Genomic DNA, 115,343 nt, shown 5'->3' on the forward strand with positions numbered 1-115,343 from the left:
TCCACTCTTTCTTTGCCCGCAAAAGCGCCCAGCTAGTCATATATCCTCCAATTCTCTTGTTTTACACACAATCAAGAACACAAAGAGTCCTGTGATAATAACAATATTTTAATATATCTTCAAATACCAAAGCAGGATTTTTTGCATAAAAATACATTATACCGAACGTCGTCCTCGCGCCACTCCGGGAAAATCACGATAAAAAAGCGCTCGGACTCCTGCCTGCGGCATATAAAAGCAAAAATAAGAAGCACACTGTATCTACTATTAAGCTCTCCCGCATAAAGCAAGCATATGAGTAAAATCCGGACCTTCTCTCCTGTAAGAACCGAATCTCATATCGCAACAGGTACAAGCATCCACAGTGTAGACAGTAAGACCACGCTCTTCCAGAAGACTTCTGTTGGCAGCAGCAAGGTCAAGATAAAAACCATCTTCTCTTTCTACAACAGCCTCCTCGCCAAAGTCTGCGGCAAAGCTCCATGCCCTCTCCGTATCAACTTCGTAACAGCAGGAACGAATAGATGGCCCCAGCACTGCCACCTTTTTACCGTCTCCCAGAGAATCAGCAAGGATTCCTGCAATACCTGTTCCCTTCCAGCCAGAATGCACAATTCCCCATGCAGTCCCGTCCTCTCTAAAAATCCATACTGGCATACAGTCCGCAACAGTAACCCCGCATACCAAGGATGCATCCGTACAAAAAAGACCATCCGCACTGGGCTCCCTTCCGGGGAAAAAAGAAGAGGCATCGACAATTTCCTTTCCGTGAACTTGCCTCACACAGCGCAAACTTAAGATGTCCATACCGCGCTTTCTAAGCCATAATGCTCTCTTATCTGTAAAAGAAGCGCTTTTTCCCATATCTCCTGCCGAATAAAGCGACATGAGACCATAAAAATTCCTCATGGAATCATAAGAAAACGAAAAACTCATAAAATCGTCAAAAAACTCAACACAAAAACCATGCATAACATAAAGATTACATCACAGCATTATAAAACAATCAATCGCAGTCCTCTTATCCCAGATTTTATATGCTGTTTTCTGCCGAAGGCAGCAGTGTCCGATAAGGGGCACTGCGTTCGGTATAAATAATCAGGTTATTGTTGCAAGAGATAGAAAAAAGGCATAACATGTCCGACATGGAAAAGAAAAAATACTCTCATATCAGAACATATGTACACAGACAGACAAGGCTTACCAGCGGACAGCGTCATGCTCTTGATAAGCTCTTTCCTCTTTATTCTGTAGATATAAGCAAAAAAAGGCCGGTTATGCAGCTTTTTCCCCATAGTTTTGACAGATATGTGCTTGAGATTGGTTTTGGCATGGGGGATGCGACTCTTTTTATTGCAGAGCATAATCCAGATACTGCTTATCTAGGGATAGAGGTACATCCCAATGGTGTCGGGAGAGTTGTAGGGTCCATACATAAGAAGGGGCTTGATAATCTCAGGGTCATCAAGGAGGATGCTATTGTTGCTCTCTCAGAGGGGATAGAAACGCAGGCTTTTGACGGTGTGCATATCTTTTTCCCTGATCCGTGGCCCAAAAAAAGGCATCATAAAAGAAGGCTAATACAGAGGAGTTTTTTGGATTTTATAGCGGATTATATAAAATCAGAAGGATATCTGTATGTTGTAACGGATTGGCATAATTATGCCTTGCAGATTCTAAATGAATGCTCATCCCATCCTGCTTTTTACAATCCTTGGGGGGGCTTTGCTCCAAGGCAAGTATGGCGACCTGTAACAAAATACGAGTCAAAGGGTCACAAGCAGCATCATCCAATATGGGAAACATACGTAATAAAACGATAAAAATATAATTAATGTATTTTTATGCAAAAAAACAGTAAAATAATTGATTATTTATACAAAAACATGCTATTATAACGCAACAATATACAGGAGTAACATATGAGCAGCAAAAAAAACATGGCGGATTTTCTGGAGACCACAACGGAGTTGGCAAGAGAGAACAACACTATAGATGCATCTCTCTATAGCAAGTTTAATGTAAAACGGGGACTCAGAAATGAGGACGGCAGCGGTGTACTGGTAGGACTCACCGAGATAGGAGAAGTCCATGGTTACGTCATGGACGAGGGAGAGCCCACTCCTGTTCCCGGAAGGCTCCTGTACCGGGGAATACCCATAGAAAACATTGTAAAGGGTTTTCAGGCAGATGGTAGAAGCGGTTTTGAAGAAACTGCTTTTCTTCTTCTTTTTGGCAAGCTGCCTACAAAAAGAGAACTGGATGATTTTTCCTCTATTCTTGCAGAAAACAGGGAATTGCCCGGAGATTTTACAGAGAGTACAATACTTAAGAATCCGAGTCCGGATATAATGAACAAGCTTTCTCGCTCTGTTCTTACTCTATATTCCTTTGATCCCAATCCGGAAGATGTTTCTATAAAAAATGTGCTAAGACAGTCCATAGAGTTAATTGCACGTTTCCCTGTTCTTGTGGCATACGGCTATCAGGCAAAACAGCACTATTACAATGGTAAAAGCCTGTACATACATCCTCCTCAGGAAGAGCTCTCAACTGCAGAAAACTTTCTTGCTATGATAAGACCTGATAAGCAGTTTACCCAGACAGAGGCTGAGATTCTGGATCTCTCGTTTGTGCTGCATGCTGAACACGGCGGGGGTAACAACTCAAGTTTCACGGTACATGTTGTATCCTCTGCAGACACAGATACATACTCAGTAATAGCAGCTGCAATAGGCTCTCTTAAGGGTGCAAAGCACGGGGGAGCTAATATCAAGGTTATATCCATGATGGAGGATATAAAAAACAATGTAAAAGACTGGTCTGACAGAAAACAGGTAGAAGACTATATAGCAAAAATACTCAAAAAAGAAGCGTTTGACAGGTCTGGGCTTGTATACGGTATGGGACATGCTGTCTACACGATATCCGATCCCAGAGCCATACTTCTCAAGGAAAAAGCAGCAGAATTAGCAAAAGAAACCAACAATCAGGAAGAGTTTGAGCTGTACAACACAATTGCAGAGATAACACCCGGGTTATTTGCGGATATAAAGAAATCTAACAAGGTAATAAGTCCCAATGTTGATTTTTACTCTGGTTTTGTATACAAGATGCTAAGGATTCCCACAGAGCTTTATACTCCTTTGTTTGCAATAGCACGTATAGCTGGCTGGTCTGCACACAGGCTTGAGGAAATAATAAGCGGAGGAAGAATCATAAGGCCTGCTTACAAGAGTGTGGTTGGCAAAAAAGAATATATACCACTCAAGGATAGAAAATAAAATTACAGCGGGGAAAACACCCCGCTGTTTTTATAAGTGCTCATATCCAAGGCCTTGTCCATACATCTTTACTATTGCAGTTTTTGCATTTTTCTTAAGGTATATCAGCCAATAAAATTATAAAATCTGTAAATCATCCGTATAACATGAGCCTGATTATCCAAAATAAAAGACAAGCTAATTGGTAAAATAATATCAATCAAATTTCTCTTGGTAATCAGATTATAGGATTTATATAATTTTTTTATCTTTTATCTTTTTCTCCGATTCCGTGCTTTTTTGCGCCAAAGGCAGTTTTATATCGCCCTACTTTTTATTTTTCTGTAGTGTGGCGATATAAAACGTTCGGTTTCGTTTGATTTTTATTTCTTTATAAAAAATAATATAGTTGGAGGCAAAAATGTCATTAAAAATAGGTTTTATTTCTTTTCGTATATCAGGAACTGATGGCGTTTCTCTTGAGACAAAAAAATGGGCAGATGTTTTGGAGCGTATGGGAGCGGAGTGCTTCTATATGGCGGGACAGCTGGACACGCCAAAAGAGCGTTCTTTTGTCGCAGAAGAAGCACATTTTCAAACTCAGGATGCCAAGGCTCTTTATTACAGGTGTTTTTACCAATCAGTGCGAGATCCAGAAACGACGCGGATGATTCATGAGCGAAGAGCCGTCTTAAAAAAAAGACTTTACCAATTTGTAGAGAAGTTTGACCTTGATTTGCTTATTCCGCAGAATATTTTGGCGATTCCGCTCAATATTCCGTTAGCTCTGGCCTTTACAGAATTTGTGGCAGAGACTGGTTTTAAGGTCATTGCACATCACCATGACTTCTTCTGGGAAAGAAAGCGCTTTTTGCATAACTGCGTATGGGACTATCTCAACTCCGCATATCCGCCCCACCTTGCAAGTATACACCATGTAGTAATAAACAGCTCAGCCCAAAATCAGCTTGGGCTAAGAACAGGCATCTCTTCTACTCTTATCCCCAATGTTATGGAGTTTGAAAAGCCCCCTGAGCCTGTGGATGAGTATGCAAAAGATGTTCGTGAGGCATTGGGAGTAAGAGACGACGAGCTTTTTATACTCCAGCCAACCCGTGTTGTCCAGAGAAAGGGAATAGAACACGCCATAGAGTTTGTTGCACGGTTAGGCATGCCTGCCAAGCTTGTGATATCACACGCATCCGGCGACGAAGGGCACGAATACGAGCAGCGTGTCCGTGACTATGCAAAGCTACTTGGTGTGGATGCCATATTTGGCAGTGACATTATAGGAGAAACACGTGGCAGGACACCTGACGGCAGGAAAATATATTCTCTTAGCGATATATATCCCCATGCAAACCTTGTTACATACCCATCTATTTTTGAAGGCTTTGGCAACGCATTCCTTGAAGCAATCTACTTTAAAAAACCTATCCTTATTAACAATTATTCCATATACAGCCATGACATAAGACCCAAGGGCTTTAAGTGTCTAGAAATGGATGAGTTTATCTCAGGAGATACGATAGATACGGCAAGAGAACTACTTGCCAGACCAGACATCCAAGAAGAATGGGCAGAAACCAACTATAAACTTGCCAGGCAATTCTACTCTTATACCGTTCTTAGAACCAAACTTACAGCAATACTTGTAAGCCAGTTTGGCTATACAGACTTAAGCCTCTGCCAATAAAATCCACCAACTATCAAAAACCGAACGCAGGCTGCTACGCAGCCTGCGTTTTATACAGAACAAAAAGAAAAACACTATAAAACTCTAGCCATTATCAGGAACAAGCCACAAAACATCATAAGGCTCAACACCTATGGACAATTTATCAGTCCCCTCTGTAAACGGTAAAATCCTATCGCCTGATATAAGCTCCCTAAGCACTTTAAACTCGCTATCACCAAAAACAGACTTATCAAAAACAAACTCAATCTCTCTATTATCAGAACTTATAAGACACAAGACCCTATCCTTCCCATCTGGACTTATTCTAAGAACCGCAAGCATAGAAGAAGGCGCTTCCAAAATATTCTGAGTTCCCTTTGGATCAAAGGCTGAGCTGCTTGTTCTAGCCTTAAGCATAGCAAGATAAGAATCAAGAACAAGACGCCTGAGAGAATCCGGATCAGAAAGTTCCTCCACTAACTCTCTCAAAACAAACTTCTGCCTGTTTATTGTGCGATTCATACCTGTTTCCTCAACCCCTTCTCTCCAGTTCTGAGAACCAAGCAAGCTGTGGACATATATCCCGGGCATCCCCACCAAAGTAAGCAAAATAGCCTGCGAAGCTATAAACTTTCTGGCACGTGTTGCTGTATCAAGATGTTCTTCTGCAACAGCACTAAGATAATTAATATTAAGCTCATAGGGAACATCCCCCTGAGGAGTACTCTTATATGATACAAGGCCGCCTCTTTCTTTAACAATTTCTATCATATTATCTATATATTCGTCAGGTAAAATTCCCCTTGCAGGCAGCACACCAATGCCATCATGAGACGCAAGAAAATTAAAATAGCTTACCCTACCTCCGTAGGTATCTATTGTTTTTGCCCAAGAAGCAAGATAGGACATATCCCGCCTTATAAAAGCATCCAAAACCAGAGGAGGAAGAGCAAACTGATACACAAGCTGTGCCTCATCAAGGTCTTCTCCAAAGTAAGAAATATTTTCTTTATGAGGCACATTTGTTTCTGTAATAATAAGAACCCAAGGACAAACCTCTTCGCACACAGCTCTAAAAAGCTTAACCACAGCATGAGTCTTGGGATGATGAAGACAACTGGTACCAAGTTCCTTCCAGAGATAAGCAATTGCATCCAGACGTATAATCTGTGCACCGTTTTTTACATAAAACAAAAAGATATCTATCATCTCAAGAAGAACAGCCGGATTCGCATAATTAAGGTCCACCTGATCCCGACTAAAAGTAGTCCAAACCAGCTTCTTTCCCCAAGAAGTATCAAACTCATGGACAAGAGGCAGAGCCCTGGGACGAAAAACAGAAGAAAGATCTGCACCAGGCTCAACCGTGATAAAATAGTCTCTATATTTAAGATCTCCATCCAAAAAAGCCTTAAACCAAGTGCTTTTTGTAGAACAATGGTTGAGAACAAGGTCAACCATAAGCCTATGCTTTCTTGCTATTTCCTTTACATCATCCCAAGATCCCCAGTCCGGATTAACCTGTCTGTAATCAATAATAGAAAAACCATCATCGGAAGAATATGGAAAAAAAGGAAGGATATGGACACCCTTAATAGCATCATCAGTATAATCCTCTAGAAACTTATCCAAAAGTCTTATATAAGGAGCAAAATCACCCCTAAACTGATCTCCATATGTAATCAAAACAGCATCTGTATTATCCAGAGGAAGAGAATCTAAAGCACTAAAGTCATCTGGCGGAATAATCTCCTTCTTATACTTATCAATAATAATAGAAAGCTGTTTAAAAACATCCTGATAAGAATCCTCGTAAATAAAAGCAATCAAATTCTTTATTTTTGATTGGGACATAATAACTCCTTTATCGGACTTTATTTAATCATAGTAGGGAGATACATCATAATCAAGATTAACATCAAAAAATCAGTTTAAGGAAACTGGCGGAGGCGCGACAGTATCACCATCCACAGGATAGACAGGGAAAATACAAGTTTCTCTGGGAAAATTGGGATTCTCTATATGCCTGTTAATAATTTCCGCGGCCCTTTTACCCATCTCTACAAGAGGCTGCTCATTACTTGCAATAGTAGGATTAAACAAAAACTCCTTAATCAAACCGTCAAAACCAATAATAGAAACATCCTCCGGCACTCTAAGCCCAATATCCTTTACAGCATGCAAAGCCCCAAGAGCAATCCTGTCCGTTGCACAAAAAAGTGCAGTAAGAGGCCTGTCAAGCATTTCAAAACGCTCCCTGACTGCTTTGTAAACAGACACCTCCTCAAACCTAGATCTCATTATCCACTTTTCGGAATCATCCATAGAGAGAAGCTCCCTCATAGCTCTCTTATAACCATTTTCTCTATCCTGAATATTGGAGTTGTACATCTCAGGAATAAGACCTACAAAACCTATTCTCTCATGGCCAAGAGAAACAAGTCGTTTTACAGAATCATACCCGGCTCTCTCGTTATCAGTATCTACCCAACTTATAGAATGATCATCAGGCCTGTCACCTATAACAACACAAGGAATGCTATAGCGCTGAATCTCTCTATGTACTTCTTCTGGCATGCTCTGCATGCCTATATAAATAAGTCCATCCACTTTCTTCTGTTTGTAAGGTCTTAGATAATCAAAATCAGGGTCATCAGTGGCAAAAGGGGAAAAAAGCATATCTTTTTTATATTTTCTACACCCCAACTCAATTCCCCTTATAAGACCAAGAAGATAAACATTGCCAAAACCATCACCAAACCTGACAGGGGTCATAACACCTATGGTATCTGTACGCCCTCTATTAAGAGCCTTACCGGCAAAACTGGGAGAGTAACCCAGCTGCTTTATAGCATCCTCAACCCTTTTTCTAGTCTCTTCACTTACATAACCATTATTGTTTATTACTCTGGAAACAGTCATAAAAGAGACACCAGCAAGCTTTGCAACATCCTTTTGAGTAGGCACGCTCACTCCTTTTTTATCCTGTAGGTCATTATTGTCTTGTTTTTTACGCAAGTATCAAGTTTATTATGCCCTATATTGAGAACGAGGGCAACATCTTCTTTGGTACTATTTAGAATAACTACAGTAATGGTACCATCATTATTGTCAAGCGCGCAGGCATAGATACCATCATTTTCTGTTGTCAAACTACAACCCAAGACCGTAGCCTTATCATTTATAAACTTGCTAAAATGAGCAATGGCATAATAAGAGGGCTGCATATAAAAAGAAGATTTGTCGATATCAACAAGCACTGGAGAATCACAATAATTACCAACATGATTAGGACCACCCTGCATATCCAAAGCAGCATTCCAGTCTATCCATACCTCTACACCGCTATTGATATCACCAATAATATCTCTTGCATATCGTTCTGCGACATACCAATCTCCCGGACGAGCTCCTCCTTCTATACAACCCTCAGTAAAAACAAGCATCTTATCGGGAAATTTTTCTCGTACATATTTTACATTCTCAAAGTGATTCACAGAATACCAGTGATAAGCAAAACCTGATATGTATTCGGCAGCCCCTTCTACAGACATACTCTCTTCTGCACGCTCCCTTAGCCTGTCACGATTATGATCCCAGATAAATATCCTGACATCATCAAAACCATTGTTCTTTAGTGCAGGGCCAAGAAAATCTCTTACAAAGACAGCCTCTTCTTCCGCAGTATATATACAGGACTCCCAAGTTTGCACAGCCTCGGGCTCATTTTGCACGCTAACAGCCCATGTATCTATGCCATGTTGCTTAAGTGATTCTATAAAACGCACAAAATACATAGCCCAGGTCTCTCTGTACTCAGGAAGTAGTTTACCACCATGACACATATCTCGGTTGGTTTTCATCCATGCTGGAGGACTCCAGGGACTCAGAAATAATCGCAAATCAGGATAAGAAGCAAAAACATCCAAAATCAGGGGAAGTTGAAACTTTTCCATCGGCTCAAGCGAAAAACTCAAAAGAGATGTATCCCCTTCTTTTTCCAAACACGACCAGGAAGACAGAGAAAAATCACAACTAGAAATATGAGTTCTGACAAAAGACAAACCAAGACCTTTTTCCTTATTAAAATAAGAATCAATTACTTTTTTCCTATCTTCATACGATAAAAAGGACAACACATATGCTGCAGCCTCTGTAAGAGCAGTACCAAAACCCAAAAAGACTTGTCTTTTATCGGACAAATCTACTTTTAGACTAGCATTTATCCTGCAATCACATATTGGATTTTCTATCTTATCAAAATAAGAACCATATGAGCTTTTTACTATATCCAGAACCTTCATAACAACTCCTTATAAAAAATTAAGGGGAGCTGCACTCCCCTTTATTTATCACAAAAACAAACCTTATTAAAGAGGTTATTTAAAGACCCCCGTATCTATAAGCTTCTCCATAAAAACTTTCTGTGCAAAAACAAATATTACAAGAGGTATAATGCTTGCAATAATTGTAGCAGTCTGGATAAGGTTTGGCTGACTCGTATACTGATTGTTAAAGACAGTGAGACCTATGGAAATAGGATACAAATCCGCATTACCTGCAAGATAGATTAGAGGACCAAAAAAATCGTTCCAGGCAAAGAAAAAATGGAATAGAGACACAGCAACTATAGCAGAAGTAGCCTGAGGAGCAATAATCTGAAAAAGCGTCCTTACCGGTCCTGCTCCATCTATCCTTGCAGCCTCATCCATTTCTCTGGGAATACCCATAAGAAACTGGCGCAAAAGAAAGACATTGTATGCATTGGAGAAAAAAGTTGGGATAATAACAGGAAGCCAAGTTCCTACCCAGCCCATAAAATAGAACATAGTATATGTGGGGATAGAAGTAACAGCAGAAGGCAGAATGATAGTAGAAATAAGAACCATAAACAGAATATTCTTACCTGGAAAACTAAACCTTGCAAAACCATATGCTACAATCAAAGAAGAAAGAACCATTGCAAAAGTAGTTATAACTGCATACATTGCAGTATTTCTCAAGAGTATGGGGAATTTTGTAGCATCCCACGCTTTTTTAAAGTTTTCCCACTGTGGATAAACAGCCCATACATTATCCAGCCCTCTCCAATTGCCTTCCCACTCTATTTCTCCGGCATTTGGATTATCCGGATCCATAAAGACAGATTTTTGTCTCCCTTTCTTAACCATTGCAAGGATCTTTTCCTGCCCGTTTATTGGAACCTTGTATAGCTTATAATCTTTACCGTTATACGTCCATGTTTTGGGAGCAAGAGGAAGTACACTCACTTTACCCATGGCAATCTGATCCAAAGTCTTTAAAGACATAGACATACCATATGCAAGAGGTAAAAGGAATACAGAAAGAAGAAGTAGAATAGCCAATGTAAAAGCAATTTTTTTCGCATAACGCATAACAAGCACATTATCAGCAATCATTTATCACCTCCCGCATAATAGACCCAATGCCGTGCTGTTTTAAAAAGAAGAGCAGTAAAAAACAATCCAAGAAAGAATATAAGCCACGCGATAACCGCACCATACCCCATATTAAAATAGGTAAAAGCCTGACGGAAAAAATAAACCATAGGAAAGTTAGTAAGACCATCAGGAAAACCACTGCCCAGATTGATAACATAAGGCACAAGAAAGTACTGCATAAGCCCTATTACACCAATTACCAAGTTATAGAAAACGACAGGAGTAATCATAGGCAAGGTTATCCTAAAAAGGCTATGCCATCCTCCAGCACCATCTATTTCAGCAGCCTCATACAATTCAACTGGTATTCCCTGAAGCCCAGCAAGGAAAACAATTATAGTATTACCCAAGCCCCACAAACCTATAATAGTATACGTAACATATATAAGATGTGGATTAGCAAGCCATCTAATACCATCAGAACCCGTAGCATCGACATTAAATATTTTCTCTATCAGCAAATTAATCCAGCCCGTATTCTCGTTGAGAACACCCTGCCATATTATTACTGATGCAACTAAAGGAATGATAGAAGGAAGATAAAAAAATGTTCTAAAAAATCTCTTACCTAGCAAATATCTACTATTTAGCATAAGCGCCACAGAAAGAGCAAACAACATACTGATAGGCATATTTATAACAGAAAACAAAAGAATACGTCCAACAGAAGCAAGAACCTCCTTATCTTCAAAAAGAGCCCTTTTCCAATTTTTTAGACCTGCAAAAGAAATCTTGCTTACATCGGACAAAGAAAAATCCAAAAAAGTAAAAATAAAAGAAACAATTATCGGAAGCAAATAAAAAATAAAAAAACCTATAAGCCACGGAGAAATAAACCTAAAACCCCACTTATGCTCCCATTTTTCCAAAGAATGTGCTTTTTGCATTATTGCCTCCTAGCTATCCTAGCTAAAGAAGGGAGGGGTACTCCCCTCCCTGAGAAACCATCATTACTTACTTGGATGCAGCCTTAAAAATACCATCAAGGTCATTCTCAAGAGATTCTACAGCAGCATCAAAATCAAGATCAGGCTTATTGCTAACCTCATCCCAAAACTGGTTATACCTCTGATTTGCCTCCTGGAAACTAGGCATCCAGCTCTCATGATTGGGATTATCCGGATACTTAATGCTCTCAACAATAGGACCGTAATCTATGTCAAAATCAGGGAACTTCTCAGTAAAAAACTTTGTAAGAAAAGTATCCTGTAGAGACTTTTTGGCAGGCATACCACCGTATACTGCAGCAAGCTGCTCTGCCTTATCGTCAACAAGATAAGTAAGCACCTTAAAGGCAGCATCAGGATTCTTGGTAGCCTTTGTAATAAGGAAAGTATCAGCATGCATCTTTGCAGTAGTCTTCCCCTTATAAGAAGGAACAGGGTAAGGATTCCATTTAAAAGGTAGCTGTGCAAAACCTGCATACCAAAGATGACAATGAACCATAGCAACACGACCAGAAGCAAAAAGATCTCCGTTCTTTAAAATATCACTATTAGCCTGCGGAGCTGTAGGAACAAAATGGTCTTTCCACATTGCATCGTAATACCACTTCCACCCTTCTTTCCACTGAGAAGGAATAGTTGCAGAACCATCCTTTGCAACAAAAGATCCAGGACCAAAGAGAGTACCTACCCCTCTTGCATCAGTCCATTGTATAGCAAACCCCCACTGGGCAATCTTCTCAGGATCAAAATCCGGACTGGTAGCATCATTACCGTTCTCATCTACAGTAAGCCTCATACCGAGCCATTTGATTGTATCAAAATTCCACTCGTGCTTTACTCCTTTATCATCCACATATGGCTCTCCATAATGTTTGGGAGGAAGCGGCAATCCAGCCTCTTCAAAAAGCTCCTCGTTGACATAGAGAAAAGATGGATAAATGGCAAAAGGAATACCAAGCAATCCCTCATCAGGATCCCTGTAGAAATCAATCATAGAAGAATCGTACATTGACAAATCAAAACCATTCTTCTTTACAAGAGGCTCAAGATCCAGCCAAGACCCCTTAAAACTATCTCGTCCTCTTATACCGACAGGACCTACAACATCAGGCGCATTACCACCGCTAAACTGAGTAGCGAGAGTCTGATAAGCCTGAGCATTGGGAACGACCTCAAGAACGAGCTTAAAATCATTGTTCTTCTCATTAAATTCGTCAACAATAGCCTGTTGAGCCTTAATAGTGGGCTCATCAGAACCGGCACCTAGACCGACAAACCATCTCACCTCATTCTTGGGACCGGAACAGCCAGTAAAGAACAAGGCTACAAACAAAACCGCAAGAAAAGCTTTCTTCATAGGATAACCTCCTGAAATAGGTTTTCGATAACATGTGTTATCGAAAACAGAATATACCACATAATCACTCTTGTCAAGAAAAACTTTAACACTTGTAAAATAAGAACATAGTAGTAAGATTCAATTTGACAGACAATAATATGTTAAACAGTACAAAATAACATACCGAACGCGCGTAATGCCAAGCATTACGCGCTGCCTACGGCAGAAAACAACAGAGAAAAAAGACATTTAAATAAAACTAAAGAAAATACAGATTTACAAAAAATATAAGAAAAACATCTTCCACTACTTTTCAAACTTACGAAGAAGTATTATTGCATCAAAATTATCCGGCTGCAAAGCCAACGCCCTGTCTAACAATTCTCGCGCCGTAGCCTCATCTCCAGAACAAAGACTTAGCCATGCCCTTAAAACCATAAATCTACTTAGAGAAGCTTTATCCGATATATCAGCAGATTCTCTGGAAACATAAGCAAGAGCCTCCTTATACCTCCTATCCAAGCCCATAAGCAGAGCAAGATTATACACAGCCTCAGACCTGTACAAAGAAGTATTCCAGTCATATTCCTGTAAAACTCTTATAGCATCTTTTATTTTTCCCTCGTGAGAAAAAAGCACTGTTGTAAAAAGCACATACCAATCCCTCTCCACAAAAGCAGCACGACTTTTCTCAAGAAGCAGAGAAAGCTCATCCCACATTTTATGACTTGTGAAAAACCATGCAGAATACTTGATAAGCCTCTCATCATGGGGATACCTCCTTACAAGCTCCCACAAACGAGAACGTACAGCATCCTGCCCCATAGACTGCGATGCAAAAACATTGAGCAGAAGAGCAGGAAAAGCATTATCCCCGTACTTTGCTGCAAGCTCCTGAGCAGCGTTCTCCTTACCCGTAATGAGCATGAGCCTTATCTTATCTGATACAAGATCTATGCTTTCTCCGTAACGCAGAAAAGCATCATCCAAAACAGCCTCAGCTTTATCATAATCTCCTATACTATCATAATAATGGATAAGATTATGATACGGAAGATAAGAGTACTCAGGCACAATATTTATAACATGCTCATACAGCCTTACCCCCTGCAGGGGCTGCCCAGACAGAAAAAAAGAATCAGCTACCATAAGCAATCTTTCGGGAGAAGGCACAGTAAGAAAAGAATCCGAATGCTCTATCACCTCAGAATATGCACCGACATCATAAAGAAGATAAACCATAAGAGCTGATGCCAGATTATTACCACTAACAGAAGACAAAACAGAAAGGGCCTTTGTCATTTCCCCTCTTCTTAACATAAGAAGAACGGACATCATATACATGCCGGCATCATCATACCTATGGGCAATATCAAGATACACATCAGGATCGGACAAAAAAGGCAATAAGCCAGAAAACTTCTCTACATAAGCAAGAGAAAAAGCAGAAGGAGAAGAACGCACCATATCCTTCCACAAATGCAATAAGACGGATCTTCCAGCATAAGAAGAAAGATATGGCCTAGCAATCTCAAATGCTTTTCTCACATATCCTTCTCTTCTATATCCCTCTATAAGGAAAAGTCTTATACCCAGATTTCCGGGAAAAAAAGACAAAGCCTCTGCACCCAGCTCTGTAAGAACATCATAAGAACCAGAAAGCTCCCCCAGCAAAAAGGCCCTCTTCTCAACTCTAAGCCAATCTTCTGCCGTAAAAATGCTATCCTTATCTATGTTAATAAGAAGAGACTTTGCAAGGGGAACATTCTTTAAAGAAATAGCTACATCACATTTTTTTAAATACTCATCGAGTGCGGCTTTTTTTTTTGCTCTGGAGCTGTCAGTCCATACCCACAAAACAAAGATAAAAGAAACAATAAGAGCAAACAAAAAAAAGACTATAGCCGCAAGACGTTTTTTCATTCCCTATTGATTTCCTTTACAAGTGCATCCAGTATACCATTGACAAATCTGTAAGAATCCTTTCCTGAGAACTCCTTAGCTATCTCAAGAGCCTCATCTATTACGACACGCGGAGGAATATCTTTAAGAAACATAAGCTGATACACACTCATCCGGAGGATTGCTCTGTCAGCAAAAGCGATTCTATCAAAATCCCATTTTTCAAGATGATCGGCTATCATATCGTCAATATCATCTATGTTTTCAATCGTGCCGGAAACAATAAGCCGTGCAAAATCACAAGCCTCCGCAGGCGGTTTTTTATCCGCCCACGGAAACGTAAAAAGAATATCCACATCAGTATTGGATGCATCCCAAGCATACAAAGCCTGAAAAGCAAGTATTCTGCCTTTTCTCCGCAACCCCATATTATAAGCTCTACCAGTTAAGATTATTATCGTACACAGATACAGTGGCCTTATCCCTGAGTTCCTTTACAAGGTCCTCTATGGCTTTCTTATATGCAGCCTGCTTTCTCTGCAAGATAATTGCATTTTTTACATTATCGTACACTTTTTGCCCAGAACCAGGTATAACATCATTCAGTCCAAGCAGCTTGGGATCACTGTGAGTTTTCACAACTACTATATGATATCCTACTTCAGACTCTATCACATCGCTCACAGTATTGACCTTGATAGAGAAAACCTTATCAAAAAAGCTCTGCCCCAGAAGATTTATTCTCTGTGCATCGGTGCGAAACAAAGTTCCCACATTACCCTTGTTATAACGAGAATTTTGATCATCAGAATACTTCTCTACAGAGTCTTCAAATTTTTTAACACTGTTTCCTATTTCTTTTTTGATATCGACAGCTCTGTTATAAGCCTTCTTTTTCGCCTCATCGGATAGTCCCCTTGTATCAATAAAAATATGAGAATATTCTATGCTTTCCGGAACAGTAAATTTCTGAATATTCTGGTTATACATAGTATTTATCTCATCATTTGTAGGCATATCAACAGAGTTTATCTGCTGTCCCTTAACCTGCATAATATACTTCTCGGATATAAGCTGTCTCCTTATCTTGGAAACAAATTCATCCCAACTCATACCCAGCTGCTGTGCAATAAGTTGTTTAAACTGCTCGTCTGGGATATTAGCTCCAAGCTGAGCCTTATAGGAATCTACAGCTTTCTTAACATCATCGTCACTTACCGTAACATAAGCATTCTCCGCAGCCTGAGCAATGAGAACCTCACCAATCCTTGCATCAAGCATCTTTTTCTTTTCATCAAGACTCAACTTTCTCTTAAGCTGTGACTCAAGAAGTTCAACATCCTCTTTAAACTGTTTCTGAGTTACAACCTCTGTCTTATACAGCTTAATCCGTGCTACTGGAGCATCAAGGACCTGTGCTGACAAAATAGAAGCGGAAACTAGTAAAAAAGCAATAACCTTTGCATATTTCATGCCGGTTCCTCCTGTAATAACTTTCTCTGTAATCTCGAAAAACCCGAAAGATTACCGTTTAAAGCAGAAGCCCGTTTAAGATAATAACGTGCAACCGCCGTATTATCAGTCTTTATGGCAAAATCTGCCATACGCTTACAAAACAAAAACTCATCCCTGTCGGAAAGACAACCCAGAGACAAGAGCTCTTCAATATACATCATAGCAAGTTCAATATCCATATCAGACTGAGTTATAAGCATCTTCTTTAGTCTCAAAATAACCTCATCAAAAAAATGTCTAAAATAAGGCTTCTGCTTCTCCATAGCAGAAAGGCGGAGTAGATGGTTGACAGCCTCGGCCGGCTCTGCTCTTTTCTCATAAGCCTCAGCTATAAGAAAAAGGCAGTCCATGGCATCTTCCCTGTCCAGATATGCCTCAACGGAAAACCCATCCATTCTCAAAGATTCATAAAGACCTATAGCATCATCATCTCTATCATGCAAAAGGTCAAAGAAAACCAGCTTAGCCTGACTCTCCAGATCATCCCGACGATTCTGTAAAAACTCACGGTAATCAAAAACATAAGTCTTCTTTCTTCTAAAAACAGCAAGATGCCTGTCATACTCCTCACGCTTGTAAGGGTCTGAGAGCACCTCATAAGCCATAAGAAGCCTGCGCATAGCATCCAGGTCATCATCCGTAGGGTTGGACATGGTATCTGGGTGCATATCCTTTGCTTTGCGTCTAAAAGCTTTCTTTATATCTGACAGAGAAGCATCCTGTTCTATTCCAAGAAGTTCATAATAACTTTCAAACATCTCTCTACCATTAAGAAATATTGCTGCCACCTATATGCAGACTCTTGCCTATATAAGCCGCCTCCTCAGCAGAAGAAACAATGCCAGAATTTTTTATATATAGCCCCTCATGCTCCATCGCAGACATAACCGCAAGCAACGCCTTGGAAGCAAAACTTCTCTTGGGCACAAAAGCAAAACACCTCTTACCTGCAATATGGCCGCAGGAAGAAAGAAACTTCTTAAGCTTATCAGAAACCTTGGGCTTAAAAAAACCGGAAGTAGCAGCACCCAGTACGATATAATTATAAGACGTCAATTTTTTCTCGTAATCCGTCTCAATATCAATCACATCAGCAATATGTCCCTGCTCACCAAGCCCTCTGGAAAATCCCTGAGCAATATCAAGAAACTTCTCTTTTGCACCACCTGCAAAAAAAACAACAGCCACTCTCATAAGTTACCTCCAAGTTATGATACCCTGTTTTTTTATAACATTCAATATAAACAAAAATTACAAAAAAAATTAAATTTATACCGAACGTAGTCCCTGCGCGTCACAGAGCAAAATAAATAATAGCGCAGGGACTCCTGCCTTCGGCATAACCTTCCCGGCTAGTGCCAGAGGCAGCATTTTGACGCTGATGCGTCAAAATGCGTTCGGTTTATTGTTTTTATTTTCCTGCAAGAAAAGATATTATCTTATCAAGAACTGTTCCAGAATCCTCCGAGAGCACAGCAGCTTTTTTCTCCTGCCCTTGCTCAGAAACAGGTTTTGCGATCAGCATATCGCCTTTGTTAACCATATCAAATATGGAGGAAATCGTAAGCTGCCCCTCTGAGACTATATCACTTAATGCAGTGATTTTTACTGTACCAAGAATATCGCTCTCTTTGTAATTGTACTTGCCGCTTGCAGGATCTATTGTAACCTTCTCGGGGTCAAGAACTATAAACTCAGTATCGACTTCGAGGCCGCTTGACGCTCCAGCATTGATGAGCACTTTGTCAAATTTTCTCTCAGCGATTGTTGCATAAAACGGCAATGCACCTATGAGCTCTTCTCCAAGCCGAGTTACGGCAGAAAAGACACGGTCGTTTCCAGATTTTCTTATGTCAAACTGTGCTACAAGACGTCCACTTTGTGCATGGTAGAGTTTATAGGCAAGAGAAAAAAAACGCTCTGTTTCATTAGCTTCTATAAGCGCAAAGAAAGCTACACCTTGTGCGCGGGCTGACTCAAAAGCTTTTTCCCAATCGTAATATATTGCATTATCAGCGATAAGATTGATGCGTCTATCCTGCTGACAGGTAAAAGAAAGGGCATCCATAACAGCTGGACCTGCAAAGGGATGTGTGGTAAAGATAGAGTTTTCCGATAGTGCAACAAAAACAGAAACAGAGGGCGGCTCTATAGTAAATATATCACTGCTCCAACGGGAGGAAACATCGTCGGACAACGTTATATCTGCTACCTCCTTTAGGTCTGCAACCTCTTTGCTGTATCCTAACGACAGAAGAAAATTAAGTCTGTCAGCATAACGGTTTAAAAATCCCCTTTCTCGGAGCATAACAGCAAAATCAAGGTTAGCATCTATATCAACAGGAAAAAGTCTAAGTCCGTATCTATATTGCATAAAAGCCTTATCGCTAAGAAATTTTTCTTTATAGGCTTTTGCAGAAGAAAAATGATAATCTGCAAGGCGTTTTCTAAGCTCATCTTTTATATCAAGGCTCTCTGTTGCAAGCATCTCAAGATAGAACCTTGCAAGCTCATCATCAGGTTTTATCTCAACAAGCCTTGACAACGACCTTATTGCAGATTTTTTATCTCCTTTTTTTGCCTTTGCCATTGCATCAAGATACCATGTTGATGGGCTGTCCGGAGACATCCCTATAAGCTCGGAGATAGTCTTAATTGCATCATCATAGTTTTTTCTCGCAATCTGCGCGGTTGCAAGAAAGACAAGAGCTTGCTGAGACTTGTTATCTATGCTTAGAGCATCTCTTGCATGATCTTCCAGATTCTTCCAGTCTTTTCTCTTAGCTGCATACTCTGCCGCAAGAAGATATATATCCACATCAAGAGGATATAATCGGAGCGCTGCATCAAGATATTTTTTTGCACTCTCGTAATCTCCGCTATAATCATATAGTATTGCAAGCGATGCAAGAACCCCCCTATGCTCAGGGAATATTCTCAAAGCATCCTGATAACGCATGAGAGCATAAGAAAAATCCCCCTTTGCTATCGAGAGCTCAGCTTCTGCAAGAAGTGCCTCTGGATTCTTGGGTTCAAGACGCTTGACCTTCTCTATAAGAGAAGCCGCCTCATCAAGCTTCCCTAAAAGCATCATGATACGCGCATTAAGCAGAAGAAACGGAACCGAAAAAGGATTTATATCCCGTGCTTTAGAAGCATAGAACAATGCTGTTTTATAGTCTCTTAAAGCAACATAGCAGTCAGCAAGACCCGCATAAGCATCCGCATAAAAACGATTCTGCTCTATTGCCTTCTTATAATCTGTTATAGCCGCATAATAATCTTCTTTTACATAGTGAGCATACGCAGAAGAAAAAAACTCGGGGGCAGACAAAGCATTCTGAGAAAAAACTCTTATGGTAAGAATAAATAGCATCAATAATGTGGCCTTTTTTGCCCCCACAGACTCACTCCTTATCGGAAACTCTCTCGCCTTTCTTATAATCTTCCGGCAGAACAATTTTGACCCTTTTTATCTTATGGCCTTCTACATCCTGTACAATAAATATTATACCATTATATTCTACCTTCTCATACCTTACCGGTATCTTCCCCAAAAGTTCAAAAACAAAACCGCCAAGAGTATCTATGTCAGGGCTGTCAATCTCAATACCAATTGCATCCTCCAACTCTTCCAGATTGATTCTTCCATCACAGAGGAAGGTTCTGCTATCAAGCTCTACAAACTCTTCCTCCTCATTATCAAACTCATCCAATATATCTCCTACTATTTCCTCAATTATGTCCTCAAGACACACTATACCGGAGACTCCACCGTACTCATCCACAGCAATAGCAATATGAACCCGTTTTTTCTTCATCTCGCGCAAAAGAGCATCAAGCCTCTTACTGTCCGGTATAAAATATGGAGCTCTTATGATTTTCTTGAGATCTATATCCTGTTTTTTTACAAGCATTCTCAGGACATCTTTAACATACAGGATACCAACCACATTATCTATTGTGTTTTCAAATACAGGAACGCGCGAATGCCCACAATCCGCAAGGACCTCCAAGATTTCATCCAGGGGAGTAGAAAGATCTATAAACACAACATCTATCCTGGGAACCATCACCTCTTTTACAGTCGTTTCAGACAGCTCCTCAATACCCTTTATCATATCCTGTTTCTGCTTTTCCGCTTCCGTATTTTCCATTGTAGCGGAATACTTTTTCTTAAAAAAAGGCCAAAAAGAATGTTTACTACCTGATTTCAAATTCAAACTCCTCCCTAACGCAGGACAATATTTTTTCCTGTAAGACAAGCATATCTTCTACAGGCTCATTGGTTTTGTGGTCCATACCTGCAAGATGCAAAATTCCATGAACAATAACCCTCTCCATTTCTTCCCAAGGAGGGACAGAAAATGTCTCAGCATTCCTCATAACTGCAAAAGGAGATATTACAAGGTCCCCCTCAATACAGGTTGTAGGCTCAGAAAGAGGCGCTTCTACATTACCAGAGGGAAAAGACAGAACATCCGTTGCATAATCCTTATTTCTGTAAGTTTTATTGAGTTCCCTTATAAAAGTATCGGAAGAAAACACAAGGGACATAGAGCACTCTTCTATATTTAAACGGTCCAAAACAGAGAGGACAAAAGCTATAAGAGACTCCCCCCACTTCTGTGGAACCATATCCTGCCAGACGAGAACTATGTCGGGCTTTAAAGAATCGTCACTTTCCATCCGGATACTCTATCCTCTTATGATAATTGGCAGCAAGAAATCTTACAAATACTTTTTCTATAGTCGCAATATCCTTCATAGTCAGAGGAGAATTATCAAGCTGACCGGATTTCATCTTTTCCATAATGAGAGAGTGTACACGTTTTTCCAAAGCCGGCAAAGATGGCTTTGCCAAAGCCCGTACACCTGCTTCCACCGTATCGGCAAGCATTACCACTGCGGCTTCTTTTGATGCCGGCCTGTCCCCGGAATACGAAAAATCCTCCTCCAGTACAGAGCTGCCATTTTTTTTTGCTTCTTCGTAAAAAAAACGGATAACAGCATCACCATGATGCTGAGCTATTATATCCACAACAGCACGAGGGAAACCCATCTTAAGAGCCATCTCAACCCCGCGTCTGGCATGCGCCTTTATCACCGCACTGGAAAGAGAGGGATTAAGATCATCGTGCTTATTGGATTTTGTCTGGTTTTCTACAAAGTATTCCGGCTGTTCTATCTTTCCTATATCGTGATAATAGGCACCTACCCTAGCAAGGAGGCCATTAGCACCTATTGCTTCACATGCAGCCTCAGAAAGCTGGGCAACCATAAGACTATGGCTGTATGTGCCAGGAGCTGCACTCAACATACGCTTAAGAACAGGCGTATTGATATCAGAAAGCTCAAGAAGTCTAAACCTTGTAGGCGCATTTAACACGTGTTCTGCAACAGGCAAAATCATAACAACAAGCATACCAGAAAAAAATATATTGGCGGAAGCAAGGAAAAGAGAATTAAGTACAGAATCTCCGCCAGATGAAATAATAAGCATAATAGCAGCAAGAGGAATAACAGATAGAATAACATAAAGGGTAGCCTTGAGGAGATCTATGCGGGAACGAACATTGTTTACAAGAATAAAAGAAAAAAGACCGCAAAAAAGGATAAAAAGAAAAGAAACCATTTCAAAATCCATAACAGGAAGAAAGAACAGAGAAGAAGCTAAAACCAATCTTAATCCAGCTTCCCTGTCAAAGAAAACAGACATAAAAAATCCCATTATAGAAAGAGGAATAAAGAAACCAATATTGGAAACAGAATCTGAAAAGAAACTATAAGCCAAAAATGTAATGACAAGAACAATCAAAACCAATATATATAGAAGATAAATATAAGAATCCTCACACTTAAGGCCGGTACCAAAACCGGAAAAAATAAGTAGATAAGCAGAAAACCCAACAAAAACAAGGAACAGAGATTCCCAGAAAAAACTATGATTCTGAGGAAGGGCGGAAGCAGTCTCAAGAAGTCTCAGAGTATCCACCTGTTTCTGAGAAAGAACAAACCCCTTTCTGACAATCACATCTCCTTTTTTAAACTCCTTAACAACAGGCTCTACAGATTTTAAGACAGAATCCTTTTTCTGAGAGGTAAGAGAGGCATCAAAAAAAACAGTAGGCTGGAGAAACCTGGAAGCAACAATCCTGAGACCTTCCAGCCCCATATCACCAAGAGAATATCTTTTTGCAAGAGAAATAAGATACTCATCTATGTTTTCTATTGTAAGCATATCGGAAAACGCTACGGTTTTTGCATCGCCATCACTGGCTCTGAGTTCCAGAACACCAGAGTAACCCATGCTGTCCCTATCCGCAGGCAGATTTAGATAACCACTATTAAGAACTCTATTTACAAGCACATCAACAGCCTTAAGCCATCCGGCCTTTGTAGAAGCAGAAAAAACAGGCTTAAATTCTTCCTCAGAAAAAAGCCTGGGAAGAGCAGTCTGCATTTTTAAAAAAGCCGCATCAAAACTCATAGAAGGAATAGACTCAAAAACAGCACGCAAAGCATTGTATCGTGTACGCAACTCGTCGGTTACTGTCTTGTCTTCCACAAAAACAGGAGGAACAAGCTTGTCCGTGGCACTGAGCTTAAGATCAGTTGCCTCCCTGTCCAAGACAGATACATCCCTATCAAGAACAACATCCCTATCCGCGACCTTACCAGCCTCAAAGCTATCATAAGATGGCCTGTCAAGAATCTTAACAATCCGTAGACCACCCAACTGAACAAGAACAAGCACAAAATATAAAAACACAAAAAAAAGCTCTCGTGCATGCTTTTTAAAAAAAGAAAAAATAAAATAAAAATAAAAAGGACTAGACTTCTCTTTCATAAGCCTCGATTATCTTCTTTACAAGAGGATGACGCACAACATCATCACGGGAAAAATAACAAAAACAAATTTCATCTATACCAGATAAAATTTTCTCCGCATGGACCAATCCTGAGCGGGAAACATCAGGCAAATCCACCTGAGTAACATCACCCGTGATAACAGCACGAGAATTCTGCCCAAGCCTGGTAAGGAACATCTTCATCTGTTCTTTTGTGGTATTCTGAGCCTCATCCAGAATAATAAAGCTGTTATCCAGGCTCCTGCCCCTCATATACGCGAGAGGGATAATCTCCACCATTCTTTGCTCCTCAAGTCTCTGATAAGCCTCAGGAGAAATAAGAGCATCTATGGCATCATAGAGAGGTTTAAGATACGGATTGATTTTCTGCGCAAGATCTCCTGGTAAAAATCCCAGCCTCTCTCCCGCCTCAACAACAGGCCTTGTCAAAACCAGTTTTCTTATGCGCCGTGCCATAAGCTCCTCTAAAGCCATGGCAACAGCAAGAAAAGTTTTGCCCGTACCTGCAGGTCCTATAGAAAAAACCATAGGATAACGCCTGACAGCCTCAAGATAAACAGCCTGAGAATAGGACTTAGGGAAAACCCTAGACTTGGAGCCTGGAATAGCAACAGAAACATTTTTGAGAATAGAAAGCTCTCTGCCATTAAAAGCAGAATCAAAAAGAGACTCAATAAAATGCCTACCCGGCAAATGCCCGCGTTTTATATGGTAAATAAGCTCATCCACAACACGCTTAAAAACATCAACCTTAAACTCATCATTGGAAAAAACAATAAGCTCGTTTCCCCTGCACCGCACAGGCTCGCCCAGAAGGGATTCAAAGAGCACAAGATTACGATCCTGCGGACCGCAAAGCGCAGAAAGAACATCCCCACTGGAAACAACAACAGAATGACCATTAGACGCATCGGTAACCATTAACAAAAATACTAGTGCCAACAGCCAATACCGTCAAGATAGAAAAAAGCCCATACTACAATAAAATTTATACCGAACGGGCTTATACGCAAAAAAGTCAAAAAAATAGGAAAAATGCGTATAAGCCCTGCCTGCGGCATACAGGCAAAGAAAGCTGTCAAAACCAATCCATAACAGAAGGAAAATCAGGCTTGTAAATCATAAGCACAAAGACAATAAAAAGAGGCAACACGCCAGAAAGAGAAATAAAGAGCCTCCTTTTAAGAAGATTCATAAAATCAGGAGGAATATCAGCGATAGAAGAAGAAAGTCTCTCTAGACCGTCCCTTATCTTATATTGGGAAGGAATATCGCTCACAATCCATACAAGACCAGAAAAAATAAAAAGTAAAAAAGAAAGAGAAAGCCAGCCAGAACTCCATATACCTCCATTACCATAGCCAAGAAGAATACCTGAACTTACGGCAAGAATTATCATTGGAGAAGAAAAATGCGCATCCAGCCAAGTAACAGTTTTATAAGTATGCACAATTACTTCTTTATTTTTGGAAGAAAGGCTTCTCGCTTCCCAAAAGATACCCACAACAGCATTGACAAAAAAAAGCATGACTGTAAGAACATGTAAAAAAAGAATATGATTATAATATGCAGGAGTAAGCATTATATTCTCAAGAAAATCTGGAAAAAGAATAGCTGCAAAAATCATAAGTCCCATAAAACCCAAAGCTACAAACAACACTATCCTAGTATTCATAAGCCTCTCCAAATAATAAAATTGCTGATATTTATTTTATTAATTATACTAAGACTATGACAACCAAGAAAGCAATTATTATTATCATACCAGCAATAGTGTTGGTATTTTTCTTGACTGTAAAAAACGCAACAAAAACTCTTCCATGGCCTGATGCTCCGCTCTACCCTCAGCTTATGGAGTATAAACCTCTGCAACTTAATATGGATGAAAAAAAAAATAATGGAACTAATAGAAGGTCATTATGCACACTATGATGTGGTGTCGTATGAAGACCTGACAACTCCATTGCCTATGAGGACGTTTATAGTCTCTTATGGATTCACAGACTTTTACATAAAAGATGACAAACTGTATCAGAAAGACAGATTTATCCATGCAAAACAGATTCTCAATCAGCATTTCACCACTTCCCAAATGTCGGATCTTTCAACAAGTGCAATTGAATCCAAAGAAACAGAAGTAAAACTAAGATATACGGATGGGAAATGGATTATATACAGACCTGCAACTCCAACATTGATAGGAATTGACAGAGATCCGGAGCTACCATTGCCTGCAGTTAAGGACGGTCTTATATTTACAGATCCAGATAATGATGGCAAGCCAGGAGTAACAGTAGCGCTCAACATATCCGGTCTTATAAAAGCTGAGATATATATAGCGAGAAGAGAGATATTTCAGTATTATATAACAGTATACTCCCGGGATTTTCTTTCAGGTTATGTCAATGACTTGTCAGAGCAGATTATAATAGGTGCTTCCCATACTTTCCTCGCAGTTCCGTCAAACAACACTCAGCATCCCGACCCTAGCATGAACCCTATTATTTTAAGACGAGTAAGCAAGTCTATTGATACATGGGAAGAGCTCCAGGCTGTAAGAGACGAGCTTTTTCCGCCGGAACCGGCTTTTTAATAAGACAAATTCCTGGCATAAGTAAAAAAAACATCCAGTTTTGTTTTTCTTTTTGCCGGAGGCAGGAGGGACAGCGCTATTAATGCTTTGGCTTTATTAGTCGCTGTCCCGACGTTCGGTATAAAATAAAAATTTTTATTCTCTCTTATGGTTTTTATAGAGGATTCTGTTTATAAGGTCAGGTCCTTTTATTGTCAGCAATATAGATAGGATCGCCCATACAGGCATATAGATGAATGTCTCTATATGATAGTTGCTAAGAGCAAGATAACTTATTATTGAAGATAAGATTATATATCCAGCAAGCATGGATAAAAAGGCAAGTCGCCTGTGTTTTATATTTTTTATCAAAAAGTCACAATCATATGCCAGACGGGGAATAAAAAACAGGCTTACGCTGAGAACCACGGGGTGCACAAAGAGGTAATAGGCACCAAGCCAGCGTATGTTGAGCAGTAACTCTATGAGAGAAAATGCCCAGAGATAACCTGCGGAAAACCAAAGGGATTGGAGGTATCTCACCTTGCCTATGCCCCATTTTTTGCTGAGAAAAAGGAGATATAAGGCAAGAATGGTAAGTGGAAAACCAAGAGAGACTAGACCCTCTCTTATATACAGGCCCATTCCGTAATAGGATGCGGATAACAGGTCTTTTACAAACATGTATATGAGTATTGCCGGGATGGCGAGTATTATGCCGCGTAGGAATCTAAACAATCCCTCTTTACTCTCTATTATTACACCGGCTATACTTAACAAAATAAATAATAAAATGGGAACGGCTCCAATAGCAAATAATACCATGGGTCAATTACAACACATTTTACTTCAAGGTGCAAGCGGAGAAAATAAAATGGCTAGAGAAAAAAGAAGATACGATGACAATAAAGGAATAGGTCTTGTAAGTCCTGAGGATTTTACCTTTGGGAATAACGGTGACGGACTCATTTTGCAGAGCGGGAAGGTTCTTGCACCGGTCAATATACGATACGAGACATACGGAGAGTTAAATAAAGATAAAAGCAATGCAATCCTAATTTTGCATGCTTTCTCAGGAGATGCACATGTGGCCGGTTTTCATAATCCAGATGACAGCTCTCCGGGATGGTGGGACAGCATGGTGGGTCCTGGAAAGGCTTTTGATACCAATAAGTATTTTATCATTTGCTCCAATGTGATAGGTGGGTGCCAAGGGTCAACAGGCCCATCTTCTCTCAATCCAGAGACAGGAAAACCCTATGCCATGGATTTTCCTGTTATAACCATAGATGATATGGTTAATGCTCAGGTAAGGCTGATAGATTACCTGGGAATCGACCGTCTTCTTGCAGTTGCAGGGGGTTCAATGGGAGGAATGCAGGCACTGGAGTGGGCAACAGCTCACAGTGAGAGAGTACAGTCCGCTCTTGTGCTTGCATCTACCTCAAGGCTCACAGCACAAGGCATAGCTTTTGATGCAGTGGGAAGAAATGCCATAATGTCCGATCCCAACTGGAACAATGGAAACTATTATGGCAGAGCTGTTCCTTCAAGAGGGTTGGCTATTGCAAGAATGATAGGGCATATAACATATCTTTCGGACGAATCAATGCACAAGAAGTTTGGCAGAAGATTACAAAATAAAGAAAACTACGAATATGATTTTAACGACCAATTTAGCGTGGAAAGCTACCTAGAATACCAAGGAGACAAGTTTGTAGAAAGATTTGATGCAAATACATACATATATCTTACCAAAGCAATGGATTATTTTGACCTGAGCGAAAAATACGGGAGTCTGACTTATGCATTTAAAAAAACAAACGCTAGGTTTCTTGTCGTATCTTTTAGCACGGACTGGCTGTATCCTCCTTATCAGTCCAAGGAGATTGTCTTTGCGCTTATGAAAAATTCCAAGGACGTTACTTATGTCAATATCAATTGTCCTTACGGGCATGATTCTTTCTTACTTGAGACAGAGAGGCAGACTCCACTTATAGCTTCTTTTCTGGAAAGTGTATACAGGAGTATAAGATGAGCACGGATAAAAATCTCAACGGATATAAATCATCACCTCATATTTTTAAAGAGATTGTTGACCTCATAGACGAAGGCTCAAGAGTACTGGATCTTGGCTGCGGTTCTGGAGAATTGCTGTCAATGCTTAAGGAAAAAAAGAAAGTATATGCAACAGGTGTGGATATAGAAGAGAAAATGGTTCTCAACTGCATTCAAAGGGGATTAAGCGTTTTTCAAGGCGACTTGGACGAGGGATTAAAAGATTATGAAACAGGAAGTTACGATTATGTAATTCTCAGCCATACTCTGCAGGTAGTAAAAAGGCCCAAAGAGCTTCTTATAGAAATGCTCAGAGTGGGTAAAAAAGCAATAGTAAATTTCCCCAATTTTGGTTATATGGGAATAAGACTGCAACTCCTTTTTAAAGGCAGAATGCCTGTTACCAAGGGGCTACCCTATTCGTGGTATGACACGCCCAATATTCATCTGTGTACACGTAAGGATTTTATAGAACTCAGCAAAGAAATACATGCAAAAATATTGAAAGAAATCGCATTTAATAACAAACACAGGATAAGAGGGCCACTATTAAACGCAAGAAGTGCGGAAGTATGCTATCTTATAACAAAACAATAAAAAAACTTAACACTGCTGTTCTACGCATGGTTTGACTATTTTCTACAGAGGTGTTATAGTTCTTTTTAACTTATGTATTTTTAGGAGGATGATTGGCTACAAAAGAACTGAGGACCAACGAACAAATCAGGTCCAAGCAGGTAAGACTTATAGATCAAAACGGAGAACAATTAGGGGTAGTAGATATTGATAGAGCCCTTACTATGGCACAAGAAGCAGGACTGGATCTTGTTGAGGTTGCACCTGATGCAAAACCGCCTGTATGCAAGCTTATAAACTATGGCAGATATAAGTTTGAACAGGAAAAAAAGCAGAAGGAAGCCAAAAAAAAGCAAAAGCAGACTAAGCTCAAAGAAATAAGGATGCAGCCCAAGATTGATACCCATGACCTTCAGTTTAAAACCAAGCATGTAAAAGAATTTCTTGATGCAGGTAATAAGGTAAAGGTTACCGTGAGGTTCAGGGGTAGAGAGCTTGCTCATACAGAAATTGGCAGAAATGTCCTTGAGAAGATAATAGAACTTCTCGGGGATGGATATACAGTGGAACGAGCTCCAAGCATGGAAGGACGGTTTATGTCCATGGTGCTCTCCCCAAAATCAAAAAAATGAGAGGTTGCTATGCCCAAGATAAAAACAAGAAAAAGCGTTGCCAAGAGATTTAAGGTTACAGGTTCCGGTAAGGTAAAATACAAAAAGCAGAACCTGAGACACATCTTGACAAAAAAGAACAAAAAAAGAAAAAGACACCTAAGAAAAGCAGGTGTTCTTCCCAAGATGGAAGAGCGAAGGGTACATTCTCTTCTACCTTATGCTTAACATAATTTCAAGGAGTAAAAGATGCCTAGAGCAGTAGACGGTACAAGAAGAAAAGATAGAAGAAAAAAGATTCTGGACCATGCAAAAGGATTCTGGGGCAGACGAAAGTCTAACTTTAGAGCTGCCAAAGATTCTGTTTCAAAGGCTCTAATGTATGCCTATAGAGATCGCAGGGCAAAAAAGAGGGAGTTTAGAAAATTGTGGATTGCAAGGATATCTGCTGCATGCCGTGCAGAGGGTATTTCCTACTCCAGATTTATAAACGGCCTCAATAAGGCAAACATTACGATAAACAGAAAAGTTCTATCCAATATGGCAATAGAAGATCCTGCTGCTTTTAAGCAGCTTGTAGAAAAGGCAAAATCAAGTCTGGAGGCTTAGATGTTGACAGTGGAGCAGATCCGTCAGCTTGAAGAAAAAGTTAGGAAGATGGTCGAGTTTATAGGCAAGCTCAAGTCGGAAAATGCATCTCTAAAAGAAAGGCTTTCTAACAGTATAGAGAGAATAGAAAATCTTGAAGAGCTGTTAAAAAAATATAAAGAAAGTCAGCAAGAAATAGAAGAAGGCATTTTATCGACTCTCGATCATCTTAACCAAATAGAAGATGAAATTATATCTTCAAAAGAAGATTCAAGCGGTTCTGCTCCTCTGCATGATGCATCCGGAGAATCCACTATAGAAGCAGTAAGTAATTTTGCAGAAGAAAAGGAACAGCATACAGATACACCCAAAGGTGAAGATACCGCTAAAGAACCCGATAACAACGATCTCTTTGTGGATGAAAATAATTCCGAATCAGAAGAAAAAAATGGAGATATTCCAGCCCCCCCTCCTTCGTCTCAGTTGGACATCTTCTGACATCGGAAAACAAGATGGAACGTTCCATAGATGTAAATATACTGGGAACATCTTTTAAAATAAAAACAGATGAAAATCCTGAGTACGTAAAGAGTGTATTGGAGCTCTATAAAAACAAGGTAGAACATATCAAGACTACACTGGATATAGATGAACCCATAAAAATAGCTATACTTAGCGGCATAATGCTTGCAGATGAGCTTATGCAAAAAGACACGGAATACAGCAAAAAGCTTAGGAAAAATACAGAAGAAATAGAACAGATAGCAGAAAAACTAATAAAAGAAATCGACCAGGCTCTTTCGTAAAATGCAGATAAGAAAACTTGACAAAGACAATATAAAGTTCCATAGTAGAAATATAACTTATGGCAATAGTAACCAGTCAACAAATAATAAGATATTATAACCAGTTTAAACAAATCGAAGTAACTTTTAATAAAAATATAACTTCTGCAATAGGATTTCTACCCAGAGAAAGCTATCTTAAATGTGGTGATGATCATTGGCCATGTATCGTATATTCTATATCAATGACTGGTGCAAAGGTCATAGTAAATAACAAGATAAAATTTTCCGAGAAACTTAAGGCAACAAATAATCTCGTAAATCTTCGTTTAAGTTTTGAACAAAAAGAAAACTCACAGCCCATAACATTCTTTGTTTCCAGCAAGGTGGTGGGCTCAACTCCGTATGGCCAAGAAAATCCGACAGTAAGTTTTCTTACCCTAGAATATACACACAGGCCTCCTGATACACTTATAGAGACACTCGGCACCCTATTGGAAGCAAGCATAACTGCACACAAAAGAAAAGAACAGAGAATAGTGATTAATGAAAAAATATTACATTATTTAAAGCTAAAAGAAAACAATACACTTATATACATACAAAAGGTTCCCAGAAAGTGCATATTACGGGATCTTTCTTTCTCTGGTGCAAAAGTTATACTCATGGGAGTTGCAAAGTTTCTGTTAAACAAGCAGGTAGAAATAAAAATAGAATTTGAAGATCCTTTGGAACAATTTGTTATTCCTGGTCAAATAGTACGTTATGAACCTGTAGAAGGCAGAAAGGATATAGGGGCTTTTGCCATACATTTTGATGAAAAAGCTATTCCATTGGGATATAAAATGAGGTTAAATGAGTTTTTAAAGTCTTCTATTGCAAAGAACATAGAAACTGCTGGTCCAGATGCAGGAGAAAAAAACTAATCTATAGAATTAAGGTAGAAAAAATGATATCAAGAAATGATCCCCTTGAAAACGTATTTTTTATAAATTTACCAGAAGACCTTGATTACACCATAGGAAACTTCAGGATAGAAGCGGATATCCCTATACCGGTAGAAGCGGCTCCTGGAGAAAATACCATAAAACAGGAAAACCTTTCATGGGAAATGCTTGTATCCGGAATGTTAAAAATAATGGCATATCAACCAGGACATAAACATGCAGATTATTACAGGAAATTTATTTTTGCAGTAAAACCGGATATAGTAGGAGAACTTTCTGAGACAGGGGTTTTTAAGGCAAAACAAAAAGAATTTGATCTTGCAGAAGAAATTTTTCTTGCCCTTACAGGACTAGAACCAGATAATCCAGCACACTTGTTAAATCTGGCAGTATTGTACGAGGAAAGAGCAAAAGTAAATAAAAAGCTGGATAATATTGAAGCTGCAGAAGAATACACAAAGAATGCCTTCTATATGTACAAGAGAATATTTTCTCTCGACAAAGATATACCCAAAGAAGCTTATCTCAATGCCGGTTTTTTCTACTCAGAAAACAACAATTATAGCGAAGCGCTGGAACACTTTAAGCAATATTTAAAACATCAGGATGTAAAACCAGAAATGAAGGAAAAGATAGAAAATCTGGTAAAGCACATAGAAAGAAGCAATTTGGCAGATACTCTATTTGATAAAGCCTACCAAGAGATAATAAACAACAATGAGGAAAAAGGCATACAGCTCATAAAGCAGTTTATCAGAGATAATCCTGACGTTTGGAATGCATGGTTTTTATTAGGCTGGGGATACAGAAGGATAAAGAAATTTGCAGAAGCTGCAGAAGCTTTTGAAAAAGCTAATTTATTAAACCCCAACCACACAGAAACACTAAATGAACTTGCAATATGTTACACAGAGACAAACAGGCTCTCAGAAGCAAAAGATATGCTTTATAGAGCTTTAAAAGACGATAGTGAAAATGTAAAAATAATATCAAATCTTGGGATAATAGCTCTAAAAGAAGGAAATAAAGAAGAAGCCATCAATATGTTTAAAGTTGTGCTGGAGTTTTCTCCGGACGATCCCATTGCAAAGGAATATATAAAAATCCTGGAAAAAAAATAAATTTATTTCAAGTTCTATAAAAATTATACCATCCTTGGACGATATAAAAACAGAGCGTCCTGTGAAGGAAGGAAGATGGACGTTCTCCTTAATCGTAATGTCGGCAAGACTACTTGTGGACATTAGAAAAAAAATGGGCAAGGAAGCCCAAAAACATCATTCATGGAGGATGGTATGATTATCAATCACAACCTAAGTGCAATGTTTGCACAGAGGCAAAACGGCGTAGTGGCCGGAAGCTTGGACAAAAACATCGAGAAACTTTCTTCCGGTCTCAGAATCAACAGAGCCGGCGACGATGCATCCGGGCTTGCAGTATCTGAAAAGATGCGTTCTCAGATAAGAGGACTTAAGCAGGCATCTAAGAACGCTCAGAACGGCATCTCTTTTATTCAGGTAACAGAGGGATATCTGCAGAATACACAGGATATTCTTCAGAGGATAAGAGAGTTAGCAGTTCAGTCTTCTAACGGTATCTACTCGGAAGAAGACAGAATGCAGATACAGGTTGAGGTATCTCAGCTTGTAGATGAGATAGATAGGATAGCTTCTCATGCACAGTTTAACGGTATGAACCTTCTTACAGGCCGTTTTGCCAGAGAAGAAGGTGAGAATGTTATCACAGCAAGCATGTGGTTCCACATCGGCGCTAACATGGATCAGAGAGAGCGTGTATACATAGGCACAATGACAGCAGCAGCGCTTAGTGTTAAGAATGCCGACAACTCCCCTATTTCTCTTGCAAGTCCTGAGGATGCAAACCGTGCAATCGGCGTTGTTGATCTCGCGCTCAAAAAAGTAAGCAAGCAGCGTGCGGATCTGGGTGCATACCAAAATCGTCTTGAGTATGCTACAAAAGGATTGGATATAGGTGCAGAGAATCTGCAGGCAGCAGAGTCAAGAATAAGAGACCTTGATATGGCAGCCGAAATGGTAGAGTATACCAAAAATCAAATTCTCATGCAGTCCAGTAATGCAATGCTTGCTCAGGCTAACACAAAAACACAATCGGTGTTGCAACTTCTCGGATAATGCAGTAAAATATAAATACCTATTGTTCTTTGACAATTACCCTCCAGGGGATTTTGAGGACATTCCGGCATAGCCGGATGTCCTCTTAAACATATTAAAAGAAAAACAGGCTGTAAGCCTGTAAAAAGGCAAGGATGCCTTTTTATATTTTTCAGGGAGGGTCGTATGATCATAAACCACAACATGAGCGCCCTGTATGCCAACAGGACACTCGCAGAACGCGACGTCTCAATGACAAAAAACATTGAGAAACTTTCTTCCGGTCTTAGAATTAACAGAGCCGGAGATGATGCATCAGGTCTTGCTGTATCTGAGAAGCTAAGAAGTCAGATAAGAGGACTTAATCAGGCATCAAGGAATATCCAGAATGCAGTATCCTTTATCCAGACCACAGAGGGATATCTGCAAGAGTCACAGGATATTCTGCACCGTCTTAGAGAGCTTGCAGTACAGTCAGCAAACGGAATCTACACGGATGAAGACCGCCTTCAGATACAGGTTGAGGTATCTCAGCTTGTTGATGAGATCAACAGAATTGCATCTCATGCTCAATTCAACGGTATGAATCTTCTGACAGGCGGATTTGCACAAAATGGTCCAAGAACTCTCAACATACAAGTGGGAGCCAATATGGACCAACAAGAAAGGATTTATATAGGTACAATGACAGCAGATGCTCTTCTCGGAGGTCAGAACGCTGGAGAAGGCGCTCTTGTATCTATAGCTTCCCCTGAGGATGCAAACCGTGCTATAGGTCAGGTAGATACTGCTCTTAAAGTAATATCTAAGCAGAGAGCAGATCTCGGTGCATATCAAAACAGGTTTGAGATGGCATGGAAAGGCGTTTCCGTAGCTGCCGAAAACCTTCAGGCTGCAGAGTCAAGAATAAGAGATGTTGATATGGCATCTGAGATGGTTGACTATGTAAAGAACCAGATACTGACCCAGTCCAACACAGCTATGCTGGCACAAGCTAATATGAAGACTCAGTCAGTATTGCAATTACTTGGTTAATATCCCCTGGAAAGGTACGGGAGGGAGATTAAATCTCCCTCCTTTTGGAGGATATTATGGCAGACATGAAAATTCCTCCGGGAGTACCTGTAACTACACCAGATAATGCAGAAAAAGTGCGGCAACGGGAAAGCTTACCTCCCGTGGAAAGACAGAATAAAAAAGAAATCTCATTAGATAGACAAAATAACTCCGGAGTTAAGATAAAGACTCCTATTCTTTCCAGAAGGCTTAAATATAGTATAGATAGAGAGCTAAATCAGGTTATAGTAAAGGTGATTGATGCAGAAACCGAAAAGATAATAAAGGAGCTTCCCCCGGAAGCATTGCAAAGACTTCATAGGAGAATAAGAGAAGCCGTTGCATTACTTGTAGATGAGGAAGCCTGATGAGCTCAAGGAAAGAAGGGGTCTCCCCGTATGTCGGACATCTCAATACCCGGAGTAAGCAGTAAATATAAGACAGATGAACTCATAAGTAAACTTGTAGAAGCAGAAAAGATACCTCTCACGAGACTTGAAGATACAAAAAAAACTTATGAATCTCAAAAAGAAGCATGGAGAGAGCTTAGTGTTCTAACATCTAAGGTAAGAGAATCCGCTAAAACTCTTTATAGCTTTGAGAATCCCTTTCAGGAAAAAAAAGCTACCAGCTCCGATGAGTCTATTCTTACAGCTACAGCAACAAGAGAAGCAGAAAAGGGATCTTATTCTATAAAGGTCAAGAAGATAGCAACTGCAGATAGATTTCTTTCAGACAGTATAGATAAAGATAGCGAGATCCCAAAAGGAAACTATGTATTCAAAGTGGGAGAAGAGGAAATAAAGTTTTCTTTCTCGGGAGGAAAGATAAAAGACTTTGTTGACAGGATAAACTCCAGAGGTAAAGATCTTGTAAGAGCTTCTCTTATACAACAGACACCAGATAGTCTTGTTCTGCTGATAGAATCAAAAAAAACAGGAAAAAGTAACAAGCTTCTTTTTGATGGCGATGCAAAAAAGCTTGCAGTAGACCTTGGTATAATAAAACCAGTGCCTAATAATTCATATAACTTCGATGCAAAAGCCGACAATATCCAAGCATGGGAATCAAAACTGTCAGATACAGCATATCAAATAGCAGAGAACAGTCTTATAATAAATCCTCAAACAGAATTAAAACTTCCTATAAATCCTTCTATAAATATAACAGACTCAATGGTCATGGAATTGACAATAAATATAGAAGAGATACCGGAAGATAACAACACACCCAGTCCTCCTCCTGGACCTGATTTACCAGAGACAGAAGGAGTTACGCTTGATGATGTAACTGTTGAGGGTGCTCCGGCTGATATACCTCTTCCTTCATGGACACCTCCCCCACCACCTCCAAGGGTAGACGATAATCAAATCTTTTTTTTGCTCAGAAATAACAAGGCAACTCCTCTTCCCGCAATTACAAAGGGTCCGTTTCCCAAGAAAATAACCATTTCCCTTTCAGAATACATGAGCAGCATAGATGGTATAGGAATAAGGAATAAAAACACACATAAAAAGATAGAAGTATCAGATATAAGGATTTATGATCCTGCAGTAAGAGGAGATTATGTTGCAAAGAATCCAATAAGTTCTGCAGACGATGCAGAAATAATCTTAGATGGGATAAGAATGATAAGGGAAAGCAACACAATAGATGATGCTATACCAGGGACAACTCTTGATTTGATCGATGCAAGCGACAAAACCGTAAAACTTAAGATAGAGCCTGATAAAGAAGCAATAAAAGATGCTATTATATCCTTTGTTGGAAGTTATAACAGGCTTATGGCAGATTTAAATATTCTTACCCAGGATAATGAAGATATTATTGCAGAACTGACTTATTTTTCTGATGATGAGAAAGATAAAGCAAAAGAAAATCTCGGTATGTTTAGAGGAGATTCCACACTTACTCAGCTAAAAAGCAAGTTACAGGATATAATGATTAATCCTTATCCCACAAGAGACAACACCCTTAAGCTTCTTGTTCAACTGGGGATATCCAGCAATGCATCAAAACCAGGCACAGGAGGATATGACAGAACAAAGCTCAGAGGGTATCTGGAAATTAACGAAGAAAAACTGGACCAAGCATTAACAGGAGATATACTTGCAATTAAAGATATGTTTGGCAATGATACTGATGGAGATCTCGTGGTTGACAATGGCATAGCCTTTAAAACAGAGGAGCTTTTAAAGGCTCATGCTTCTACAGGAGGTATATACGATATAAGAATAAAAACATTGGATACGCGCATTGCAAGAACCGAAAAAGATATAGAAGATTATAAAGAACACCTTGAAGATTATGAAGCTAGCTTAAAAAGGAAATACGGGATGATGGAAGGTGCACTGGGAGCTTTGGAAAAGAACTCTAAGGCAATTGATAACTTTTCCAATTCCCTTAATAACAAATAATGGAGAAGATGATGCAAATACTTATCAATGACGAAAAAATAGCTTTTTCCCTAGAAAATGAAAAAAACTTAGGGGATATTATAGGTGCCTTGGAAAATTGGCTGGAAAAATCAAAGCTATATATCTCAGAAGTGCTTATCAATGATGATATGGAAATATCTCTGGCTTTCCCTGATGATTGGAAAAATATGGCTATAGAAGAAGTGAATAAAATAGACATAAAAGCCATAACTTTTAGCGAGCTTCAACTTAATACCATATCTTCTCTGGAAGATTATTTTGAGATAATGAATGAGGTTGTAAAGAGAAGAGATATACACCAGCTCGTAGAGCTTGCCGATGATTTTATGTCCTTGGGAGAAGAACTTGTATTGCTCATTCCTGATATTTTTGACAAAGATGACAATATATTAAAAAGGATATTTCTGGAAATAGATATTGCCCACGCAAGTGAAATAAAACAAAATGATTGGGAAAGAATCGAGCATACTATAAATAATATTCTTATAGTAGTTAGAGATAGAAAATTGGAAATAATGTCACCTGTAACAGCTGCAAAAGCTACAGCAGAAGCTATTAACAATATGTTGGAAGATATAAACAATATTTCAGCTCTTCTTCAGACAGGTAAGACGCAGGAAGCAGGTGGAATTCTGCTTGTATTTACCGAATATTTTCAGAAATTGAGCAGAGTTCTTCCTGCTCTTTTTAATGATAATAGAGAAAAGCTCAAAGAAATGCCAACTCTGGTAGGAGATATCAACTCCCTTTTGGAAGAAGTTATAACAGCTTATACAGCAGAAGATTATGTTACCGTGGGTGATGTTTTTGAATACGAAATTGTTCCCAGATTTGAGCAGCTTATAGAATATATAGACCAACTCTAGGTCTTTCCGGAGGGTTTATGCCTTTTTTACCGCTTTTGCGATACGAGTTTGAATTTTTCTCTGAGCCTGATCCTACTGTAAATAGAATTACTCTGATAATTCTTGCTGCGATAATTTTGCTCGTTATCGTTCTGGCACAGCTTAATAGCAGAAAAACAGCAAAAGGGGCAAAGACAGGATATAGCAAATGGCGCTTTAGCAGAAGTGCAAGAAAATTGGGATTTAGCAGTTTTTATATAAAGATTCTTGATAGACTTATAAAAAAATATAATATTCCTAATCCAGATAATCTTCTTCTTAATAATCCTATTCTGGACTCCATCCTGAAGAGGGAAATAACTGAAATAGAAAACGAATCAATACCTGAGACAGAAAAAGATCTGAGGAAACATCATCTCTTTCTTATAAAACAGGTCATAGAGGCTAACAGGCCGCGCCTGGCAAGGACCACTTCTTCCAAATATATAAAGCAGGGTGAAAGCGTAAAAATTCTTATTCCTTCTCAAAATAAGGTATATTCTACAGATGTGCTTGAAAATTCTTCTCAGTATTTAATTTTGCGGGCACCGAGAAATGAGAAAGGGAATATTGTCTATATTCCTCCTGGTACAAGGATAAATATCAGTTTTACAAAATATGAGAATAATCTCTTTTCCGGTAATACTGTTGTACGCGATTTTAAAAAGGATGGACAGTCCAAGATATATGTCGCTCACATAGAAAAGATGCAACAGGTTTTACAGAGAAGACATAAAAGGGCTGAGATTTATGCGCCTTGTTATTACTACCCTGTTTCTATAGTCTCTACGACTTCCAGAAAAAGACAGGCGGTAGTAGATGCTAACAAAAGATTTTCCGGTACCATTATAAATATTTCCGCAGGGGGATGTGGTATAAAAACATTAAATCCTCTAAAAGTGGGGATGCTAGTAAAAATAAATTTTAAAACCGATACGGGTGACAATGTAACGGCTTATGGTAAAATCAGAAGCATAACATTTCAGAAGGGACAGGGAAATGTTATGCATATAATGTTTACAAGCATGACAAAACATCATCTAAATGAAATAAGAGAAATTATATATGACATGCGTCCCCTGAGCTGAGGACCTTGACTAATTTTATAGTTTTAAATTAGATTGTTTTTCATGAAGCTTATAAAAATAGATAGTATAGAAAAAAAAGATCATCCTTTAGATTATAAAAGATATTATAATGCAAAAGCTGTTTTTGAATCTGTAATGGATAGTGTGGAAGAAATTCCTATTCAGATAATGATTGAACATACGCCTTTGGGTCCGACAAAGGTTGATATAGAGCTAAAAACTCATCCCAAGGCTGGCCCTATTCTTATGGCAACAAAACAAATCAAAGAAAAAGTTATGCAGATGGATAAAGAAGGAGTATTTGACTGATACGTTTTCTGTCGTCTTCTCCGGAAGAGTCCATAACAATAGCAAGGAATATTGCAAAATATATTACTCCTCCTCGTGTGATAGCATATAGAGGTGGACTAGGGGCAGGAAAAACTACTTTTACTAGAGGTTTGCTAAGTGGTTGGGGAGCATCGGATATTATACAGAGTCCCACTTTTACTATTATCAAGGAATATTTTGTGGGGTTTCCTGTTTATCATATCGATGCATACAGGTTGTCGTCTGCAGAAGAGCTTGAGTTTATTGGTATAGAGGATATTTTCTACGGAGATGGTATTGCTATTATAGAATGGTCAGAGAAGGTAGAAGATATTTTGCCAGACGACAGGATTGATATTTTTTTTAATATTCCAGATGATTTTAAGCGTGAGATTATTATAGAAGGGCTTGTTATTGATGAAAATCTTGGCGATTGATACTACTACGTCTTTGCTTTCTGTCGCAGCAGGTGACAGAAATAGTTTTTCTATAAGCGAATTATACGGAGGTCTTAGGCATGCGGAGAATTTGCCTTCTGTAGTAGAAAAGGTTTGTTCTAATATGGGGTTGGTTCTACAGGATTTTTCTCTTCTTGGGGTTTGTCTTGGCCCAGGGTCTTTTACTGGTTTGAGAATTGGTCTTGCTTTTATCAAGGGGCTTAGTGCTTCTCTTTCTGTTCCTTTTATAGGGATAAATTCTCTGGATGTATATGCTAGTGCTTGTTCATATATAGATTTGCCTGTTCTTTCTGTCGTTGATGCAAGAAAAAAGCGTTTTTATGCTGCTTTGTACATGTCAGGAGAAAGGATTTCTGATTATCTGGATGCTGATCGAGATGTTCTTTGTTCTCTTATAGAACCTTATAAGCGAGTTTTTCTTACCGGACCGGATGCAGGTATTCTTAAGTATAGGTGGTTTGAAGGTGATGACAGGTTTATACTCTTATCTTCTGTTGTGATGGGTCCAGGGGTTTCTCTTATAAATATGACAGAAAGTGTTTATAAGTCGCATGGTGCTGCTCCTGCCAATACAGAGCCTTTTTACCTGCGGTTGAGTGAGGCGGAGATAGGTATCACGCGGTCCAAAACTATATCTTAGTTTTTACTTTACTATTATAGATGATTGTTCTATCGTTTTTTATGCCGTAGGCAGCACGCGACGCGACAGCGTCAGCGTGCGTTCGGTTTATTTTATTTTTTTGTTTTTTGGGGTTGCTCAAATATTGTATAGATGTTCTCAAGATCAAGGTTGCTGACTGCAGCTGTTTTGTTTTCTTCTTGTATGGCTTTATAAACTTCTTCTCTGTATATTTTAATGTTTTCTGGAGCTTCTATGCCAAGTTTTATGTTGTCGCCTTTTACTTCTACTACTGTGATGGTTATGTTGTCATCTAGGATGATGCTTTCGCCTTTTTTTCTGCTGAGTATTAGCATTATGCGCCTCGTGCTGCTGCCATTTCTTCCAGTATTTTGTGTTTGGTTCTCCATCGCTCATCGGTACTGATTATTTGTCTGGCTTCCTGTGTTCTTTTGTTAATCAGGATGGGGCCCTGCAGGTTAGCTGTCATTTGCTTGTGATCCGCAGGGACAGTCACGATTGCCAGGGTAATCAGTTCTTGCGGATCTTGTATTCCCAGGGCTTCTAGGTCAGTTCTGGATGGTGCCGGCTGATAATCAGGACGGAAAAGGCAGGGGTCTATCAGGAGGAATGCAATCTGGCTGTCTTCCAGTGATTGCAGCAGATAGAAGGGAGGACGGCTGTAGTCTAGAAGGGCATATTCTGTCAGGTTGTCAAAGCCAAGTATAGGTGCAGTAAAGCGTAGTATTTGTCTCTCGTCTATTTCTATTGTACCGTTTGTTTTTGTTTCTATTCTTCTTGTTGCCATGTTACCTCAAAAAATCCAACAGTGTCGGGGGTAGTATTCTTGCAGCTGTAGACAATGCTGCTTTGTGTGTTGTTTCCAATTGTTTAAGTTCTATCATTGCCTTGGAAATGTCAAGGTCTACTTGCTTGGAGTACATTTCTGTTATGTCGGGTATTTTTTTCTGATTGGCAGCATAGGCTATCTCCAATCTGGAGCCTTTTGCTCCTATGTCGCTTACCACGCCTATCATTGAGCCTAGAGCGTTATCTATGGAGGCAAGGCCTTTACCTCCAAGTGCTTCTGTATTGCCTTCCATCATCATGTCTCTAACTCTTATGACGCTGTCAAAGAGATTCCCACCACCTTTTATTGCTGACGCTGCTATATTATCAGGAGGTCTTTGGAAATCGGGAGAAGTTATTACGCCAAGGTCCTGCAATACAGTAGATCCTTGCTCGTCCTCAAGCCACATTTGATGCGGGGTTGTGGTGTTGAGTATTAGAGAATTATTGACAGGATCTATGCTTGCTTTTACTGCTGCATCAGAGTTGTTTATTTTATGAACTATAGAATATATTGTATCTCCTTGAGTAACTTCTATCCGGGTCCCGTCTATATAGAATGCTCCGTCTTGGGTTACTCTGTAATCCATTGCATCGGTTGTAGAGTATATATGCTGGTTTTCACCGGCAAAGACCTTACTGCCTACAAAGCCTGTAGCTATGAGTTCGCCGTCTGCTATTTCTGTCTGTCGTTCTGTTATGTCCCCTATGTACTGTACTTGGGTAGTAACAAGTCCGTCTGCACCCGGAACATTACCTTGTATTATTCTAAATGGTTCTCCATCCGTTCTTGCTCCGCCAAACATAAAACTGCCATCTGGACCTCTAGTATTTGCTATCTGAGTGAGCTCCTGCAAAAGCTGGTCAACTTCTTTGCCCATTGCCTGTAGGTCTTCCTTTGTGTATGTTCCGTGTGCAGCCTGCACAGTTAGTTCTCTTATTCTATGGAGTATGTCCACACCAGCTCTGAGGTTATCTTCTGCTACCTTGTAGTAATCCTGGGAGTATTCTATGTTCTTTGCATATTTTTCAAGCCTTTTTACAAGAGAATCATATCTTGCCGCATGTGCAGCACCTGTAGGGTCATCCCTGAGGTTTTGGATTCTTTTTTGGGTTGCCATCTTATTCTGTGTATTATAAAGGCTGAGTTCTCTCTGCTGCAGATGATATATCATATCATCATTGGGCATATTGGTGCTTATCCTTTGCATCCTTTTCCTCCGTTATATTATACTCCCATTCTGTTAATGAGAACATCAAGCATAGTATTAAATGTACTTATAAATCTTGCACTGGCAGAATATCCGTGTTGAAACTTAATCATCTGTGCGAGCTCTTCGTCCAGATTTACTCCTGATATGCTCTCTCGCATATCCTTCAGGTCCTTCATCATAAGCTGCTGTGTTTGGTCCGCAATCTCAGCCTGTCTGCCTTTGGCTCCTATATCCGCTATACTGGCTGCAAAATAGTCATCAAAGGTCATAAGGCTGCCTATCATAACAGGCTTTGTTCTAAGCTGAGCAATTGCCAATGCAGCTCTTCCATCTCCAGGCTCCACACTTTTGCCGTTTTCTGCAAAACCTGCGGCTATGCTAAAGGGGTCGTTTTCTATCTCCGGATTAATCTCTATCCAGCCGGAAGGATGTGAAAATGGAGCTACCCCATAATCCGCTCCGCCTGCAAGCTGCACAATAGCATCTGCCTGTGCCCAGTCATATGCACCTGCCGGCCCGGGCTGAGCAAGAGCTCCCGCATATCCTGCAAGAAACTGCCCTGAGTCTTCTACATGGCGTATTACAAAATCAGGATAATTTATATCCGAAGCTGGAGTAGCTTTTAACATCAATCTTCCTTGCCTGTCAAAAGAAGCGCTAACTTCTGCACCAGAAGTATTTATTCTGTTTACAATATCCTGTACGGTATCCGTAGGGTTGTATGCTACTTGTACATTTCCCTCTGGACCGGAGAGCGTGATTACTCCTTCTATTCCTACCTGTGCTTGCGGATCCAGCTTATTGGTTCCGTTGATTCTAAAAATATAGGTAGAATCAAACTCTCCATCTCCGTTTCTATCATAATTACCGGTTGCATTAAGAACTGCAGGATGTTCTACAAAGAAATCGACTCCGGTATTCCCGTTGAGTCCGCTTGCTGACCTGTGTATCTCATTGACAAGCTGTACCATATTGACGGTCATGGTATCAAGCTTCTGAAGTTCCTGCCTGACATCTCCGTCACGCAAATCTAGAAGAGCAGCCAGCTTTCCTCCATCTATTCTAACCTCCTCCGTACTGCCTTCCCAAAGCACGGCACTGAAGCCATCATTTTCTGCTCTGGCCTCCAGCTGAAACTCATGAAACTTTCTTCCCTGCACGAGGTGACGTCCACCTATATGTACGCTAAACTCATCTGGATCTCTTTTGTCAACAGTAATATTTACAAGTGTAGAAAGCTTCTCCACGAGTAAATCTCTTCTGTCAAGGAGGTCGTTGGGATTATCTCCCATTGCCTTTACCTTGACAATCTGCTCATTTAGCTGGGCAATCTGACGCGCATAATCGTTAACCAGTCCTACTGTATCCTGTACATCCTCTTCCAGCATCTTACGTGTGGAAGAAAGAGCATCATAACGCTGATGTATGGCATCAAGGAGAGCCTTACTATCCTGTATAAGAGCATTTCTTGGGGCTATCTCCCCCGGATTGATAGAAAGCTCCTGCCAGCTTTCCCAAAAACGGTCCATAAGACTGCGTACAGACACATCAGCTGGCTCATTATAGATTTTCTCCATCATTAAGAGATAATTGTTTCTGGTCTCCCAGTATCCCCCGGCATTTGCCTGAGCAACAATTCTACCCTCCAGTATCTCATCCCTCACCCGACTTATGGACTTGATATCCACCCCCTGCCCTATCTGCCCTGGAGTCTCTTCACGGTTGAGTCCAGGAATATAAAGGGGGTCTGTCGGAGCAAACTCTACCCTCTGTCTGGAATATCCCTCAACGGATGCATTGCTCATATTATGACCTACTGTTGCAAGTCCCTGCGTATGAGCAATAACACCTCTCTTACCTATCTCTATAGCCGTGAAAGTGGATTGCATCTTCTCCTCCTACATCGTTCTATTAACAACAATTGCATTGGCACGCTTTTTTCTCTTGCCATCCTTCTGATATCCTCCATCCATCTCCTGAGGAAAAAGTTCTCTCAAGCAAGCCTCAAGGGTTGCAGAAGCAGTCTGAGCATAAGATTCTATCAGCTTACCATAACTCTGAACCTTAAAAGTAAGCGTCTTAAGCTCAAGAAACAGAGCAGAGAACTCCCGTGCAGTATCACCGTCAATAGAAGCAATAAAATCCGAGAAGCTGCAATCATGCTCCAGACCTTCCTCTTTGAGAATATCATGGTACACCTTATCCCGCTCCTCCTCGAGAATCCCAATCACCTCCGCCTTTTTACCAAGCACGGACAGACCCATCTCAAGCCTGCTCCAATCCTTACCCACCAGAGCCTCACGGACATCCTGCTGGATTTCCTCAGCTTCCTTAAGCTGCCTGATAAGGTCCTTCATTACCCTCATAAGTATATGCATAAGATCAACCATAACCTACTCCGCAAAAGTTTTTCTCTTATATCATCGGCTGCCACAAGAAGATAATTACCTGTTTTATAAAAAGCATAAAATCAATTTTTTTATACCGAACGGCAGAACCGCATCCATGTGGTAAAAAATAGAAGATGCGGTTCTGCCTGCTTCTAGCAGTAGTAATAAAACCTGGATTTTGCCCTACACAGCTTATGCCGAAGGCAGCGCTATGACGCCAATGCGTCATAGCGCGTTCGGTATCTCTTTGTTTATTGAAGATTGAAAACTCTTGTGTTAAGCTTAAGTTGACAGTTAGGATGTTTTTATATAACTTCAATATATATTTTTTCTAATATGGAGGAGCTATGAATCCGGAAACAGATGTGATAATAGTAGGTGCGGGTGCGGCAGGTCTTACGGCAGCCCAGTATGCATCAAGGGCTAATCTCAAGACTTTGGTTATAGAACAGATGGCACCGGGCGGACAGTCGCTGATAATAGATGACTTGGAAAATTATCCAGGATTTCCAGAGCCAATCTCAGGCATTGAGCTTGCACAGAGGTTTGAAAAACAGGCAAGGAACTTCGGCGCTGAGTTTTTGCTGGCAGGTGTGAAGTCCATAAACAAAAAAGATAATATTTTTGTTGTGGATACAACAAAGGGTGAAAAGACTGCATATTCTGTTATTATCGCAACAGGGTCACAGCACAGAAAGCTGGGAATCCCAGGAGAGGCTGAGCTTACAGGAAGAGGCGTATCCTATTGTGCAACCTGTGACGGGCCGTTTTTTAAGGGTAAAAAGATGCTTGTAGTAGGCGGTGGTGATGCTGCATGTGACGAGGCTATGTATCTATCTAAGTTAACAGATAAAATAGTGCATATACACAGACGCGACAGGTTTAGAGCACAAAAGGCTTTGGCTCAGCGTGTGCTCAACAACGAGAGCATAGAAGTAAGGTTTAACACCGTAGCAAAAGAAATCAAAGGCAAGGAACAGAACGGTATCACCAAAGTAGGAAGTGTTGTACTTGAGGACGTGACAACGGGGAAAACTTATGAGGAAGAGTTTGATGCAGTATTTATATTTATAGGCTCTGATCCGCAGTCGGACTTTGTTGATGTAGAAAAGGACGAGACTGGATATATAATCACCGACCAAAACATGGAAACTTCCATAAAAGGTATGTTTTGCGCAGGCGATGTAAGAGCTACACCTTTCCGGCAGATTGTTGTTGCTGCAGGAGAAGGTGCCATAGCTGCCCACAGAGCTGCAATGCATGTAGACGAGATTAAGGGAGAAGCATATGTGTAGAGGGCAAAAATGCCCTCTACTTTTTTTTATATTTTTTCTCTTTTTATCTTTTTTCACCTCAGCAGAAGAAATATCGGATTTTTGGGATATTGCTCCGGCAGAGACAATAGCGGATGTTCTTCTTGCAAAGATGAATACAGAAGAAAAGATAAGCCAACTTTTTCTTGTAGGTTATGACGACAGTACAGCGGACCCTGCCATAATTTCATGGATAAAAAGATACGGACTCGGAGGAGTAAAGATATTCGGCAGGAATGCAGAGGAAATAGAGCCTCTTATAAAGGCCATAGAGCAATACCAGAAAACAGCTCTTACTCGCAGATTTGGCATTCCTTTGTTTATTGCTACAGATCAGGAAGGAGGATGGGTACGGCATATCAAGGGTGATACGGTAATGACACCAGGGAATATGGCTATCGGAGCTACGGAGTTGCCATACGAGGCATATATAACAGGTCTTTATATCAACAGAGAACTTGCTGTTTTGGGCATAAATATGAATTTTGCACCTACCGTAGATGTATATATCAATCCCGAAGCTCATGTAATAGGTCCCAGAGCTTTTTCGTCCGATGCGGCACTTACAGCAAAGCTTTCCCTTGCCTTTATGCATGGCTCACTGGAAGCAGGAGTGATTCCTGTAGCAAAGCATTTTCCGGGACACGGCAATGCAAAAGGAGACTCACATAACGAGCTTCCCACAATAGAAGACGACATAGACACATTATGGGAAAGAGACTGGCTTCCTTACAGACTTATGATTCCTGACGGTCTTCCTGCAATAATGGTAGGACATCTCAATTTCCCCAAGATTACCGAAAACAGTACCCCTACGACTCTTTCTCCCATAATAATAAAACTCTTGAGAGAAAAACTTGGCTTCTCCGGACTTGTTCTTACAGATGACTTATACATGAACGGAGCACGAGCAGTGGGAGAGGATATGCCACAAATTGTGGTGGATGCAATAAAAGCAGGAAACAATATGCTGCTCTTATCTGATGCTCCTGCTCCCGGGGACAAAATATGGAATGCAGTCATAAAGGAATATAACAAAAATCCAGATTTTAAAAAGCAAGTGGATTATTCTGTAAAAAAAATTCTTTTGACAAAACTTGCTTTTATCAAGAAAAAAAACAAAACCGAGCTTTTACCTAATAGAGAAGAAGCAGCAAGAATACTGCCGGATAAAGAAGCAGAAGAAGCATTTACCCAGCAGGCTTTAAGAAGCGTAACAATAATAAAAAATGCGGACATACCATATACAAGCGACAACAAGGAAAAAATACTTATAACCGGACAATATACAAGATATATCAATGCAGGAAAAAAATTCTTCCCCAGCGCAGAAACATTTTATTTTTCTTATCTTCCATTTTATTTTGCTTCATCAAAAGTAAAAACATGGCTCAAAAACAACAGCAAATATTACGATAAAATAATATTCTGCCTCATGAACCCCAACAGCCTCGAGGTTTTAAAAGAACTTGAGGAGTACAGAGAAAAGATAATAGTAATATCAACACTTACGCCAGTATACCTGGAGCAAGTACCATGGGTTAAAACTGCCATAGCAGTATACGGCACAACAGATGCAAACTTTGAAGCAGGATTTCTAACTTTGACAGGTAAGATAGAGGCAGAAGGGAAACTTCCAGTAAGATTATACAACAAGGAGAAATAATGCTGCTTCTTCCTTCTTATTCTCTCGATGGAGAACAGGAAAAGAGTCTCCAGGAATTTCTTCTAGAAGAAGAATACAAGTGTGTATATATAACCTCCTACGTATTTAAAAACTCGAATTTTATAGGTACTACGGGAAACAATCAATTATGGGTGGTCCTTGATGAGTCAGATAAGACAACAGGAGTAGTATATATCAATCCATCTGGTGCAATATTCCCATATTTTTCAAAAAAATACAAACATGATAAAGAAATAGGAGAACGCCTTCAGCAAATAATAAAACTGGTGTCTCCGTATATGATTTTAGGAGAAAAAAAAAGCTGTAAAATAGTCAATGATGTATTAAAAAAAAAGATTAATATGCAAAAAAATCATTTTTTGATGCTCAAAGACAAAGATACAGAAAACAAAAAAAATAAAAACAAGGATAATATCATAATAAGATTAGCAACCCCCAGCGATATGGAAGAATTATATAAACTGCAGGAAAATTACGAAAAAGAAGAAGTTTTGCCAGATGTTTCCCTTTTTTCTCCTGCAAGCTGTATACACAAGATTAACACACACATAAAGACAAAAAGTATTATGGTGGCAGAATATAACGGGAAAATAGTAGCAAAAGCAGAAATAAGTGCAAAAGGAGTATTGATTTATCAAATAGGCGGAGTTTATACCCTGCCGGAATACAGAAACAGAGGTATAGCAACAGAACTGGTGAGAAATCTAATAAAACTCATAGAAGGAAGTTCAAAAAAAGTCTGTCTATTTGTAAGAAAAGACAATAAACCCGCTTACAAGGTTTATAAAAAACTTGGTTTTTCTACTGTCTCGGATTTTTCTATTGTATATCTTAAAAAAGGGCTTTAAAATATAATGAGGAAAAAAAGATGAATATTCTCATAGTAACAAGCGAATATGCAGGCATTGCAAAAGCTGGAGGACTAGCAGATGCGGTGACAGCCCTAAGCTCTTCTATCGCAGAGTTTAATCATGACGTAAGGGTAACTCTACCCTTCTATGGTAGCATAGACAGTAAACAACTCCTTGATATAAAACTTATAAAAAAAGGGCAATTTGCTTTTGCAAATCACAAACTATGGTATAAAATATACGAGCTGCAACAAAACGGCATAAAGATATATCTTATAGATAACCCTATACTATTTAGACAAAAAAACGGTATATATACCAATATTCACAACGATGATTTCCCTGATAATCTACTGAGATTTTCTTTCTTTTCCGCCATTTCTCTTAATCTCCCATCTCTGATAGGATGGCAACCGGATATATTTCACTGCCATGATTGGGCGACTGCCCCTCTGATATTATTTCTAAAAACAGGGCAATATGCTCCTCAAGGATATAATAAAATACGCAGTGTTTTTTCCATACATAACATAGGCTATCAAGGAGTGTTTACCCTTGATAAAGCGAGCTCCATTGGCATGTCCCCAGAGGCAATGCAAGATCTGGACATAATAACAGGAGGAGCGATAAACCTCATGCGAGGTGCTCTTTTACATGCAGATGCGATAACCACAGTTTCCCCTTCTTATGCCAGGGAGATAAGAGATACAGAGCTGGGATATAGCATGGAAACTATTCTCAAAAAAAGACAGGACTGTTTTTTTGGCATCATAAACGGCATGGATTACAGCGTATGGAATCCTCAAACAGACCGCTTTTTGCCAGTAAATTTTTCTTACAAATCAATAGAAAAAAAGAAAATTGTAAAAACTTATCTAAAAAACAAGATAGGACTGTCAACAGATGAGGACAGACCTCTTGTCGGTATGGTAACAAGACTTGTACACCAGAAAGGCTTGGAATTACTCACAGAACCCTTTCCCGGCATTTTATCAAAGATACTGGAAGATTTAAACATAGATATGGTAATCCTGGGCACAGGAGAAGGAAAATATCACATACAGCTAAGCAAAATAGCAGAAACACACAGTAACCTTGCCGTAAGACTGGAGTTTAACGAAGAACTTGCTCATCTCATAGAAGCCGGCAGTGATTTTTTTCTTATGCCTAGCATATATGAACCATGCGGACTTAACCAAATGTATTCTCTTGCTTATGGCACAATACCTATTGTAAGCCACAGAGGTGGACTCATAGATACTGTAGAAGAAAAAGATATGGAAAAAGGTAGAGGCACGGGATTCTTTATAGAGCCTCTCACTAAAGAAAACATATATAAAACTATACAAAGGGCAGTCTCCCTATATTACTCAGATCCAGAAATAATAAAAAAGATAAGAATAAATGCCATGAAAAAACGTTTTGACTGGAAAAAGTCGGCAAAACAGTATGTAAAAATTTATAAAAAAATAATAAGATCCAATTGACTATAAAATCTTAAATATATAAGTTGCCCCTGGAGGAATACTTTGGAAAATGTGCTTACTATAATCCTTGGCGGTGGAAAAGGGACGAGACTATATCCTCTTACAAAAGAACGTTCTAAACCAGCAGTACCTTTTGCCGCAAGATACAGGATAGTGGACATACCTCTTTCTAACAGCATAAATTCCGACTTCAAAAAAATATACGTTCTCACCCAGTTTAATACTGCTTCATTACATTTGCATCTTGCGCAGGCTTATCAATTTGACAGCTTTAGCAGAGGATTTGTAGAAATTCTTGCAGCAGAACAAGGGTTTTCTCACGCCGGATGGTACGAAGGAACAGCCGATGCAGTAAGAAAAAATATGCATCATTTTAAAAACCAGAATCCCTCTCACTATCTAATACTGTCCGGAGACCAATTATACAGAATGAATCTCAAGAAATTCTTGAGCTTTCATCTTGAGAATGATGCAGATATAACAATAGCAACAACTCCAGTAAGAAGAGAAGAAGTATACAGATATGGAATAATAGCCGGAGATGATACGGGAAAGGTATCAAAATTCTGGGAAAAACCGGACAACAAAGAAGATCTAAGAGACTTTGACAGTTCTCACAGAATTCCTGATATAGAGAAAGAACAGGGTAAGAAATATCTTGCCTCCATGGGCATATATTTATTTAAAGCAAAAGTATTGGAAGAGATGCTAGATTCTAATTATACGGACTTTGGGAAAGAAGTAATCCCATCCGCTCTTATAGATAAAAAAATATACTCTTATATATATACCGGATACTGGGTAGATATAGGAACAATAAAATCTTTCTATGAAACACAGTTATCTCTGGCAACAGAATATCCCGATTTTGACCTATATGATGAACATGCTCCTATATTTACCAGGATGAGGCATCTACCACCAAGCAAGTTTATAAACACAACGATGGATAGAACACTCACGGGGAATGGCTGTATAATCAAAAACAGCATAATAAAAAATTCTGTGATAGGGATAAGAACTATTATAAGAGATGGCTCGGAGTTGGAAGGTGTAATTTGTATGGGTTCTGATTATTATGAAACCGCAACACAAAAAGAAAATAATCTAAAAGAAGGTATCCCTCACCTTGGGATAGGGAGACACTGTCATATAAAAAACACAATTATAGATAAAAATACAAGAATAGGAGACAATTGCAGAATAGGAGTTGACAACATAGAAAGAACAGATGGAGATTACGGAGATTATTATATAAAAGATAATATAATAATCATATTAAAAAACAGAACGATAGCTTCCGGAACAATTATTTAGAAATATTTTTAAGATATTCCCTTATGGCCGATAAAATAGGTCTATCAGAGGGGACAAGCATATCTTCGTCAATATTTTCCACATCTATCCATTCAAAAGCATCATGAAAGCCTCTTTTTTCCGGAGTACTATCACTATCAACAATAAAAGCAAGCAATCGGTACTGTGTATCCTTGTTTTTAAAAAGACCACTATAGATACACGGCCCTATCTCAGCAACAATACCTAATTCTTCATAAAGCTCCCGTTTAAGAGCAGCTTCTGGAGACTCCATAAACCTAACCTTACCCCCAGGGAACTCCCAGAACCCACCTACACTCCCCCCTCCTATTCTTTTTGCAAGGAATATTTTTGTACTATCAAGCCATATTGCAGCAGTTGTTATCCTCTGTTTCATCAGCAGCAACTATAGAAAAAGTACAGTTGGAAAGAAAAAATGAAGAATAGAAACAAGAAGCGCTGCAATTCCTATGATAGTCTTATTCTGAATAATTACAAGATTAAGAGTCTCTGTGGTTTCATCATCCAAGAGTGTTGAATCTGTCTTAGATTTTTTATATTCCTGATAAAACATGAGCAACAGAGCAACACCAGCAAGAATACCTACAAGAGCAGGAAGCAAATCTCCTATTATTATAGCCCCATTTCCGGGGACAACAGATAGAATTTTAAAAACACCTGTTACGGTAGTCAAAATACCCCAGATAAAAAGAAAAGATTTGCTTTTTATAACCTTAGGATTAAACATCGCTGTTATTCCCAATTTTTCGGAAAAAGAGTCCTGAGACAGGATAACTCCGCTCAGGAAATTGGTAAGAACCGACAAAGCATAGAATTGAATCATAAGGCCTCCCTTGGAAATTATTTTCTTTTCAATCTTTTTTGTAAGACAATATTACTGTCATCTATCTTCAATAATACATAAAAGTTCAGTTCCTGGCTATCATTATTTTTAATATTTTCAATATCAAATCTAAAACGAGTGTTCTTATCAGACTTCTTCTCTGTCTTTTGGACAGGAAGAGGCATATCTATTTTTTTTTCAACTGTTCCCCAATAAAAAACCGGTATGAGAAAATCATTATTCCCGGTATCTCCAGAAAAATATATGTCTACATAACCAATTATCCTGTCATCAAAATATACAGCATCAAGAGAAAATTTATAATCCTCAAACTTTGCTTCCCATGGCTTTGGGGAAAGAAATATATTATATATTATAAATATAAGAATAATGACAAGAGAATCAAGAAGTAAAATCATGAGAGAAGTATTCTTCCAAAAGGGTTTCTTTTCATATACCGGAATATATTTCTCAGCCATCTCAAGTCGCTCTTCTCTATTGTAATAGAATTTGAGCTCGTTTTCCGATTTATTTATAAACTCATCGCTCTCTTTCATATATCTCTATCCCAATCTCTTTTAAAGAAAGGCCAATATAATCAACAAGCATATCGGAAGAAAACCAGCCTTTATCCTTATATAATAGCTTTGCAGCATTAGCGTGAGCAATAACTCCAGCACAAGCAGCAGAAAAAGAAGAAGTATAAGCCGTCAACAAACCAGCAATCAGTCCTGCCAATACATCCCCAGACCCGGCAGTTCCTAAAGGAGAGAAACATCCGTCATAAACTGCGATATTACCAGGAGAAAAAATCCAGGTCACATGCGACTTTAAAACAAGGGTACAGGAGTGCCTATTTACAAAATCCTGACATATAAGAGGATTCTTAAGCAACTTGTCAACAGTAGTATTTAACAAAAAAGCACACTCTCCAATGTGCGGAGTCAAAACCCAACCTGTGCCAAGCGAAACATCTTCTTTATCAATCAGAAGTTTTAAACTATATATGGCATCGGCATCTATAACACCTTTATCAAATTTTTTGAGTATGCTAGAAAGCAATAACACCCTATTCTCACATCGTCCCCAACCAGGTCCTACAAGAACAGAATCCATAAAGTCAAAACTCTGCAAATCTGATTCTTTTTTAACAACAAGAGGACCTGCGATAGGGTATATCTGTTCAAAGATATCGTTGCCAACAAAAAGATAAACATAGCCCGATGGTGTTCTAAGTACTGACTTACCCGAAAGCAGAGCAGCCCCCAACATCCCGGCAGACCCTGCAAACACCCCTATCCTTCCTCTGTCGCCCTTATGAGAATATCTAGAAATATTGAGTTCATCAGAAAAAACACTGATATCCTCAATTAATAGACCGCTAGACTGTCTTTTTATCAATTCCGGAGGAAAAGAAATCTCAACAAGATGAATATCACCACATCTCTTTCTGTAAGAAGGGAAAAAACATTCCTGTTTATAGACTCCTACATTAACCGTAACATCCGCAATAAGGCCATAGTCATCATAAATACCGGCAGGCACATCTATAGAAAAAATCCTTATGTCATCAAGATTATTAATAAAAGAAACAATACTTTTTATATCTTGCCTTAATTCCGACTTTTGGCCTATGCCAAGAAGACCTTCTACAATCCAGTCGGCTTTGGAACATATCTCTTCACAGATACTTCTATCATTTTCCCAGACATATGTATCAATACCAAGACTTCTTATGATATCCAGCTGAATAGCAGGAATATCTCTAAGGCTTTCTTTTGTGATTATCACTTTAATAGAAGAAAAACCTTTAAAAAAAGCATTCCTCGCCATTACCATGGCGTCTCCGCCATTATTGCCGGTACCACACAAAAAAACTACAGAATCAGAAGCAGAACAAAATTTATCAAAGAAAAGCTCAGACAGAGCAGTCCCTGCTTGCTCCATCAGAATTATTGCAGGAATACCATAGTTCTGTTGGACCCCAGAATCAATCAGTGCAGCAGAATCCATACTGACGATATGTTTCATTGTCCTTTCCCGTATAATATACTATCAGTTCTCCACCATACAAGATCAGCACCATCATTAGTAACAATTATCGCTCCTAAAATACCTTCTGGAGAAACAGTATATGATACATACAATGGATCGGAGTAGGGCATATCTAAAATAAATTTCTTCTGAAGCTCTTTTTTGAGATCATAGATAAGTAGTTCTAAGTCATCTTTTTCGCTTTGTTTCCTTACAAAAAAAAGCTTATTTCCAGATGCAGCTCCAATAAAATCATAAGGAACCGTAAAATCCGCAATACTTCTTGCAAAAGCACGTTGTTCTTTCTGCAAATTTATCTCTGGTAACTCCATATAGGTTAGGTATTTCTTGTCTTTAAAATCATAAAAATAAACCCTAGATATATATTTACTCAGTCCAGAAAAAGAACCTGTATCAGTATCTTTATCTTTTATAAAATAGTCATACTTAACATATACTCCATTGCCATCAAAATCAGATACAACAGTATCAATAGAAGGGGTAAGAGAGTCAGGAGAATATCCATCTGGCAGCGGTAAACTGGACAAAGAAAAAGACTTAAAATATTCCAACGAACCATCCACAGTAAAAACATACACATCCCACGAGTAAAGCTGTCTACAGATAACAACAAGTTCGTCATTTACAGTAACATTTATGGAAACAATATACGGAAAAGGAGAACCTGCCACACCTTCTCTTCCTATATAATCCTTGAAAGTTCCAGAAGAATCAAACCTTAAAACAACCTGATTATTGGAAGAATTGGAAAAATCAGAATATCCACTTGCCACATAATCTTCCACATACAAACTCATAGAAGAAGTAACAGCTATACTCTCGTTCTGGACAAAACCATGAGAAAAGGCCTTACGTGTAGATACAGTATCCCCCTCCGTTGCAACAGAAACGGGGAGAGGATTGACACCAGGATTATACCATAACCTCAAAAGCTCACCATATGAAGAAAATTCCATAACCTTCGCAACACTTGCATTGCTAATAAAAAAACGTCCATTGCGAAGGAAAATATTGAGGTCTTTTTCGAGCACCTTACCATCAATAGGAAAAAAAACAATCTCATCCTCAAATCGTCCGAAATCGAGACTAATAGTACGCTCAATACTCAATCTCACAAAAGCTTCTCCAGAACAGGAAAAAAACAAAAAAACAAAAGATAACAAGACAAAGAAACGTTTTATATACAAAAAAACAATCCCAATATTTTTCATTTATGCTATACTATCCTTGACTTTAAGTCCTGTCAACTTGACCAGATTAAAACATATGTATAGGTTAGAGTTATGAAGATACTAAACAAGATTTTTGGAACAAAAAAAGAAAGAGATCTTAAAAACCTACTGCCGATATTATATAACATAAATAAACTGGAACCATGGGCAATGCAGCTCGATGATTCCGATTTTAAAAAAGAAACCGAACGGCTTAAAAGCCTTTTACAGGCAGGCAAAAATACCGACGACATACTTCCGGAAGCTTTTGCCATTGCAAGAGAAGCAGCAAAAAGAAAGCTAGGCGAAAGATTATATGATGTCCAGCTTCTGGGAGCCATAAGCCTTCATAAAGGCAATATCATGGAAATGAAAACTGGAGAGGGTAAAACCCTTTCCAGCGTTCCTGCCGCATATCTTAACGCACTAACAGGAAAAGGCGTACATATCATAACTGTAAACGACTATCTGGCAGAAAGGGACTCAAAATGGATGAAACCCGTATATGATCTACTGGGAATATCCGTCGGAGTAATATTATCCAGTATGGATACAGAGGCAAGAAAACAAGCTTACAATAAAGATATAACATACGGTACCAATAATGAATTCGGATTTGATTATCTCAGGGATAACATGTGCCGGGACCTCTCGGAAAAAGTACAAAGAGGACACCATTATTGTATTGTGGACGAAATAGACTCTATTCTTATTGATGAAGCCAGAACTCCCCTCATAATATCCGGTCCGGCAGAAGATGACAAAATAAAAATAATGGAAGCCAATAGAATAATTCCATTTTTAAAAGAAGCTCCTAAAGATTCGGAAAGCGGAGAATACATAGAAGAAAGGGAAGAAGAAGGACACTATAAACTGGATATAAAGAACAAAAGAGTAACGTTCACTAATAACGGCCTTGCAAAAATAGAAGAATTATTAAACAAGAGAAAGGCAATAACAGGTTCCATATTCTCAGAAGAAAATTTTGAGTTTATCCATTATGTTACACAGGCTTGCAGAGCTCACTTTCTCTTTAAAAAGGATGTGGATTATGTAGTACAAGACGGACAAGTACAAATAGTAGATGAGTTTACGGGCAGAATATTACATGGCAGACGATACTCAGAAGGCCTTCATCAGGCACTAGAAGCAAAGGAAAATATAAAAATAGCAGAAAGAAACAAAACTCTCGCAACAATAACCTTTCAGAACTACTTTAGAATGTATGAAAAACTCTCCGGCATGACAGGAACAGCAGAAACAGAGGCAAAAGAATTTTCCAAAATCTATGGACTTGATGTAACTGTAATTCCTACAAACAGACCATTAAGAAGAGTAGACCAGGATGACCTGGTATTTTTAAACGAAGAAGACAAACTAAATGCAATATGCACAGAAATAGAACAGGCACACAAAAAAGGACAGCCTGTTCTTGTGGGAACAATATCAATAGAAAAATCAGAACAAATTTCCTACATGTTAAAGAAACGAGGAATTCCACACCAAGTTCTAAATGCAAAAAATCACGCAAAAGAAGCAACAATCATAGCAGAAGCAGGTTCACGGGGAGCTGTTACGATAGCTACAAATATGGCAGGTAGAGGAACAGATATAAAACTAGGTGGTAGTCCAGAATATCTTGCCAGAAAAGCTTGTGGCTCGGAAGCGACCCCAGAAGAATATCTCGCAGCTTATGAAAAAGAGCTCAATAAATGGGAAAAAAACTATAAAGAGATAAAAGAGCTGGGAGGACTATATGTACTTGGTACAGAAAGACACGAATCAAGAAGAATAGATAACCAGCTACGAGGACGCTCGGGAAGACAAGGAGACCCAGGGCGCTCCAGATTCTACATCTCGATGGATGACTCTCTGATGAAATTATTTGGGGGAGGCAACCTTAAGGATATGATGGCAAGAGTTGGGATGAAGCCTGGAGAACCTCTCAATCATCCTCTTATAAATAGGAGTATAGAAAAAGCCCAACAAAGAGTAGAAGATAAAAACTATGAAATAAGAAAGCACCTTCTGGAATATGACGATGTATTAAACGAACAAAGAAAATTTATATACGAGCAACGAGACGCCATACTGGCAGATAAGAACCTCACAGCAAGAGTAAAAAATGCAATCCTTGAAACTGTAGAAATAATCCTGGAAGAAATATTTGAGAACGAAACAAAACTAAAAGGCGATATAATCATAAACAAATTAAAAGAAGAACTTTATTATACACCTCCAAGCCTAGAAGAAGAACAATATTACAATCTGGATACAGCTATAAAACTTATAACAGAAGACATAGAAAAAGAAATAGCAGAAAAAGAAGCAAAAGCAGGAAAAGAACCTCTTAATCTATTTCTCAGGTTTGAATATCTTAGAAATATCGATATTAAGTGGCAAGAACATCTGGAACAGATGGAAGCTCTAAGAGAAGCAGTATATCTAAGAGCATATGCACAAAAGAATCCTCTTCTCGAGTACAAACTGGAAGGCTCACAGATATTCGAAGACATGATTCAAACAATACGATTAAATACTGCAAAAAAGCTATTGGTTCTACAGATACAGGAAAGGCCCCAAGACTATTATTATAATAGAAACCGCTCAAGAAACATAAAAACAGTACATAATGACTTTACCGCCCTTTCAGGTCAAAATAGCAACAAAACACTTACTAGACAAGGACAACCTGCTTCTGTCCAAATAGTGAGAACAGGAAAAAAGGTCGGTAGAAATGAGCCCTGTCCTTGTGGAAGCGGAAAAAAATACAAACACTGCTGTGGGAAATAATCATCTGCGAGTCGGGCACTAGGCCTACTCGCATTAAAAAATCAACTATCAGAACTAACAGTGGAACTTGTTTTAAGAGCTCCGGAATCGCCTACAGGGAATACTGTAGACGTATTGGTGTATACATTGACAAGTGTGACAATAGCAAAAATAATAACCAAGACTATAGCAAGTCTTCTCATAAAGCCTCCCTGCGATTGCTATATTTTAACGCAGATATTTTAATGGGTCTACTGCTTTTCCATTCTTAAATACAGAAAAATGCAAATGTGGCCCAGAGCTGTATCCTGTATTACCTACTTCTCCTATTTTTTGTCCCTGCGATACATATTGACCGCTTTTGACTAATATTCTTGACATATGTCCATATAAAGTCTGAAATCCACCATAATGGGAAATAATTACATACTTGCCATATATGGAATGTGTTCCTGCCCTTACGATCTTTCCGGCCAACGCAGCTTTGACAGGAGTACCAATGGGATTTGCAATATCTATACCATTATGAAAACTCAAAGGACCTTTACCTGTGAAGGGATTGGTTCTCATCCCAAAACTGGATGTAAGCCTTCCTTTGATGGGATATATAAACAATTCTCCAAGCGCCTTTTTTAATTCAAAAGAACTCATTTTTGCGTCAGGAAGAAATAGTTTTTGCCCTACTTTTAATTTATCCGTAGATAAATCATTTGCATCCAATATACTTATCATACTTATTCCGTATTTCTTTGCTATAGATTCAAGCGAATCGCCTTTATTAACTGTATACAAGACACCATTTCTATCTGGAATATGTATTGTAGTATTTACAGGTATTCTTCTTACATCAGACATGGTATTAAAGCTTATGATGGTATCCAATCTAAGGTTAAACTTTTTTGCTATATCGTAGAGTGTGTCTCCCTGTTTTATAGTGTATTCCTGTACATTAAGACTGGAGAATTGAGAAGGATCTACTTCTACATATGCAGGCTCCGGCTTTTCAAAAAAAGAACCATAGGAAACATAATTGGAAACAATTTCACTGAGAAATCTATCACTTTCTTCTTCCTTTATTAACATCTCAGATGCCAGTGCATTGTTTATGGCAAAAAGAACAATTAAAACAAAAAACAATACCAAAACTATTATGTAAAGTACCCTTACAAATTTGGGAGAAATCATAACTTGCGTTTTATTATTTTCTTTTATTCCAGTACCGACAAGGTTATTATTATAAGAATATGTATTTTTCTTTGAGGTATTTCTTTTTATTGCTTTCTTACCGGGAACTTTTATATACTTATTTTCCAACATAAACGTAGCAGTATACAACAAACCTTTTTTCTCTGTATCCGATGCAATGCTTTCTTTTAACATGATCATAGATATGATATCGACATAAAATTTCTGATTCCTTATAATTATTCTGTGAAACATATTTGCATTGTAATATTTATATTTCTTCTTATATCGGAGATCGGCTTCCCTGCTGCAGTTGAAGGGAATTCTATGCAACCTGCCATACGTGAAAATAAAATTGTTTATGTGTTTACAATTGTATATGGAATAAGAATTCCCTTTAGCACGAGATTTATTGTAAGATGGGGAGTGCCTAAAGAAGGCTCAATAGTAGCATTTATAGATCCCATGGGGAACTTTTCTATAAAGAGATGCATTACCAGGTATAAAAAAGAAATATATCTGGAAGGTGATAATAAAATCAGTTCTGTTGATTCCAGAAATTACGGTTATATTCCCATTGAGAATATAATAGGAAATGTGTTAACCTTTTCTGACTAATGGAAGATAAAAAGAGATCCGTACGTATATGGATAGCTATCTCTTTCCTACTCATTTGGGCTATTATCCTTATGGGCCGCATATCATATCTAATGCTTTTTAACAAAGAAAATGCAAAAACCTCCATAACAAACAACAAAAAAATACGTGGAACAATAATGGATAGGAATGGAGAAATCCTGGCAATCCAAATCAAACTTTTTTCTCTATCTGCATGGATGCCCTCCGTAGAGGATATTGATTCTTCTATAAAATTATTATCTCCTATTCTTGATATAAAAGAAGAAGAACTCAGAGATAAATTAAACAGCAGCAAAGGCTTTTTATATATAAAAAGAAGATTATCACCATCTGCAGAAAAAGAAATAAACAAACTCATTGCCAGCGGAAAACTGCCCGGCTTTTCTTTGCAACCGGAATACACAAGAATATATCCGCTAAAATCAATAGGGTCACATGTTGTAGGGTATAGCGGAACAGATAACAGAGGATTGGATGGCGTAGAATACACTATGGACTCTATTCTTATGTCTTCAATGGGAGATGTGCCATATTCCGGTGGTAATAACATATTTCTAACTATAGACTCCAGAATACAACATATTACGGATAATTTTGCAGAAGAGTTAAAAACACAGCACAAAGCAAAAGACGTTATGATTCTACTTGCAGATGCAAAAACAGGAGAAATCTTGGCATACAGTGCAGCCCCCGGTTTTGATTGTAATCTCTATCCTGAAACTACTATCGAACAGAGAACAAACTACCCCATATCATATTCTTATGAACCAGGCTCTGTTTTTAAAATATTTTCTCTTGCATCTTTTCTTGAGATAGGAGGAATAGACAGCAGTTTTAGAACTTATTGTCCCGGATATTATGTAAATACCAGTACAACCCCCAATATAAAGATAAACTGTCTTGGTACACATGGAGAAGAAAACATAACAGATATACTTGTAAATTCCTGCAATACAGGTGCCGCATATGCATCAGATACGGTATCCGATGAGGAGTTTTACAGATTACTCATCAAGCTTGGTTTTGGAAACAAAACAGGAATAGCTTTAAACGGAGAATCAGCAGGAGTATTGAATAGTCCAGAAAAATGGTCTTTACGCTCCAAGCCCACAATTGCCATAGGACAGGAAATAGGTGTTACAGCAATCCAAATGATAAAGGCAGCAACAGCTATTGCTAATAAAGGCACTCTCCTTGAGCCACAAATTATAAAAAAGATAACAACCCAAGATGGAAAAATAATAAAAGAAAGCAAACCTGTAAGAATAGATCAGGTTTTTTCTCCCAGTACTACGGAAATAATACTCCAGGGGATGCAAGAAGCTGTAGAAAGAGGAACAGCAAAAAGAGCAAAATTGGATTTTGTAAATATTGCAGCAAAAACAGGTACAGCACAAAAGCTTGATCCCAAAACAGGAAAATACTCAAAAACAGATTTTATTGCCTCTACTATGTCCTTTATTCCGGCGGATAATCCCAGTATAATTGCATATATTGTTATAGATTCTCCCCATGGTGAAAGCTACTATGGGGGCAGAATAGCAGCTCCTGCCATTGCAGAACTTATAAAACGAGTATCAGATTATATTGATATAAAAGACAACACAGAAAAAACTCATCTATATTCTGATGGTAAGACCAAAATTCCTGTAGAAAAACTTCCAATTATTACGGATGTTATTCCGGACTTTACAGGTCTTTCTAAGGCAACGCTCATGCCTCTTCTTCTAAGAGACGATATAAAGGTAAATATAAAAGGTTCCGGATGGGTTGTAAGACAAAATCCTGAACCAGGAACACCTTTTAAAAAAGGTATGTCAATTACTCTGGAATTAGAATAATATGCAGGAAACTAGTACTGATAGAGAAAATCTAAAGAAAAAAAATCTTAATATCTTTTCACATCTTATCCATCGTTTTATTGACATTGGTAAAAATAGAAAAAGAGGAGATATCATCCTAAGAGAAGACAAAGGAAGATATTTTCTGGAACTGGATGGAAAAGCTGTATACAGCAAATATTCTCCGGATAAAGAGGCAGCGAGACTTATAAAAGAAGCAAATTTGGAAAAAGCTGATGTGTGTGTGTTCTTTGGTCTTGGAGGCGGATATCATGTGGAAGAATTTCTCAATAGAAATAGAACAGCAGATGCTATAATAATCGAGCCTCTTTTTGAGAATTTGTATGAGATTGCAGGGCTGAGAGACTTCTCTTTTCTAATGCAGGGAGAAAGAGTTAGTTTTTTTACATATGATATGTTGGATGAAAAAAGTTTTTTTTCTGTTATTTTATCATACCCTGACAGTGGAATTTATTTTTTCTCTCTCAATGCATATAAAAATTACTATCAAGATAAATATAAGCATATTTTTAATCTTACAGAACGTATAAAGAAAGCAAGAAATACCAACAGAAATACTGCCAAGAAGTTTGGCAGAAGGTGGATAAGAAACACATTGCGAAATCTTCCGTTGTTTATCGATGCACATGGGCTGGAACTTTTATCAGGCAGGTTAGCTTATCCTGCTATTCTTCTCGGCGCAGGACCGTCTCTTGATCTTTTATCACCTCATATTTCTATGTTAAGGGAAAGAACTTTTATTATTGCAACGGATACTTCTATCAGATGGTGCAGACAAAATGGTGTAATCCCCGATATTGTGATAACTGTGGATCCTCAATACTGGAATAGTCGTCATCTAGATTATGTGGATAAAAGTAATTGTTTACTTGTAACAGATCCTGCTGTGTACCCTTCTGTGCTTCACAAAGAAGGACTTTCTGCTCTTTTTATAAATTCCGCTCTTCCTCTTGTATCTTTCTTTTCCAGATGGACGGGGTTTAAGATGTCTCTTGCAGCAGGTGGCTCTGTAACAACCAGCGCATGGGATCTCGCACGCTTATGCGGTGCGGACATCATAATGATGGCCGGTGTTGACTTAGGTTTTCCACAAAGAAGGCTTTATTATAAAGGGGCTCTTGTAGAAGAGTATTCTCTGGTAAAAAGCAGTAGACTCAGAAGTCCTCATGACAATATTATTCCTGTTTATTTTGATGCAGGTCTAAGACGGGAAAAATGTGATACAGGGTATACTTATACAAATTCTAGGATGGAGGTATATAAGACTTGGTTTGAGATAGAGGTTGGAAAGACTGTTTTTCCTCGCACAGTGAGGATAAGCAAGGGCGGGGTTGATATCAAAGGTATAGAGTATATAAGTCCGCCAGAGATGTCTAATCTACCTTATATAAGGGATAATATCGATAATATCTTAAAGGATATAAGAGATGCTGCTTTAATAAAGAAGAATATGCAAAAATCAAGTCAGGTTTTTTATATTTTAAAAGAGCTTATCCAAGATATAAGTGATAAGGCACAAAAAGGGCTAGAAATAACAAGAGATATTAATATAACTCAAGATACTTTTACAAAGATAGAAGCAATTATCTTTGATATAAAAAGAAATCCTGTTTTCCCGCTAATTAATCTTCTTATCCAGGATGTTGTTGATAATCTTATTGATGCAAGAACAGAAGATTCTGTCATAAAAAATTATGCTGTTATTTTGAAAGCTATCGAGGATTCTACCCATATCTATATGGAAGAAATTGACTATGTAAGTCCTCTCTACAAATAAAGTGTCTATGTTAAAAAATAATAAAAAGCTATTTTTTTGTTAAACTTTTTTCTAAGTGTGTCGAAAAGATTATTGTGGTTTATGATCTTACGATTTAGCCCCTGGAGGGGTGGCGGCATGTTCCCGGTCAGGAATATGCCGCTTTTTTTATGTTAATAAAAAAGGGCTGCCATACTTTTGTGTGGCAGCCCGTTCGGTATGCTTTTATTATTGATTATTTAAACTGTTCTACTTTTTCTACGCTTATGTCACCTGAGAGAAGGTGTTTTATGCCTTCTACTGCGGCTTGTGCTGCAGAGGTGGTTGTCGTATAGGGTATTTTTCTCTTGAGAGCTTCTATCCTGATGTGCTCATCGCCTTTTTGTGAGAATCGCCCCAAAGGTGTGTTTATCACAAGTTGTATTCTGCCCCTGCGCATGTGGTCCAGAAGATTGGGGTGTCCTTCGTGTATCTTAAGAAGAACCTCGGGGAATAGACCATTTTTATACAGATAATCTGCTGTACCTCTGGTTGCCGCTATTTCAAAGCCCAGTTCTGCTAGTTCCTTGACTATAGGTAGAATCGTTTTCTTGTCGTCGTCATGTACAGAAACAAATACACGACCATGGGTAGGGAGTCTGTTTCCTGAGGCAAGTTGTGCCTTGGCAAAAGCTTCTCCAAAGCTCTTGCCTATTCCAATCACTTCTCCTGTTGATTTCATCTCAGGTCCAAGAAGCGGATCCAGATCACGAAATCTATCAAATGAAAACATGGCTTCTTTTACCGCCCATCCGACAATACAGTGTCCCTCACCTACTCCATCTTTTCCAACAAGTCCCTGGCTTGCAAGGTCTTCTCCTTCCCACACTTTTACGGCAGCTTTTACAAGATTGACGCCGGAGGCTTTGGAAAGATATGGTACGGTTCTAGATGCCCGGGGATTAACCTCAAGCACGTACAGTTCATCATCCTTGGCTGCAAACTGTATGTTGAGAAAACCTTTTACACCCAGTTCTCTTGCAATCTTGACAGTTGCTTCGCGCATCTTATTCAGAATATTGGGTGTTGATTTGTAGGCAGGAAAGACGCAGGCAGAATCACCAGAATGGATTCCGGCAGCTTCTATGTGCTGCATTATCCCGCCTATGTAAACGTTATAACCGTCTGCTACTGCATCCACATCATATTCAAAGGCATCCTCAAGAAATTGGTCAACAAGTACGGGTCTGGCTGCCGATATCTCTATGTCTTTCTTAAGGAATTCTCCAAGTTCTTCCTCATTATAAGCTATAAACATGCTTTTGCCGCCAAGAACAAAAGATGGTCGTAAAAGTACAGGGAAGCCTATTTCCTGTGTAAAGGTTTTTACCTCATCCCAGTTCTTTGCAGCTTTGTTGCTTGGCTGTCTAAGGTTGAGTCTTTCTACAAGCTTTGAAAAGAAGGCCCTGTCTTCCGCCTCTGTTATTCCTTTTACGGGTGTCCCTACTATCTGAGCTCCTGCCTTTTCAAGTTCTTCTGCCATATTAAGAGGAGTCTGTCCTCCCAGCTGTACTACGACTTTTTTTGTCTTTTCTTTTTTGAGTATTTCTTTTACATCCTCAGAATTGAGAGGTTCAAGATACAATCGGTCTGATACGTTAAAGTCTGTTGATACTGTTTCTGGATTGGAGTTTACCATTATTGCTTTCTTTCCAATCTCTCGATATGCCATTGTAGCAAGAGTACAGCAGGTATCAAACTCAAGACCCTGTCCTATCCTATTGGGCCCGGATGCTATGATGATTACAGAATCTTCTCCGCTGTCTCCTCCCTCATCAATCTCCCCATATGTACTGTAAAAGTAAGGGGTCTCCGCTGCAAACTCGCCTGCACAGGTGTCTACAAAGTGGTAGCTTGCTCTTATGCTGTTCTTTTCCCTCAGGGAGCTTACTTCATCCTTTTTCATACCGGTAAGCTCGGCTATTTTTCTGTCCGTAAGTCCATACTGCTTTGCCTTAAGCAGAGTTGCCTTATCAAGGATGCCCTTACCTTCTATTGATTTTTCAAACTCTACGAGGTCTGCTATCTGAGATATAAACCATATGTCTATCTTCGTTTTTTCAAGTATGCGGTCAATTGCCGAACGCCCCTCCCTGTGTAAAGTTGTATATACGGCAGGGAGCTTCTGTGGGTGCAGAAAATGCAGCATCTCTTCCACTTCTTCCTGCGGCAGTTTTAGTTCGCTTAGACCGTCCGTACCCTGCTCTATAGCCCTTATTGCCTTGTTTAGAGCCTCCGGAAAGGTTCTCCCAAGAGCAAGGGATTCTCCTATTGACTTCATCTGAGTTCCCAGCTCTCTGTAGCCTGCTGGAAACTTACCAAACTCAAAGCGAGGAACTTTTACTGCGACATAATCCAAACTAGGCTCAAAGCAGGATACTGTCTTGCCTGTTATCTCGTTGACAATCTCATCAAGCGTATAACCTATTGCAAGCTTTGCGGCAGCTCGTGCTATGGGAAATCCTGTTGCTTTACTTGCAAGAGCAGAAGAACGTGATACACGCGGATTCATCTCTATTACAACCATTCTGCCAGTCTTGGGATTGACTGCAAACTGCACATTGGAACCGCCAGTATCGACTCCGATAGCACGCAGAACCTCTATACCTGCCGTGCGCATCTTTTGGTACTCTGGATCTGATAAGGTCTGTATGGGAGCAACTGTTATGCTGTCACCAGTATGTACACCCATGGCATCTATATTTTCTATAGAACATACTATGATAGCATTATCAGCATGGTCTCTCATGACTTCAAGCTCAAACTCCTTCCACCCCAGGAGAGACTCTTCTATAAGGGCCTCATGCACAGGGCTCTCTATAAAAGCTCTCTCAAGCTGAAGCTCATATTCTGCTCTTGTGTTGGCAATACTTCCGCCTTTACCACCTAGTGTAAAGCTGGGTCTGATTATAAGAGGAAGCCCTATTTCTTCCAAAACCTTGAAGCCTTCTGACATACTGTGCACAACAGCGGATCGGGGAACATCAAGCCCAATCTTAAGCATGGTCTCCTTAAACTCACCCCTGTCTTCAGCTCTCTTTATAGCTTCTATATCCGCACCTATAAGCTCCACCCCATATTTTGCAAGAACCCCCTGCTCATAAAGCTCTATGGACAGGTTGAGCCCTGTCTGCCCTCCCATTGTAGGCAAAAGAGCATCAGGACGCTCTTTTGCTATAATTTTTTCTACATAGGGAACATCAAGAGGCTCCATATATACAGCGTCTGCAATATCCGGAGTAGTCATGATTGTAGCTGGATTGGGATTAACAAGAATTACCCTGTAACCCTCTTCTCTCAGGGCTTTAACAGCCTGGGTGCCAGAATAGTCAAACTCACAGGCCTGACCTATGACAATGGGCCCAGACCCTATAATAAGAACCGATTTTATATCCTTTCTTGCGGGCACTTTTTACTCCTTACTCTTTAACGCAGTATCTATAAAATCATCAAAAATCCATGAACAATCATGAGGTCCCGGCGCTGCCTCAGGATGAAACTGAGAAGCTTTTACTGGCAGGCTATCATGAGCAATTCCCTCAACTGTATCGTCATTGGCATTCTTAAACCATACACTGACACCCTTTGGCAGGGATGACTCATCCACGGCAAAGCCATGATTCTGAGAAGTTACAAAAACCTTCTTTGTAAACTCATCTCGTACAGGATTGTTGATACCATGGTGACCAAACTTAAGCTTGTATGTTTTTGCACCAAGGGCAAGAGAAATAATCTGATGTCCCAAACATATGCCAAAAACAGGCATCTTGCCTATAAGCGATTTTGCAAGCTCAATCTGTTCTGTAAGGACAGCAGGGTCTCCAGGACCATTGGAAAAAAACGCCGCATCAAAGCCGCCATTAAGAATATCTTCTGCAGAACAAGTGCTAGGGAAAACCGTAACATGCACATTACGAGAATTGAGCTCACGAATTATATTAGCCTTAATTCCGCAGTCAATAAGAGCAAATCGAGCAGCAGCACCATCGTAGTCCACTACCTCGCGGGTACCTACATACTCAACAAGGTTGGCTCCCTCCATATGGGGTATACTGTCCAGATACTCCACAACAGCCTTTATATCCGAATCCGAGAGGCTCTCCTGTCCCGCAGGTACATCAACAATAAGTCCGAACGGGCTCCCACCCTCACGCAGCATAAGCGTAAGAGCCCTGGTATCCACACCGCAAATCCCGGGCACTCCCTCTGTCTCCAGATACTTGGACAGAGAAATTCTCCCCTCGGGCACAGGCCCCTCGTAAAGACTACGTACTACAAAACCTGCAACCTTGACCTGTCTTCTTCCCTTCTCGGGCCCGGACTCATTCCACGCTCTGTCTACCCCGTAGTTGCCAATATGCGGATAAGTCATAGTAACAATCTGCCCAGTATATGACGGATCTGTGAGAATCTCCACATATCCTACCATACCGGTGTTAAAAACGACCTCACCCACGCCTTCCAGTTTTTTCTCGCCATTTTTGAGCGAGCCGATACTCAAAGGCGGAGCGCCGAATGGACTGCCATAAAAAACAGTCCCGTCTTCTAGAACCAGTGCACAGGATTTACTCATCAAGACCTCTCTGTATATTTATACAAAAATAATGCATATTTATGCATCACTATCTAAAAAAAATCCGGCATCAAGCCGGACTAGCCCCTAGGGGAGTCGAACCCCTGTTTGAAGAATGAGAATCTCCTGTCCTAACCACTAGACGAAGGGGCCATATGCTTCCCCGGGGAGGACTCGAACCCCCACAAGCAGAGCCAGAATCTGCTGTGCTACCATTACACCACCAGGGAATATTCATCGTCAAGAATGTATCAAAACCTGCAGCATGTGTCAATAGCTGCTGCAATCCGATATATACTTTTAAAAAGATATTTTATACCGAACGTAGCCCCTGCTCCACGTAAAAAAATCCAAGAGATTTCTGCAGTGGCTACTGCCTCCGGCAGATACTGGTAAAAGACAGGGCAGCCCATGCTCATCTTACACAGGATGCAGGTCTTACCTAAGTAAGCTTAGGTAAGACCGTTCGGTATAAGGTAAAATTCTTTTTGCCACGCTTAGTTTTGTTGCACAGCTTTTTTTTTACGGGTATAGTTATCTCATGGGGAATATGGATTTTGTTCATCTGCATCTTCATTCTGATTATAGTCTGCTTGACGGCGCCAACAAAATAAACGATCTCATCACCAGGGTAAAAGAGCTGGGAATGTCGCATGTGGCTCTTACTGACCACGGGAATCTATTTGGCGTGATGGATTTCTATAAGACTGCAAAGAAGGAAGGGGTTGTTCCGATTATAGGCTGTGAGGTTTATGTCTCAGAGGGCGATTATACCGATAAAGAAAACAAGACTTATTATCATCTGATTCTTCTTGCAGAAAACTCTACTGGATACAAGAATCTTCTCAAGCTTGTGTCCGAGGGTTTCCTAAATGGGTTTTATTATAAGCCAAGGGTTGATCTCAAATTGCTTGAACAGTACCACGAGGGACTTATTGCAATGAGTGCCTGTCTGGGAGGACAGATTCCTAGGCATATTCTAGACAATCAACCTCAAAGGGCACGCGAGGCTGCTCTGAGATACAGAGATATATTTGGTAAAGATAATTTTTTTCTTGAGCTACAGGACCATGGTCTTGAGGAGCAAAAAACAGTAAACAAGGCTCTTGTCAACTTATCATCCGAGCTCGGTATCCCGCTTGTTGCTACCAACGATGCCCACTACCTTAAGCGTGAGCATGCCTATGCTCACGAGGCTTTACTTTGTATTGGAACCAATAAAAAACTTACTGATAAGGACAGGATGCGATTTGAAAACTCCGAGTTTTATGTGAAGTCACCGCAGGAGATGTACGAGCTTTTCTCCCATGTTCCAGAGGCCCTGGAAAATACAGTCAGAATAGCAAAACGATGCGAGTTTGATATAGAGCTGCCAGGTCCTCTTCTTCCAGTATATCAGATTCCAGAAGGTTTTGCAGGACCGGAGGAGTATCTTAGACATCTTGCACGGGAGGGTCTCAAAAAGCGATATAATCCTGTTACTGATGTGCACACACAGCGTCTTGAGCATGAGCTTTCTATTATAATCTCAATGGGTTTCACAGGATATTTCCTTATAGTATGGGATTTTATACATTTTGCACGCCAGTCTGGGATTCCTGTGGGGCCCGGACGCGGTTCTGGTGCAGGCTCTATTGTTGCATACAGTCTTGGTATCACAGATATCGATCCTCTAAAATACAATCTGCTTTTTGAGCGTTTTCTCAATCCCGAGCGAGTATCTATGCCAGACTTTGATATAGATTTCTGCTACGAGAGAAGGCAGGAGGTCATAGATTATGTAACAAGGAAATACGGCTCCGATAAGGTTGCACAGATTATAACTTTCGGGACTCTCAAACCCAAAGCTGTTCTCAAGGATGTCGCAAGGGTGCTTGATATCCCCTTTACAGAATCCAATGAGCTTACAAAACTCATGGGAGATGCCAAGTCTGTAGAGGAAGCACTGGAGAGGGAACCCAAGCTTAAGGAGTTTGCAGAAAGAGATGAAATCTACTCTCAACTCTTTGAGATTTCTTCTGTTCTACAGGGGTTAAAAAGACATGCATCGACTCATGCTGCGGGTATAGTTATAGGTCGAGAAGAGCTTACAACTTATGTTCCGCTTTATAAGGACCCCAGAACAGGAGCAATATCCACTCAGTTTACTATGAACCACTTGGAAGACTGCGGTCTTGTAAAGATGGACTTTTTGGGTCTCAAGACTCTTACACTCATAAAGAATACAGAAAAACTTATAAAGAGAACAGAACCTGATTTTGATATAGAAAAGGTGTCCGATACAGATGAGGAAACATTTGCTCTGTTAGGAGAAGGAAAAAGCACTTCTGTTTTCCAGTTTGAAAGCGAGGGAATGCAAAATATCCTAAAACGCGCAAAGCCCAACAGCATAGAAGACCTTATTGCTTTAAATGCTCTATACAGGCCGGGTCCCATGGCTTTTATAGACCAGTTTATAGAATCTAAACTGGGGAAAAGAAAAATCACCTACCCTCACAAAGACTTGGAACCTATTCTCAAAGAGACATACGGAGTAATTGTATACCAGGAGCAGGTAATGCAGATTGCTCAGAAGATTGCAGGATACAGCTTGGGTGGTGCTGATATTCTGAGAAGAGCTATGGGTAAGAAAAAACCTGAGGTTATGGCAAAGGAAAAGGTCAAGTTTGTAGAAGGTGCCATAAAACAGGGTTACAGCAAGGAGTTTGGAGAAGAGCTTTTTGAAATTCTGGTTCCTTTTGCTGGATACGGATTTAATAAGTCGCACGCAGCTGCATATTCTGTCCTTGCATACAAGACAGCCTACTTAAAAGCTCACTATCCAGCAGAGTTTATGGCTGCAAACCTCACCAACGAGATAGGTAATCCCGATAAGATAGCAGCATACATAAGCGAGGCTCGCGAAATGGGGATAGAGATTCTTCCTCCTGATATAAACAATTCTGAGGGTGAGTTTACTGTACGCGATGGAAAGATTGTGTACGGGCTTTCTGCAGTAAAAAACATGGGCGATGCTGCTGTAAGGTCCATTTTAAAAGAAAGAGAAGAAAACGGAAAATTTGTCTCTTTTATAGATTTTTTAATGAGAGTAGATTTAAGAACTATCAACAAGAAGGTTTTGGAGACTTCCATACAGGCTGGGGTTTTTGACTCCGTACATAATAACAGAGCAGAACTATTTAATAATATGGAAGAGGCTCTTAGATATGCCTCCAGAGTAAGAGCTGAGAAAGAGGATACTCAGGGATTTTTGTTTGAAGAATCGGAAGAACAAATAGAAAATGGTTTCGAAATGCAGAAGTTTGAGGACTGGCCCAAGGCGGAGAGGCTCAGATATGAGTTGGAACACTTGGGCTTTTACTTCTCAAGCCATCCTCTGGAGGATTATAGGGATGTATGGAAACGCTCCGTGATACTTGATTTATCCAATCCTTCCAAATGCTCTCCTGACAGAGAATACAATCTCATAGGCCTTGTAAAAAGCATAAGAGAAATAACAACACAGAAAGGCGATAGGATGGCTTTTATTCTTCTTGAGGATTTCAAAGGTAAGATAGAGCTAGTTGTTTTTCCTAATGTATACAAAACCCTTATCAAACTTCCTGAGTCTGGTGATGTAATAGGATGCCGAGGCAAGATAGACCTGTCCCGTGGAGAACCCAAGTTTATAGTTAATGAGATTACAGAACCGGAAAACCTGCCCAATGATGCGGCAAGAGAGGTGCACATAAGGCTTTATGGCAGTAATATACCGGATGATAATCTCTTTAACATACGGGAAATAATGCTCAACCATGCAGGAAGATGTGTAGTATATCTTCATATCCCTACTGATAACAAGGAAACCGTAATAAGAGCATCCTCACATATAAGAGTGTCGCCCGACAGAGAGGTTCTTAACACATTAAAACAGGAAGAACATATAAAAGAAATCTGGCTTCAATAAGGAGTTACAATGTTGCAAACTATAATGCTTTTCATGTCATCGTTGATTACTGTCTACATGCTGGCAATAGTACTAAGAATTTTTCTAAGCTGGTTTTCTATGACCAGAGGATATCCTGACAATAATTTTATAAGCAAAATAACGGATCCGTATATAAACATATTTAAGAGAATAAGCTTTTTAAGAACATCCATGATGGATTTTTCTCCTGTAGCTGCCATACTTGTTCTATCTGTCCTTAATACAATATTTGTAAGGCTTACAGAAGGACAGGATGTAAGTTTTTCTCTGGTTCTGGGCATAATTGTACTCAGCATATGGTCTGTCGCACTTTTTTTTGTGATATTTATAATTATATTAATAGTAATCAGAATAATATCCGTATTTTTTCATGTAAGCTCTGTACATCCTGTATGGTACACCATAGATAACATTCTCTCGCCTATGACATACAGACTGACAAGACTCATTTTTAAAAACAGGCTTATCCCATATCCTGCAGCACTAGCTCTTCTTGGAACAATACTTACAATATCCGCAATACTGGCCAATAAACTTGTAGAAGACTTTATAGTAGGTAAACTTATCGCTTTAATACCGGTATAGCATAAAATGCTTATAGAAGAACTAAGCGCATCCATAAACACTCTTCCCGATATAGGTTATAAGAGAATAGCAGAGCTCAGGCAGATGGGGATAGATAGTATCCGCAGCCTACTCATGCATATCCCTAGAGACTACATAGATCTCTCAAAACACCTCAGTCTGGCAGAAGCTCATATGGGAAGATTTGCTAATACAATATGCGTTATAAAAGCAAAAGATTACATAGGGCAAGGAAGAAAAAAGATTCTGAGAATATTCGTAGATGATGATACAGAGAATGCTGTTCTTGTATGCTTTGGTAGAAACTTTCTTGATAAAGCCTTTGACATAGGAGACAAGGTCTTTGTAAACGGATTCTTTGAGTATAAATATGGAAGGCTGCAGTCAACAAGTTTTTCTATAGAAAAATACACGGACAAATCGGATTCCTATGGAAAGATTATCCCTGTCTATTCTGTAAAAGGTAAGATATCCCAAAAACTCATGAGAAAACTGATAAAAGAAGCCATAAAAAGATATCTCCCCATGCTGGACGAACCACTGCCGGATAAGCTCATTGCAGATAACAATCTTATGCCAATACGAGAAGCAGTACAGGAAATACACTTCCCCACATCCATTGATAATATAAAAAAGGCAAAGAGAAGATTTGCTTATCAGGAGCTTTTTGCCCTACAGCTCATGCTTATGAGAAATAGCATAAAGAGAAAAAAGAGTTATCAGTCGTATGCTGTCTTTGATACAGAACTAAGGGACAAAATAGAAAAATCAATTGGTTTTGCTCTCACCGTAGACCAAAAAAAAGTACTGGAAGAAATATTTAAAGACACAATAAATCCAATCCCGATGGCAAGGCTTTTGCAGGGAGATGTGGGAAGCGGAAAGACACTAGTGGCGCTGCTTGCTTCTGTGCCATACATAGAAGCAGGTTTTCAAGTTGCCATGATGGTACCGACAGAGCTTCTTGCTTTACAACATGCGGAAAACGCAGCAAACCTTCTTGGTAAATACGGCATACGAATAGGGCTTTTAACTGGTAGTCAGAAGACAGCTTCAAGGAAAACGCTGCTGGCAGCAATATCATCTTGTGAGGTCGACCTTATTATAGGAACTCACAGCCTTTTTGGAAATGATGTGAGATATAAAAATCTCAGACTTATCATTATAGACGAACAACACAAGTTTGGTGTAGCTCAGAGAGCAAAACTGCTGGAAAAAGCAAGCAATCCAGATATACTTCTTATGAGCGCAACACCAATTCCAAGAACCATGGCTTTGACATTGTACGGTGATATGGATATATCAACAATAAAGACAATGCCTCCGGGCAGAAAACCGGTCATAACAAGGCTTGCAGTACATGGCAAGGAAGAAAAAATATACGCATGGGTAGAAAACGAGCTCAAAAAAGGGAATAAGGCATATTTTGTATATCCCATGATAGAAGACAAAGATGAAACAGAACTTAAATCGGCAGAAAAAATGTATGAAGAGCTTAAAAAGCGCTATAAAAATTATAAGGTTGCTCTCCTGCACTCAAAAACAGCAGAAGAACAAAAGAAAGCAATAATACAGGGGTTCTCGCATGGAGACATATCCGTACTTGTAGCTACCAGTGTTATAGAAGTCGGAGTAAACGTACCAAATGCAACATGTATGGTAATAGAACATGCAGAACGTTTTGGCCTTGCAACTCTCCATCAGCTAAGAGGAAGAGTAGGAAGAAGCGATAAGCAGGCATATACATTTCTTCTCTACAGCTCCAATCTTACGGAGGATGCAAAAGCAAGACTAATGACTCTTAGAAATAACACAGACGGTTTTCTTATTGCAGAAGAAGACCTCAAGATTAGAGGTCCGGGAGATATATTAGAAGGAACCGTGCAGGCAGGGAAATTGCGACTATTATTCTCCAACCCTATAGAAGACAAAGCACTTCTGGAGAAGACACACAGTGACGCTGCCAGATTATTAAAAGCAGATATCGCACTTTTACGACCAGAACATACATATCTTAACAGATTGATAAACATAGTATCGGGAGACATCGCAATATGAAAACAATAAAGATAACCGGAGGAGAATATAGAGGCAGGTATATAAAATGTCCACCTGGCATAATAAGGCCTGCCATGTCAAGAATGAGAGAAGCTATTTTTTCCTCCATTATGCCAATATATGGTATGTCTTTCCTGGATCTATTCTCAGGTTCTGCCATAATGGGTCTGGAAGCACTTTCCAGAGGAGCAGAATATGTCGTATGCGTGGAAAAAGACAGAAAAAAAAGAAGAGTAATAGAAGAAAATATAAGTAAGATAGATAATAGAGCAGTATTAAAAATGATGCCAGTAGAAAGTTATATAGAAAGTGCTGTGGAAAATTTTGATATAATATATGTGGATCCTCCTTTTCCATATAAGTGGAAAAACGATATTATAAAAAAAATAGCAAATAGCAATCTTATATCTGATGATTCACTTGTTATAATACACCACCCGACTTATGAGGAGCTTATACGGGAAACAGGCGCACTCAAAATAGAAAAAGAAAAACACTTTGGCCAGTCGACTGTAACATTTTACAGATATATGATAGATTAAAAAACAGGAAAGAAAATATGAAAGACGATAAGAACAAAACCATTGTATTTAGAACCCCCCGAGGGACAGAAGAGCTTTTTCAGCATGAGGCTATTCTACACAAATATGCAGTAAGAAAGCTGGAAGACCTATATATAAAGAACAGATATTTCCCTGTTCAGACCCCAGTTTTTGACTTTTTTGATATATATGCTCCTCTTATGGACCAGTCAATGATAAGCAAAACATACAGGATGGTAGACAGAGAGGGAGAAGTCCTCATGCTGAGGTCAGATATAACTCTATTTATCGCAAAACAACTTGGCACAAGCCTCACAAAAAAAGACCTGCCGGTACGTATAAGCTATGCAGATACAATACTGCGTCACGAAGGACAGGAAGACATATCAAGAGATGAGTTTTTTCAGGCAGGCATAGAACTAATAGGCATAAAAGAAAGAAATGCGGACATAGAAATTCTAAATCTGCTTTATGATAGTATAAAAATATTTAAAACTCCCTTTTTTGCAATACACCTCGGATCCAAGAAAGTGTTTGACCTTATTTTTTCCCAGATTGACATGTCAACAAAAAAACAAATAAAAACAGCCATACTATTGAGAAACAAAAGAGCACTACGAGAATTACTATCTATAGGTGGATACACAGAAGAAGAAATAGCAAATATTGAGAATCTTGTTATGTTTGTAGGAGACTCAGATCTTTTTGAAAGTTTATTAACAAGTCTTAAGTTGGATAAAAGTATTATGGAAGAATGCAAAAGCCTTCTAAAAACAGTAAAACAAAGCAATATACCAAAAGAAAATATAAAAATAGACATGTCGGAAATAGGTATCAATGACTATTATTCCGGTATTGCATTCCGTGTATATATGGATGGTGCAGACTCAGAGGTGGCATCAGGAGGAAGATACGATAATTTGCTACGATACTTTGGTCTTGATTGTCCTGCCATAGGATTCTCCATAATGCTCAGAAAGATAGAATCTCTTATGCAAGAGAAAGAAAAACTTCTGCCGGAAGGAATAAACAAAACATTAAAGGAGTCTATCTAAAATGGACAATAAACCTCTTACAATGGCATTGCCCAAGGGAAGACTATTGAAACAGGTGCAAAGATTCTTCTCAGAAAAGGGAATAGAAATAGACACAACAGACGATAGAAAGCTTGTAATAGGAGATAAGGATAATAGTCTCAGAATTTTTCTTGTAAAGAACAGTGACTTGCCAACATACATAAGTCATGGCATAGCAGGACTTGGCATATGTGGAGAAGATGTGCTGGGAGAAAGCTCTGCAAACTTGTTAAAACTTGCCGCAATGCCATTTGGCAGTACAAGAATGTGCCTTGCAGGAAAAAAGGAAGCCAATGAAAACGACATCTATTCCAGAAGATTATCTATAGCAACCAAGTTTCCTCATTTTACAAGGAATTATTACCACAAGATGGGCATATCAGTAGAAATAATAAAGCTTAACGGTTCTGTAGAACTTGCTCCTGTTTTAGGACTTACACCATACATAGTTGATTTGGTAGAAACAGGCTCAACTCTCAAGGCAAATAATCTAAAAGTCCTAAAAGAGCTCGCAAAAATAAATGTATATCTAGTGGCAAATCCTGCATACTATAAAATAAATTATGACAGGGTTGAGAAATTGCTCTCAAAACTCGATATAAAAGAATAGACATAACAGGAGCAATAAATGAAAGATATTATAGTAGAAAGAAAGACAAAAGAGACAGATATAAAAATATGTCTTAAACCGGAAAGCAAAAATGCCCCCAAGATAAAAACTCCTCTGCCGTTTTTCTCGCATATGCTAAACTCTGCATTTTTTCACGGGGGATTTGATATTAATATAGAGGCAGCAGGCGATATAGAAGTTGATCCTCATCATCTTGTGGAAGACACTGGCATTGTGCTGGGACAGGTCTTTAGAGAGTTATTCAAGCTCTATAAGAAGGTTGCAAGATACGGAGACTGTACAATACCCATGGACGATGCCTTATGTCAGGTTGTAATAGATGTTTGCGAAAGGTCATATCTCGTCTATAAGGCAGAGTTCTCCAATCCACGAGCAGGCGATTTTGATCTGTGGTTGTTAAAAGAGTTTTTTACTGGTTTTACCAATTCTGCAAGAATAAATCTACATATAATAAAACACTACGGAGAAAATGGACATCATGAGGCAGAAGCAGCCTTTAAAGCATGGGGGATTGCCCTTTCCAAAGCTTATAAAAAACAGGAAGATGACAGATTGTTATCTACAAAGGGAAGCCTATAACAACATTGGATAATGACTTTTATCAGAAATTATTGTAAAAAGCTATTGTTTTGTCATAATAGGATGCTTAAACTTGTATTAAAATAATAATGATTATAAATTGTTGAAAGATTTATAATACAATGTTAATATAAAGTTTTATGAGAATTGACTGATGGATGATGAAATCTTAAAGAAAATACCAAAAGAAGGCTTTCTAAGGCTGACAGAAGCACCAAAAAGGCCTGCCATTGGTAAAGAAGAACGAGTACAACTTATAAGAAAGGGAAACGAACTTCTTAACAATGGTAATGTAGAAGATGCTAGAAGGATATTTCTTACAACTGACTATAAGGATGGGCTTGTAAGGATTGGTGACATATATTTTAAGAAGAATAGATTTCTAGATGCATTAAAACTCTATTATCTTAGTGGTAATAGAAAAAAAATAGAAGCTATTACACTCCACATGGCCGGGATAGTAAAGAACTGGATTGAGGAAGGGGAAGATAATGAGCATACAAGATAACAACTCCCAGGATTTTGCAGGACACAATCAGTTATATCAGATTGATCCATCACAGTTAGAAGAAAGCGATCAGAAAATTCTGGAACTGTCTCAAGAAGGATATACTCTTCTAAAACAGGATAAGATAGAAGAGGCAATAGAACATTTTAAAAAGATTCTAGATATCGATAAACACAATAATTACGCTCTGGTAGGGCTCGGAGATGCCTACAGGAAAAAAGAAGATTTTCAGAAAGCAAAAGAGTATTATGAGCTATGTTTAAAATACTATCCGGGGAATAATTATGCTCTTTTTGGCTTAGCAGATTGCTACAAAGCTCTCAATGACTATGAAAAAGCGATAGAAATATGGGAAAAATATCTTAGATATGATGATACCAATGTAACAGTGCTTACAAGAGTAGCCGATGCTTACAGGAAGGTGCACAATTTTAAGCGATCCAAAGAGCTTTATCTCAGAGTGCTGGAAATAGAGGAAAAAAACCCGTATGCGCTTATAGGGCTAGGACACCTACACTACGACTTTAAGGACTATCAGACAGCACTCTCTTACTGGGAAGCAGTCATGGAAAAGGATAAGGATCATGTTGATATCAGGGTTCTTACGTCCATTGGAAACTGTCATAGAAAGATAAAAACCTTTGATAAGGGAATTCCTTTTTTCCTTAAGGCATTGGAAAAAGATCCGGATAACTTTTATGCCCTTTTTGGTCTCGCAGACTGCTATAGAGGACTAAGAGACCACAAACAGTCCCTTGTATACTGGGAGAAGATTCTGGAAAATGATCCAAACAACAAGGTCATACTTACTCGTGCTGGAGATGCATACAGACATCTAGGACAGATAGAAAAAGCAGAGGAATATTATCATAGGGCTCTTAATATAGAGTTTGACACATATGCTATTCTTGGCCTTGCGCTTGTGCACAAAGCTAGAAAAGAATATCAGGAAGCTGCAGATTCTCTTAAGAGTATATTGCCTGTTGATCCCAATAATCCCAAGATTTATATAGAGCTTGCAGATTGTCTTATTCATCTTAACCAGAAGGAAGAAACTAAGGCTCTCCTGGAGGAATTTTTCAGGAGAGGTTTTAAGAATGTGCATATTCAGCACATAATGGAAAAGCTTGATTAACATTATGCAAAAAAAACAATTATGTGCTCTTCTCCCCGACGAAATAGCTTCTCTACTGGATGATGCTGCCCTATACAGGGGGAAACAGATATTCCAATGGATACATGCTCATCTTGTTGACAATTTTGACAGTATGACCAATCTGCCAAAGGATATGAGAAACAGGCTGATAGATTCTTTCTGTATCACCAATTCTAAGCTGGGCAAGATATATGCAAAAGAGGATTCTGCAGAAAAAGCAGAAATACTGCTTGAGGATTCCAATATCATAGAGACTGTTTTGCTGGAAGATGGGAAAGGAAGAAAAACAGCCTGTCTTTCTTCTCAAGTAGGTTGTGCAATGGGATGCTCCTTTTGCAAAACAGGTTCCCTTGGTTTTGCAAGAAATTTAAGTGCGGAAGAGATTGTGTCGCAATGGTTGTTTCTAAAAAAAAGGTATCCAGAGCTGTCACATATAGTCTTTATGGGCATGGGAGAGCCTCTGCTGAATCTTGAAAATTTAAAGCGGGCTGTTGAGATAATAACAAATCCTGCGGGTGCAGGAATAAGCAAACGACATATAACGGTATCTACTTGTGGGATTGTGCCTGGAATAATGGATATAGCAGAAAAAGGACCAGATATCCGTCTTGCCGTATCACTTATAACGGTAATACCGGAAAAAAGAGAACTTATAATGCCAATAAGCAAAAAGTATCCGCCTGATGATATAAAAGAAGCTCTGACATTCTTCCAATACAAAAAGAACAAGAGAGTTACTCTCGAGATAGTTCTTATTGACGGGCTTACTGATACAAAAGAAGATATGGATATGCTTGTTAGGTTTTCCCGAGGATTATCTGTTATGGTAAATTTGATACCATGGAACCCAATAGAGGGTATGGATTATAAAAGTCCTTCTGAAGAAAACATAGAAAGATTTAAAGATTATCTGGAAAAAAAAGGCCTTGCGGTAACCGTAAGACACCGCAAGGGCCGTTCTATCAATGGTGCGTGCGGTCAGCTAGGAAAGGTAATTAAGCGTCCTTATTCTCAGAAATAAGGACAGCTCTTATTCTTCTTACTCCGGCAGATGAAGACTGCTCTTTTTGTATCTTAAAGAGGCCAAGAACTCCTGTATGCTCTACATGTGGACCTCCGCAGACTTCCATAGAGAAATCTCCTATAGAATATACTTTGACTTTTTCATCGTATTTATCAGCAAAGAAAGCCATAGCTCCACGTTTTTTTGCCTCGTCCAATGTCATTACTTCCATTGTAACAGGAAGGTCTTCCTTTATTTTCTGGTTTACGATGTCTTCCACTTGTTTTATCTGCTCCGGTGTCATTTTATCCGGATGAGAAAAATCAAATCTAAGCCGCTCTGCAGTTATATTGCTTCCTTTTTGCTGTACATGCTCTCCAAGAACCATTCTAAGTGCTTTGTGTAATAGGTGTGTCGCTGTATGCAGCTTAGTTGTTTCTTCGCTGTGATCCGCAAGTCCGCCTTTAAAGGTCTTTTCTGAGCCTTGTTTGGAAAGCTGCTGATGTTTTTCGAAGGCTTTGTCAAAGCCTTCTTTGTCTACGCTAAGTCCGTGTTCGGATGCTAGTTCTTCTGTTATCTCTATGGGAAAGCCGTATGTATCGTAGAGTTTAAAGGCTATTCTGCCGGGGATTATTTTTTGTGTGCTTTTTAATAGATTGGGGAGCAGTTTTTCAAACTCCTGTTCGCCTTTTTGCAGGGTTTTTAGAAACTTGTTTTCTTCTGCTGTAAGTTCTTCTAAAATAAATGATTTTTTTTCTTCCAGAAGTGGATAGTATTCTTTATACATTTCTATTACTACTTCTGCCGGTGTTGAGATAAAATTGCCTGTTACTCCAAGTTTTCTTGCGTGTCTTATAGCGCGTCTTATAAGTCTTCTTAGTATGTATCCTTGACCTACGTTGGACGGGCTTACTCCCCTCTCATCTCCCAGAATAAATGTGGCTGCTTTGATGTGGTCTGATATTATTCTTATAGAGATGTCTTTTTCTTCTTCCTGCCCGTATGTTACTCCTGTTCTTTTCTCTATTGCATTGATTATAGGGGTGAAAAACTCAGTCTCGTATACGGAGCGTTTTCCCTGCAGCATTGCGGTTGTTCTTTCAAGTCCCATACCGGTATCAACGCATTTCCTTGAAAGTGGCTCAAATGTGCCGTCTGCTTTCTTGTTGTACTGCATAAATACGTCGTTCCAAACTTCAAAATACTTTCCACAGTGACAGCCTGGCTTGCACTCAGGTCCGCAGGCTTCTTTTCCTGTGTCAAGGAACATCTCTGTATCTGGTCCGCATGGTCCTGTCTGTCCTGCAGGGCCCCACCAATTGTGTTCTCTTGACATAAAGTATATGCGTTCTTTGGGTATTCCCAAGCTTTCCCATATCGCAGCAGATTCTTCGTCACGTGGTACGTCGTCATCACCTGCAAATACGGTTACAGAAAGTCTTGCAGGGTCTATTCCCAGCCATTTTGGCGATGTAAGAAACTCATAACTCATTTTGATGGCTTCCTCTTTAAAATAGTCGCCAAGTGACCAGTTACCGAGCATCTCAAAAAATGTAAGATGGCTGGGGTCTCCTACAGAGTCTATGTCTCCTGTTCTTATGCATCTCTGGTAGTCCGCAAGTCTTGTGCCTGCAGGGTGGTCAGCTCCCAAGAGATAGGGGACCAAAGGATGCATTCCTGCTGTTGTAAAAAGTACTGTTGGATCGTTCTCCGGTATGAGGGAAAATCCTGATATTATCGCATGTCCTTTTTCCTTGAAAAAATCAAGGTATTTTTGTCTAAGTTCTTTTCCTGTCATAATAAGTGGATAGTAAGGTGTAATCTGTCTTGTGTCAAGAAAGCGGAGGATAAGGATGGTGGTGTCTTTTTGTTCTGATTGTGCCGCAGGCAGCGCATGGCGAGCCCTGCGAGCCTATGCGCGTTCGGTTTATTTTTTGTTTATTGTTATGTTGTCAGGCAGGGTTTTTATGTGTACGTCAGTCTGAGGATACGGGATTTCTATGCTGTGTTTTTTAAATTGTTCCCAGACGTAAAAATTGAGCCAGCTTATTGCATAGTATTTGTCGTCTACGTTGTTTATCCAGACAAGAAGGGTCATTGTTATGCCGGATGAGTCAAATGATCTTAGCAAAACGTCAGCTTGTTTTCTCTTGTATCTGTAGGGGCATTGTGAGGCTGCATCAAGCAGGATGTTTTTTACGAGGTGTAGGTCCGAGTTGTAGGATACTTGATATGGGATTCTGAGAATGACTTGTCTGTCAAAGTGAGAGTAGTTGTATACGTCCTGGTCCACTATTCTTGAGTTGGGGAGTATTATGCTCTCGTTTAAGAGGGTGTTTACTACTGTTGTCAGCATGCGGATTTCTTTTACTGTGCCTTCCACGTCTCCTATGAGTATTCTGTCACCTTCTTTTATTGGTCTGGTTGATATTATGATGAGTCCTGCAAAAAAGTTGGCAACTAGTCCCTGCAGGCCAAATCCGATTCCTAGCCCGAGTACTCCCAAGAGGACAAAGAGGGAGGAGATGTTGATACCTATAAAGGACAGTCCTATTATAGCTGATATGACTATAACAACATAACGGGTAAGGCTTGCTATTGTAAAACGCCTTGATGGGTCCATATTCTTGACTCTGTCAAGAACATATTTTTCCAGAAAGCTTCTTGTTATGTTACCGCTTGCAGTTGCAAGGTACATGACGGGAATTAGCATAAATATTGTTATAAGAGAAATGTTTGTCTGACCAGAGCTTAGTATGGGTTCGTTTAATATCTTATATATTTTTCCCAAGTATTCCGCTATTCTTGCACCAAAGAGATTAAAGGCAAGAAAGAATACTATTATAAAAGCAAAGAATCTCAATATGCGTCTTACCCAGAGTTTTACAGTTGTCCTGGTTTCTTCTTTTGCTCCAGCACGGGTTAATATCCGACCAAGCCAGTATATTATGAGTTTGTATATTATAATTGTAAGCAGAATGGGCAGAATAAAGCCTATAAGCAAGTCGCCGACAGAGAATGGGAATTGTATATCAGCTATGCTTGGCTTGTATGATAGGATTTTCTTTGCAAGGTCTATAGGATTGTTCATATATTATGTTATATCCTGTTCTACAAAAAATCAGCTGGCTAGATGCCGGCACTCCACAGCCTTATACTTATTATTGTCTTATACTTACTTATATACTTATACAGGCTACTGCTCTTATCGTCAAACTGCAGGTTTTAGCATATATATTTGTGACTCTCTTCTGCTTTTATATATGCGGCAGTCTTTAATCCTGCCGCATATATGTACTTAGTCTTGCAGTCTATTGTTGTGCTCTTTTCTTTATTGTTATGCTCTTCCCTCTGCAAAATCAAGCATTTTTTGCATATCTTTTTCTTCTATCAGTCCCATGTCCCTGCACATAGGCAAAAACTCGCGTATATGGGCAAAAGCATTGAGTTTTATACCTGCGTTTTCCATCTCTTTTCTACCTTCTGCACCTCTCTCTAGCAGAACCACAAGGTCAGACACAAGAAGACCCGCTTCTCTTAGTATCTCAGCAGCCTCTATCTTGGCTCCACCTGTTGTTATAAGGTCATCAACAAGCAAAACCTTCTGACCTGCCTCATACTCCCCCTCTATCTTGCTCTTGGTCCCATGGTCCTTTACACTCAGGCGTGGGTAGATAAGAGGCTTTCTTAGAGCATAAGCAAGAGCCGCACCAAAAGGAAGACCAGCAGTAGGAATACCAGCAATACAGTCAAAATCCAAACCTTCAGCAAGAGCTGCATACGCCAGAACAACATTCTCAAAAAGAGATGGAAAAGACGGTACCCTTCTGAGATCTACATAAAAAGGAGAACGCTTGCCGGATTTTAGAACAAAATCGCCAACCTTAAAGCAATTGGCATCTATAAGCCCACGCAACACCTTCTGTTTTAGATAATCCTGTCCGGAGGTTTTATCTGCCTTCGCTATATCCCGTCGTGCACGCCTTATATCCTCAGTGATATCGGCTGCAGCTTTTGCAGGGTCTTCTGCATTATATATAGCTCTTGCAACCACAACTAAGACACCCTTGCCGTCAGCCCTTGCACCAGATAAAACAGCATCGTAGGCACTACCACCCTGCGCTCCCACACCCGGAGCAAGAAACCAGACATCTGGATACTTCTGTCTAAGAGAAACAAGAACATCCGGCATATTGCCCCCTACAACAAGACCAACATTGCTCCCCCACTCGGCTGCAAGCTCGGCAACCCTTTCAAAAACAGGCTGCCCTCCTATTAGAAACTTCTCCTCAAGCTCGCAGGCACTTGGGTTGCTTGTCCTGCACAGAACAAAAACACCCTTACCCTCATGCGACAAAAACGGACTTACCGCATCCTTACCCATATAAGGATTGAGAGTAACAGCATCCGCATTCAGCCACCTGTAGCATGCAGCAGCATAAGCTTCTGAAGTGGAGCCAATATCCCCTCGCTTAACATCAAGCACACACAATGCCCCACTATCCTGTATAAGCTTTACCGTATCCTCAAGCGCACGCATCCCCTCAGGACCATATGCCTCGTAAAAAGCACTATTAGGCTTATAGGCAATCGAATAATCAACAGTAGCCTCTATAACCCGTTTGTTTTTATTGATAATAGCAGAATAGACATCAGACTCTTCCTCGCAAGAAAGTCTGGGGTCAAGCCCGACACACAATAAACTATCTTTTTTATCAGAAAGCTCGGAAAGCCTATCAAAAAAACTCAAAACCAGTACCTCCGCCTATAAAAAAAAAGTATATTACAATATGATTAGCACTATACAAAAAAGGAGCATACTTTACAATCGATGAAAAACATAACAAAAACCATTCTTAGCCTGGCAGCAATACTTACACTCTGGGCATGTCAAGGAGGAGTGAAAATGAAAGAAACAACAAAACCACCAACACCCGAATATACAGAAATAAACGGACAAAAAACAGCATACTTTCGCTATAACACAAAAGCAAAAGGCATGCCAATACTATACATCCACGGCTACAACGGCACAGGCCTTGGTATAAGCTACATTGCACCATACCTAAAAGAACACCCAATATATGCACCAGACTGGCCAGGAGCAGGACTCTCTGATAAACCCCAAGACCCGGGTTACTACTATCCCAGCAAATACACAGACTTTTTTATAAAATTCATGCAAAAAATGGGCATAGAAAAAGCCATAATAATAGGCCACTCACTAGGCGGCAGACTAGCAAGCCATCTGGCATACCGGGCACCGGACAAAACCCCACTTCTAATACTCATAGACCCATATGGATTTGCAGTACAGGACGATAACTTTGCATTCCAGCTCTCAAAATTTGGTCCACTAGTAGACCTTGCATTTTCATTCAACAACTACGACATAGCAAAAAACTCCATAGAAAACTCCGCATTTACATCAAAAGAAGCAGTTCCACCAGACTATCGCGACTACATACTCTCCGCCCTCTTCCAACACAACGCCAACGACTCACTAAAACTCGTAACCAAGTACCTCATACACAGAGACTATCTGGACAACATACTCCCCGGCATAAAACAACCCGTACTCCTCCTCTGGGGACGTGAAGACAAAGTCATGAAAATCATACACGCACACGAGTTTACATCCCGACTTGGAATAGTATATTTCTATAGCATAGAAGGACAAAACCATATGCCACATATAGAACAACCACAAAAAATAGCAGAATACATAAAAAACTTCTTAAAAATAAAAAAACACAACTAAAACCGAACGTCAGGAGCGCGCACATACAAGCAAAACAAAAAAAAGACGCGATCCCTCCTGCCTACGGCAAAGAATACAATAATCACAAACAGAACACAGAAACAAATCCAAATAGACAAAAAAAGTCGCTTGACAATATTATATAAGAAGATGAAAATGAATATAAAAAAATACCAGTACATCCAGAATAGTGATATTTAAACTGTTGTATTATAAGGGTTATAAGCACATACCAACAAATTTGATATTGTTATTTTGGCAGTAAGAGTGTACAAAGGAGTCGTTTAAAAAAAAATGAATGAAGAAATGTTTAATTTGATAGAAGATCTTAAAAAAGACAGAAGACTTTTTTCTTTTGATGAGGCAGCTACTAAACAAGTTGTAGTTTTAAAAATTCTAAAAGCCTTAGGTTGGAATCCATTTAACATCGATGAGATTTACCCAGAATATTCCGTTGGCAGTAAAAGAGTGGATTATGCACTTAGATATAATATGAGAGATAAGGTATTTATAGAAGTAAAAAAAATTAGAGAAGATTTGGAGAAACACCAAGAACAACTTTTAAATTATTCTTTTAAAAAAGGAGTAAAACTTTCAATATTAACAAATGGTATTAGCTGGTGGTTTTATTTACCTCTTAGAGAAGGCAGTTGGGAACAAAGAAAGTTTTATACAATAGAAATATACGATCAAAAGACCGAAGACATTGTAAATAAGTTTGAAGAGTTTTTATCAAAAGAGAATGTTATCTCTGATAGAGCAGTAGAAAATGCCGAGAATCTGTATAAAAGTAGACAAAAAGAATATTTGACAAGAGAAACACTTCCAAAGGCGTGGAACAAGATAATAACAGAACCCAATGAGCTTTTAGTTGAGCTATTGGCTGATACTACAGAAAAATTATGTGGCTATAAACCTGATAATGAAACAGCAGAAGAGTTTTTGATAAAAATTACTCAAGGTACCACCACAAATACCAAAAAGAAAATACAAACCACAACACAACCTGAATATAACAAGATATCAGACATTTCCTCCGATAGTTATAGTGGGAAAAGAATTGTATCATTTACTTTTAAAGGAACCAGATACCCTGTGCAATCATGGAAAGAGTTGTTGATAAAAATAGTCAATCTTATGCTTTCTGCTCATAAAGAGCAATTTAACATAGTTCTTAATTTAGCAGGACAAAAGCGACCATATTTTACAAGAAATCCTAATGAATTAAGAAACCCAGAGAAGATAGATAACACAGATATTTATATAGAAACAAACCTTAGCGCTAACAGTATTGTTAAGCTTTCAAAAAGAATTATAGCAAGCTTTGAATATAATGAAGAAGACTTTTTTATAGAAGCCCAATAAATAAAATGTGGCGCCCTATAATTGCTAACACACGGGTATCCGATTAGACCTCAACACTCGATAAAAACCATCCATGTCCTGACTTCGCATAGCACAAGCAAGCAAAACGCTATAAAGAAGAGCTCTCCTCAAGTCTTATCATGGGAGAAAAAGTAAATATATATGCATAGGCTTTTTTTGTAAAATTCTCTCCTGTCATTTTTGCAAGGACTTTCTTTATGTCTATTGGGCTTTTATCTTTTTTTATAAAGTATTCCTCAAGATTTTTATCCGATATGGTAAATCTATCGTTGTTTCTTTTTATAACGGCAATAAATTTATAATCCAGATCAGTATATGCTATGCTTGCATCTCCATGGCTGTTGTTGCAGATAAGAATTCCACCTTTTCTAAGATATTTTTTACAGGATTGAGAAATAAAGCCTGCATAAAAAGAAAAAAGAATATCAAAGGTGTTTTCTTCCAGTGGGAGTTTATCTGAAAAATCTCCCATAATGGCAGTGATAACAGGATTATCATCGTATCTTTTGTTTGCTTCTATGTATTTTATAACTTTTTTATCATCAAAAAATGCGGCAATTCTTTTGTCAGTGTCAATGTAGGTCATGTCCCTGATAAAAAAGGATGGGGTTATATGTACAAAGCTACCAGGATATAAGCCTCTATCCGGTTTATAAATGTCCTGTATTTTTTCAAATAGTATTTCCCGTTGGTCGTTTTTATCTATATAATATTTCTTATACAATTTTGGTATTTCTATCTGCACTTGCTTTTTTTTCCTCAAAATATTGTGCGCTGTATTTTTATTGTAATAGATATGAGACTGTTTTTAAAGGATGTTTCTTGTCTTTCTTTTGCCGGTGGCAGCACAGCCAGCGTTGGCTGGCTGTGCGTTCGGTATAAATATTATTTATATGCTCATCTTTTTTATCATGGATGAGACTGCTATTTCTTTTGCGTCTCTAAAGTAGTGGTAGAGGATTTTGTAGCCGTCTTTTTGTTTTTTTTGCAGGATTTGTCTTAGGGTTCTGTCACGTTCTTTTCTGGTTTTAAATGTGTAGTATTTTTCTCTTGCTTTGCCGTTGTTTTGCCACCAAGATGCTGTAAAAGAATACATTGTAAAGAGGTGTCCCTGTCTGTCATGTATCTGGTAGTAGTAGCTTGTCTGGTTTATTTTTTTAAAAAAGACTATTTGCATCGGGCGCTCCTGTTTTTTTATCGGCCGGGGTTTATACATAGTTGATTGTCTTTTATAAAAACAGTTATGTTTTGCAATAGTATTGTGTTTCCTATGTCTGTCTCGTAGAGCTTGAGTTCTGTAAGGCGTTTAAGCAGGGACGGAAGGCTGGCCTCCTCCTCGCTCCAGATTGCAGTGTAAGGAATAAGTATGAAAGCTGGAGGGATTTCTGCATAACGGATTGTCAGCTTGTGCTGAGGGGTTTTTATCTTCTTGCCTGTTATGTTAAGGCGCAGGGTGGTATAGTCTGATGCCCTTGCGGCTACCATTGCATGAGTAAGATAGATGCCTGTTTTTCTCTGATAGGCAGGATGCCAGGGAGGAGATATGGAAAAAAGTATCCATAGATTGAGTCCTATTGCAAGTGCAATAAGGGGTGCATGCAGTACGGGGATGATTCCACCAATAAAGCCAATCGCTGCCCAGACTATAGAGGCCATAAGCATGCGGTAATCAGGAGCCCATAGGCCGTCCGATACAAAGATAGATATAACAAGGAAAAAAACTGCGAGTATCATTGCTAGAAGAAAGGCGGTAAAAAATCGGCTATCTTTTCTGGCTGATTTTTTTTGCTTTTTTTTAACAAGCTGTCTTATCAGAGTAGAAAGCAGAGCTTTTGCGGGAAAAGCTACTGCCAATCCCGCAAAGTACCCAGCAATGGAGGCAAATAAAACAGGGTTAGAAACAAGCTCCTTAAGATAGGTTGTAGACATCCCCGTATTTTCCTTCTATGTACTTTATAAAATACTCAGGATTAAGGCTCTCTCCCGTAGCTCTTCTGCAAAGCTCATCCGCAGGATAGATTTTTCCATATTTGTGAATCTTGTCTCTAAGCCAGCTAAGGATATCAGCAAGTCTATCCTTTGCAATAAGCTCATCAATGCTTCCAAGCTCTTTCTCTATTGCATGGGCAAACTGAGAGGCATATAGAGTACCAAGCGCATATGTGGGAAAGTAGCCAATCCCACCAAATGACCAGTGAATATCCTGTAAAACTCCATCGGAGTATTTTTTGGGTACTATTCCCAGCAGAGCTTTTGTCTGCTGATTCCACGCATCCGGCAAGTCGTTTACCTCAAGGCTACCATCTACCATGCCCATCTCAAGGCGAAAGCGCAGAATTATATGCAGAATATAGGTAACTTCGTCAGCTTCCACTCTTATAAAAGAAGGTTTTACCTTGTTTACGGCTTTATAAAAACTCTCGGCACTGACATCGGACAGAGCAGGAATTGCAGAAGAAATAAGCTGCATATTTTTCTGCCAGAAACTGCGTCTTCTGCCAATCACATTTTCCCAAAATCTGGACTGCGACTCATGGATTCCTAGAGATACACCATCCGCAAGAATTGTTCCGTGCAAATCAGCAGAAATTCCCATCTCATAGAGGGCATGACCTGCCTCATGAATAGTGCCAAAAATAGAGCTGGGTAAAAAATCTTCCAAAAATCGTGTGGTGATTCTCACGTCATCGGAGCCAAGAGTTGTTGTAAAAGGATGTGCAGATACATCAAGCCTTCCACGTTTAAAATCATAACCAAGTTTATCAAGCAGAGCCAGGGACAGTCTTTTCTGCTCTTCCTTATCCGTCTTATAGTGCAAAAAGGAGTCATCCACTTGGTTTATCTCTCCAATCCGCTGCACAAGCTCCACGATAGGCGCTTCTACTGCATCAAAAATTCTCTTGATATCGGATGCCTTTGCATAGGGCTCATATTCGTCCAAAAGTGCATCATAGGGATGTTCCTGGTATCCATACAGGGAAGCCATCTCACGCACCATATCCACAATCTCTGACAAAACAGGCGCAAACAGACCAAAATCATCCTCGATCCTTGCCTTTTGCCACACAGCCTGCGCCCTGCTGGTAACCTGCGCAAAACGCACAACAAGCTCCTCTGGTAGTTTGATAGCCCTAGAGTACTCGCGATAAGTCTCCCGCACTATAGCAGCGTCCGTATCACTCAGAGACTCTGCTCCAGCCGGCCTATCGGAAGACGCACCGGCTTCTTCAAGTAGGCGTCCCAGCTCATCAGAAGTCCTCCTTTTGTGTATAAGTGACTGAAGCAGCGCAGCCTGCTCAGCTCTCTCAGCAATCGCAGCCTCAGGCATATAAGTCTCTTGGTCCCACCCTAGAATTGCCTGAACATGAGAAAGGAGATAAATCTCTTTGTAATAATCTTTTATCTTAGCAACAACATCTTTATAATCCATAATCCATAAACACCTCAAAAACAAAGATAAACAGATATAACACCTAGAATATAACAAAAACTTATAAAAAAATAAAAGCACTCAATATAAAAAAACAAAAGACAAGTTCAAACCCCCTTATAAAAATACAAAAGAAAAACAAAAATACAAAAAATACCGAACGTTACAGTCGCGCCCAAGAAAAGAAAAAACAAAAGTAAGGCGCGCCCTCCACTGCCCTAGGCACACATAGGGTAAAAAAAAAGGGCTGCCTGCGGATGCTGGCAGCCCATTCGGTATAAAAAAGTATTAAAAGCTATCTAAAATCAAAGCTCAAGAGAACGCTCAGAAACACGCATAACGCAAGATGCAACAAAATCATCCAGAGCAACACCCTGCCTCTGTTCGCCGCCGCGCACACGCACGGATACAGAAGAAGACTCCTTCTCCTTCTCACCAACAATAAGGGTATACGGCACCTTGGAAGTCTGCGCCTTTCTTATCTTGGCATTCATCCTATCGGAAGAAAGGTCAGCTTCTGCGCGCAAGCCCCTAGAACGGAAAGCCCTGACAACATCATGTGCATAATCGTTAAAAGCATCGGCAACCGGCACTACAACAGCCTGCACAGGGGCAAGCCAAAGAGGAAATGCACCAGCATAATGCTCTGTTAGAACACCAAAGAAACGCTCAAGAGACCCCAGCAAAGCCCTGTGAACCATATAAGGCCTCTTCTCCTTGCCGTCAGCATCCACAAAAGTAATATCAAAACGTTCCGGAAGATTAAAATCAAACTGAATTGTAGAAGTCTGCCACTCACGTCCAAGAGCATCTTTTATCTTAAGATCAATCTTAGGACCGTAGAACGCACCACCGCCCTCGTCAACCTCATACTCAAGCCCCTCTTTCTCTATAGCACGTCGGAGAGCCTCTGTAGCCTGCTCCCAACGCTCCTCCTCGCCTACACTTTTTTCAGGACGCGTAGAAAGATAAGCCTTAACATCAGAAAATCCAAAAGTCTTCCACATAAAAAGAGAAAATCTCAGCGTCTCAAGAATCTCATCCTCAACCTGAGATGGCGTACAAAAAATGTGGGCATCATCCTGAGTAAAACCTCGTACACGCAGAAGCCCATGTAAAACACCAGAACGCTCATACCGGTAAACCGTACCCAGCTCTGCCCAGCGGAGAGGGAGCTCTCTATAAGAACGCATATGAGTCTTATAGATGAGAATATGAAAAGGACAATTCATCGGCTTAACATAATAATCGCTCTTATCAATCTCCATGGGTGCATACATATTCTCTTTATAAAAAGAAAGATGCCCAGAAGTCTCCCACAACCAGGACTTACCAACATGAGGCGTATAGAGAATATCATAACCATTGGCAAGATGCTGACGCCTCCAGAAATCCTCAATCTCAAGCCTTATCCTTGCCCCCTTGGGATGCCAATAGATAAGCCCTGGCCCTGCCTCCTCATGCACAGAAAACAAATCAAGCTCCTTACCCAATCGCCTATGGTCTCTCTTCTCTACTTCCTTAAGATGCTCCAAGTACTGTCTGAGCTCCTTGGGAGTATGCCAGGCAGTACCATAAATACGCACAAGCATAGGTCTTTTCTCATCCCCACGCCAGTAAGCACCGGCAACACTCAGAAGCTTAAATGCCTTGGGATTAATCTGAGAAGTACGCTCCACATGAGGTCCTCGGCACAAATCCACAAAATCCCCATGCCGGTAAACAGAGACCTCAGCATCATCAGGCAAATCATCAAGAATCTCAAGCTTATAAGGCTGGTCCTTAAAAAGCTCTCTTGCCTCCTCACGCGAAACAACCTGCTTCTCAAAAGGCAAATCCTTGGCTATAATCTCAGCCATTAAAGACTCAATCTTATCAAAATCCTCCTGTCCCACAGGACGTGGAAGCTCAAAATCATAATAAAAACCATTCTCAATAGCAGGACCAATAGCCACCTTAGTCCCCGGGAAAAGCCGCATAACAGCATCCGCCATAACATGAGCAGCAGAATGCCTAACTCGCTCTATATCGAGACGGGACATAAAAAACTCCTTTAAGCAAAAATAAGTAAAACAAGTCTCTATAATATGGAAAGAAAAGAGATATCTGTCAATCAATCAATACCGAACGTCGGAGCCATGTAAGCAAAAGAAAAGCAGAAAAGAGCGGCTCCTCCTGCCTACGGCATAAAAACATTTATCAATCAACTTGACATTTTTTTACAATACAGATATATTCTTTACAACAAATATCGCAGGGTAGAGCAGTTGGTAGCTCGTCGGGCTCATAACCCGAAGGTCGGAGGTTCGAGTCCTCCCCCTGCTAATCTCTCGCCGAAAGGCGATTTTTTTTTGCTTATAAAAATTCACAAGAGCACACCTGTTATGATAAAAAATAAAACAGCCTTTTTAAACTTTAATAAAGAAATACTGATAGGAGAAATAGGAGCAATACTGGGAGCACAAATAGCCTCTTACATAATATTTTCATTAACACACTCGAGAGACCTTGCTTCCATAGCAGCAATCTTGGGGTCTATAATAGGCGGAGCAATACTCTACCTTCCAACCCGCTACTACCATCAAAAACAGGCAAATACATTTTCTCCCAGAAAATTTGGCAAGGACCTGCTGTATTTTACACCGGTTGCTCTTGCATTAACAATACTTATCTACTATCCAAGTCTATATATGTTTGAAAATTATTTTCTAGGAAAACAGACTTTTATAATCTTTTCTACCTTTTTTTCACAGAGCATAAGCTTCTTTCTGTTTTTAATAGCAATAAACATATACAGAACAGCAATCCTTACGATAAAAGAAAAAGAACTATAAAGCACTATGCCTCAACATCAATCTCGCTGCCTACAGAATCATCATACACAGGTTCTGCCTCGGTTTGCTGCACATCAGAAGAAACATCAGAGGAAGGCGGCTCGGGAAGAGGAGGAGTAATAGGCATATATTCTACAGGCTCTATGTAATCCATAACAGCCTCCTAATATAAATATAACAAAAACAAAGAATTAAATCAAATTTAACCCAAGAAGTGGCATCTAATGTGACAAAATATCCTCAATAAATGACAAAGAGCCAGAAGAAGGGAGCCTATGATAAGAAGCAGAACAGGAAGAAGCAAGATATCGCATCTTGTCACCGTCTCCCGCATCGAGCAGTAGCACATTAACACCAGAAGAAGAAATCCGTCCGAGAATCTCCACAGCCTCAAGAAAACTGTCATTGCCTGCCATAATCGGCACATTGGACTCTGCATCAGAAATAAGAACAAGAGAAGCCCTATCCGCAGAACCTTTAAACCGCTCCAGCCTTATAATATCCCAGGCCTTAAGCAAACCGGCAGGAAGAGGCGTAGCATCCCCTACTCGGATATCCTCCATAGCCTTGGAAGCCATAAAAGCACTCACAGAAGGTTGCATGATGACATCTGCAGAATCTCCGTAAAAAGAAACAATTGCCACCCTGCACCTGTAAATATATGCCCTCCTCAGCAAAGATAAAGCTGCACCCTTGGCAACGGCCATTCTTCTTTTTACTCCCATTGACTCAGAAGCATCTACCAAAAACACAACAAGGTCCGTAGCATCCTTTTTCCTTACCCGTCTTCTGAGATGAGGAAAAGAAGGCCTTTTATCCCCCTCAGAAATAGCAGCTATAAAAGAAGAAAAAAAACTGACATCAGATATTTTCTCTCCACTAGAAAAAGGTCGTACGGATACAGCACGTCCCCTTGTACCCGTAGTTTTTTTCTCCGAGCGCAGCAATCTGCCTTTTAAAACCCCATCGCCAGCTATATCTACATCCACATCTATATTTATTATTTTTTCGACTTGTTCAGGATTTTTTTTTTAAGAAAATCAAAGACAATACTGCCTGCAGCAGCAGCACCAGGAACCATCATGTCATCGGACATCTCAACAAGCTCAGTATGCTTTTTTTCTTTAGCTTCTGAGTCAGAATCTCCAGAAATAACAGAAGAGATTCTCCTTAAGACCTTATCGGGAGAGTCAAAAAGCCCTCCTTCAATTCTATGAAAAAGAACCCATGGAGCAACAATATGAAGTAAAGAAACACTAGCAACATTATGCTCAAGAAATGCGGCAAGTGCCCTTGCTGCCATAACCATGATTATCTCGGCTCTATGACCTGATACAGATGCAGCATCTGCAAGCCTTACAGCCTCGTCCAACAAGTCATCCGATAAAATAACAGAATTCAGCCTCTGTCGCGCAGAAAGAATTTGCTGACGCAGAATATAGTCCTCTTGCTTGTACTGATTGAAAAAACTCTCCTTATCGGATTCAAAGGCAAGTCTTCTTTTTATAATCTCCCTTCTTTTCCACTCATTCTGCACAGAAAAAACAGGAACACATAAACCAAAGCGGTCAAGAAACTGAGGTCTAAGCTCTCCTTCCTCGGGATTCATGGAACCAACAAGCAAGAAACGATTTTCCTGAGAATGGGAAACCCCTTCTCTCTCCACTCTCAATACACCTGTTGCAGAAACATCCAGAAGGATATCCACAAGATGACTCTCCAATAGATTGACCTCATCCACATACAAAACACCATCTTTTGCATTGGCAATCAAGCCAGGCTCATAAACGATTTCTCCACCGGAAAGTGCCCGCTCTATATTTATAGAACCTGTGAGTCTATCCTCGGTAGCATTGAGAGGAAGCTCAATCAGAGGAATATCATGCATAACAGAAGATACAGCTCTCACCAGAGAAGTTTTTGCAGTACCTTTTTGACCGGTCAGAAGCACTCCGCCTATTCTGTTATCAATAAGACCCAGAATCAGTGCAGTCCGTGCATCCTCCTGATCTACAATAGCAGAAAACGGAAAAACAAAATCGGACATACAATCTCCTATGACAACAAAACAATAATACGGACAATAGAAAATATAGTCAAACGCGTGGATATAAAAATAGGTGCAAATACACTTTCTTTTTGCATTACCTGTAGGTTTTATAATATAGTCAATATTGTAGATGTTCCTACAGATATCCTGTCTCATAGTAAAAATATTTACAGCCACAATAATATATTGGTACGTTCTGTAGAAGACTGTTTCTAAGATGAGAAATACTTCCAATCTCGTAATCATATGGATTACTTTACAAACCATGATATGCCAACATGCTTGTGTCTGCCGCCGGAGGCAGGCAGGAATGTGCCTCTTATGCCTATACCATATAATGGCGCTTTTCTGCCGTTCGGTATAGATTTTTATTGCAGCTTCTCTGGCAGGATGATAATATTCTTGCAAGGGGGAGTAATGGGTGATGTTATTCTTGGTGTAAAAGGACTCAGAAAGAGCTTTGGTAGAGTTGTGGCTCTGGACGGGCTTAGTTTTGAGCTGATGAGAGGCGAGATTTTTGCTCTTATTGGTCCAAATGGTGCGGGTAAGTCAACCACACTGAGGATTCTTGCTACTGTTTTGCAGCCTGATGATGGTGCCTTTTTTCTTGATAATGTGTCAGGTACCGCAAGGCCGGAGCTTATAAGAAAGAATATTAGCTATCTCGCAGAGGAATCCATGCCGTATAAAAATATGCGAGGTATGGAGTATTTGCGCTTTATGGCAGCGCTTTATGCAGAAAACGAGGGGGAAGCGGATAAATATACCAAGCTTGCAATAAATATGAGCAATCTCAAGGAGAGGCTTGATGATAAAATCAAAACGTATTCCAAAGGAATGATGCGCAAGCTTATGATTGCCTCCTCTGTCATGATGGAGCCCCAGCTTGCTATTATGGATGAGCCTACTTCTGGTTTGGATATCGAGAATGCGTTTTATGTCAGAAAACAACTTAAATCTTTAAAAGAAAAAGGGATAACTATTCTTCTGTCATCTCACAATATGCTTGAGATAGAGTATCTTGCAGACAGAGTCGGGATTATAAATAAGGGACGACTTCTTACAATGGGGACGCCGCAAGAATTAAAGAAGCGTTTTAAAGCAGACAATCTGGAGCAGGTGTTTATGGAGGTGGCAGAATGAGAAAGCTGGGTGTTCTCGTTATAAAGGAGTTAAAGGGGCTTATCACAAGGCAGGTTTTTATTTCTCTTTTTATAGTTGTTTTTGTTTTTATCTTTCTAGGGAATTCCATGCGCAGCATGTTTGGCGAGATAGAAAAAGAAAATATCCCTTCCGTACCAGCAATTCCACAAGAAGCGCTTGCATCAACCTCCGATTTTGTCTCTTTTCTTGCTGACAACAATATTGCAGCATTTACAGAAGACAGATTTTCAGCAATAGATATTGGCTCCGCAGTAAATAAAAACAACCCTGTTGTTCTAGTCTTCCCCAAAGGTTTTATAGAAAACCTTTTTTCTTCTTCCTCTTCTCTTAGAATCAAGGTTTATGCTTATCTGGAGGCAGGAGGAGGAATTATTGGCATATCCAAAATCTCTGCAACAGCAGATAAAATAAAAAGAGAACTGGAAGAAAAACTCAGAGCAATTATCAAAACCAAGTCCAGTAAAGAAGACAGTATACTGGATATGTATCTCAACCCAGTAACCACAGAAGAACACATAGTAAGACATACAAAAAGTGCAAGGATTTCATTCTCTGCTATTATCCCGTATATAATCAATCAAACTATAATGCTAGCCTTCCTGCTGTTTATAGCAACTCTTACAGGTGCTCAGTTTGTCGCAGCATCAATAGCAGCAGAAAAAGAAAGCAAAACACTGGAAGTGCTGCTTACCCTTCCAATACCGCGTCATCAGATAGTACTGGCAAAAATGTTAGCAGCAGGCATACTGTCCGTAATATTTGTAGCAATATACTTTGCAGGATTCTGGTTTTACATGCAATCCATAACAATGCCGGACTCACAGAAGATATCTTCGGAGGCAGTAAACATGATGCTTGCGGTAAAGCAACTGGGGATAGAACTTCCAATATGGTCAAATATTATGCGCATAGCAGCATTTCTACTGTCGCTCTTAAATGCACTTGGAATAGCACTCATATTGGGACTTTTCGCAGAAGACACCAAGAATGTGCAGGTAGTAATAACACCAATCATTCTGGTGCTTTTAGCATTATACATTATAACAATAATGACAAACTTTGCCTCTCTCCCCTTAGTGTTAAGAATAATACTGCTTTTTTTTCCTTTTACACACGCCTTTCTGTCAACCCCGCTTCTTATCGACAGCCAATACCTATCCGTTGCAGGAGGGCTCTTATACCAGACAATATTTTTTGCAGTTGTTGTGTTTTTGGCCATAATAATATTTAACAGCGACAAAGTATTTACCATAAAATTGGGAAAAAAGAAGAACAGGAAAACAGCTTGAAAGGCATAAAAAAGGCAATAGAAGAGTTTACACAATCACTTCCCCAAAGCACTGTAGAAAAATGCCCCTACCTCCCTGGAAAAGCCTGGATAACACGACTATTTATCACCTATCATATAGACCCTGCCGTGTACGAAAACCTACTTGCATACGGCTACAGACGCTCGGGCTATATAATATATAAGAACCAATGTCCGGGCTGCACAGCATGCACTCCCATAAGAACAGACACAGAAAACTTCACCCCCACAAAATCCCAAAAACGCACAATAAAAAAGAACAATGACATAAAAATAATAATAAGCGACCTCAACTTTGACGAACAAATATTCAAACTTTATAAAAAATACATAGCAGACAAACACAACAACCATAAGACAAACACCCAGGAATTCATCTCATTCCTCTGCGAAAGCCCGCTTGAGACAAAAATAATGCGCTACTATCTGGGGAAAAAACTAATAGGCGCGGGATTTATAGACATACTCCCTGATGGAATAAGCAGCGTCTACTTTGCATACGACCCGGCAGAAAAAAAACGCTCCCTCGGGACATACTCGATGATAAAAGAAATAGAATACTCAAGACACCTGGGCAAAAAATGGCTATACAGCGGCTTCTACATAGCAGAAACAAGCAAAATGTCCTACAAAGCTCGCTTTACCCCTGCACAGATAGCAAAAGACGGAATCTGGAAAAACAAATAAAACAAAAAACCGAACGTCAGGAGCGCGCTAACGAAAGTGAGGACAAAAACAAAAGCGCGCTCCATCCTGCCTGCGGCAAAAAAAATAAAACAAAATACACTATAATCAAAAAACTGTTAAACAAATCTAACAGCAAAATAGCTCAACCACCCATACCAAACATAAACTAACTGGCCAACAACAGAAACACACTATATTTCTTAGCCAAAAAACAAAAAATATATCCAATCACACCTTAGTCAAAAAAAAACGCCCCTGCAACTGCAAGGGCGCCAAAAGCGAGCGAGGGGAATCGAACCCCCGTCTCCAGCTTGGGAAGCTGGGGTAATAGCCATTATACGACGCTCGCATGTTGTATACTATTATATCCACTTAGAAAAACAGTGGCAAGAGGTTTTTTACAAGTTTATATCTCTGTTAGTACCGGTCAGAATATTTCTCAAAAAAACAAAATTCTTTTGATATGGCAATTGTTTACATACTCTTTTTTGTATAACATCATATTATGGAAATATTAAAATCAGCACTTGACACATTTTTTTCTTTCAAAGCATATGTGATGCTACCATTTATAATGCTTGCACTGGCACTCATAGTAAGACTCAACTTACGCGACGCCCTGTTTGCAGCATTAAAACTGGGAGTTGGCTTTGCCTCTATCTTTGTTGTCTTTTCTTTCTTTGTAGACAACATAAAACCTGCAGTAGAAGCTATAGTTAACATAAGAGGCCTTGACTACCCTGTTTTGGACGTAGGCTGGCCTCCCCTTGCAGCAATAACATGGTCATCCTTTATCGCTCCATTGTCCATAATACTTGTGCTCTTTTTAAACATCATTCTGATTGCCAGCAACCTAACCAAAACCATATACATAGACATATGGAACTATTGGCACTTTGCCTTCCTGGGAGCACTGGTAAGTGCCGTTACACACAACATATGGCTTGCAATAGCAGCAACACTGCTAATTGCAACAATAACAATCAAGCTCTCGGACTGGGCAGCAGTATATATAAAAAGAGAAACAGGACTTGAGAGCATAACCATATCCCCGGTCTCCGTTGTGGGCATACTTCCTTTATCCGCAGCATTGGACTTCTTGTATGATAAAATCCCCGGCATAAAAAACCTGTCAGCCAACCCGGAAAAAGCACAAAAAAAAGGCAACCTGCTTGCAGAACCCATGGTAGTAGGACTACTACTGGGCATAGTTCTAGGAATACTCGCAGCATACCCTGTAAAAAAGCTTTTGGAACTTTCTGTAAACATAGCAGCCGTAATGTACCTTCTACCACTGGCAGGAGAACTCATAGCAAAAGGCATACAACCCATATCACACAACCTCAAAGAACTCATCCAAAAACGATTCCCTGCAAAAAAAGAACTATACGTGGCAGTGGACACAGGAATCCTCATGCAGCACCGCTCTGTTATAGTAAGCGGGCTTATCCTAATGCCAATATCTATATTAATAGCCTTCTTTCTGCCCGGCAACAAAGTAATCCCAATAGGAGACCTTCCCAACCTCATATCTGTCATGTCGATATCAGCCCTTCTTTATCGCGGCAACGTTATAAGAACAGTACTAACAGGAATCCCCGTAGTGACAAGCTACCTGCTCATATCCAGCAAACTCGCACCACTCTTCACAACACTCTCAAAAGGCTCAGGCGTAGACCTTCCGAAAGACCATCAGATAACCGCATTTACAGACGGCGGACATCAACTCCGTTACTACCTGTTGGAACTATTCTCCGGAAAAACATGGGCAATAATCGCAATACCCGCAGTACTCCTTCTCTTCTTTGCAATATACAAGCACTCGACAAGAACCCAAAAAGAAGAAAATAAATAATACCGAACGTAGTCCCTGCGCCCATTAGTAAAAACAAGGAAAAGGGCGCAGGTACTCCTGCCTACGGCAAAATACAGAAAGACAATAAAAGCTGCTATAAAACCTCTACCATATCAAATAAACCCCTCGCAATAACAAGACCCATTTCCTGCACAGCAACACCTGGGGACAATCACCTGTATATATCTCTCTTTTTGACAGGCCAATCAAAAATCATAGTCCCCACCTACAAAATATTATAGCATAAATAAAAAACCCGGCACAAATGCCGGGTATACACATGATAAATAATCTTATTTCCTGGTATTATTGGCAATCGCAGCAAGCGCCCTTGCCGATTCTGCAATAAATCTGGAAAAGATAATGATAAAAAAACCAAGTATGGGAAGAAAAACAAGATTAATCCATCCTCCCTGAAAAGCCCCCAGACCAATCATCGAAGCAAACCAGAAAGCATCCTTACCAAAGAAAATGTTGAAAATCACAGTTGCAAAAAAACCGACAATAGCAAGACATGTTCCTGCCCACTCGCCAAAAGTCTGAATAAAATGAGCAAAAACAGGCGTAGCAACAAAGTCCGCACCTTCCTCAGAGATTGCTATAACTCTTTTGCTCCTGTTCCACCAAAGCTGAAACCCCAACCAGCCTGTAAAGGCTATCACAATCCAAACAAGCAAAAAAGCTATTGCAAAGTTAAAGCCGGCTGCAAAAACTCCGTTTATAACAGAACTAATCAGCATATACAACGGAAGAACAAGATTGAGCACAGAGATAACAATATAAATCCAGCTAAAAGGCTCTCTGTACAGCTTGCCACTGTCAATAAAATCAAGATAAGGCTTGATAAAGTTAAAAAACTTGTCCATATAATCACTCCTGTTTTTTATTGACATCAAAATCCAACGGATTTTATACGATGTCAGGTTACCCTTATACCAGTCTAAATCTGCATATATACTGGGTCAAGTGTTTTTTATAAAACTTTGTTTTACAGAAAGATATGCATCAATAGCTCGGGCTAAAAAAAGTTTTTATGGCTATTTTTGATATTTGCCCAAGGCAGGAGGCTCTGCGCCATTCTTAGCTGTTTTTCCAAAGAGGCGCAGAGACGACGTTCGGTATATTTTATTGTTTTTTATTTTATAAAGTAAAAAATTTGCATTTTTATGACAAAAACACTAGGTTATATATGTATTATCATTTTTAGAGAAAGGGGTTTTTATGACAAAAGATGAGGTTCTTGCCATTCTGGAAGAGCTTGTGGAGTCCAATAGGTCAGGTGTTTTTGTTTCCGTGGGTGAGGACGGCTTCCCGGATGCGAGATGGATGACAGCGGCCTTTCTGAGAGGAGAGCACAGGGATATCTATGCCGTAACTTCTCCATCTGACAAAAAGGTAACACAAGTTTCTGCAAATCCCAATGTATTGTGGCTTCTGGAGCGTAAAGGACACAGGGAGGTTTTCCGTGTAAAAGCACGGGCGACTGTTGTTGAGAATCCTGCCCTGCTCTCTCAGGTGCTCGAGACTCTTGGCGGTTCTCTCAACTTGTTTTGGCAGGTCCACGGGTCTGTGGATGAGTTTGCTGTCCTGGAATGTAACATCACTTCGGTAGAATATCAACGTCCTCTGGATGCTTATACGGAGGTATTCTCATGGGAGTAAAAAAAACAAACTCTGCAAAAGTGCTTAATGACTCCCTTTATATGTCTCTTCTGGAAAAGATGCTTCTTATAAGGATTTTTGAGGAGAGGGCCGCACAAATGTATGGTTTACGCAAGATTGGCGGCTTTTGCCATCTGTATATAGGAGAAGAAGCTGTGGCTACAGGCTCAATCGCAGCAATAGACCTTAAGAAAGATTATGTTGTAACGGCTTATAGGGACCATGGTCATGCTCTTGCCTGCGGTATGGACCCTAAGGTTCTTATGGCTGAGCTTTTTGGCAAAATAACGGGATGCAGCCATGGCAAGGGTGGCTCTATGCATTTCTTTGATACAGAGAAGCATTTTCTCGGCGGCAACGGTATTGTCGGTGCACAGATTCCTGTTGCAACAGGAGTTGCCTTTTCTCAACATTATAAAGAGACAGGCGGAGTTACACTTGTTTACTTCGGTGATGGAGCAATTCACCAGGGTGCATTTCATGAGTCATTAAATATGGCAAAAATATGGAACCTCCCTATTGTCTATATTTGTGAAAACAACCAGTGGGGTATGGGTACCTTTTGGAAAAAGGTTTCTGCTGTGGAAGATTTTTACAAAATGGGCGCAGCTTATGACATTCCCGGCATGCAAGCAGATGGTATGGATGTTTTGGATGTTTACGAGAAGACAGCAAAAGCCGTTGACATTGCAAAAAATGGACAGCCAGTTCTTCTTGAAGCAAGGACTTACCGATACAAGGGTCATTCTATGAGTGATCCTGCCAAGTACAGAACCAGAGAAGAGCTTGAGGCTTATAAAAAGCAGGACCCTATAGGCCGACTAAAGACCCTTATGGAAGAGAAGAACCTCATAGATGATAAGGCCTTTGACGCTCTGCATAAGAAACTAAAGAAGATTGTGGATGCTGCTGTAGAGTTTGCAGAAAAAAGCGAGGAGCCTGCAATCCATACTATTTACGAGGATATATATGCGGACAAGGAGGCAATATGGCAGTTATAAGCTACAGAGAGGCTCTAAACCAGGCCATTGACGAGGAAATGGCAAGGGACGAGAATGTCTTTATCCTTGGAGAAGAAGTAGGAGAATACAATGGAGCATACAAAGTAAGCCGTGGGCTTCTTGCAAAGTACGGAGAAAAACGTGTTATAGACACTCCTATTGCCGAGCTTGGATTTACGGGTATAGGTATAGGCGCAGCTATTGCAGGACTAAGACCAATAGTAGAATGGATGACACATAATTTTGCAATTCTTGCAATGGATCAGGTCATAAACAATGCAGCAAAGATGAGACACATGTCAGGGGGACAGATAAAAGTACCTATTGTGTTCCGCGGTCCCAATGGACCTGCGGAATATCTCTCTTCTCAACATTCACAGTCGCTTGCAGCATTCTGGATGCATGTCCCCGGGCTCAAGGTTGTGGCACCTGCCACGCCTTACGACGCAAAAGGGCTGTTGAAATCCGCTATAAGAGACGACGACCCTGTTGTGATGCTGGAAGCAGAGCTTATGTACTCTTGGGAAGGAGAAGTTCCGGAGGAAGAATATCTTATTCCAATAGGAAAGGCAGACATAAAAAGACAGGGAAAGGATGTTACACTAATCACATATTCCAAACCCTTGAGAACAGTTCTCTCTGTCGCAGATAAACTCGCAGAGAGAGGAATTGACGCGGAGGTTATTGATTTGCGCTCATTACGACCGCTTGATACAGATACAATATTTGCCTCAGTAAGAAAAACACACCGTGCAGTTGTTGTGGATGAGGCATGGCCTATGGGAAGCCCTGCATCTTTTGTGGCCTATGCCATAAGTAGAGAATGCTTTGACGAGCTTGACGCACAAGTTGAGATTGTAACTTCTGAGGACGTACCCATGCCATATAATCACAGACTAGAACTGGCTGTACAACCATCAGAAGAAAAAATAAGCGATGCTGTAGCCAAGGTATTATATATGGAGTAAGTTATGGCAGAAAAAATACTTATGATAGCCCTTTCTCCTACAATGGAAGAAGGAACAATCGTAGAGTGGCATAAAAAAGAAGGAGATAACGTAGAAACAGGCGATGTCATTTGCGAGGTAGAAACCGATAAAGCAACTATGGACTACGAGTCCTCACAAAGCGGAACACTACTTAGAATAATAAAACAGCAGGGGGATAAAGCTCGTGTGGGAGAGGCAATAGCCATAATTGGAGAAGAAAAAGAAGACATAACAGAAATTCTAAAAGAAATAGAAAACGAGAAGATAAATCCTGCACCTCAAGAAAAAAAAGCAAAACCCGCAGAAAAAAAACAAGAATCGGAAACAGTCGAACAAAAACATACAAAGCCAAGAGAAGAAGCACCACCCGCATCCAAGCCACCTACAAAAGAAGAAAAAGCCCCCCCAACTCCGGGTAGAATAAAGGCCAGTCCTCTTGCAAGAAAGAAGGCAAAAGAAATGGGAGTAGACCTGCGCAGCATAAGAGGAAGCGGTCCGGACGGAAGAATTACGGTAAAAGACATAGAGAATGCAAAGGCCATTACCCCACAGGCCTCATTATCCAATGAAACAAAGCGAATAAAAGGCGGCATCATACCTGTAAGCACAATGCGCGCAACAATAGCAAAACGGCTCTCAGAATCCAAGTTTACAGCTCCGCACTTTTCTGTCACGATATCCGCCACAGCAGACAGACTACTCAATCTAAGAGAAAGCATAAACAGCAAAGCAGAAAAAAAACTGTCGCTTAACTCCTTTCTCATAAAACTCTCTGCAGAAGCTCTGGTAAGACATCCTGCCATACTCTCAAGCTGGGAAGAAGAAAATATCAGACTTTTTGACACGGCGGACATAGCTCTGGCAGTAGCACTAACAGAGGGACTTATAACACCTGTAGTACGCTCCGCAGAGAGCAAGACAATAAGCGAGATAGATTATGAGCTTACAGACCTAATACAACGCGCAAAAACAAGCTCTCTTACACCAGAAGAATACACGCAGGCAGGCTTTACAATAAGTAATCTGGGAAGCTACGGTGTGGAGGAATTTGATGCAATCATAAATCCTCCCGGCTCTGCAATACTTGCGGTAGGTGCCATAAAAACAGAACCCATATATGACGGGGAAACATTTCGGCCTGCAAAAATCATACGGCTAACCCTCTCCTGCGACCATAGGACAATAGACGGAGCACTTGCAGCCGACTTTATGCGTACTCTAAAGGCAATGATAGAAGAACCCGCAGAAGCATTGATATAAGGATGGGGGCATCTTGCCCCCTTTTTTACAAATATACCGAACGTCGTACCTGCGACCAGAATAGTAAAAAGATAGACAAGTCGCAGGGACTCCTGTCTGCGACACATGGATATCCAACAAAATCTATTTTTGCATGTAAAAGCAGATATAGATTAAATCAATCGTAAGATTAAGCCCCATGCTGAATTTGTTAAAAACTCCGGTAAAACTCAGCTCTGATTCTGCATAAAAATGCAACCCTTTCCAGGACTATGCAGACGCATAACAACTACACCATAAGAATACCAATTTTCATCATCCTCATAGGAGAGAAGATACCGGAACACATACCTATATACAAATACCTTGTAGGAGAAAAAAGCACTCCGCCACCTAGAGAAGCAATCATATCATTATAACCATTAGCAACAAGCGGAGAGAAAACCCTTCCACAAAACTGAACAATTGCTAAATCTTCAAACACACTGAGTCTTATAATGATATCTCCTCCCAGAGGACGACTTACAATCACTGCTGCATTTGCAGCACTGGCCACTCCTATATCAAGAGAAATATCGGCAAAATAAAAAGCCCCGCCCAACACCAAAAACACAAGAATCAATAATTTTTTTGCATAAAACTTCCTTGTATTATTAATCATACTAAACCTATTACATAGCATTGTCAAATTTCATTTAAATCAGCCATTGTCCCTGTGGCACACATAAGTTTGGAAGACATGTTTTTTCAAAAGCAGCGCGGACGCAAGTCTGCGCGTTCGGTATAAATTTTTGTAAAAATCCGCTATCCGACATATAAAAATATGACTTATTTTAAAAAAAACATCAAACTATTTCTTTTTATAGATAAAAAAATAAACATTTTAACACATAAAATCATTGTATTTTGTATTCAATTTGTGTTTTTCGGCCATTTACCGATTGACAAAAAAAACGTATTGCAAGAAAATATGGTATATCATAATAGGACAATATATGAAATCAAATAAGTTATCACATGTTGCCAAGGTTGTTTCCATAGAGGGAGACAAGATTAGAATATCAATGTACCGCTCAGGTATGTGTGCACATTGTGCAGCAAAGGGTGCCTGTTCTGTGATGGACTCAAATGAGCAAGAGATGCTTGTAAAAAATCCGGGAAATCTTAGGGTAGGAGATATGGTCAAGCTTGTTATAAGCTCAAGCACCGGCTGGAAGGCTATGATAGTGGCTTTTGTGGTGCCTTTTCTCTTGATGTTTGCAGGTATTTTGATTGCTTCTTCTCTCGGGGCATCGGAGGGTGTCTCTGCTGTGGCAGGCCTTGGGTCCCTTGCGCTTTACTATGCCATACTGGCACTCTTTAAAAAGCGTATAGACAGAACTTTTTCTGTCAAAATAGAAAAAATCAGTCAATAGTCATTTTAAGGAGTCTGCTGTGTCCATTATCTTTTCTGTCATTGTTTTAACTTTCACTGCGGGTATCTTTGCTCTGATGCTTGCCTGGGCTGCAAAGCGATTTGCAGTTAAGGAAGATCCCAGGGTAGAAACCGTAATGGAGATGCTTCCAGGTATCAACTGTGGTGCCTGCGGTTTTGCAGGCTGTTCCGGACTTGCGTCTGCTCTTGTACAGGCTGCCGATTCCGGAGATTTAAGCGGATTATTCTGTCCTCCAGGTGGCCAAAATACCATGGACAAGGTTGGAGAATTCCTAGGCGTTGAGTTCTCAGGTGGAGATGTGCCTGTTGCCGTTCTAAGGTGTGGCGGTTCTTGCCAGGCTTCTCCTCCCAAGGTTGAATACACAGGAGAAAAAAGCTGTAAGATTGCCCATATGGCTTTTTCCGGAGAAGGAGGCTGTCCTATGGGGTGTCTGCACTACGGCGATTGTGAGGTTGCCTGTCCATTCGATGCTATTAGTATGGACTCTGAGACTGGGCTTCCTGTTGTGGATGAAGAGAAATGTACTGGCTGCGGCGAGTGTGTAAAGGCTTGTCCCAGAGGGCTTTTTGAGCTTAGGCCAAGAGGAAAACGCGGACGACGCGTATGGGTCAATTGCCGCAATACGCAGAAAGGCGCTATTGCCAGAAAAAACTGTCAGGTCGCATGTATAGGCTGTGGTAAATGTGTGAGAACTTGCGATACTGTTGCAAAAGCTATCACAATGGAAAACAATCTTGCATACATAGATCCACTCAAGTGTATTGCCTGTGGCAAGTGTGTGAGAGAATGTCCTACCGGCGCTATTCTTGCAACTTTTCCGGTAAAAAAACAAGTATCTTCACAGGAGAAACAAGGTGAGTAAGATTACTTTTCCCAAGGGCGGTATACATCCGCCAGAGAACAAGATAACAGAGCATCTGCCCATAGAAACAATGCCAATACCCGATGAGGTTGCTATTCTTTTGTCCCAACATCTTGGGGCTCCTGCAAAACCTATTGTTGCAAAAGGAGATAAGGTGCTTGTTGGCACACTCATTGGCGAGGCTCAGGGGTTTATATCTGCCAATATACACTCAAGTGTGTCCGGTACGGTTGTCAAGATCGATGAGATTCCTGATGCAAATGGATATCCTAAAACCGCGGTTGTAATAAAGGTAGAAGGAGATGAGTGGGAGCCATCCTGCGATCTATCCTCCGAGCTCAAAAAAGAATGCCCGCTATCACCTTCTGATATTATAGAAAAAATAAAACAGGCAGGAATCGTAGGTATGGGCGGAGCAGGTTTTCCCACTCATGTCAAGCTTATGATTCCGGAAGGAAAGAGTGTAGACACACTCATAATAAACGCAGCGGAGTGCGAACCATATCTTACGGCAGACCACAGACTCTTGCTGGAACGTACGGAAGAGCTCCTTGTAGGTGTCAGTATATTAAAGAAAGCTCTTTCTGTTGACAGAGCTGTAATAGGCATAGAAAGTAACAAACCAGATGCAATAAAAAAACTGTCAGAGACAGCCTTAGAATACGAGGGAATAGAGATAAAAGAGCTTAAGACAAAGTACCCCCAAGGTGCAGAAAAACAGCTTATTAAGGCTGTTACAGGAAGAGAGGTACCGTCGGGAAGACTGCCTCTCGATGTGGGCTGTGTGGTAATCAATGCAGGCACTGCCCATGCGGTTTACAGAGCAGTGCAGAAAAATATCCCTCTTATAGAAAGAGTTGTAACTGTAACAGGAAAAGCTCTCAAAAAACCTGCTAATCTTATGGTAAGGACAGGCACACCTGTCTCTGTTGTGGTGGATTATGCCGGCGGATTGCCCGATGACATCTGTAAAGTAATATCAGGCGGTCCTATGATGGGCAAAGCAATGCCCAATCTTGACAGCACAATTACAAAAACAACATCCGGCATACTGGTAATAACCGGTAAAGAGGCAATTAGACCAGAACCCACTGCATGTATAAGGTGTGCAAAATGTGTCTCCGTTTGCCCAATGGGACTTGAGCCCTATCTTCTTGAGAAACTTACAGAAAACAAGCTGTGGGATAAAGCCGAGGAGAAAGCAATAACAGACTGTGTGGAGTGCGGCTCATGCAGCTACATCTGTCCGGCAGCAAGACCGCTTCTTGACAATATAAGATACGGCAAATCAACAGTAATGATGATAAAAAGAAAGAGGAGTGCAAAATGAACAAACTCACAGTAAGCCTTTCTCCTCATGCAAAGGCACCCATAGATACGCAAAAGGTTATGCTTGCTGTAATACTTGCCCTTATGCCATCTTTTATAGCCTCACTATATTTCTTCGGTGTAAGAGCGTTTATCGTTACCGCAGTATCGGTAGTAGCAGCAGTTCTCACAGAATATCTGATAACAACAATTCTGTTAAAGAGGAAGAATACCACATCTGATCTTTCTGCAGTGGTTGCAGGGCTTCTGCTTGCCTATAATGTGCCATCAAGTATCCCCTTGTGGCAGATAGCATCGGGAGCAGTATTTGCAATGGGAATAGCCAAGCTTGCTTTTGGAGGTTTAGGTAATAACCCATTTAACCCTGCACTGGCAGGCAGAGCTTTTATGCTTGTAAGCTTTCCCCAGCAGATGACGACTTGGCCTCAGCCTGTTGTAACCAAAATGATGTTAAATCCGGATGCACTCACCGCTGCAACACCGCTTGGAATACTCAAGGAACACATCAAGGCTGGAGAAACAATTCAGCAATTTAGCAACAAATTGCCAGATTATTGGCATATGTTTATAGGAAACATAGGCGGCTCGTTGGGAGAAACAAGCGCACTTGCCATTCTCATAGGCGGACTTTTTCTGCTTCTCATCCGTGTTATATCATGGAGAATTCCGTTTTTTTATCTTGCTGGACTTGTAAGCATAACCGGGATTTTCTATCTGATAGATCCTACAAGGTATGCAGACCCTCTTTTTCATCTGCTTGCAGGAGGCGTATTGCTTGGAGCCTTTTTTATGGCAACAGATCTTGTAACAAGCCCCATGAGCCCTGCAGGACAGATAATATACGCACTTGGCGGCGGCATATTGGCCGCACTTATAAGGCTCTTTGGCTCATATCCAGAAGGATGTTCTTATTCCATACTTATAATGAACGCCTTTGTCCCACTTATAGACAGGGCTTTGCCGCCATCAAGGTTTGGAAAGGAGGCCTCCCGTGCTTAGTAAAATCCCCTCCACACCTCTTACAATGGTACTGGTCCTTGCAATAATAGCTGCTCTCTCTGCAGCACTTCTTGCAGTAACCGACAGCATAACAGCACCTGTTATAGAGCAGGTACAAGAAGAAAAACAGGCAAAAGCCGTAGAAACTGTTCTCCCTGAGACTGACAACAATCCTGCACAGCACCCTGTAGTCTTTGAAGATGCTCCGGATTTGATATTCTTTCCGGCAAGCAAAAGAGAAAAGCCTGTAGGTGTTGCAGTAAGAACATATACGGACAATGGCTTCTCTGGAAGATTCTGGATAATGGTAGGATTTTTGCCTGACGGCAGCATATACGACACGCTGGTTCTTCAACATGCGGAAACTCCCGGACTGGGGCAGAAGATGACAAAGGAAAAGTTTAAAAAACAGTTTAGAGATAAAAATCCAAAAGACTTTGTTCTCAAAGTGAAGAAAGACGGCGGGGATGTGGATGCAATAACAGCAGCAACCATAAGTTCTAGAGCCTACTGTGATGCAATAGAAAGGGCATATAATGCTTTTATAGAGCATAAGAACGAGCTCCTTACAACAAACAATGCAATAGGACCAGCAGAGGAGGCACAAAAATGACATTAAAAGAGAACCTGACAAAAGGTTTTTTTAAGGAAAGCCCTGTATTTGTCCTGCTTCTTGGAATGTGCCCAACTCTGGGTGTAACCAACAGTGCAATAAATGGACTGGGAATGGGACTTGCAACAACAGTGGTACTAATAGCATCCAACCTAGTGATCAGTCTTGTAAAAGACCTTATTCCAGATAAAGTTAGGATTCCTTCTTTTATAGTGATTATTGCAACCTTTGTTACAATAATAGACATGAGCATGGCAGCATACCTGCCGTCACTACACGAAAACCTGGGATTATTTATTCCACTTATAGTTGTAAACTGTATAATTCTGGGACGCGCAGAAGCATTTGCTTCCAAGAACAATCCCATCGCATCTCTTGTGGACGGAATAAGCATGGGGCTTGGCTTTACAATGGCACTTACAATGCTTGGCATAATAAGAGAAATCCTTGGCTCAGGCTCAATATTTGACATACCATTTGTAGCAGAAGATGCAAGCACCTACCTGTTGTTTGTCATGCCACCGGGAGCATTTATAACACTGGGACTTCTCATCCCGTCAATCAATGCAATACGAGACAGTCTTGTAAAGAACAGAAAAGACATAAAAGAGCATACAATAGAAATCCCGGAGGAGGCATAAGATGGAATACCTTGCAATATTCTTTACCGCCATATTTATCAACAACATAATATTCTCACAATTTTTGGGCATATGTCCCTTCCTAGGCGTAAGTTCCAGAATGACTACTGCAACAGGAATGGGTGCAGCAGTCATCTTTGTTATGACTCTCGCTACAACAGTGACTTTTCTTCTTCATCAGTACATACTGATGCCTCTTGGCCTGCATTTTTTAAATACAGTAGCATTTATTCTCGTAATAGCATCACTCGTACAGCTTGTAGAAATCATACTAAAGAAAATCGCACCTCCACTCTATCATGCACTCGGAATATTTCTACCTCTTATCACAACCAACTGTGCCATACTAGGTGTAGCAATCCTTGTTATACAGAAAAACTACACATTTGCAGAAAGCGTGGTCTTTGCGGCGTCAACAGCCATGGGCTTTACCCTTGCCCTTGTCATAATGGCAGGAATAAGAGAAAGACTAGAGATATCGGATATACCAGAAAGACTCAAAGGCGGCCCTATAACCCTGCTAACAGCCGGACTCTTGTCGCTTGCATTTATGGGCTTTAGCGGAATGCTTTAAAACAATACTTATACCGAACGTCGTCTCTGCGGCTGACAAAGCTTTTCTTCCACCAGGAGGCAGCACAGCCCGCATTAGCGGGCTGTGCGTTCGGTATAAAAAAGCCGCAGAGACTCCTGCCTGCGGCAAAAAAGGAGGGCACTCAGCCCTCCCTCCCCTTTTTTTCGCCCCCTTCCTAATGAGGCTTTGTAATAAATAACAGAACAAACAAAGCTCCTGCTTCAAAAAAAGCAAAAAAAATTAAAAAATATCAATTGTTTTAACCTACTAAAATACATATCTTTATAGAAAAGCTCTAAGAGGAGAAGAAGATGGAAACAGTACTCGTAACTGGCGCATCGTCCGGTATTGGCAGAGCAACAGCTATATTTCTGGCAAAGAAAGGGTATAGAGTATATGCAGGAGCAAGAAGAACAGAAAAGATGGAAGAGCTAAAACAGTATGCCATAAATCCTGTAAAACTGGATGTTACGGACGAAGAGCTTGCAAAAAGCTGCATAGAGAAAATAGAAAGAGAATCAGGTGGTGTGGATATTCTAATAAATAATGCAGGCTACGGCTTATATGGTACTATAGAAGAAGTACCCATAAAAGAAGCAAAAAGACAGATGGATGTTAATGTTTTTGGGCTTGCAAGGATGACACAGCTTGTTATTCCCTACATGAGAAAAAAGAAAAGAGGGAAAATAATAAACATTTCTTCCATAGCTGGTAAGCTCACAACACCCTTGGGCGGCTGGTATCATGCAAGCAAGTTTGCAGTGGAAGCGCTATCAGACTGCCTGCGTGTGGAGCTTAGCCCCTTTGGCATAGATGTAGTGGTTATAGAACCAGGTGGTATCAAAACAGAGTGGTCAGATATCGCTTTTGACAACCTCAGAAAGACTTCTGGTTCTGGACCTTATGCGGATTATGTTGAGAAGGTAATAGCGATGTTTGAGAAAAATTACTCCAGCGCACGCATATCCGGACCGGAAATTATCGCAGAAACGATTTACAAGGCAATGAAGGCAAAACGTCCCAAAACACGATATGCTGCAGGTTATATGGCCCGCCCCATGCTTCTTATAAGAAAGCTTTTCTCAGATAGAATGATGGACAGGCTGACAAGACTCATGACAGGCTAATACCACAGAAGATGGCAAAAGCCGTATAATAGGGCAATTATCTGGGACTATCTTGGCTTTTCTCATCATGTTTAAGATTTTATTTTTAAAACATCTTTTATCTAAAGCAGGCTTTTCTTTTTCTATGTTATAAGTGGCGGAGGGTGTATGGAAGTAAGAGAACTGCCGCAGGAAGACCGTCCAAGGGAGAGGCTAATAAAAAAGGGAGCATCCGCTCTTTCTTCTTCTGAGCTTATGTCCGTGCTAATAGGCAGCGGTATCAAGGGCAAGGGAGTGGCAAAGCTGTCCCGAGAGGTGCTTGCTTTTCTTGAGAAGCATAACTTTGACTGTTCTGCTGATGAGCTTCTTACAATAGAAGGCTTGGGTGCTGCAAAGGCGACTCTTATTCTTGCAGCAATAGAACTTGTAAAACGCTATGTTGCAAGGCCTGCAGTGCCTATCAATAGTCCAGAGAAAGCTTATCAATATCTTATTCCCTATGCAGACAAGCGTCAGGAGCACTTTATCTGCCTTTCTTTAAATGGTGCACAAGAGCTTATAGCTCTCAGGGTTGTAAGCGTTGGGCTTGTCAACCGTGCACTCACCCACCCTCGGGAGGTATTTGCAGATCCTATATCGGACAGAGCAGCCAGCGTGATTATTGCACACAACCATCCCAGTGGCAACCTAAGTCCAAGCTTTGACGACAGGGAAGTTACAGACAGGTTACGGGAAGCTGGCGATATTCTTGGAATTCCAGTGCTGGACCATATCATTTTTTGCAAACACGGGTTTCTGTCTTTTAAAGAAGAGGGATATATCTAAAGCCATTGTCTTTTTAAAAAGTCCCAATGGCTTGCCGTCATAAGACACAGCAGCTATAAAGGCAAGATACGGGCAAACCTGCCTGTGGCAGATATTCTAAGGCTCTGAGAAAATGCTATATGGTATCTTCCTTCCGCCAAAGGCAGTGGGGAACGCTTTAGCGTTTACCACGTTCGGTATAAACATAACTAGACTATGTCGGCACCCACAATATGCTCTAGTTCCTTGTACAGAATATAGCGCTCCACAGGACTGTTTTTAAAAAGGCCATAAAGCTCATCAATATTCTCTGTGTTGTGCTGCTCTTTTATGATGCTGTGCTGTTTCTTGAGCATTCTAAGGTAGGTCAGATGTGCACGCGCGGTAGCCTCAAAAAGCTCGCTGCCAAAATCAGGTCTAACGGAAAAAAACGGGAAATCAGCGAGAAGGTTGCAAGGTATCCGTATGGCTTGAAAATAACAGATAAGCCCTTCCAGCTCAAAGACGATATCAAGCTGGTTCTTGAGGCTGAGCAGAGAGTCCAGGTCAATAATCTGCCAGCGTTTGTTATCAGAAGACAAAGCAAGCCACACAGGTATGCCAACATATGTCTGCCATCTTTCCAGAGCTTCCAACTCGGAGTTAAAGAAGAGATAGGCTCCCATGGGGGTCAGGGGAAAATGACGACTCCTTCTTATTGTTACGTCAACTGCGATCGTAGCAGTAGCCGGCAAACGAAGCAAAAGATCAGGCTGCTTGATTCTTCTGTCAGGAAGTATGCAGTCGGGCAAAAAGAGCTCGTTCTCTCCTGTGTCCGCCCAATCCGTAGAAATCCATGTAGGGAGATACCCTAAGTTTCTGAGCCTTTTGGCAAAGAGGATTTCCGCCCTTAGAGAGCGGAGTTTACGGGGAGATAAGAGATTATCCATTGTCTTTCTCCCATCATAACTTGTTATTGTGTTTTTGTTGAGGTCTATGCGGGGTAGTTTTTCCTTGCTCACATCTAAATAACAGTTTTTTCCATACTTCTGCTTTTACTGCTTGACAGTATTTTTAACAAATAGTATATCTTTTGTATGAATACAAAACTCAATGGTATTATTATTCGCATTATCTCATGTTCTCGGGGCGGATGGTAATACCTTTGAGTTACAAACCAGCCGTCCTTATAGGACGGCTTTTTTTATAAGGAGATTTTATGGCAAAACACATCGTAATCTATGACACAACACTTAGAGACGGTATGCAGGGAATAGAGATAAATTATACGCTTGAAGATAAAATACTTATTGCAAAAAAACTGGATGAGCTGGGAGTTGATTATATAGAAGGCGGTTTTCCTCTTTCCAATGAGAAAGAAGCAG

General features: G+C 39.9%; 110 protein-coding genes and 4 tRNA genes (1 of these 114 running past the window's edge). 64 read left to right on the plus strand and 50 right to left on the minus strand.

The features are described from left to right. Window positions 1-267 precede the first annotated feature (267 nt). The gene (locus tag WKV44_08195) at window positions 268-972 is read right to left on the minus strand and encodes a polyphenol oxidase family protein (protein MEM5948523.1); all 705 of its coding nucleotides are present in this window, start codon (window positions 970-972) and stop codon (window positions 268-270) included. A 173-nt stretch (window positions 973-1,145) separates the two neighbouring features. Between WKV44_08195 and trmB the strand changes: the two genes are divergently transcribed. The 3 genes from trmB to WKV44_08210 all read left to right on the plus strand — a co-directional run bounded on the left by trmB (window position 1,146) and on the right by WKV44_08210 (window position 4,959). Further along, window positions 1,146-1,823, plus strand: coding sequence for a tRNA (guanosine(46)-N7)-methyltransferase TrmB (trmB, locus tag WKV44_08200; protein MEM5948524.1), 678 nt, complete (start codon window positions 1,146-1,148; stop codon window positions 1,821-1,823). A 99-nt stretch (window positions 1,824-1,922) separates the two neighbouring features. Continuing rightward, window positions 1,923-3,284 carry a citrate/2-methylcitrate synthase gene (locus WKV44_08205; GenBank protein ID MEM5948525.1) on the plus strand — a complete coding sequence of 454 codons (1,362 nt, stop codon included), beginning with the start codon at window positions 1,923-1,925 and terminating at the stop codon, window positions 3,282-3,284. Between the two features lie 400 nt (window positions 3,285-3,684). Further along, the gene (locus tag WKV44_08210; protein MEM5948526.1) at window positions 3,685-4,959 is read left to right on the plus strand and encodes a glycosyltransferase family 4 protein; all 1,275 of its coding nucleotides are present in this window, start codon (window positions 3,685-3,687) and stop codon (window positions 4,957-4,959) included. A gap of 84 nt (window positions 4,960-5,043) precedes the next feature. Here the strand turns inward: WKV44_08210 and WKV44_08215 are convergent, their stop codons facing one another. The 17 genes from WKV44_08215 to WKV44_08295 form a co-directional block, all read right to left on the minus strand. Then, window positions 5,044-6,795, minus strand: coding sequence for a sugar phosphorylase (locus WKV44_08215; protein ID MEM5948527.1), 1,752 nt, complete (start codon window positions 6,793-6,795; stop codon window positions 5,044-5,046). Between the two features lie 72 nt (window positions 6,796-6,867). Next, window positions 6,868-7,908, minus strand: a complete 1,041-nt coding sequence (locus WKV44_08220) for a LacI family DNA-binding transcriptional regulator (protein MEM5948528.1) — start codon at window positions 7,906-7,908, stop codon at window positions 6,868-6,870. Window positions 7,909-7,910: 2 nt separating this feature from the next. Beyond that, window positions 7,911-9,245: a glycoside hydrolase family 30 beta sandwich domain-containing protein gene (locus tag WKV44_08225; GenBank protein MEM5948529.1), complete on the minus strand. Its 1,335-nt coding sequence runs from the start codon at window positions 9,243-9,245 to the stop codon at window positions 7,911-7,913. Window positions 9,246-9,320: 75 nt separating this feature from the next. Continuing rightward, window positions 9,321-10,361, minus strand: a complete 1,041-nt coding sequence (locus tag WKV44_08230) for a carbohydrate ABC transporter permease (GenBank protein ID MEM5948530.1) — start codon at window positions 10,359-10,361, stop codon at window positions 9,321-9,323. Continuing rightward, entirely contained in the window at window positions 10,358-11,290 is a 933-nt protein-coding gene (locus WKV44_08235) for a sugar ABC transporter permease (GenBank protein MEM5948531.1), read from the minus strand. The genes WKV44_08230 and WKV44_08235 overlap by 4 nt, the downstream gene beginning before the upstream one ends. A 67-nt stretch (window positions 11,291-11,357) precedes the next feature. Next, window positions 11,358-12,707, minus strand: a complete 1,350-nt coding sequence (locus tag WKV44_08240; GenBank protein MEM5948532.1) for an extracellular solute-binding protein — start codon at window positions 12,705-12,707, stop codon at window positions 11,358-11,360. 288 nt (window positions 12,708-12,995) lie between these two features. Next, on the minus strand, window positions 12,996-14,612 hold the full coding sequence (locus WKV44_08245; protein ID MEM5948533.1) for a hypothetical protein: 1,617 nt from the start codon (window positions 14,610-14,612) through the stop codon (window positions 12,996-12,998). Further along, window positions 14,609-15,019, minus strand: coding sequence for a transcription antitermination factor NusB (gene nusB / locus WKV44_08250; protein ID MEM5948534.1), 411 nt, complete (start codon window positions 15,017-15,019; stop codon window positions 14,609-14,611). Before nusB ends, WKV44_08245 begins: the two co-directional genes overlap by 4 nt. Window positions 15,020-15,029: 10 nt before the next feature. Beyond that, window positions 15,030-16,064 carry a peptidylprolyl isomerase gene (locus WKV44_08255; protein ID MEM5948535.1) on the minus strand — a complete coding sequence of 345 codons (1,035 nt, stop codon included), beginning with the start codon at window positions 16,062-16,064 and terminating at the stop codon, window positions 15,030-15,032. Beyond that, complete coding sequence (locus WKV44_08260; GenBank protein ID MEM5948536.1) at window positions 16,061-16,894, minus strand: DnaJ domain-containing protein; 834 nt, start codon at window positions 16,892-16,894, stop codon at window positions 16,061-16,063. Before WKV44_08260 ends, WKV44_08255 begins: the two co-directional genes overlap by 4 nt. Beyond that, window positions 16,875-17,300 (minus strand): hypothetical protein, encoded by a 426-nt coding sequence (locus tag WKV44_08265; protein MEM5948537.1) that lies wholly within the window; start codon window positions 17,298-17,300, stop codon window positions 16,875-16,877. Before WKV44_08265 ends, WKV44_08260 begins: the two co-directional genes overlap by 20 nt. Window positions 17,301-17,517: 217 nt before the next feature. Continuing rightward, a complete protein-coding gene (locus tag WKV44_08270; GenBank protein MEM5948538.1) occupies window positions 17,518-19,509 on the minus strand; it encodes a tetratricopeptide repeat protein in 1,992 nt (663 codons plus the stop codon). Window positions 19,510-19,513: 4 nt separating this feature from the next. Next, on the minus strand, window positions 19,514-20,323 hold the full coding sequence (locus tag WKV44_08275) for a hemolysin family protein (GenBank protein ID MEM5948539.1): 810 nt from the start codon (window positions 20,321-20,323) through the stop codon (window positions 19,514-19,516). Continuing rightward, entirely contained in the window at window positions 20,310-20,795 is a 486-nt protein-coding gene (ybeY, locus tag WKV44_08280; protein MEM5948540.1) for an rRNA maturation RNase YbeY, read from the minus strand. Before ybeY ends, WKV44_08275 begins: the two co-directional genes overlap by 14 nt. Further along, entirely contained in the window at window positions 20,785-22,956 is a 2,172-nt protein-coding gene (locus WKV44_08285) for an HDIG domain-containing metalloprotein (GenBank protein MEM5948541.1), read from the minus strand. Before WKV44_08285 ends, ybeY begins: the two co-directional genes overlap by 11 nt. Continuing rightward, window positions 22,940-23,899 carry a PhoH family protein gene (locus tag WKV44_08290; GenBank protein ID MEM5948542.1) on the minus strand — a complete coding sequence of 320 codons (960 nt, stop codon included), beginning with the start codon at window positions 23,897-23,899 and terminating at the stop codon, window positions 22,940-22,942. The genes WKV44_08285 and WKV44_08290 overlap by 17 nt, the downstream gene beginning before the upstream one ends. Window positions 23,900-24,056: 157 nt before the next feature. Further along, a complete protein-coding gene (locus tag WKV44_08295; protein ID MEM5948543.1) occupies window positions 24,057-24,653 on the minus strand; it encodes a DUF2269 family protein in 597 nt (198 codons plus the stop codon). 56 nt (window positions 24,654-24,709) lie between these two features. Here WKV44_08295 and WKV44_08300 point away from each other — a divergent pair, with 56 nt between their 5' ends. Both WKV44_08300 and WKV44_08305 read left to right on the plus strand, forming a co-directional pair. Beyond that, window positions 24,710-24,910, plus strand: a complete 201-nt coding sequence (locus WKV44_08300; GenBank protein MEM5948544.1) for a hypothetical protein — start codon at window positions 24,710-24,712, stop codon at window positions 24,908-24,910. After that, window positions 24,876-25,571 (plus strand): hypothetical protein, encoded by a 696-nt coding sequence (locus WKV44_08305; protein ID MEM5948545.1) that lies wholly within the window; start codon window positions 24,876-24,878, stop codon window positions 25,569-25,571. Before WKV44_08300 ends, WKV44_08305 begins: the two co-directional genes overlap by 35 nt. A gap of 135 nt (window positions 25,572-25,706) precedes the next feature. On the opposite strand, the gene WKV44_08310 is transcribed toward WKV44_08305, so the two are convergent. Then, window positions 25,707-26,375 carry a hypothetical protein gene (locus tag WKV44_08310; protein MEM5948546.1) on the minus strand — a complete coding sequence of 223 codons (669 nt, stop codon included), beginning with the start codon at window positions 26,373-26,375 and terminating at the stop codon, window positions 25,707-25,709. Between the two features lie 49 nt (window positions 26,376-26,424). Here WKV44_08310 and WKV44_08315 point away from each other — a divergent pair, with 49 nt between their 5' ends. From WKV44_08315 to tsaB, 18 genes are all read left to right on the plus strand, one after another. Further along, complete coding sequence (locus tag WKV44_08315; GenBank protein MEM5948547.1) at window positions 26,425-27,588, plus strand: homoserine O-acetyltransferase; 1,164 nt, start codon at window positions 26,425-26,427, stop codon at window positions 27,586-27,588. Continuing rightward, entirely contained in the window at window positions 27,585-28,205 is a 621-nt protein-coding gene (metW, locus tag WKV44_08320) for a methionine biosynthesis protein MetW (GenBank protein MEM5948548.1), read from the plus strand. The genes WKV44_08315 and metW overlap by 4 nt, the downstream gene beginning before the upstream one ends. A gap of 92 nt (window positions 28,206-28,297) precedes the next feature. After that, window positions 28,298-28,816: a translation initiation factor IF-3 gene (infC, locus tag WKV44_08325; protein MEM5948549.1), complete on the plus strand. Its 519-nt coding sequence runs from the start codon at window positions 28,298-28,300 to the stop codon at window positions 28,814-28,816. 9 nt (window positions 28,817-28,825) lie between these two features. Next, window positions 28,826-29,023, plus strand: a complete 198-nt coding sequence (gene rpmI / locus WKV44_08330; protein MEM5948550.1) for a 50S ribosomal protein L35 — start codon at window positions 28,826-28,828, stop codon at window positions 29,021-29,023. Between the two features lie 21 nt (window positions 29,024-29,044). Then, on the plus strand, window positions 29,045-29,404 hold the full coding sequence (rplT, locus tag WKV44_08335) for a 50S ribosomal protein L20 (protein MEM5948551.1): 360 nt from the start codon (window positions 29,045-29,047) through the stop codon (window positions 29,402-29,404). Next, a complete protein-coding gene (locus WKV44_08340) occupies window positions 29,405-29,881 on the plus strand; it encodes a cell division protein ZapB (protein MEM5948552.1) in 477 nt (158 codons plus the stop codon). 14 nt (window positions 29,882-29,895) lie between these two features. Beyond that, complete coding sequence (locus WKV44_08345; protein ID MEM5948553.1) at window positions 29,896-30,189, plus strand: cell division protein ZapA; 294 nt, start codon at window positions 29,896-29,898, stop codon at window positions 30,187-30,189. 59 nt (window positions 30,190-30,248) lie between these two features. Then, window positions 30,249-31,094 (plus strand): PilZ domain-containing protein, encoded by an 846-nt coding sequence (locus WKV44_08350; protein MEM5948554.1) that lies wholly within the window; start codon window positions 30,249-30,251, stop codon window positions 31,092-31,094. 23 nt (window positions 31,095-31,117) lie between these two features. Next, the gene (locus WKV44_08355) at window positions 31,118-32,236 is read left to right on the plus strand and encodes a tetratricopeptide repeat protein (GenBank protein MEM5948555.1); all 1,119 of its coding nucleotides are present in this window, start codon (window positions 31,118-31,120) and stop codon (window positions 32,234-32,236) included. A 174-nt stretch (window positions 32,237-32,410) separates the two neighbouring features. Then, on the plus strand, window positions 32,411-33,268 hold the full coding sequence (locus WKV44_08360) for a flagellin (GenBank protein ID MEM5948556.1): 858 nt from the start codon (window positions 32,411-32,413) through the stop codon (window positions 33,266-33,268). Between the two features lie 165 nt (window positions 33,269-33,433). Beyond that, entirely contained in the window at window positions 33,434-34,282 is an 849-nt protein-coding gene (locus tag WKV44_08365) for a flagellin (GenBank protein ID MEM5948557.1), read from the plus strand. A 56-nt stretch (window positions 34,283-34,338) separates the two neighbouring features. After that, window positions 34,339-34,671 carry a flagellar protein FlaG gene (locus tag WKV44_08370; GenBank protein MEM5948558.1) on the plus strand — a complete coding sequence of 111 codons (333 nt, stop codon included), beginning with the start codon at window positions 34,339-34,341 and terminating at the stop codon, window positions 34,669-34,671. A 30-nt stretch (window positions 34,672-34,701) separates the two neighbouring features. After that, complete coding sequence (fliD, locus tag WKV44_08375; protein ID MEM5948559.1) at window positions 34,702-36,720, plus strand: flagellar filament capping protein FliD; 2,019 nt, start codon at window positions 34,702-34,704, stop codon at window positions 36,718-36,720. Beyond that, window positions 36,720-37,607, plus strand: coding sequence for a hypothetical protein (locus WKV44_08380; protein ID MEM5948560.1), 888 nt, complete (start codon window positions 36,720-36,722; stop codon window positions 37,605-37,607). Before fliD ends, WKV44_08380 begins: the two co-directional genes overlap by 1 nt. 17 nt (window positions 37,608-37,624) lie before the next feature. After that, window positions 37,625-38,713, plus strand: coding sequence for a PilZ domain-containing protein (locus WKV44_08385; GenBank protein ID MEM5948561.1), 1,089 nt, complete (start codon window positions 37,625-37,627; stop codon window positions 38,711-38,713). Between the two features lie 42 nt (window positions 38,714-38,755). After that, entirely contained in the window at window positions 38,756-39,022 is a 267-nt protein-coding gene (locus WKV44_08390) for a hypothetical protein (GenBank protein ID MEM5948562.1), read from the plus strand. 8 nt (window positions 39,023-39,030) lie between these two features. Then, the gene (gene tsaE, locus WKV44_08395; GenBank protein MEM5948563.1) at window positions 39,031-39,459 is read left to right on the plus strand and encodes a tRNA (adenosine(37)-N6)-threonylcarbamoyltransferase complex ATPase subunit type 1 TsaE; all 429 of its coding nucleotides are present in this window, start codon (window positions 39,031-39,033) and stop codon (window positions 39,457-39,459) included. Next, window positions 39,440-40,120 (plus strand): tRNA (adenosine(37)-N6)-threonylcarbamoyltransferase complex dimerization subunit type 1 TsaB, encoded by a 681-nt coding sequence (tsaB, locus tag WKV44_08400; protein MEM5948564.1) that lies wholly within the window; start codon window positions 39,440-39,442, stop codon window positions 40,118-40,120. Before tsaE ends, tsaB begins: the two co-directional genes overlap by 20 nt. A gap of 92 nt (window positions 40,121-40,212) precedes the next feature. Here tsaB and csrA read toward each other — a convergent pair whose 3' ends face one another. From csrA to WKV44_08425, 5 genes are read right to left on the minus strand one after another with little or no spacing between them, the layout of a single operon-like run. Next, on the minus strand, window positions 40,213-40,455 hold the full coding sequence (gene csrA, locus WKV44_08405; protein ID MEM5948565.1) for a carbon storage regulator CsrA: 243 nt from the start codon (window positions 40,453-40,455) through the stop codon (window positions 40,213-40,215). Then, the gene (locus WKV44_08410) at window positions 40,455-40,907 is read right to left on the minus strand and encodes a flagellar assembly protein FliW (protein MEM5948566.1); all 453 of its coding nucleotides are present in this window, start codon (window positions 40,905-40,907) and stop codon (window positions 40,455-40,457) included. Before WKV44_08410 ends, csrA begins: the two co-directional genes overlap by 1 nt. A gap of 1 nt (window position 40,908) precedes the next feature. Next, complete coding sequence (locus tag WKV44_08415) at window positions 40,909-42,159, minus strand: flagellar hook-associated protein 3 (GenBank protein MEM5948567.1); 1,251 nt, start codon at window positions 42,157-42,159, stop codon at window positions 40,909-40,911. A 17-nt stretch (window positions 42,160-42,176) separates the two neighbouring features. Further along, on the minus strand, window positions 42,177-44,051 hold the full coding sequence (gene flgK / locus WKV44_08420) for a flagellar hook-associated protein FlgK (protein ID MEM5948568.1): 1,875 nt from the start codon (window positions 44,049-44,051) through the stop codon (window positions 42,177-42,179). A 9-nt stretch (window positions 44,052-44,060) separates the two neighbouring features. Next, on the minus strand, window positions 44,061-44,552 hold the full coding sequence (locus tag WKV44_08425) for a hypothetical protein (protein ID MEM5948569.1): 492 nt from the start codon (window positions 44,550-44,552) through the stop codon (window positions 44,061-44,063). A gap of 347 nt (window positions 44,553-44,899) precedes the next feature. Between WKV44_08425 and trxB the strand changes: the two genes are divergently transcribed. From trxB to WKV44_08450, 5 genes are read left to right on the plus strand one after another with little or no spacing between them, the layout of a single operon-like run. Then, window positions 44,900-45,847, plus strand: coding sequence for a thioredoxin-disulfide reductase (gene trxB, locus WKV44_08430; protein MEM5948570.1), 948 nt, complete (start codon window positions 44,900-44,902; stop codon window positions 45,845-45,847). Continuing rightward, complete coding sequence (locus WKV44_08435) at window positions 45,840-47,531, plus strand: glycoside hydrolase family 3 protein (protein MEM5948571.1); 1,692 nt, start codon at window positions 45,840-45,842, stop codon at window positions 47,529-47,531. The genes trxB and WKV44_08435 overlap by 8 nt, the downstream gene beginning before the upstream one ends. Continuing rightward, window positions 47,531-48,400 carry a GNAT family N-acetyltransferase gene (locus WKV44_08440; protein MEM5948572.1) on the plus strand — a complete coding sequence of 290 codons (870 nt, stop codon included), beginning with the start codon at window positions 47,531-47,533 and terminating at the stop codon, window positions 48,398-48,400. Before WKV44_08435 ends, WKV44_08440 begins: the two co-directional genes overlap by 1 nt. A 20-nt stretch (window positions 48,401-48,420) precedes the next feature. Then, window positions 48,421-49,890 (plus strand): glycogen/starch synthase, encoded by a 1,470-nt coding sequence (locus WKV44_08445; protein ID MEM5948573.1) that lies wholly within the window; start codon window positions 48,421-48,423, stop codon window positions 49,888-49,890. Between the two features lie 42 nt (window positions 49,891-49,932). Then, a complete protein-coding gene (locus WKV44_08450) occupies window positions 49,933-51,207 on the plus strand; it encodes a glucose-1-phosphate adenylyltransferase (GenBank protein ID MEM5948574.1) in 1,275 nt (424 codons plus the stop codon). Here WKV44_08450 and WKV44_08455 read toward each other — a convergent pair. Genes WKV44_08455 through WKV44_08475 form a run of 5 tightly spaced genes read right to left on the minus strand, consistent with a single transcriptional unit; the run spans window position 51,200 to window position 55,317 of the window. Beyond that, the gene (locus WKV44_08455) at window positions 51,200-51,604 is read right to left on the minus strand and encodes an NUDIX domain-containing protein (GenBank protein ID MEM5948575.1); all 405 of its coding nucleotides are present in this window, start codon (window positions 51,602-51,604) and stop codon (window positions 51,200-51,202) included. The genes WKV44_08450 and WKV44_08455 overlap by 8 nt on opposite strands. 9 nt (window positions 51,605-51,613) lie before the next feature. Then, window positions 51,614-52,051 carry a hypothetical protein gene (locus tag WKV44_08460; protein MEM5948576.1) on the minus strand — a complete coding sequence of 146 codons (438 nt, stop codon included), beginning with the start codon at window positions 52,049-52,051 and terminating at the stop codon, window positions 51,614-51,616. Window positions 52,052-52,068: 17 nt separating this feature from the next. Further along, complete coding sequence (locus WKV44_08465) at window positions 52,069-52,608, minus strand: hypothetical protein (protein MEM5948577.1); 540 nt, start codon at window positions 52,606-52,608, stop codon at window positions 52,069-52,071. Beyond that, window positions 52,592-54,082, minus strand: a complete 1,491-nt coding sequence (locus WKV44_08470; protein MEM5948578.1) for an NAD(P)H-hydrate dehydratase — start codon at window positions 54,080-54,082, stop codon at window positions 52,592-52,594. The genes WKV44_08465 and WKV44_08470 overlap by 17 nt, the downstream gene beginning before the upstream one ends. Continuing rightward, window positions 54,079-55,317 carry a hypothetical protein gene (locus WKV44_08475; protein ID MEM5948579.1) on the minus strand — a complete coding sequence of 413 codons (1,239 nt, stop codon included), beginning with the start codon at window positions 55,315-55,317 and terminating at the stop codon, window positions 54,079-54,081. The genes WKV44_08470 and WKV44_08475 overlap by 4 nt, the downstream gene beginning before the upstream one ends. Window positions 55,318-55,389: 72 nt before the next feature. Between WKV44_08475 and secA the strand changes: the two genes are divergently transcribed. Continuing rightward, window positions 55,390-58,110: a preprotein translocase subunit SecA gene (gene secA, locus WKV44_08480; protein ID MEM5948580.1), complete on the plus strand. Its 2,721-nt coding sequence runs from the start codon at window positions 55,390-55,392 to the stop codon at window positions 58,108-58,110. 41 nt (window positions 58,111-58,151) lie between these two features. Here the strand turns inward: secA and WKV44_08485 are convergent, their stop codons facing one another. Next, window positions 58,152-58,292 carry a hypothetical protein gene (locus tag WKV44_08485; GenBank protein ID MEM5948581.1) on the minus strand — a complete coding sequence of 47 codons (141 nt, stop codon included), beginning with the start codon at window positions 58,290-58,292 and terminating at the stop codon, window positions 58,152-58,154. Window positions 58,293-58,317: 25 nt separating this feature from the next. Further along, complete coding sequence (locus WKV44_08490; protein ID MEM5948582.1) at window positions 58,318-59,529, minus strand: M23 family metallopeptidase; 1,212 nt, start codon at window positions 59,527-59,529, stop codon at window positions 58,318-58,320. Here WKV44_08490 and WKV44_08495 point away from each other — a divergent pair. The 3 genes from WKV44_08495 to WKV44_08505 are packed head-to-tail and all read left to right on the plus strand — an operon-like array spanning window position 59,521 to window position 63,552. Beyond that, window positions 59,521-59,892 carry a S26 family signal peptidase gene (locus WKV44_08495; GenBank protein ID MEM5948583.1) on the plus strand — a complete coding sequence of 124 codons (372 nt, stop codon included), beginning with the start codon at window positions 59,521-59,523 and terminating at the stop codon, window positions 59,890-59,892. The two genes, WKV44_08490 and WKV44_08495, sit on opposite strands and share 9 nt — an antisense overlap. Continuing rightward, entirely contained in the window at window positions 59,892-61,754 is a 1,863-nt protein-coding gene (locus tag WKV44_08500) for a penicillin-binding transpeptidase domain-containing protein (GenBank protein ID MEM5948584.1), read from the plus strand. Before WKV44_08495 ends, WKV44_08500 begins: the two co-directional genes overlap by 1 nt. 1 nt (window position 61,755) lies before the next feature. Then, the gene (locus WKV44_08505; protein MEM5948585.1) at window positions 61,756-63,552 is read left to right on the plus strand and encodes a 6-hydroxymethylpterin diphosphokinase MptE-like protein; all 1,797 of its coding nucleotides are present in this window, start codon (window positions 61,756-61,758) and stop codon (window positions 63,550-63,552) included. A gap of 214 nt (window positions 63,553-63,766) precedes the next feature. Here WKV44_08505 and carB read toward each other — a convergent pair whose 3' ends face one another. The 4 genes from carB to WKV44_08525 form a co-directional block, all read right to left on the minus strand. After that, window positions 63,767-66,979 (minus strand): carbamoyl-phosphate synthase large subunit, encoded by a 3,213-nt coding sequence (gene carB / locus WKV44_08510; GenBank protein MEM5948586.1) that lies wholly within the window; start codon window positions 66,977-66,979, stop codon window positions 63,767-63,769. 3 nt (window positions 66,980-66,982) lie between these two features. After that, the gene (carA, locus tag WKV44_08515) at window positions 66,983-68,143 is read right to left on the minus strand and encodes a glutamine-hydrolyzing carbamoyl-phosphate synthase small subunit (GenBank protein ID MEM5948587.1); all 1,161 of its coding nucleotides are present in this window, start codon (window positions 68,141-68,143) and stop codon (window positions 66,983-66,985) included. Between the two features lie 81 nt (window positions 68,144-68,224). Continuing rightward, window positions 68,225-68,296 (minus strand) — tRNA-Glu (locus WKV44_08520). A gap of 6 nt (window positions 68,297-68,302) precedes the next feature. Then, window positions 68,303-68,373: transfer RNA gene (locus WKV44_08525), tRNA-Gln, on the minus strand. A gap of 320 nt (window positions 68,374-68,693) precedes the next feature. Here WKV44_08525 and dnaE point away from each other — a divergent pair. From dnaE to rlmN, 10 genes are all read left to right on the plus strand, one after another. Continuing rightward, window positions 68,694-72,089, plus strand: coding sequence for a DNA polymerase III subunit alpha (gene dnaE, locus WKV44_08530; GenBank protein MEM5948588.1), 3,396 nt, complete (start codon window positions 68,694-68,696; stop codon window positions 72,087-72,089). Window positions 72,090-72,098: 9 nt separating this feature from the next. Continuing rightward, on the plus strand, window positions 72,099-72,695 hold the full coding sequence (locus WKV44_08535) for a YggT family protein (protein ID MEM5948589.1): 597 nt from the start codon (window positions 72,099-72,101) through the stop codon (window positions 72,693-72,695). A gap of 6 nt (window positions 72,696-72,701) precedes the next feature. Next, window positions 72,702-74,753 (plus strand): ATP-dependent DNA helicase RecG, encoded by a 2,052-nt coding sequence (gene recG / locus WKV44_08540; GenBank protein MEM5948590.1) that lies wholly within the window; start codon window positions 72,702-72,704, stop codon window positions 74,751-74,753. After that, window positions 74,750-75,295, plus strand: coding sequence for a 16S rRNA (guanine(966)-N(2))-methyltransferase RsmD (gene rsmD, locus WKV44_08545; GenBank protein MEM5948591.1), 546 nt, complete (start codon window positions 74,750-74,752; stop codon window positions 75,293-75,295). The genes recG and rsmD overlap by 4 nt, the downstream gene beginning before the upstream one ends. Window positions 75,296-75,312: 17 nt before the next feature. Next, the gene (locus WKV44_08550) at window positions 75,313-76,350 is read left to right on the plus strand and encodes an ATP phosphoribosyltransferase regulatory subunit (GenBank protein MEM5948592.1); all 1,038 of its coding nucleotides are present in this window, start codon (window positions 75,313-75,315) and stop codon (window positions 76,348-76,350) included. Window position 76,351: 1 nt separating this feature from the next. Then, the gene (gene hisG / locus WKV44_08555; GenBank protein MEM5948593.1) at window positions 76,352-76,981 is read left to right on the plus strand and encodes an ATP phosphoribosyltransferase; all 630 of its coding nucleotides are present in this window, start codon (window positions 76,352-76,354) and stop codon (window positions 76,979-76,981) included. An 18-nt stretch (window positions 76,982-76,999) separates the two neighbouring features. Further along, entirely contained in the window at window positions 77,000-77,581 is a 582-nt protein-coding gene (hisB, locus tag WKV44_08560; protein MEM5948594.1) for an imidazoleglycerol-phosphate dehydratase HisB, read from the plus strand. 154 nt (window positions 77,582-77,735) lie between these two features. Next, on the plus strand, window positions 77,736-78,089 hold the full coding sequence (locus WKV44_08565; GenBank protein MEM5948595.1) for a hypothetical protein: 354 nt from the start codon (window positions 77,736-77,738) through the stop codon (window positions 78,087-78,089). Then, on the plus strand, window positions 78,073-79,224 hold the full coding sequence (locus tag WKV44_08570; protein ID MEM5948596.1) for a tetratricopeptide repeat protein: 1,152 nt from the start codon (window positions 78,073-78,075) through the stop codon (window positions 79,222-79,224). Before WKV44_08565 ends, WKV44_08570 begins: the two co-directional genes overlap by 17 nt. A gap of 4 nt (window positions 79,225-79,228) precedes the next feature. Beyond that, entirely contained in the window at window positions 79,229-80,266 is a 1,038-nt protein-coding gene (gene rlmN / locus WKV44_08575) for a 23S rRNA (adenine(2503)-C(2))-methyltransferase RlmN (protein MEM5948597.1), read from the plus strand. On the opposite strand, the gene WKV44_08580 is transcribed toward rlmN, so the two are convergent. The 3 genes from WKV44_08580 to pyrF form a co-directional block, all read right to left on the minus strand. Beyond that, window positions 80,241-82,046: an alanine--tRNA ligase gene (locus WKV44_08580; protein MEM5948598.1), complete on the minus strand. Its 1,806-nt coding sequence runs from the start codon at window positions 82,044-82,046 to the stop codon at window positions 80,241-80,243. The two genes, rlmN and WKV44_08580, sit on opposite strands and share 26 nt — an antisense overlap. Window positions 82,047-82,175: 129 nt before the next feature. Next, the gene (locus tag WKV44_08585) at window positions 82,176-83,339 is read right to left on the minus strand and encodes a mechanosensitive ion channel domain-containing protein (protein ID MEM5948599.1); all 1,164 of its coding nucleotides are present in this window, start codon (window positions 83,337-83,339) and stop codon (window positions 82,176-82,178) included. A gap of 246 nt (window positions 83,340-83,585) precedes the next feature. After that, window positions 83,586-84,998: an orotidine-5'-phosphate decarboxylase gene (gene pyrF, locus WKV44_08590; GenBank protein ID MEM5948600.1), complete on the minus strand. Its 1,413-nt coding sequence runs from the start codon at window positions 84,996-84,998 to the stop codon at window positions 83,586-83,588. 156 nt (window positions 84,999-85,154) lie between these two features. Here pyrF and WKV44_08595 point away from each other — a divergent pair, with 156 nt between their 5' ends. Both WKV44_08595 and WKV44_08600 read left to right on the plus strand, forming a co-directional pair. Continuing rightward, on the plus strand, window positions 85,155-86,009 hold the full coding sequence (locus WKV44_08595) for an alpha/beta hydrolase (GenBank protein MEM5948601.1): 855 nt from the start codon (window positions 85,155-85,157) through the stop codon (window positions 86,007-86,009). 294 nt (window positions 86,010-86,303) lie between these two features. Next, a complete protein-coding gene (locus WKV44_08600) occupies window positions 86,304-87,374 on the plus strand; it encodes a restriction endonuclease subunit R (GenBank protein ID MEM5948602.1) in 1,071 nt (356 codons plus the stop codon). Between the two features lie 109 nt (window positions 87,375-87,483). Here WKV44_08600 and WKV44_08605 read toward each other — a convergent pair whose 3' ends face one another. From WKV44_08605 to thrS, 5 genes are all read right to left on the minus strand, one after another. Continuing rightward, complete coding sequence (locus tag WKV44_08605; protein MEM5948603.1) at window positions 87,484-87,981, minus strand: class I SAM-dependent methyltransferase; 498 nt, start codon at window positions 87,979-87,981, stop codon at window positions 87,484-87,486. Window positions 87,982-88,284: 303 nt separating this feature from the next. Continuing rightward, window positions 88,285-88,572, minus strand: coding sequence for a hypothetical protein (locus WKV44_08610; protein ID MEM5948604.1), 288 nt, complete (start codon window positions 88,570-88,572; stop codon window positions 88,285-88,287). Between the two features lie 17 nt (window positions 88,573-88,589). Continuing rightward, window positions 88,590-89,324: a hypothetical protein gene (locus WKV44_08615; GenBank protein ID MEM5948605.1), complete on the minus strand. Its 735-nt coding sequence runs from the start codon at window positions 89,322-89,324 to the stop codon at window positions 88,590-88,592. After that, window positions 89,305-90,825 carry a carboxypeptidase M32 gene (locus tag WKV44_08620; protein ID MEM5948606.1) on the minus strand — a complete coding sequence of 507 codons (1,521 nt, stop codon included), beginning with the start codon at window positions 90,823-90,825 and terminating at the stop codon, window positions 89,305-89,307. Before WKV44_08620 ends, WKV44_08615 begins: the two co-directional genes overlap by 20 nt. A gap of 305 nt (window positions 90,826-91,130) precedes the next feature. After that, window positions 91,131-92,867, minus strand: a complete 1,737-nt coding sequence (gene thrS, locus WKV44_08625) for a threonine--tRNA ligase (protein ID MEM5948607.1) — start codon at window positions 92,865-92,867, stop codon at window positions 91,131-91,133. A gap of 210 nt (window positions 92,868-93,077) precedes the next feature. On the opposite strand from thrS, the gene WKV44_08630 reads away from it, so the two are divergent. Then, window positions 93,078-93,150 (plus strand) — tRNA-Met (locus WKV44_08630). Between the two features lie 59 nt (window positions 93,151-93,209). Further along, window positions 93,210-93,659, plus strand: coding sequence for a hypothetical protein (locus tag WKV44_08635; protein ID MEM5948608.1), 450 nt, complete (start codon window positions 93,210-93,212; stop codon window positions 93,657-93,659). A gap of 4 nt (window positions 93,660-93,663) precedes the next feature. Here WKV44_08635 and WKV44_08640 read toward each other — a convergent pair whose 3' ends face one another. The 3 genes from WKV44_08640 to WKV44_08650 form a co-directional block, all read right to left on the minus strand. Continuing rightward, window positions 93,664-93,813, minus strand: a complete 150-nt coding sequence (locus WKV44_08640) for a hypothetical protein (protein MEM5948609.1) — start codon at window positions 93,811-93,813, stop codon at window positions 93,664-93,666. Between the two features lie 67 nt (window positions 93,814-93,880). Further along, a complete protein-coding gene (locus WKV44_08645; GenBank protein MEM5948610.1) occupies window positions 93,881-94,648 on the minus strand; it encodes a VWA domain-containing protein in 768 nt (255 codons plus the stop codon). An 11-nt stretch (window positions 94,649-94,659) separates the two neighbouring features. Beyond that, window positions 94,660-95,706, minus strand: a complete 1,047-nt coding sequence (locus WKV44_08650; GenBank protein MEM5948611.1) for an AAA family ATPase — start codon at window positions 95,704-95,706, stop codon at window positions 94,660-94,662. Between the two features lie 420 nt (window positions 95,707-96,126). Between WKV44_08650 and WKV44_08655 the strand changes: the two genes are divergently transcribed. Genes WKV44_08655 through WKV44_08665 form a run of 3 tightly spaced genes read left to right on the plus strand, consistent with a single transcriptional unit; the run spans window position 96,127 to window position 98,869 of the window. Continuing rightward, a complete protein-coding gene (locus WKV44_08655) occupies window positions 96,127-96,852 on the plus strand; it encodes an ABC transporter ATP-binding protein (protein MEM5948612.1) in 726 nt (241 codons plus the stop codon). Then, on the plus strand, window positions 96,849-98,162 hold the full coding sequence (locus WKV44_08660; protein MEM5948613.1) for an ABC transporter permease: 1,314 nt from the start codon (window positions 96,849-96,851) through the stop codon (window positions 98,160-98,162). The genes WKV44_08655 and WKV44_08660 overlap by 4 nt, the downstream gene beginning before the upstream one ends. Beyond that, window positions 98,159-98,869 (plus strand): arginyltransferase, encoded by a 711-nt coding sequence (locus WKV44_08665; protein MEM5948614.1) that lies wholly within the window; start codon window positions 98,159-98,161, stop codon window positions 98,867-98,869. The genes WKV44_08660 and WKV44_08665 overlap by 4 nt, the downstream gene beginning before the upstream one ends. Window positions 98,870-99,146: 277 nt before the next feature. Here the strand turns inward: WKV44_08665 and WKV44_08670 are convergent. Then, window positions 99,147-99,218, minus strand: a tRNA-Gly gene (locus WKV44_08670). A gap of 156 nt (window positions 99,219-99,374) precedes the next feature. Between WKV44_08670 and WKV44_08675 the strand changes: the two genes are divergently transcribed. Continuing rightward, window positions 99,375-100,724, plus strand: coding sequence for a PTS transporter subunit IIC (locus tag WKV44_08675; protein ID MEM5948615.1), 1,350 nt, complete (start codon window positions 99,375-99,377; stop codon window positions 100,722-100,724). 293 nt (window positions 100,725-101,017) lie between these two features. Here WKV44_08675 and WKV44_08680 read toward each other — a convergent pair whose 3' ends face one another. After that, window positions 101,018-101,590 carry a hypothetical protein gene (locus WKV44_08680; GenBank protein ID MEM5948616.1) on the minus strand — a complete coding sequence of 191 codons (573 nt, stop codon included), beginning with the start codon at window positions 101,588-101,590 and terminating at the stop codon, window positions 101,018-101,020. Between the two features lie 355 nt (window positions 101,591-101,945). Between WKV44_08680 and WKV44_08685 the strand changes: the two genes are divergently transcribed. Genes WKV44_08685 through WKV44_08700 form a run of 4 tightly spaced genes read left to right on the plus strand, consistent with a single transcriptional unit; the run spans window position 101,946 to window position 105,636 of the window. Further along, complete coding sequence (locus WKV44_08685) at window positions 101,946-102,386, plus strand: pyridoxamine 5'-phosphate oxidase family protein (protein ID MEM5948617.1); 441 nt, start codon at window positions 101,946-101,948, stop codon at window positions 102,384-102,386. After that, a complete protein-coding gene (gene pdhA, locus WKV44_08690) occupies window positions 102,377-103,387 on the plus strand; it encodes a pyruvate dehydrogenase (acetyl-transferring) E1 component subunit alpha (GenBank protein ID MEM5948618.1) in 1,011 nt (336 codons plus the stop codon). The genes WKV44_08685 and pdhA overlap by 10 nt, the downstream gene beginning before the upstream one ends. After that, window positions 103,375-104,355 (plus strand): pyruvate dehydrogenase complex E1 component subunit beta, encoded by a 981-nt coding sequence (locus WKV44_08695; protein ID MEM5948619.1) that lies wholly within the window; start codon window positions 103,375-103,377, stop codon window positions 104,353-104,355. Before pdhA ends, WKV44_08695 begins: the two co-directional genes overlap by 13 nt. 3 nt (window positions 104,356-104,358) lie before the next feature. After that, window positions 104,359-105,636 (plus strand): dihydrolipoamide acetyltransferase family protein, encoded by a 1,278-nt coding sequence (locus tag WKV44_08700; GenBank protein MEM5948620.1) that lies wholly within the window; start codon window positions 104,359-104,361, stop codon window positions 105,634-105,636. Window positions 105,637-105,904: 268 nt separating this feature from the next. On the opposite strand, the gene WKV44_08705 is transcribed toward WKV44_08700, so the two are convergent. Next, on the minus strand, window positions 105,905-106,276 hold the full coding sequence (locus WKV44_08705) for a hypothetical protein (GenBank protein MEM5948621.1): 372 nt from the start codon (window positions 106,274-106,276) through the stop codon (window positions 105,905-105,907). A 334-nt stretch (window positions 106,277-106,610) separates the two neighbouring features. Between WKV44_08705 and WKV44_08710 the strand changes: the two genes are divergently transcribed. The 9 genes from WKV44_08710 (at window position 106,611) to radC (ending at window position 114,000) form a co-directional block, all read left to right on the plus strand. Further along, entirely contained in the window at window positions 106,611-107,030 is a 420-nt protein-coding gene (locus WKV44_08710; GenBank protein MEM5948622.1) for a SoxR reducing system RseC family protein, read from the plus strand. A 19-nt stretch (window positions 107,031-107,049) separates the two neighbouring features. Next, on the plus strand, window positions 107,050-107,913 hold the full coding sequence (locus WKV44_08715) for an RnfABCDGE type electron transport complex subunit B (protein MEM5948623.1): 864 nt from the start codon (window positions 107,050-107,052) through the stop codon (window positions 107,911-107,913). Next, window positions 107,906-109,243 carry an electron transport complex subunit RsxC gene (gene rsxC / locus WKV44_08720; GenBank protein ID MEM5948624.1) on the plus strand — a complete coding sequence of 446 codons (1,338 nt, stop codon included), beginning with the start codon at window positions 107,906-107,908 and terminating at the stop codon, window positions 109,241-109,243. Before WKV44_08715 ends, rsxC begins: the two co-directional genes overlap by 8 nt. Further along, complete coding sequence (locus WKV44_08725; protein MEM5948625.1) at window positions 109,240-110,241, plus strand: RnfABCDGE type electron transport complex subunit D; 1,002 nt, start codon at window positions 109,240-109,242, stop codon at window positions 110,239-110,241. The genes rsxC and WKV44_08725 overlap by 4 nt, the downstream gene beginning before the upstream one ends. Further along, window positions 110,234-110,854 carry an RnfABCDGE type electron transport complex subunit G gene (locus tag WKV44_08730; protein MEM5948626.1) on the plus strand — a complete coding sequence of 207 codons (621 nt, stop codon included), beginning with the start codon at window positions 110,234-110,236 and terminating at the stop codon, window positions 110,852-110,854. The genes WKV44_08725 and WKV44_08730 overlap by 8 nt, the downstream gene beginning before the upstream one ends. Then, window positions 110,851-111,495, plus strand: coding sequence for an electron transport complex subunit E (locus WKV44_08735; protein MEM5948627.1), 645 nt, complete (start codon window positions 110,851-110,853; stop codon window positions 111,493-111,495). The genes WKV44_08730 and WKV44_08735 overlap by 4 nt, the downstream gene beginning before the upstream one ends. A 1-nt stretch (window position 111,496) precedes the next feature. Beyond that, a complete protein-coding gene (gene rsxA, locus WKV44_08740) occupies window positions 111,497-112,069 on the plus strand; it encodes an electron transport complex subunit RsxA (protein ID MEM5948628.1) in 573 nt (190 codons plus the stop codon). Window positions 112,070-112,380: 311 nt separating this feature from the next. Beyond that, window positions 112,381-113,196, plus strand: a complete 816-nt coding sequence (locus WKV44_08745) for an oxidoreductase (GenBank protein MEM5948629.1) — start codon at window positions 112,381-112,383, stop codon at window positions 113,194-113,196. Between the two features lie 147 nt (window positions 113,197-113,343). Further along, window positions 113,344-114,000 (plus strand): DNA repair protein RadC, encoded by a 657-nt coding sequence (gene radC / locus WKV44_08750; protein ID MEM5948630.1) that lies wholly within the window; start codon window positions 113,344-113,346, stop codon window positions 113,998-114,000. 188 nt (window positions 114,001-114,188) lie between these two features. On the opposite strand, the gene WKV44_08755 is transcribed toward radC, so the two are convergent. Beyond that, window positions 114,189-114,980: a hypothetical protein gene (locus WKV44_08755; protein ID MEM5948631.1), complete on the minus strand. Its 792-nt coding sequence runs from the start codon at window positions 114,978-114,980 to the stop codon at window positions 114,189-114,191. A 197-nt stretch (window positions 114,981-115,177) separates the two neighbouring features. Between WKV44_08755 and cimA the strand changes: the two genes are divergently transcribed. Further along, window positions 115,178-115,343: the start of a citramalate synthase gene (cimA, locus tag WKV44_08760; GenBank protein MEM5948632.1), read on the plus strand. 1,409 nt of this gene lie beyond the right edge of the window; 166 of the gene's 1,575 nt are visible here — the first part of the coding sequence; the start codon lies at window positions 115,178-115,180; the stop codon falls past the right edge of the window.

It is taken from the genome of Spirochaetia bacterium 38H-sp, assembly GCA_039023545.1.
Lineage (GTDB): Bacteria > Spirochaetota > Spirochaetia > Winmispirales > Winmispiraceae > Rarispira > Rarispira pelagica.

What these genes read in the sequence shown, in the direction of transcription:
- WKV44_08195 (MEM5948523.1), bottom strand. Translation starts at nt 972, where the DNA reads ATGCATGGTTTTTGTGTTGAGTTTTTTGACGATTTTATGAGTTTTTCG.
- trmB (MEM5948524.1), top strand. Translation starts at nt 1,146, where the DNA reads ATGGAAAAGAAAAAATACTCTCATATCAGAACATATGTACACAGACAG.
- WKV44_08205 (MEM5948525.1), top strand. Translation starts at nt 1,923, where the DNA reads ATGAGCAGCAAAAAAAACATGGCGGATTTTCTGGAGACCACAACGGAG.
- WKV44_08210 (MEM5948526.1), top strand. Translation starts at nt 3,685, where the DNA reads ATGTCATTAAAAATAGGTTTTATTTCTTTTCGTATATCAGGAACTGAT.
- WKV44_08215 (MEM5948527.1), bottom strand. Translation starts at nt 6,795, where the DNA reads ATGTCCCAATCAAAAATAAAGAATTTGATTGCTTTTATTTACGAGGAT.
- WKV44_08225 (MEM5948529.1), bottom strand. Translation starts at nt 9,245, where the DNA reads ATGAAGGTTCTGGATATAGTAAAAAGCTCATATGGTTCTTATTTTGAT.
- WKV44_08230 (MEM5948530.1), bottom strand. Translation starts at nt 10,361, where the DNA reads ATGATTGCTGATAATGTGCTTGTTATGCGTTATGCGAAAAAAATTGCT.
- WKV44_08235 (MEM5948531.1), bottom strand. Translation starts at nt 11,290, where the DNA reads ATGCAAAAAGCACATTCTTTGGAAAAATGGGAGCATAAGTGGGGTTTT.
- WKV44_08240 (MEM5948532.1), bottom strand. Translation starts at nt 12,707, where the DNA reads ATGAAGAAAGCTTTTCTTGCGGTTTTGTTTGTAGCCTTGTTCTTTACT.
- WKV44_08245 (MEM5948533.1), bottom strand. Translation starts at nt 14,612, where the DNA reads ATGAAAAAACGTCTTGCGGCTATAGTCTTTTTTTTGTTTGCTCTTATT.
- nusB (MEM5948534.1), bottom strand. Translation starts at nt 15,019, where the DNA reads ATGGGGTTGCGGAGAAAAGGCAGAATACTTGCTTTTCAGGCTTTGTAT.
- WKV44_08255 (MEM5948535.1), bottom strand. Translation starts at nt 16,064, where the DNA reads ATGAAATATGCAAAGGTTATTGCTTTTTTACTAGTTTCCGCTTCTATT.
- WKV44_08265 (MEM5948537.1), bottom strand. Translation starts at nt 17,300, where the DNA reads ATGAGAGTGGCTGTTGTTTTTTTTGCAGGTGGTGCAAAAGAGAAGTTT.
- ybeY (MEM5948540.1), bottom strand. Translation starts at nt 20,795, where the DNA reads ATGGAAAGTGACGATTCTTTAAAGCCCGACATAGTTCTCGTCTGGCAG.
- WKV44_08285 (MEM5948541.1), bottom strand. Translation starts at nt 22,956, where the DNA reads ATGAAAGAGAAGTCTAGTCCTTTTTATTTTTATTTTATTTTTTCTTTT.
- WKV44_08290 (MEM5948542.1), bottom strand. Translation starts at nt 23,899, where the DNA reads ATGGTTACCGATGCGTCTAATGGTCATTCTGTTGTTGTTTCCAGTGGG.
- WKV44_08295 (MEM5948543.1), bottom strand. Translation starts at nt 24,653, where the DNA reads ATGAATACTAGGATAGTGTTGTTTGTAGCTTTGGGTTTTATGGGACTT.
- WKV44_08300 (MEM5948544.1), top strand. Translation starts at nt 24,710, where the DNA reads ATGACAACCAAGAAAGCAATTATTATTATCATACCAGCAATAGTGTTG.
- WKV44_08305 (MEM5948545.1), top strand. Translation starts at nt 24,876, where the DNA reads ATGGAACTAATAGAAGGTCATTATGCACACTATGATGTGGTGTCGTAT.
- WKV44_08310 (MEM5948546.1), bottom strand. Translation starts at nt 26,375, where the DNA reads ATGGTATTATTTGCTATTGGAGCCGTTCCCATTTTATTATTTATTTTG.
- WKV44_08315 (MEM5948547.1), top strand. Translation starts at nt 26,425, where the DNA reads ATGGCTAGAGAAAAAAGAAGATACGATGACAATAAAGGAATAGGTCTT.
- metW (MEM5948548.1), top strand. Translation starts at nt 27,585, where the DNA reads ATGAGCACGGATAAAAATCTCAACGGATATAAATCATCACCTCATATT.
- rpmI (MEM5948550.1), top strand. Translation starts at nt 28,826, where the DNA reads ATGCCCAAGATAAAAACAAGAAAAAGCGTTGCCAAGAGATTTAAGGTT.
- rplT (MEM5948551.1), top strand. Translation starts at nt 29,045, where the DNA reads ATGCCTAGAGCAGTAGACGGTACAAGAAGAAAAGATAGAAGAAAAAAG.
- WKV44_08340 (MEM5948552.1), top strand. Translation starts at nt 29,405, where the DNA reads ATGTTGACAGTGGAGCAGATCCGTCAGCTTGAAGAAAAAGTTAGGAAG.
- WKV44_08345 (MEM5948553.1), top strand. Translation starts at nt 29,896, where the DNA reads ATGGAACGTTCCATAGATGTAAATATACTGGGAACATCTTTTAAAATA.
- WKV44_08350 (MEM5948554.1), top strand. Translation starts at nt 30,249, where the DNA reads ATGGCAATAGTAACCAGTCAACAAATAATAAGATATTATAACCAGTTT.
- WKV44_08355 (MEM5948555.1), top strand. Translation starts at nt 31,118, where the DNA reads ATGATATCAAGAAATGATCCCCTTGAAAACGTATTTTTTATAAATTTA.
- WKV44_08360 (MEM5948556.1), top strand. Translation starts at nt 32,411, where the DNA reads ATGATTATCAATCACAACCTAAGTGCAATGTTTGCACAGAGGCAAAAC.
- WKV44_08365 (MEM5948557.1), top strand. Translation starts at nt 33,434, where the DNA reads ATGATCATAAACCACAACATGAGCGCCCTGTATGCCAACAGGACACTC.
- WKV44_08370 (MEM5948558.1), top strand. Translation starts at nt 34,339, where the DNA reads ATGGCAGACATGAAAATTCCTCCGGGAGTACCTGTAACTACACCAGAT.
- fliD (MEM5948559.1), top strand. Translation starts at nt 34,702, where the DNA reads ATGTCGGACATCTCAATACCCGGAGTAAGCAGTAAATATAAGACAGAT.
- WKV44_08380 (MEM5948560.1), top strand. Translation starts at nt 36,720, where the DNA reads ATGGAGAAGATGATGCAAATACTTATCAATGACGAAAAAATAGCTTTT.
- WKV44_08385 (MEM5948561.1), top strand. Translation starts at nt 37,625, where the DNA reads ATGCCTTTTTTACCGCTTTTGCGATACGAGTTTGAATTTTTCTCTGAG.
- WKV44_08390 (MEM5948562.1), top strand. Translation starts at nt 38,756, where the DNA reads ATGAAGCTTATAAAAATAGATAGTATAGAAAAAAAAGATCATCCTTTA.
- tsaB (MEM5948564.1), top strand. Translation starts at nt 39,440, where the DNA reads ATGAAAATCTTGGCGATTGATACTACTACGTCTTTGCTTTCTGTCGCA.
- csrA (MEM5948565.1), bottom strand. Translation starts at nt 40,455, where the DNA reads ATGCTAATACTCAGCAGAAAAAAAGGCGAAAGCATCATCCTAGATGAC.
- WKV44_08410 (MEM5948566.1), bottom strand. Translation starts at nt 40,907, where the DNA reads ATGGCAACAAGAAGAATAGAAACAAAAACAAACGGTACAATAGAAATA.
- WKV44_08415 (MEM5948567.1), bottom strand. Translation starts at nt 42,159, where the DNA reads ATGCAAAGGATAAGCACCAATATGCCCAATGATGATATGATATATCAT.
- flgK (MEM5948568.1), bottom strand. Translation starts at nt 44,051, where the DNA reads ATGCAATCCACTTTCACGGCTATAGAGATAGGTAAGAGAGGTGTTATT.
- WKV44_08425 (MEM5948569.1), bottom strand. Translation starts at nt 44,552, where the DNA reads ATGGTTGATCTTATGCATATACTTATGAGGGTAATGAAGGACCTTATC.
- trxB (MEM5948570.1), top strand. Translation starts at nt 44,900, where the DNA reads ATGAATCCGGAAACAGATGTGATAATAGTAGGTGCGGGTGCGGCAGGT.
- WKV44_08435 (MEM5948571.1), top strand. Translation starts at nt 45,840, where the DNA reads ATGTGTAGAGGGCAAAAATGCCCTCTACTTTTTTTTATATTTTTTCTC.
- WKV44_08440 (MEM5948572.1), top strand. Translation starts at nt 47,531, where the DNA reads ATGCTGCTTCTTCCTTCTTATTCTCTCGATGGAGAACAGGAAAAGAGT.
- WKV44_08445 (MEM5948573.1), top strand. Translation starts at nt 48,421, where the DNA reads ATGAATATTCTCATAGTAACAAGCGAATATGCAGGCATTGCAAAAGCT.
- WKV44_08455 (MEM5948575.1), bottom strand. Translation starts at nt 51,604, where the DNA reads ATGAAACAGAGGATAACAACTGCTGCAATATGGCTTGATAGTACAAAA.
- WKV44_08460 (MEM5948576.1), bottom strand. Translation starts at nt 52,051, where the DNA reads ATGATTCAATTCTATGCTTTGTCGGTTCTTACCAATTTCCTGAGCGGA.
- WKV44_08465 (MEM5948577.1), bottom strand. Translation starts at nt 52,608, where the DNA reads ATGAAAGAGAGCGATGAGTTTATAAATAAATCGGAAAACGAGCTCAAA.
- WKV44_08470 (MEM5948578.1), bottom strand. Translation starts at nt 54,082, where the DNA reads ATGAAACATATCGTCAGTATGGATTCTGCTGCACTGATTGATTCTGGG.
- WKV44_08475 (MEM5948579.1), bottom strand. Translation starts at nt 55,317, where the DNA reads ATGAAAAATATTGGGATTGTTTTTTTGTATATAAAACGTTTCTTTGTC.
- secA (MEM5948580.1), top strand. Translation starts at nt 55,390, where the DNA reads ATGAAGATACTAAACAAGATTTTTGGAACAAAAAAAGAAAGAGATCTT.
- WKV44_08485 (MEM5948581.1), bottom strand. Translation starts at nt 58,292, where the DNA reads ATGAGAAGACTTGCTATAGTCTTGGTTATTATTTTTGCTATTGTCACA.
- WKV44_08490 (MEM5948582.1), bottom strand. Translation starts at nt 59,529, where the DNA reads ATGTTTCACAGAATAATTATAAGGAATCAGAAATTTTATGTCGATATC.
- WKV44_08500 (MEM5948584.1), top strand. Translation starts at nt 59,892, where the DNA reads ATGGAAGATAAAAAGAGATCCGTACGTATATGGATAGCTATCTCTTTC.
- WKV44_08505 (MEM5948585.1), top strand. Translation starts at nt 61,756, where the DNA reads ATGCAGGAAACTAGTACTGATAGAGAAAATCTAAAGAAAAAAAATCTT.
- carA (MEM5948587.1), bottom strand. Translation starts at nt 68,143, where the DNA reads ATGAGTAAATCCTGTGCACTGGTTCTAGAAGACGGGACTGTTTTTTAT.
- dnaE (MEM5948588.1), top strand. Translation starts at nt 68,694, where the DNA reads ATGGATTTTGTTCATCTGCATCTTCATTCTGATTATAGTCTGCTTGAC.
- WKV44_08535 (MEM5948589.1), top strand. Translation starts at nt 72,099, where the DNA reads ATGTTGCAAACTATAATGCTTTTCATGTCATCGTTGATTACTGTCTAC.
- recG (MEM5948590.1), top strand. Translation starts at nt 72,702, where the DNA reads ATGCTTATAGAAGAACTAAGCGCATCCATAAACACTCTTCCCGATATA.
- rsmD (MEM5948591.1), top strand. Translation starts at nt 74,750, where the DNA reads ATGAAAACAATAAAGATAACCGGAGGAGAATATAGAGGCAGGTATATA.
- WKV44_08550 (MEM5948592.1), top strand. Translation starts at nt 75,313, where the DNA reads ATGAAAGACGATAAGAACAAAACCATTGTATTTAGAACCCCCCGAGGG.
- hisG (MEM5948593.1), top strand. Translation starts at nt 76,352, where the DNA reads ATGGACAATAAACCTCTTACAATGGCATTGCCCAAGGGAAGACTATTG.
- hisB (MEM5948594.1), top strand. Translation starts at nt 77,000, where the DNA reads ATGAAAGATATTATAGTAGAAAGAAAGACAAAAGAGACAGATATAAAA.
- WKV44_08565 (MEM5948595.1), top strand. Translation starts at nt 77,736, where the DNA reads ATGGATGATGAAATCTTAAAGAAAATACCAAAAGAAGGCTTTCTAAGG.
- WKV44_08570 (MEM5948596.1), top strand. Translation starts at nt 78,073, where the DNA reads ATGAGCATACAAGATAACAACTCCCAGGATTTTGCAGGACACAATCAG.
- rlmN (MEM5948597.1), top strand. Translation starts at nt 79,229, where the DNA reads ATGCAAAAAAAACAATTATGTGCTCTTCTCCCCGACGAAATAGCTTCT.
- WKV44_08580 (MEM5948598.1), bottom strand. Translation starts at nt 82,046, where the DNA reads ATGACAGGAAAAGAACTTAGACAAAAATACCTTGATTTTTTCAAGGAA.
- WKV44_08585 (MEM5948599.1), bottom strand. Translation starts at nt 83,339, where the DNA reads ATGAACAATCCTATAGACCTTGCAAAGAAAATCCTATCATACAAGCCA.
- WKV44_08595 (MEM5948601.1), top strand. Translation starts at nt 85,155, where the DNA reads ATGAAAGAAACAACAAAACCACCAACACCCGAATATACAGAAATAAAC.
- WKV44_08600 (MEM5948602.1), top strand. Translation starts at nt 86,304, where the DNA reads ATGAATGAAGAAATGTTTAATTTGATAGAAGATCTTAAAAAAGACAGA.
- WKV44_08605 (MEM5948603.1), bottom strand. Translation starts at nt 87,981, where the DNA reads ATGACCTACATTGACACTGACAAAAGAATTGCCGCATTTTTTGATGAT.
- WKV44_08610 (MEM5948604.1), bottom strand. Translation starts at nt 88,572, where the DNA reads ATGCAAATAGTCTTTTTTAAAAAAATAAACCAGACAAGCTACTACTAC.
- WKV44_08615 (MEM5948605.1), bottom strand. Translation starts at nt 89,324, where the DNA reads ATGTCTACAACCTATCTTAAGGAGCTTGTTTCTAACCCTGTTTTATTT.
- WKV44_08620 (MEM5948606.1), bottom strand. Translation starts at nt 90,825, where the DNA reads ATGGATTATAAAGATGTTGTTGCTAAGATAAAAGATTATTACAAAGAG.
- thrS (MEM5948607.1), bottom strand. Translation starts at nt 92,867, where the DNA reads ATGTCCCGTCTCGATATAGAGCGAGTTAGGCATTCTGCTGCTCATGTT.
- WKV44_08635 (MEM5948608.1), top strand. Translation starts at nt 93,210, where the DNA reads ATGATAAAAAATAAAACAGCCTTTTTAAACTTTAATAAAGAAATACTG.
- WKV44_08640 (MEM5948609.1), bottom strand. Translation starts at nt 93,813, where the DNA reads ATGGATTACATAGAGCCTGTAGAATATATGCCTATTACTCCTCCTCTT.
- WKV44_08650 (MEM5948611.1), bottom strand. Translation starts at nt 95,706, where the DNA reads ATGTCCGATTTTGTTTTTCCGTTTTCTGCTATTGTAGATCAGGAGGAT.
- WKV44_08655 (MEM5948612.1), top strand. Translation starts at nt 96,127, where the DNA reads ATGGGTGATGTTATTCTTGGTGTAAAAGGACTCAGAAAGAGCTTTGGT.
- WKV44_08660 (MEM5948613.1), top strand. Translation starts at nt 96,849, where the DNA reads ATGAGAAAGCTGGGTGTTCTCGTTATAAAGGAGTTAAAGGGGCTTATC.
- WKV44_08675 (MEM5948615.1), top strand. Translation starts at nt 99,375, where the DNA reads ATGGAAATATTAAAATCAGCACTTGACACATTTTTTTCTTTCAAAGCA.
- WKV44_08680 (MEM5948616.1), bottom strand. Translation starts at nt 101,590, where the DNA reads ATGGACAAGTTTTTTAACTTTATCAAGCCTTATCTTGATTTTATTGAC.
- WKV44_08685 (MEM5948617.1), top strand. Translation starts at nt 101,946, where the DNA reads ATGACAAAAGATGAGGTTCTTGCCATTCTGGAAGAGCTTGTGGAGTCC.
- pdhA (MEM5948618.1), top strand. Translation starts at nt 102,377, where the DNA reads ATGGGAGTAAAAAAAACAAACTCTGCAAAAGTGCTTAATGACTCCCTT.
- WKV44_08695 (MEM5948619.1), top strand. Translation starts at nt 103,375, where the DNA reads ATGGCAGTTATAAGCTACAGAGAGGCTCTAAACCAGGCCATTGACGAG.
- WKV44_08700 (MEM5948620.1), top strand. Translation starts at nt 104,359, where the DNA reads ATGGCAGAAAAAATACTTATGATAGCCCTTTCTCCTACAATGGAAGAA.
- WKV44_08705 (MEM5948621.1), bottom strand. Translation starts at nt 106,276, where the DNA reads ATGATTAATAATACAAGGAAGTTTTATGCAAAAAAATTATTGATTCTT.
- WKV44_08710 (MEM5948622.1), top strand. Translation starts at nt 106,611, where the DNA reads ATGAAATCAAATAAGTTATCACATGTTGCCAAGGTTGTTTCCATAGAG.
- WKV44_08725 (MEM5948625.1), top strand. Translation starts at nt 109,240, where the DNA reads ATGAACAAACTCACAGTAAGCCTTTCTCCTCATGCAAAGGCACCCATA.
- WKV44_08735 (MEM5948627.1), top strand. Translation starts at nt 110,851, where the DNA reads ATGACATTAAAAGAGAACCTGACAAAAGGTTTTTTTAAGGAAAGCCCT.
- rsxA (MEM5948628.1), top strand. Translation starts at nt 111,497, where the DNA reads ATGGAATACCTTGCAATATTCTTTACCGCCATATTTATCAACAACATA.
- WKV44_08745 (MEM5948629.1), top strand. Translation starts at nt 112,381, where the DNA reads ATGGAAACAGTACTCGTAACTGGCGCATCGTCCGGTATTGGCAGAGCA.
- radC (MEM5948630.1), top strand. Translation starts at nt 113,344, where the DNA reads ATGGAAGTAAGAGAACTGCCGCAGGAAGACCGTCCAAGGGAGAGGCTA.